Source organism: Streptomyces sp. NBC_00670, assembly GCF_036226765.1.
Taxonomy (GTDB): domain Bacteria; phylum Actinomycetota; class Actinomycetes; order Streptomycetales; family Streptomycetaceae; genus Streptomyces.
Genome location: NZ_CP109017.1, coordinates 3,381,278 through 3,477,500, shown reverse-complemented (window position 1 = coordinate 3,477,500; position 96,223 = coordinate 3,381,278). Strand labels below are relative to the sequence as shown.

Annotated in this window: 95 protein-coding genes, 2 rRNA genes and 1 pseudogene (2 of these 98 cut by a window edge); 65 read left to right on the top strand and 33 right to left on the bottom strand. The window is 71.6% G+C overall.

Annotation, left to right across the window (positions count from 1 at the left end):
* The 3 genes from OIE12_RS15485 to OIE12_RS15475 all read left to right on the top strand — a co-directional run.
* Positions 1-1,435, top strand: a 23S ribosomal RNA gene (locus tag OIE12_RS15485) (it extends 1,689 nt beyond the left edge of the window).
* Between the two features lie 87 nt (positions 1,436-1,522).
* A 5S ribosomal RNA gene (rrf, locus tag OIE12_RS15480) occupies positions 1,523-1,639 on the top strand.
* A gap of 91 nt (positions 1,640-1,730) precedes the next feature.
* A complete protein-coding gene (locus OIE12_RS15475) occupies positions 1,731-2,300 on the top strand; it encodes a GNAT family N-acetyltransferase (RefSeq protein WP_329135729.1) in 570 nt (189 codons plus the stop codon).
* Here the strand turns inward: OIE12_RS15475 and OIE12_RS15470 are convergent.
* The 6 genes from OIE12_RS15470 to OIE12_RS15445 form a co-directional block, all read right to left on the bottom strand.
* The gene (locus tag OIE12_RS15470; RefSeq protein ID WP_329135727.1) at positions 2,285-3,940 is read right to left on the bottom strand and encodes a type IV secretory system conjugative DNA transfer family protein; all 1,656 of its coding nucleotides are present in this window, start codon (positions 3,938-3,940) and stop codon (positions 2,285-2,287) included. The two genes, OIE12_RS15475 and OIE12_RS15470, sit on opposite strands and share 16 nt — an antisense overlap.
* A 107-nt stretch (positions 3,941-4,047) precedes the next feature.
* On the bottom strand, positions 4,048-5,481 hold the full coding sequence (locus tag OIE12_RS15465) for an ATP-binding protein (protein ID WP_329135725.1): 1,434 nt from the start codon (positions 5,479-5,481) through the stop codon (positions 4,048-4,050).
* Between the two features lie 9 nt (positions 5,482-5,490).
* Positions 5,491-7,050 carry an SCO6880 family protein gene (locus OIE12_RS15460; protein WP_329135723.1) on the bottom strand — a complete coding sequence of 520 codons (1,560 nt, stop codon included), beginning with the start codon at positions 7,048-7,050 and terminating at the stop codon, positions 5,491-5,493.
* Positions 7,047-8,378, bottom strand: a complete 1,332-nt coding sequence (locus OIE12_RS15455) for a hypothetical protein (protein ID WP_329135722.1) — start codon at positions 8,376-8,378, stop codon at positions 7,047-7,049. The genes OIE12_RS15460 and OIE12_RS15455 overlap by 4 nt, the downstream gene beginning before the upstream one ends.
* A complete protein-coding gene (locus OIE12_RS15450) occupies positions 8,368-9,255 on the bottom strand; it encodes a hypothetical protein (RefSeq protein WP_329135720.1) in 888 nt (295 codons plus the stop codon). Before OIE12_RS15450 ends, OIE12_RS15455 begins: the two co-directional genes overlap by 11 nt.
* Positions 9,256-9,531: 276 nt before the next feature.
* Positions 9,532-9,840, bottom strand: a complete 309-nt coding sequence (locus OIE12_RS15445) for a hypothetical protein (RefSeq protein ID WP_030383370.1) — start codon at positions 9,838-9,840, stop codon at positions 9,532-9,534.
* A 738-nt stretch (positions 9,841-10,578) separates the two neighbouring features.
* Between OIE12_RS15445 and OIE12_RS15440 the strand changes: the two genes are divergently transcribed.
* The 9 genes from OIE12_RS15440 (at position 10,579) to OIE12_RS15400 (ending at position 18,469) form a co-directional block, all read left to right on the top strand.
* Entirely contained in the window at positions 10,579-10,911 is a 333-nt protein-coding gene (locus tag OIE12_RS15440; RefSeq protein ID WP_030383369.1) for a hypothetical protein, read from the top strand.
* Positions 10,912-10,971: 60 nt separating this feature from the next.
* Positions 10,972-11,283 (top strand): pore-forming ESAT-6 family protein, encoded by a 312-nt coding sequence (locus tag OIE12_RS15435; RefSeq protein WP_030383368.1) that lies wholly within the window; start codon positions 10,972-10,974, stop codon positions 11,281-11,283.
* A 156-nt stretch (positions 11,284-11,439) separates the two neighbouring features.
* Positions 11,440-11,832: a DUF6507 family protein gene (locus OIE12_RS15430; protein WP_329135717.1), complete on the top strand. Its 393-nt coding sequence runs from the start codon at positions 11,440-11,442 to the stop codon at positions 11,830-11,832.
* On the top strand, positions 11,829-14,435 hold the full coding sequence (locus tag OIE12_RS15425; protein ID WP_329135715.1) for a hypothetical protein: 2,607 nt from the start codon (positions 11,829-11,831) through the stop codon (positions 14,433-14,435). The genes OIE12_RS15430 and OIE12_RS15425 overlap by 4 nt, the downstream gene beginning before the upstream one ends.
* 21 nt (positions 14,436-14,456) lie before the next feature.
* Positions 14,457-15,098, top strand: coding sequence for a hypothetical protein (locus tag OIE12_RS15420; protein ID WP_329135713.1), 642 nt, complete (start codon positions 14,457-14,459; stop codon positions 15,096-15,098).
* Positions 15,099-15,135: 37 nt separating this feature from the next.
* Entirely contained in the window at positions 15,136-15,918 is a 783-nt protein-coding gene (locus tag OIE12_RS15415) for a hypothetical protein (RefSeq protein ID WP_329135711.1), read from the top strand.
* 7 nt (positions 15,919-15,925) lie between these two features.
* Positions 15,926-16,921 carry a hypothetical protein gene (locus tag OIE12_RS15410; protein WP_329135709.1) on the top strand — a complete coding sequence of 332 codons (996 nt, stop codon included), beginning with the start codon at positions 15,926-15,928 and terminating at the stop codon, positions 16,919-16,921.
* 108 nt (positions 16,922-17,029) lie between these two features.
* Positions 17,030-17,566, top strand: a complete 537-nt coding sequence (locus tag OIE12_RS15405; RefSeq protein ID WP_443054045.1) for a GNAT family N-acetyltransferase — start codon at positions 17,030-17,032, stop codon at positions 17,564-17,566.
* Between the two features lie 468 nt (positions 17,567-18,034).
* Positions 18,035-18,469, top strand: coding sequence for a peptidase inhibitor family I36 protein (locus tag OIE12_RS15400; protein WP_329135707.1), 435 nt, complete (start codon positions 18,035-18,037; stop codon positions 18,467-18,469).
* 100 nt (positions 18,470-18,569) lie between these two features.
* On the opposite strand, the gene OIE12_RS15395 is transcribed toward OIE12_RS15400, so the two are convergent.
* Genes OIE12_RS15395 through OIE12_RS15385 form a run of 3 tightly spaced genes read right to left on the bottom strand, consistent with a single transcriptional unit; the run spans position 18,570 to position 19,876 of the window.
* Entirely contained in the window at positions 18,570-18,830 is a 261-nt protein-coding gene (locus OIE12_RS15395; RefSeq protein WP_329135705.1) for a DUF397 domain-containing protein, read from the bottom strand.
* Positions 18,823-19,023 carry a DUF397 domain-containing protein gene (locus tag OIE12_RS15390; RefSeq protein WP_329135703.1) on the bottom strand — a complete coding sequence of 67 codons (201 nt, stop codon included), beginning with the start codon at positions 19,021-19,023 and terminating at the stop codon, positions 18,823-18,825. Before OIE12_RS15390 ends, OIE12_RS15395 begins: the two co-directional genes overlap by 8 nt.
* 7 nt (positions 19,024-19,030) lie before the next feature.
* Positions 19,031-19,876: a helix-turn-helix domain-containing protein gene (locus tag OIE12_RS15385; RefSeq protein ID WP_329135701.1), complete on the bottom strand. Its 846-nt coding sequence runs from the start codon at positions 19,874-19,876 to the stop codon at positions 19,031-19,033.
* Between the two features lie 306 nt (positions 19,877-20,182).
* Here OIE12_RS15385 and OIE12_RS15380 point away from each other — a divergent pair, with 306 nt between their 5' ends.
* The 6 genes from OIE12_RS15380 to OIE12_RS15355 all read left to right on the top strand — a co-directional run bounded on the left by OIE12_RS15380 (position 20,183) and on the right by OIE12_RS15355 (position 24,912).
* Entirely contained in the window at positions 20,183-20,524 is a 342-nt protein-coding gene (locus OIE12_RS15380; protein ID WP_329135698.1) for an ATP-binding protein, read from the top strand.
* Positions 20,525-20,554: 30 nt separating this feature from the next.
* The gene (locus tag OIE12_RS15375) at positions 20,555-21,361 is read left to right on the top strand and encodes a trypsin-like serine peptidase (RefSeq protein WP_329135696.1); all 807 of its coding nucleotides are present in this window, start codon (positions 20,555-20,557) and stop codon (positions 21,359-21,361) included.
* A gap of 75 nt (positions 21,362-21,436) precedes the next feature.
* Positions 21,437-22,438 (top strand): bifunctional lytic transglycosylase/C40 family peptidase, encoded by a 1,002-nt coding sequence (locus OIE12_RS15370; protein WP_329135694.1) that lies wholly within the window; start codon positions 21,437-21,439, stop codon positions 22,436-22,438.
* A gap of 367 nt (positions 22,439-22,805) precedes the next feature.
* The gene (locus OIE12_RS15365) at positions 22,806-23,492 is read left to right on the top strand and encodes a phosphatase PAP2 family protein (protein ID WP_329135692.1); all 687 of its coding nucleotides are present in this window, start codon (positions 22,806-22,808) and stop codon (positions 23,490-23,492) included.
* 312 nt (positions 23,493-23,804) lie between these two features.
* A complete protein-coding gene (locus tag OIE12_RS15360) occupies positions 23,805-24,638 on the top strand; it encodes a hypothetical protein (RefSeq protein WP_329135691.1) in 834 nt (277 codons plus the stop codon).
* Between the two features lie 124 nt (positions 24,639-24,762).
* Complete coding sequence (locus OIE12_RS15355; protein ID WP_329142387.1) at positions 24,763-24,912, top strand: hypothetical protein; 150 nt, start codon at positions 24,763-24,765, stop codon at positions 24,910-24,912.
* A 22-nt stretch (positions 24,913-24,934) separates the two neighbouring features.
* On the opposite strand, the gene OIE12_RS15350 is transcribed toward OIE12_RS15355, so the two are convergent.
* Positions 24,935-25,327, bottom strand: coding sequence for a metal-sensitive transcriptional regulator (locus OIE12_RS15350; RefSeq protein WP_329135689.1), 393 nt, complete (start codon positions 25,325-25,327; stop codon positions 24,935-24,937).
* A gap of 275 nt (positions 25,328-25,602) precedes the next feature.
* On the opposite strand from OIE12_RS15350, the gene OIE12_RS15345 reads away from it, so the two are divergent.
* Positions 25,603-26,223, top strand: coding sequence for a DUF47 domain-containing protein (locus OIE12_RS15345; protein WP_329135687.1), 621 nt, complete (start codon positions 25,603-25,605; stop codon positions 26,221-26,223).
* Between the two features lie 9 nt (positions 26,224-26,232).
* On the top strand, positions 26,233-27,231 hold the full coding sequence (locus tag OIE12_RS15340) for an inorganic phosphate transporter (protein WP_329135685.1): 999 nt from the start codon (positions 26,233-26,235) through the stop codon (positions 27,229-27,231).
* Positions 27,232-27,537: 306 nt separating this feature from the next.
* Here OIE12_RS15340 and pstB read toward each other — a convergent pair whose 3' ends face one another.
* From pstB to OIE12_RS15315, 5 genes and pseudogenes are all read right to left on the bottom strand, one after another.
* On the bottom strand, positions 27,538-28,314 hold the full coding sequence (gene pstB, locus OIE12_RS15335; RefSeq protein ID WP_329135683.1) for a phosphate ABC transporter ATP-binding protein PstB: 777 nt from the start codon (positions 28,312-28,314) through the stop codon (positions 27,538-27,540).
* Between the two features lie 38 nt (positions 28,315-28,352).
* Entirely contained in the window at positions 28,353-29,411 is a 1,059-nt protein-coding gene (pstA, locus tag OIE12_RS15330) for a phosphate ABC transporter permease PstA (protein ID WP_329135681.1), read from the bottom strand.
* The gene (pstC, locus tag OIE12_RS15325) at positions 29,408-30,469 is read right to left on the bottom strand and encodes a phosphate ABC transporter permease subunit PstC (RefSeq protein WP_329135679.1); all 1,062 of its coding nucleotides are present in this window, start codon (positions 30,467-30,469) and stop codon (positions 29,408-29,410) included. Before pstC ends, pstA begins: the two co-directional genes overlap by 4 nt.
* 118 nt (positions 30,470-30,587) lie before the next feature.
* Positions 30,588-31,718 (bottom strand): phosphate ABC transporter substrate-binding protein PstS, encoded by a 1,131-nt coding sequence (gene pstS / locus OIE12_RS15320; protein WP_329135677.1) that lies wholly within the window; start codon positions 31,716-31,718, stop codon positions 30,588-30,590.
* Between the two features lie 191 nt (positions 31,719-31,909).
* Positions 31,910-33,545, bottom strand: a pseudogene (locus OIE12_RS15315) (IS200/IS605 family accessory protein TnpB-related protein).
* A gap of 376 nt (positions 33,546-33,921) precedes the next feature.
* On the opposite strand from OIE12_RS15315, the gene OIE12_RS15310 reads away from it, so the two are divergent.
* Both OIE12_RS15310 and OIE12_RS15305 read left to right on the top strand, forming a co-directional pair.
* A complete protein-coding gene (locus tag OIE12_RS15310; RefSeq protein ID WP_329135675.1) occupies positions 33,922-36,153 on the top strand; it encodes an RNA degradosome polyphosphate kinase in 2,232 nt (743 codons plus the stop codon).
* A 268-nt stretch (positions 36,154-36,421) separates the two neighbouring features.
* Positions 36,422-37,477, top strand: a complete 1,056-nt coding sequence (locus OIE12_RS15305; RefSeq protein WP_329141981.1) for a CHAD domain-containing protein — start codon at positions 36,422-36,424, stop codon at positions 37,475-37,477.
* A 59-nt stretch (positions 37,478-37,536) separates the two neighbouring features.
* On the opposite strand, the gene mshD is transcribed toward OIE12_RS15305, so the two are convergent.
* On the bottom strand, positions 37,537-38,496 hold the full coding sequence (gene mshD, locus OIE12_RS15300) for a mycothiol synthase (protein ID WP_329135673.1): 960 nt from the start codon (positions 38,494-38,496) through the stop codon (positions 37,537-37,539).
* Positions 38,497-39,044: 548 nt separating this feature from the next.
* Between mshD and OIE12_RS15295 the strand changes: the two genes are divergently transcribed.
* The 5 genes from OIE12_RS15295 to OIE12_RS15275 all read left to right on the top strand — a co-directional run bounded on the left by OIE12_RS15295 (position 39,045) and on the right by OIE12_RS15275 (position 44,669).
* A complete protein-coding gene (locus OIE12_RS15295; protein ID WP_329135671.1) occupies positions 39,045-40,826 on the top strand; it encodes an ABC transporter ATP-binding protein in 1,782 nt (593 codons plus the stop codon).
* A 189-nt stretch (positions 40,827-41,015) separates the two neighbouring features.
* Entirely contained in the window at positions 41,016-42,095 is a 1,080-nt protein-coding gene (locus tag OIE12_RS15290; RefSeq protein WP_329135669.1) for a S1C family serine protease, read from the top strand.
* 56 nt (positions 42,096-42,151) lie between these two features.
* Positions 42,152-42,367: a hypothetical protein gene (locus tag OIE12_RS15285; RefSeq protein ID WP_329135667.1), complete on the top strand. Its 216-nt coding sequence runs from the start codon at positions 42,152-42,154 to the stop codon at positions 42,365-42,367.
* 83 nt (positions 42,368-42,450) lie between these two features.
* On the top strand, positions 42,451-43,185 hold the full coding sequence (locus OIE12_RS15280) for a response regulator transcription factor (protein ID WP_329135666.1): 735 nt from the start codon (positions 42,451-42,453) through the stop codon (positions 43,183-43,185).
* Complete coding sequence (locus tag OIE12_RS15275; RefSeq protein WP_329135665.1) at positions 43,182-44,669, top strand: HAMP domain-containing sensor histidine kinase; 1,488 nt, start codon at positions 43,182-43,184, stop codon at positions 44,667-44,669. The genes OIE12_RS15280 and OIE12_RS15275 overlap by 4 nt, the downstream gene beginning before the upstream one ends.
* Positions 44,670-44,707: 38 nt before the next feature.
* Here OIE12_RS15275 and OIE12_RS15270 read toward each other — a convergent pair whose 3' ends face one another.
* Together OIE12_RS15270 and OIE12_RS15265 are read right to left on the bottom strand one after the other, a co-directional pair.
* Positions 44,708-45,109 carry a DNA-binding protein gene (locus OIE12_RS15270; RefSeq protein ID WP_329135663.1) on the bottom strand — a complete coding sequence of 134 codons (402 nt, stop codon included), beginning with the start codon at positions 45,107-45,109 and terminating at the stop codon, positions 44,708-44,710.
* A complete protein-coding gene (locus OIE12_RS15265; protein WP_329135661.1) occupies positions 45,106-45,357 on the bottom strand; it encodes a hypothetical protein in 252 nt (83 codons plus the stop codon). The genes OIE12_RS15270 and OIE12_RS15265 overlap by 4 nt, the downstream gene beginning before the upstream one ends.
* Positions 45,358-45,489: 132 nt before the next feature.
* Here OIE12_RS15265 and OIE12_RS15260 point away from each other — a divergent pair, with 132 nt between their 5' ends.
* Positions 45,490-46,188 (top strand): response regulator transcription factor, encoded by a 699-nt coding sequence (locus tag OIE12_RS15260; RefSeq protein ID WP_329135659.1) that lies wholly within the window; start codon positions 45,490-45,492, stop codon positions 46,186-46,188.
* 54 nt (positions 46,189-46,242) lie between these two features.
* Here OIE12_RS15260 and OIE12_RS15255 read toward each other — a convergent pair whose 3' ends face one another.
* Together OIE12_RS15255 and OIE12_RS15250 are read right to left on the bottom strand one after the other, a co-directional pair.
* The gene (locus tag OIE12_RS15255) at positions 46,243-47,268 is read right to left on the bottom strand and encodes a LacI family DNA-binding transcriptional regulator (RefSeq protein ID WP_329135658.1); all 1,026 of its coding nucleotides are present in this window, start codon (positions 47,266-47,268) and stop codon (positions 46,243-46,245) included.
* 53 nt (positions 47,269-47,321) lie between these two features.
* Positions 47,322-48,164, bottom strand: a complete 843-nt coding sequence (locus OIE12_RS15250; protein WP_329135656.1) for a response regulator transcription factor — start codon at positions 48,162-48,164, stop codon at positions 47,322-47,324.
* Between the two features lie 256 nt (positions 48,165-48,420).
* Here OIE12_RS15250 and OIE12_RS15245 point away from each other — a divergent pair, with 256 nt between their 5' ends.
* The 7 genes from OIE12_RS15245 to OIE12_RS15215 all read left to right on the top strand — a co-directional run bounded on the left by OIE12_RS15245 (position 48,421) and on the right by OIE12_RS15215 (position 54,089).
* Positions 48,421-49,293 carry an alpha/beta hydrolase gene (locus tag OIE12_RS15245; RefSeq protein ID WP_329135654.1) on the top strand — a complete coding sequence of 291 codons (873 nt, stop codon included), beginning with the start codon at positions 48,421-48,423 and terminating at the stop codon, positions 49,291-49,293.
* 62 nt (positions 49,294-49,355) lie between these two features.
* Positions 49,356-49,610, top strand: coding sequence for a MoaD/ThiS family protein (locus tag OIE12_RS15240; RefSeq protein WP_329135652.1), 255 nt, complete (start codon positions 49,356-49,358; stop codon positions 49,608-49,610).
* Between the two features lie 2 nt (positions 49,611-49,612).
* Positions 49,613-50,875, top strand: coding sequence for a hypothetical protein (locus tag OIE12_RS15235; RefSeq protein ID WP_329135650.1), 1,263 nt, complete (start codon positions 49,613-49,615; stop codon positions 50,873-50,875).
* 287 nt (positions 50,876-51,162) lie between these two features.
* Positions 51,163-51,918, top strand: coding sequence for an LmeA family phospholipid-binding protein (locus OIE12_RS15230; RefSeq protein WP_329135648.1), 756 nt, complete (start codon positions 51,163-51,165; stop codon positions 51,916-51,918).
* A gap of 621 nt (positions 51,919-52,539) precedes the next feature.
* On the top strand, positions 52,540-53,385 hold the full coding sequence (locus tag OIE12_RS15225) for a sulfurtransferase (RefSeq protein ID WP_329135646.1): 846 nt from the start codon (positions 52,540-52,542) through the stop codon (positions 53,383-53,385).
* 56 nt (positions 53,386-53,441) lie between these two features.
* The gene (locus OIE12_RS15220; protein WP_030382482.1) at positions 53,442-53,729 is read left to right on the top strand and encodes a DUF1416 domain-containing protein; all 288 of its coding nucleotides are present in this window, start codon (positions 53,442-53,444) and stop codon (positions 53,727-53,729) included.
* A 102-nt stretch (positions 53,730-53,831) separates the two neighbouring features.
* Positions 53,832-54,089 (top strand): DUF3099 domain-containing protein, encoded by a 258-nt coding sequence (locus OIE12_RS15215; RefSeq protein WP_030382483.1) that lies wholly within the window; start codon positions 53,832-53,834, stop codon positions 54,087-54,089.
* A 30-nt stretch (positions 54,090-54,119) separates the two neighbouring features.
* Here the strand turns inward: OIE12_RS15215 and OIE12_RS15210 are convergent, their stop codons facing one another.
* Positions 54,120-54,482, bottom strand: a complete 363-nt coding sequence (locus OIE12_RS15210) for a DsrE family protein (RefSeq protein ID WP_329135643.1) — start codon at positions 54,480-54,482, stop codon at positions 54,120-54,122.
* A gap of 324 nt (positions 54,483-54,806) precedes the next feature.
* On the opposite strand from OIE12_RS15210, the gene OIE12_RS15205 reads away from it, so the two are divergent.
* The 6 genes from OIE12_RS15205 to ygfZ all read left to right on the top strand — a co-directional run bounded on the left by OIE12_RS15205 (position 54,807) and on the right by ygfZ (position 59,588).
* Positions 54,807-55,466, top strand: coding sequence for a hypothetical protein (locus tag OIE12_RS15205; RefSeq protein WP_329135641.1), 660 nt, complete (start codon positions 54,807-54,809; stop codon positions 55,464-55,466).
* Positions 55,463-56,320 (top strand): hypothetical protein, encoded by an 858-nt coding sequence (locus tag OIE12_RS15200; RefSeq protein ID WP_329135639.1) that lies wholly within the window; start codon positions 55,463-55,465, stop codon positions 56,318-56,320. Before OIE12_RS15205 ends, OIE12_RS15200 begins: the two co-directional genes overlap by 4 nt.
* On the top strand, positions 56,317-57,225 hold the full coding sequence (locus OIE12_RS15195; protein WP_329135637.1) for a hypothetical protein: 909 nt from the start codon (positions 56,317-56,319) through the stop codon (positions 57,223-57,225). The genes OIE12_RS15200 and OIE12_RS15195 overlap by 4 nt, the downstream gene beginning before the upstream one ends.
* 253 nt (positions 57,226-57,478) lie before the next feature.
* Positions 57,479-58,054 (top strand): FABP family protein, encoded by a 576-nt coding sequence (locus OIE12_RS15190; RefSeq protein ID WP_329135635.1) that lies wholly within the window; start codon positions 57,479-57,481, stop codon positions 58,052-58,054.
* A 66-nt stretch (positions 58,055-58,120) separates the two neighbouring features.
* Positions 58,121-58,588, top strand: coding sequence for a Fur family transcriptional regulator (locus OIE12_RS15185; RefSeq protein ID WP_329135633.1), 468 nt, complete (start codon positions 58,121-58,123; stop codon positions 58,586-58,588).
* Between the two features lie 34 nt (positions 58,589-58,622).
* On the top strand, positions 58,623-59,588 hold the full coding sequence (gene ygfZ, locus OIE12_RS15180; protein WP_329135630.1) for a CAF17-like 4Fe-4S cluster assembly/insertion protein YgfZ: 966 nt from the start codon (positions 58,623-58,625) through the stop codon (positions 59,586-59,588).
* An 18-nt stretch (positions 59,589-59,606) separates the two neighbouring features.
* Here ygfZ and dtd read toward each other — a convergent pair whose 3' ends face one another.
* Positions 59,607-60,032 (bottom strand): D-aminoacyl-tRNA deacylase, encoded by a 426-nt coding sequence (dtd, locus tag OIE12_RS15175; RefSeq protein ID WP_329135628.1) that lies wholly within the window; start codon positions 60,030-60,032, stop codon positions 59,607-59,609.
* A gap of 193 nt (positions 60,033-60,225) precedes the next feature.
* Here dtd and OIE12_RS15170 point away from each other — a divergent pair, with 193 nt between their 5' ends.
* From OIE12_RS15170 to OIE12_RS15160, 3 genes are all read left to right on the top strand, one after another.
* Positions 60,226-60,831, top strand: coding sequence for an RsiG family protein (locus OIE12_RS15170; RefSeq protein WP_329135626.1), 606 nt, complete (start codon positions 60,226-60,228; stop codon positions 60,829-60,831).
* Between the two features lie 372 nt (positions 60,832-61,203).
* Positions 61,204-62,526: a GNAT family N-acetyltransferase gene (locus OIE12_RS15165; protein WP_329135624.1), complete on the top strand. Its 1,323-nt coding sequence runs from the start codon at positions 61,204-61,206 to the stop codon at positions 62,524-62,526.
* 331 nt (positions 62,527-62,857) lie between these two features.
* Positions 62,858-63,802 (top strand): GntR family transcriptional regulator, encoded by a 945-nt coding sequence (locus tag OIE12_RS15160; protein ID WP_443053830.1) that lies wholly within the window; start codon positions 62,858-62,860, stop codon positions 63,800-63,802.
* Here the strand turns inward: OIE12_RS15160 and OIE12_RS15155 are convergent.
* Positions 63,783-63,971 carry a hypothetical protein gene (locus tag OIE12_RS15155; protein WP_030382495.1) on the bottom strand — a complete coding sequence of 63 codons (189 nt, stop codon included), beginning with the start codon at positions 63,969-63,971 and terminating at the stop codon, positions 63,783-63,785. The two genes, OIE12_RS15160 and OIE12_RS15155, sit on opposite strands and share 20 nt — an antisense overlap.
* A gap of 177 nt (positions 63,972-64,148) precedes the next feature.
* Here OIE12_RS15155 and OIE12_RS15150 point away from each other — a divergent pair, with 177 nt between their 5' ends.
* From OIE12_RS15150 to OIE12_RS15130, 5 genes are all read left to right on the top strand, one after another.
* Entirely contained in the window at positions 64,149-65,021 is an 873-nt protein-coding gene (locus OIE12_RS15150) for a winged helix-turn-helix domain-containing protein (RefSeq protein WP_329135621.1), read from the top strand.
* Between the two features lie 29 nt (positions 65,022-65,050).
* Complete coding sequence (locus OIE12_RS15145; protein WP_329135619.1) at positions 65,051-65,755, top strand: HAD family hydrolase; 705 nt, start codon at positions 65,051-65,053, stop codon at positions 65,753-65,755.
* A gap of 166 nt (positions 65,756-65,921) precedes the next feature.
* Complete coding sequence (locus tag OIE12_RS15140) at positions 65,922-67,022, top strand: aminoglycoside phosphotransferase family protein (protein WP_329135617.1); 1,101 nt, start codon at positions 65,922-65,924, stop codon at positions 67,020-67,022.
* 28 nt (positions 67,023-67,050) lie between these two features.
* Positions 67,051-67,701: a TetR family transcriptional regulator gene (locus OIE12_RS15135; RefSeq protein ID WP_329135615.1), complete on the top strand. Its 651-nt coding sequence runs from the start codon at positions 67,051-67,053 to the stop codon at positions 67,699-67,701.
* Positions 67,702-67,741: 40 nt separating this feature from the next.
* Positions 67,742-69,781, top strand: coding sequence for a HelD family protein (locus OIE12_RS15130; RefSeq protein WP_329135613.1), 2,040 nt, complete (start codon positions 67,742-67,744; stop codon positions 69,779-69,781).
* Between the two features lie 15 nt (positions 69,782-69,796).
* On the opposite strand, the gene OIE12_RS15125 is transcribed toward OIE12_RS15130, so the two are convergent.
* Entirely contained in the window at positions 69,797-71,113 is a 1,317-nt protein-coding gene (locus tag OIE12_RS15125; RefSeq protein WP_329135611.1) for an SLC13 family permease, read from the bottom strand.
* Positions 71,114-71,128: 15 nt separating this feature from the next.
* Positions 71,129-72,310, bottom strand: a complete 1,182-nt coding sequence (locus tag OIE12_RS15120) for a CaiB/BaiF CoA transferase family protein (protein ID WP_329135609.1) — start codon at positions 72,308-72,310, stop codon at positions 71,129-71,131.
* Positions 72,311-72,574: 264 nt separating this feature from the next.
* On the opposite strand from OIE12_RS15120, the gene OIE12_RS15115 reads away from it, so the two are divergent.
* From OIE12_RS15115 to OIE12_RS15100, 4 genes are all read left to right on the top strand, one after another.
* A complete protein-coding gene (locus OIE12_RS15115; protein ID WP_329135607.1) occupies positions 72,575-73,465 on the top strand; it encodes a LysR family transcriptional regulator in 891 nt (296 codons plus the stop codon).
* A gap of 159 nt (positions 73,466-73,624) precedes the next feature.
* Entirely contained in the window at positions 73,625-74,155 is a 531-nt protein-coding gene (locus OIE12_RS15110; protein ID WP_329135605.1) for a helix-turn-helix domain-containing protein, read from the top strand.
* A 133-nt stretch (positions 74,156-74,288) separates the two neighbouring features.
* On the top strand, positions 74,289-74,957 hold the full coding sequence (locus OIE12_RS15105; RefSeq protein WP_329135603.1) for a hypothetical protein: 669 nt from the start codon (positions 74,289-74,291) through the stop codon (positions 74,955-74,957).
* 124 nt (positions 74,958-75,081) lie between these two features.
* Positions 75,082-75,426, top strand: a complete 345-nt coding sequence (locus OIE12_RS15100; protein WP_329135601.1) for a DUF2516 family protein — start codon at positions 75,082-75,084, stop codon at positions 75,424-75,426.
* A 172-nt stretch (positions 75,427-75,598) separates the two neighbouring features.
* Here OIE12_RS15100 and OIE12_RS15095 read toward each other — a convergent pair whose 3' ends face one another.
* The 3 genes from OIE12_RS15095 to OIE12_RS15085 all read right to left on the bottom strand — a co-directional run bounded on the left by OIE12_RS15095 (position 75,599) and on the right by OIE12_RS15085 (position 79,585).
* Positions 75,599-77,071: a PP2C family protein-serine/threonine phosphatase gene (locus OIE12_RS15095; protein WP_329135599.1), complete on the bottom strand. Its 1,473-nt coding sequence runs from the start codon at positions 77,069-77,071 to the stop codon at positions 75,599-75,601.
* Between the two features lie 235 nt (positions 77,072-77,306).
* Entirely contained in the window at positions 77,307-78,506 is a 1,200-nt protein-coding gene (locus OIE12_RS15090; protein WP_329135598.1) for a C40 family peptidase, read from the bottom strand.
* 233 nt (positions 78,507-78,739) lie between these two features.
* Complete coding sequence (locus OIE12_RS15085) at positions 78,740-79,585, bottom strand: class I SAM-dependent methyltransferase (protein WP_329135596.1); 846 nt, start codon at positions 79,583-79,585, stop codon at positions 78,740-78,742.
* Between the two features lie 407 nt (positions 79,586-79,992).
* On the opposite strand from OIE12_RS15085, the gene mshA reads away from it, so the two are divergent.
* Together mshA and OIE12_RS15075 are read left to right on the top strand one after the other, a co-directional pair.
* A complete protein-coding gene (gene mshA / locus OIE12_RS15080; protein ID WP_329135594.1) occupies positions 79,993-81,363 on the top strand; it encodes a D-inositol-3-phosphate glycosyltransferase in 1,371 nt (456 codons plus the stop codon).
* Complete coding sequence (locus OIE12_RS15075; RefSeq protein ID WP_329135592.1) at positions 81,356-81,871, top strand: YbjN domain-containing protein; 516 nt, start codon at positions 81,356-81,358, stop codon at positions 81,869-81,871. The genes mshA and OIE12_RS15075 overlap by 8 nt, the downstream gene beginning before the upstream one ends.
* Positions 81,872-81,880: 9 nt before the next feature.
* On the opposite strand, the gene OIE12_RS15070 is transcribed toward OIE12_RS15075, so the two are convergent.
* On the bottom strand, positions 81,881-82,768 hold the full coding sequence (locus OIE12_RS15070; RefSeq protein ID WP_329135590.1) for a helix-turn-helix transcriptional regulator: 888 nt from the start codon (positions 82,766-82,768) through the stop codon (positions 81,881-81,883).
* A gap of 49 nt (positions 82,769-82,817) precedes the next feature.
* Between OIE12_RS15070 and OIE12_RS15065 the strand changes: the two genes are divergently transcribed.
* Together OIE12_RS15065 and OIE12_RS15060 are read left to right on the top strand one after the other, a co-directional pair.
* The gene (locus tag OIE12_RS15065; RefSeq protein WP_329135588.1) at positions 82,818-83,315 is read left to right on the top strand and encodes a DUF2000 domain-containing protein; all 498 of its coding nucleotides are present in this window, start codon (positions 82,818-82,820) and stop codon (positions 83,313-83,315) included.
* Positions 83,316-83,673: 358 nt separating this feature from the next.
* Complete coding sequence (locus OIE12_RS15060) at positions 83,674-84,180, top strand: lamin tail domain-containing protein (RefSeq protein ID WP_329135586.1); 507 nt, start codon at positions 83,674-83,676, stop codon at positions 84,178-84,180.
* A gap of 121 nt (positions 84,181-84,301) precedes the next feature.
* On the opposite strand, the gene OIE12_RS15055 is transcribed toward OIE12_RS15060, so the two are convergent.
* Entirely contained in the window at positions 84,302-84,517 is a 216-nt protein-coding gene (locus OIE12_RS15055; RefSeq protein ID WP_443053829.1) for a hypothetical protein, read from the bottom strand.
* 129 nt (positions 84,518-84,646) lie between these two features.
* The gene (locus tag OIE12_RS15050) at positions 84,647-85,408 is read right to left on the bottom strand and encodes a phosphoglyceromutase (protein WP_329135585.1); all 762 of its coding nucleotides are present in this window, start codon (positions 85,406-85,408) and stop codon (positions 84,647-84,649) included.
* Positions 85,409-85,604: 196 nt separating this feature from the next.
* Here OIE12_RS15050 and OIE12_RS15045 point away from each other — a divergent pair, with 196 nt between their 5' ends.
* Positions 85,605-86,990, top strand: a complete 1,386-nt coding sequence (locus OIE12_RS15045) for an MDR family MFS transporter (protein WP_329141975.1) — start codon at positions 85,605-85,607, stop codon at positions 86,988-86,990.
* Positions 86,991-87,404: 414 nt separating this feature from the next.
* Here the strand turns inward: OIE12_RS15045 and phoU are convergent, their stop codons facing one another.
* On the bottom strand, positions 87,405-88,094 hold the full coding sequence (phoU, locus tag OIE12_RS15040) for a phosphate signaling complex protein PhoU (protein WP_329135583.1): 690 nt from the start codon (positions 88,092-88,094) through the stop codon (positions 87,405-87,407).
* 198 nt (positions 88,095-88,292) lie between these two features.
* Between phoU and OIE12_RS15035 the strand changes: the two genes are divergently transcribed.
* Both OIE12_RS15035 and OIE12_RS15030 read left to right on the top strand, forming a co-directional pair.
* Positions 88,293-89,660: a sensor histidine kinase gene (locus OIE12_RS15035; RefSeq protein WP_329135581.1), complete on the top strand. Its 1,368-nt coding sequence runs from the start codon at positions 88,293-88,295 to the stop codon at positions 89,658-89,660.
* Entirely contained in the window at positions 89,657-90,337 is a 681-nt protein-coding gene (locus OIE12_RS15030) for a response regulator transcription factor (RefSeq protein WP_007382946.1), read from the top strand. The genes OIE12_RS15035 and OIE12_RS15030 overlap by 4 nt, the downstream gene beginning before the upstream one ends.
* 173 nt (positions 90,338-90,510) lie before the next feature.
* On the opposite strand, the gene OIE12_RS15025 is transcribed toward OIE12_RS15030, so the two are convergent.
* Complete coding sequence (locus OIE12_RS15025; RefSeq protein ID WP_329135579.1) at positions 90,511-91,179, bottom strand: copper chaperone PCu(A)C; 669 nt, start codon at positions 91,177-91,179, stop codon at positions 90,511-90,513.
* Positions 91,180-91,939: 760 nt separating this feature from the next.
* Between OIE12_RS15025 and OIE12_RS15020 the strand changes: the two genes are divergently transcribed.
* From OIE12_RS15020 to rlmB, 5 genes are all read left to right on the top strand, one after another.
* Positions 91,940-92,422, top strand: coding sequence for a CarD family transcriptional regulator (locus tag OIE12_RS15020; RefSeq protein ID WP_003953493.1), 483 nt, complete (start codon positions 91,940-91,942; stop codon positions 92,420-92,422).
* Positions 92,423-93,072: 650 nt separating this feature from the next.
* Positions 93,073-93,777 carry a 2-C-methyl-D-erythritol 4-phosphate cytidylyltransferase gene (gene ispD / locus OIE12_RS15015; RefSeq protein WP_329141973.1) on the top strand — a complete coding sequence of 235 codons (705 nt, stop codon included), beginning with the start codon at positions 93,073-93,075 and terminating at the stop codon, positions 93,775-93,777.
* A complete protein-coding gene (gene ispF / locus OIE12_RS15010) occupies positions 93,767-94,291 on the top strand; it encodes a 2-C-methyl-D-erythritol 2,4-cyclodiphosphate synthase (protein ID WP_329135577.1) in 525 nt (174 codons plus the stop codon). Before ispD ends, ispF begins: the two co-directional genes overlap by 11 nt.
* A gap of 320 nt (positions 94,292-94,611) precedes the next feature.
* Positions 94,612-96,012, top strand: a complete 1,401-nt coding sequence (gene cysS, locus OIE12_RS15005; RefSeq protein WP_329135574.1) for a cysteine--tRNA ligase — start codon at positions 94,612-94,614, stop codon at positions 96,010-96,012.
* A gap of 173 nt (positions 96,013-96,185) precedes the next feature.
* Positions 96,186-96,223: the beginning of a 23S rRNA (guanosine(2251)-2'-O)-methyltransferase RlmB gene (gene rlmB / locus OIE12_RS15000; RefSeq protein WP_329135572.1), read on the top strand. It continues 904 nt past the right edge of the window; the window shows 38 of its 942 coding nt (coding positions 1-38); it begins with the start codon at positions 96,186-96,188; the stop codon falls past the right edge of the window.

Genomic DNA, 96,223 nt, shown 5'->3' with positions numbered 1-96,223 from the left:
AAGGGTGTAGGCCGGACGGTAGGTAAATCCGCCGTTCATGGGGCTGAGACCTGATGCCGAGCCGATTGTGGTGAAGTGGATGATCCTATGCTGTCGAGAAAAGCCTCTAGCGAGTTTCATGGCGGCCCGTACCCTAAACCGACTCAGGTGGTCTGGTAGAGAATACCGAGGCGTTCGGGTGAACTATGGTTAAGGAACTCGGCAAAATGCCCCCGTAACTTCGGGAGAAGGGGGGCCACACCTGGTGAGAGGACGTGCTCCTTGAGCTGGGGGTGGCCGCAGAGACCAGCGAGAAGCGACTGTTTACTAAAAACACAGGTCCGTGCGAAGCCGTAAGGCGATGTATACGGACTGACGCCTGCCCGGTGCTGGAACGTTAAGGGGACCGGTTAGCTCACTTTCGGGTGGGCGAAGCTGAGAACTTAAGCGCCAGTAAACGGCGGTGGTAACTATAACCATCCTAAGGTAGCGAAATTCCTTGTCGGGTAAGTTCCGACCTGCACGAATGGCGTAACGACTTCTCGACTGTCTCAACCATAGGCCCGGTGAAATTGCACTACGAGTAAAGATGCTCGTTTCGCGCAGCAGGACGGAAAGACCCCGGGACCTTTACTACAGTTTGATATTGGTGTTCGGTTCGGCTTGTGTAGGATAGCTGGGAGACTGTGAACATCGGACGCCAGTTCGGTGGGAGTCGTCGTTGAAATACCAGTCTGGTCGTGCTGGATGTCTAACCTGGGTCCGTGATCCGGATCAGGGACAGTGTCTGATGGGTAGTTTAACTGGGGCGGTTGCCTCCTAAAGGGTAACGGAGGCGCCCAAAGGTTCCCTCAGCCTGGTTGGTAATCAGGTGGTGAGTGTAAGTGCACAAGGGAGCTTGACTGTGAGACCGACGGGTCGAGCAGGGACGAAAGTCGGGACTAGTGATCCGGCGGTGGCTTGTGGAAGCGCCGTCGCTCAACGGATAAAAGGTACCCCGGGGATAACAGGCTGATCTTCCCCAAGAGTCCATATCGACGGGATGGTTTGGCACCTCGATGTCGGCTCGTCGCATCCTGGGGCTGGAGTCGGTCCCAAGGGTTGGGCTGTTCGCCCATTAAAGCGGTACGCGAGCTGGGTTTAGAACGTCGTGAGACAGTTCGGTCCCTATCCGCTGCGCGCGTAGGAGTCTTGAGAAGGGCTGTCCCTAGTACGAGAGGACCGGGACGGACGAACCTCTGGTGTGCCAGTTGTTCTGCCAAGGGCATGGCTGGTTGGCTACGTTCGGGAGGGATAACCGCTGAAAGCATCTAAGCGGGAAGCCTGCTTCGAGATGAGGACTCCCACCCACTTGATGGGGTAAGGCTCCCAGTAGACGACTGGGTTGATAGGCCAGATATGGAAGCACTGCAAGGTGTGGAGTTGACTGGTACTAATAGGCCGAGGGCTTGTCCTCAGTTGCTCGCGTCCACTGTGTTGGTTCTGAAACCACGAACAACCGCTGCCATGTGAATGGTGTGCCGGGTTGTGTGTTTCATAGTGTTTCGGTGGTCATAGCGTAGGGGAAACGCCCGGTTACATTCCGAACCCGGAAGCTAAGCCTTACAGCGCCGATGGTACTGCAGGGGGGACCCTGTGGGAGAGTAGGACACCGCCGAACAATACGTGTAGAAAAGCCCCTGTACCGGGTTGTCCGGTGCAGGGGCTTTTTTGCGTTTCTTGGGGCGTTGCTTCCAGGTAGCGTGGCCGTCATGAAGCACGTGATCCGACCCATACGTACCGATGAGTGGCCGGCCGTGAAGCGGTTGCGGCTCGAGGCGTTGCAGGACCCGCTGGCCCATCTCGCCTTTCTGGAGACGTACGAGAACGCCGTCGCGAGGCCGGATGCCTATTGGCAGGAGCGGACGTCGACCGCGGCGGAAGGGACGCTCGAGCGGCAGCAGTTCATCGCCGAGGGGCCGGACGGTGAGTGGGACGGTTCGGTGACCGTGATGGTGGAGGCGGCCGGGACGGAGGACTTCCTCGGGCAGGTCGTGGAGCGCGACCAGGGGCATCTGGTGGGCGTCTTCGTGCGGCCGGAGCAGCGTGGCAGCGGTTTGGCGGGGGCGTTGTTCGATGCCGCGCTGGACTGGTCGTGGGGGCTTGGGCTGCACCGCGTGCGGTTGTTCGTGCACGAGGACAACGGGCGGGCGGAGGCGTTCTACCGGAAGGCCGGGTTCGTGCCCACCGGTGTGACCGGTCCTGTGCCCGGTGACACCGGCCACCGCGAGCGCGAGTTCGTCATGCGGCGGTCGGCAAGTGGCGCCTACACCGGGAGCTGATAGCGCGGCCAGCGGGAGCGGAGCTGTTCGCGGGAGCGGAGCAGGGCGAGGGTGGGGAGGCCGCGGTCGGCCCCCGCGTCCAGGAGGTCCGGCAGCTGGGGGAGGGGGGCCACCGCCGCCACGTCCTCGAGGACGAGGGCAAGTGGTGGGTCGAGGCGACCGGCGGATGACCGTTCGGCCATGCGGCGGCCGCGCTCGACCACGTGTGCGACGAGGGCCGTCAGCAGGGGCATCGCGCCGGGATGCTGCCTGGGGTCCTCGATGGGTTCACCGACCACATAAAGCGTTCCCCCTTCGTTGGCGAAGGAATCCAAGGCGAGGGCGTCACTTCGGTTGGGAGTGCAGGCCTCGCGGATATTGACCGTGAACAGTGAGGACAGTGCGCGGGCCGTCAACTCCTGTGCCATGTCACGGCGGTCGGGGTGCGAGGTGAGGGCGGCCTCGAGTTCGCCGGCCGTGCCGGGGGAGGCCTTGGGGTTCGTCCGCAGTGCTCGTACGGCCTCCTGGACGCCGGTGCCCTGGGCCCAGCGGTGGAGGTGGCGGACGGTGCGGCCGTCCACCGCGGCGGCGTGCAGATAGCAGCGCAGCAGGGTCTCGGCGGTGTCCGCGAGGGCCTGGTCCATCTTGGCGGTGGGGCGGACGGGGGCGAGGAGCGCCTCCGCGCGGGCCTTCGCCGTCGTCTTCTCCTCGCAGCCGGCCGAGGGGGACCAGTGGAGCCGGGCCGGGGTGTCACACAGGTGTGAGGGGTCGTAGAGGAGTACGGGGCCGAGCTTGGCGCGGGCGTCCTTGGTCTCCGCCCACAGCGTGGGGTCAGAGGTGACGACGAGGGCGGGGCCCGCGGCGTCCCGTACGGCCTGGACGGCCGCGGGGCGCCGGGAATCGGCGTGGCCGAGGAGGACCGAGGGGTGCTCCCAGCCGCCGGGCGCGGCCACCGCCGCGGGGACCGGGCCGGCCGCCCCGGGGCCCGAAGCCCCGGGCCCCGGCGTCGCCGGGCTGTCGTCCCCTGTCGTCGCTGTGTCGTCCACCGCTGGACGTGGGGCCGGCACCCCGGGCGCCGGCGGTGCGGTCGGTGGCGTAGGCGAGGCCGGTACCGCCTGTTCCACCGGAGCAGGCGCCTGCGCCAAGGGCCCAGCAGGCCCGACAACGGGCCCCGCCTGTCCCGAAGGAGCCGCTGGCCCCACGGGCCCCGAGGAAGCCGCCCGCTGCACCGGCGCCTCCGGCGCCACCCCCCGCATCTCCCGCCGCCCGGCCCGTACCGCTCGCCATCTCGTCCACGTGCCCATGACGAACACCGTCAGGACGAACAGGATCATCAGCTGGGCGATGAACAGGCCCCAGAACAGCCCGTACCCGGAGAGCTGGTCCGCCGGGGTGTCCGGCCAGGCGCCCCGGACGTCGTGCGGGTGGCTCATGAGGTGCCGCATCGCCAGCGGGGTGCGCGAGAACGTCACGGCGTGCGGCCAGCCGCCGGCGCTGAACAGGCCGGAAAGGCCCGTGGCCGTCCACACCAGCACCGTCGTGCCGAGCAGGAACAGCAGAATTCCTATGAGCAGCCCGTCGGGGACGCCGCCCCGGCCGCCGTTCGCGTTGCCGTCGTCGTACTGTCCGCCCTGCTGGTGACCGCGGTCTCCCGGTCTCATGTCGGGTCCACGCCTCCCCGCTGTTCCCGCGCCCTTGCCCACGCCCGGCTGCCGGACGGCGCCGACGGGCCGAGGCCCGCGCCGTCCCGTTCACCGCTCACCCTCTTTTACGCCACTGTCGACTCCGAGGAGCCGTCGAGGCCGCTCAGTTCGCCCAGATGGTGTTCCATGAAGGCTGCAGCCCGCTCCTCCGCCTCCAGTTCGGCGGCGCGCAGGGCGTCGTCCTCGGGGTGGTCGAAGGACGACTCGGTCATCGCGCGGTCGGTGAAGACGAGTGGGCGTTCGGTCTCGGTGATCAGGTGTTTGACGACCTGGACGTTGCCGTTGACGTCCCAGACCGCGATGCCGGGCGTGAGCGTGGGGATGATCTCCACCGCCCAGCGGGGCAGGCCCAGGACGCGGCCGGTGGCCCGTGCCTCGTCGGCCTTCTGGGCGTAGATGGTGCGGGTCGAGGCCATCTTCAGGATGGCCGCGGCCTCCTTGGCCGCCGCGCCGTCGACGACGTCGGACAGGTGGTGGACGACCGCCACGAAGGACAGGCCGAGCCGGCGGCCGAACTTCAGCAGGCGCTGGAACAGCTGTGCGACGAACGGGCTGTTGATGATGTGCCAGGCCTCCTCGACCAGGAAGATGCGCTTCTTCCGGTCGGGGCGGATCCAGGTGTGCTCCAGCCAGACGCCGACGATCGCCATGAGGATGGGCATGGCGATGGAGTTGCGGTCGATGTGGGAGAGGTCGAAGACGATCAGTGGGGCGTCGAGGTCGATGCCGACCGTGGTGGGGCCGTCGAACATGCCGCGCAGGTCGCCGTCGACCAGGCGGTCCAGGACCAGGGCGACGTCCAGGCCCCAGGCCCGTACGTCGTCCAGGTCCACGTTCATCGCCTCGGCGGATTCGGGCTCCGGGTGGCGGAGCTGCTCCACGATGTCCGTGAGGACCGGCTGACGCTCGACGATCGTCTCGTTGACGTACGCGTGTGCGACCTTGAGGGCGAAGCCGGAGCGCTCGTCCAGGCCGTGCCCCATCGCGACCTCGATGATGGTGCGCAGCAGGGCGAGCTGGCCGGTGGTGGTGATGGACGGGTCCAGCGGGTTGAGCCGGATGCCGTGGTTCAGGGCCGCCGTCGGGTCCAGGCGGATCGGCGTTATGCCGAGCTCCTCGGCGATGAGGTTCCATTCGCCGACGCCGTCCTCGCCCTGGGCGTCCAGGACGACGACCTGGCGGTCGCGGAAGCGCAGCTGGCGCAGGACGTACGTCTTCTCCAGGGCCGACTTGCCGTTGCCGGACTCCCCCAGGACCAGCCAGTGGGGGGCGGGGAGCTGCTGGCCGTAGAGCTGGAAGGGGTCGTAGATGTAGCCCTTCCCGGAGTACACCTCACGGCCGATGATCACACCGGAGTCGCCGAGGCCGGGGGCGGCGGTGGGCAGATAGACGGCCTGGGCCTGGCCCGTGGAGGTGCGGACCGGGAGCCGGGTGGTCTCGACCTTCCCGAAGAGGAAGGACGTGAAGGCTTCGGTGAGGATGGACAGCGGGTCCCGCATGGGGCAGCCCTACCTTCGGATGCCGGTGGCGAACGGAAGAGTGTTCACGAAGGCGCGATGGTGCTCGCGGTCGCACCACTCCAGCTTCAGGTACGACTTTCCGGCCGAGGCGCGGATGGTGCGCTTGTCGCGGGCCAGGGCCTCGGGGGTGCGTGAGGAGACGGTGATCCAGCCGACCAGGTTGACGCCGGCCGCACCGCTGGCGAGGTCCTCGCCGCGCTGGTCGAGCCGGTTGTTGGCGGCCATGTCGCGCGGGTCGACGGTGCGGTTCATCTTGGCGGCGCGGCTGGCCTCGGCGACGTCGTTCGTCTTCTCGGTCAGCATGCGTTCGATGGCGATCTCGGTGGGTTCGAGGTCCATCGTGACGGCGACGGTGCGGATCACGTCCGGGGTGTGGACGAGCAGCGGCGCCAGGAAGTTCACGCCGACCGGGGTCATCGGCCACTCCTTGACCCAGGCGGTGGCGTGGCACCAGGGCTCGCGGGTGGTCGACTCGCGGGTCTTGGCCTGGAGGAACGTGGGCTCCATGGCGTCCAGTTCGGCCGGCCAGGCGTTGCGCTTGGTCATCGCCTGGATGTGGTCGATGGGGTGGTCCGGGTCGTACATGGAGTGGATCAGGGAGGCGAGCCGGCCCTGGCCGAGCGGCTGACGGACCCGGATGTCGGCCTCCTGGAGGCGCGAGCAGATGTCGGTGAGCTCGCGGGCCATGACGACGGCGAGCCCGGCGTCGCGGTCCAGCTTCTGGCCGTGCTGGGAGCGGGCGGCGCGCGCCATCGCGTTGGCCTCGGCGGCCAGCTCGCGGGTGAAGTGCATGCAGGCGACGAGGTAGGCGCGGTGCTGCTCGCTGCTGGTGGAGACCATGGACTGCAGTTCGTCGTACGAGCGCTGCAGCCAGCCCGGGGAGCGCTCGTCGCCGCGTACGGCGACGTCCTTGGCGTGGGCGTCGGGGTCGGCGGGCAGGGTGCGGGCGAGCATCTGGAGCCGGGTGACGAAGCCGTCGCCGTTGGCCACGTGCTTGAGGAGGGTGCCGAAGCGGTCGACGAGGGCCTCCTGGTCCTCGCTGTCGCGCAGGCCGACGCCGGGGCCCTCGATCTCGATGGCGGCGGTGACCGTACGCCGGTCGGCGTGCAGCAGGACGGCGATCTCGTCGGGGCCGAAGGGGGCGGCGAGCCAGGAGATGCGGCCGATGCCGGGCGGCGGGCCGATCTCGACCTCGCGGCCGTCCAGCCGGGTGCCGGCCTCCATGGCGACGCTGCGGTACGTGGCGTTCCGCTTGACCGTGCGCTTGTAGCTGCGGTTGATCTCGAACCACTTGTAGACCGTGCGGCGCCGGTAGGGCACGTAGACGGCGGCGAGCGCGAGCAGCGGGAAGCCCATCAGGAGCACGATGCGCAGGGGGAGCACCGGGACGAGGAGCCCGCACATCATGCCGAGGAACGCGCCCGCGATGATCAGGGCGATCTCGCCCGTCTCGCGGTTGCGTCCGATGATCGCGTTCGGCCGGGCGCGGCCGATCAGATAGGTCCGGCGGGGCGCGATCGGATGCGACAGGTGGGACTCGGTCGTCAACGCCCTTCACCTCCCGTGCTCTTGGTACCGCTGTTGCGGGCGTTGCTGGCGTGTGGCGTGTTGACGGGGCTCGGACGCGGTGCGGCCGCGGGGGAGGGGACTGCTCCCCCGCCGCCGTTCCCCGTACGAGAGCTGTGGGCGGCGACGCCGCCGGAGGCGGGGTTGGACGGGCGGGCGCCGCCGGACGCGGAGCCGCCGCCCCCGCTGTTGTCGGCGCGGGTGCTGTGGGCCTTGATGCCCTGGGCGACGAAGGTGGCCGGGGAGCTGATGACGGCCGCGGCCTTGTTCTCGGCGCCCTGCATCATGCGGTTGTTGCGGCCGGCCGCGATCTCGTCGCCGAAGCCGGGCACGAAGCGGTAGATCATGGCGCTGGCGAAGATGGCCAGCAGGATGATGGCGAGCCCGGAGACGACCGCGGAGAAGGCGTCCGGGCCGTCGTCGGAGGAGAGCGCGCCCGCGAGCCCCAGGACGATGACGATGACCGGCTTCACCATGATCACGGCGATCATGATGCCCGCCCAGCGGCGCACATGGCTCCACAGGTTCTTGTCGACCAGGCCGGCGTAGACGACCGTGCCGAGCAGGGCGCCGACGTAGAGCAGGGCGGCGCGGATGACGAGCTCCAGCCAGAGGACGCCGGCGGCGAGGATCGACACCAGGGAGACCACGATCAGCATGATCGGGCCGCCGCCGATGTCCTGCTGCTTGCTGAGCGCGCCGGAGAACGTGCCGAAGAAGGTGTCCGTCTGGTCGCCGGTCGTCTTGGCGAGGACGTCGGTGACGCCGTCGGTGGCGGAGACGACGGTGTAGAGGATCAGCGGGGTGAAGGCGGAGGCCAGCACCGTCAGCCACAGGAAGCCGATGGCCTCGCCGATCGCCGTGCCGAGCGGCACGCCGCGGACGGCGCGTTTGGCGACGGCGAGCAGCCACAGCACGAGGGTGAGGATCGTGGAGGCGGCGAAGACGACGGCGTACTGCTGGAGGAACTTGGTGTTGGTGAAGTCGACGGTGGCCGTGTCCTTGACGGCCTCGGACAGCTTGTCGACGGTCCAGGAGGCGGCGTCGGCGCAGCCGCGGGCGAGGGAGGAGAGGGGGTCGAGGGTGTCGCTGACGCCGGGGGAGGTGGAGGAACCCGATCCGTCGGTGGAGGTGTTGCCCCGCTCGCAGTACTTGCGGGCGTCGCTGATGATGTTCTTGCAGTCCTCGTCGCCGCTCGGGGTCGCCGAGGGCGAGGGATCGGCGAAGGCGCGCGTGGCCAGCAGGACGGCGCCGGTCTGTACGGCGGTGACGACCGCCGCGAGCCTGAGTACGCGGTGCTTACCGGGCATACGTGAAGCCTCCGTACTCCTCGACGGCCTTGCTGATCTCGTCGGAGGCGGCGGCCTTGTCGTCACCCGGGACCGGGGTGGGGCCGTCCTTCTGCGAGTCCGAGACGATCTTCCAGTCCCCGTCGGTCCACCGCAGAGCGAAGGTCCACGTCGACCAGGACGTGGTCACGGGGTCGGTGGAGCCGGTGCCGGCCATGCCGATGAGGCCCATGTACCAGACGGAGATGCTCGCGGTGTCGCCGCCGTAGTCCTTGACCTTGCTGCCCACGGGGACGGCGCGGGAGACGAAGGTGCTGCCCGAGGGCGGGCTGCCGTCGGCGTCCAGCCCCATCCGCTCGAGGAAGCTCGGGGAGTAGGCGTCGTCCATGGGGCCCTCGAGCTTGCTCGCGGCGGACTTCGTGTAGACGGTGTCGACGATGACGTGCCGGGTGTCCTTGTTGAACATGCCGGTGCCGCCCATGGCCACGGCGTAGTTCGTCGCCGCGCTCTGCGCCCCCTGCTGGTCGTGGGCGTAGCCCGTGGGGATGCCGGAGGTTCTTGTGTTGACCGGGTCCTTGCCCGTGGGTGTCGTCGGGGCGGACTTCGCCTTGTCGCCCGACCGGGCGCCGTCCGACGACGAGCCGTCGCCGCCGCCCCCGCCCCCGCCGCGGTTCGCGAAGGCGATCGCGGCGATGAGGAGGACGACGACGGCGACGACCGTCACCATGCTCCGCGAGGACGTGCCGCGGCCGCGCCGCGCGCCCCCGTAGACGTCGCCGGGGCGATCCGGAAGCCGCGTACGGGTCTGGCCCGTGCCTCCGTAGCCGCCGTCGCCGTATCCTCCGTCGTCGCCTCGTGAGGCGGCGTCACCGTATCCGCGCTCGCCACCGGGACTCATGCCGCCCACGCCCCCTTCGACCTCGACCTCGTCCTCGTACCGGGACAACTCGCGCCCGCCCGCTCCGGTTCCGTTCCCCGCGCACCGGCGGAGCGCGCCGGAGTACGACGGTAACCGCGCTGCCCGTACGGGGAGTGCGGTGCGACGGCTCGATGGTGACTGGACATCAGCTAAACGGAACCTCAGCCGGTGGGGCGCGAAGGGCGGACGGGTCGACGGGACCGGGAGCACGCCCGGCCGGGACCGACGGGGCGCCGGACGGCCGCCGCCGGCGTGCTAGACGGCCATGCCGTACACGATTGTGAACACAGTGCCGAGCGAACCGATGATGAAGACCCCGGTCAGGCCGGCGATGATCAAACCCTTGCCCTGTTCCGCGCTGAACGTGTCGCGCAGGGCCGTGGCGCCGATGCGCTGCTTGGCCGCGCCCCAGATGGCGATGGCCAGGCAGAGCAGGATGGCGACGGCCATGACGACCTCGACCATCACGCGGGCCTCGTTGCCGAGGCTGCCGAACGGACCCCAGTCTGGGGCGATTCCGCCGATGATGGTGTTGATGTCGCCCTTTTCGGCCGCGAAAAGCATCTAAGTCACCGCCCCTGTCGGGTAGTTCTCCGAACCTGTGCGCCTCCGCAGTGCTGCGCGGAGACCAGGCTCATTCTCGCCGACAATGCCGCTGTCGTATGTCGACTTGGCGTCATTGATTGGCGGGTTTCGTATGTTCTCTTGTCTTCCGGACCGCCCGGTGCCTCCTGGGGGACTCGGGACGGTGTGCGGGGAATCGTATGGTCACTCTGTGTATCACGGTGGATTACGCCGGGCAATGACATGATGGCGGAACCTGTGCCGTGGTCCGGTCGTTAGCCCCTTTACGCCCCTGAGGCCCCGTCACGTCGACGATGTGCGCCGCCGCGACCCTGGCCCTTCCTCGACGGCCCGGATGAGGCCGCCGCGCGACGGTGCGACCCCCGCGCGCCGTCCGACGGAGATTGACGTGCCGTCGGCTGACGGCACGGCAGTTCCGCGGGCGACGCATCACCCGTCCGGATGAAGGTTAACGCCGCCGACGGACAGTCGGGTGGGGAGCGGGGGACGCGGGGGGTCGACGGGGCGCCGGCCCGGGCGCCGGGGGAACCGTGAGCAGGCCTCCTTCGTTGCTCGTGTCGCGGACTGCTGTGTTTGCTGTGGCAAGCCTGTTACGTAGCTCGGTTGCGCGAGTTGAGCAGCCTGGGGAACAGTGGTACGGGAGTCAGGCGTAAGGCACGCGTAAGAACGTACGAACGCAGGACGCAGAGAGTCGGAACAGTCAGGGGGAGCGATCGCATGAAGTTCGACATGGGTAACCAGACCCTGCAGACGCTGATGCGGGACTCGCGCGGGTCGGGCGACGACCTGGGCACGCTGATCCGCCAGCTGGTGCAGGCCGCGCAGCCGCTGGAGGGCAAGTTCAACGGCGCGGGCCGGGTGGCCTTCGACCAGTTCAAGGCGCGGGCGGACTCGATCACCTCGGACCTGAACTCGTCGCTGTCGGCGATCCTCGGCGGTCAGTCGGGCATGGAGTCGGCCTTCGGCTCCGGCGACCAGGAGCAGGGCGACAACGCGAAGCAGCAGATGTCCGCGGCCAACTTCGACGGGGCGCGGTTCGGCGCCCGCTAGGCGTCGTTCGGGTCGCTCGGTGGTCAGGGCTGAATTTCTTCTCACGGGGAGTGGTGTGTGATGGCGCAGGGAGCGGACCGTCGCTCGTACGACACGGGTGCGTCGGGTGACGCGCAGAGCAACATCCAGGCGGTCGTGGGCCGGCTGGAAGAGGTCATCGCGGCGCGCGACCGGCAGGTCAAGGCGGCGATGTCGGACTTCACCGCGGACGGCGTGGCGGACGAGTACCACGGCAAGGAGCAGCGGTGGAACCGGGCCTCGCAGGAGGTCAAGAACATCATCACGCTGGTGAAGTCGACGCTGGAGAAGAACGACGGGACCGCGCAGTCGACGATCGCGCGGGCCAAGGCGGCGGTCGACAACATCGGCTGACGCGGCCGGTGGGCGGCGGCGGTGCGTGCGCCGCCCGCCACCGCCGGTGCGTGAGGGACGAGCAGAGGCAGGAGCGGCGTCGGGGCCGGTACTACGGCAAGAGGCCCCGGCGCCGGAGTGGGACATGGACGGACTGACGAGCACGGGGGTGCGCACGTGTCGGGCTGGGATCTGAAGCCGCAGGGCATTCAGGGCGTGTTGAAGACGACGGGCGAGACGGCTTCGAACATCGAGAAGCACGCGAAGTCGTACGGGGAGCATCTGACGTCCGCGGCGACCAGCGCCGGCACCATCTCCGCCGAGGGCGGCGGGCAGGGCGGCGAGAAGGCCCAGGGCGGCCTGGTCGCGCTGGCGCTGTCGCAGTACGCGGAGCACGCGACGACAGACCTGAAGTTCATCGCGGCCCGGGCGGGCAAGTCCCTGCAGGGCGCGGTCGACGCGACGACGGCGTACCTCAACGGCGACGAGGAGATGGCGGCCGAGGCGCAGCGCAAGGCGCTGTCGGCGCCGGACCTCGACCCCAAGATGCCCGGGGTGCAGACGGGATGATCGACCCCGCGAAGATCCCGCAGTTCACCGGGGATCTCTTCCAGTTGCAGCTGGCGCATCAGGGGTTGAAGACGGACGCGGGGAATGTCCGGTCGACCGGCAGTGATGTGCATTCGCAGTTCCAGGGGTTGTCGGCGTACTACACGGCTCCGGAGGCGGAGCAGCTCTTCGCGTCGACGAAGCCGGTGAAGGACCGTGCGGAGGACTTCGCGACGGACCTGGAGACGGTGTCCTCGGCGCTGTCCTCGTATGCCACCGAGATCCGTCCGCTGGTGTCGAAGCTGGTGGAGCTGAAGACGAAGGCGACGACGTTCGTCAACTCGGTCAAGGACGACGACGACTGGGAGTACGACGAGGACAAGGTCGACGAGCACAACGGGATCCGCGACGAGATCACGACGACGGTCGCGGCGTTCTGGGCGGCGGAGCGGACCTGCCACAACAAGATCACGGCGATCTTCGGCGGCACGCAGATGGTCGCGGGGGACGGCTCGGACCGCAAGGACCAGTACGGGTTCAACGCGGAGGACCTGAAGAACGCGAAGCTGCCGTGGGGCGACCCGGTGGAGGAGAAGCACCACGCGTGGGAGGTCGGCCACTGGATCAAGTCGTTCGTCTGGGACGGGCTGATCGTCGACGGCGTCTGGGGCACGATCAAGGGCCTGGGCACGCTGGTCGGCTTCGGCGGCTGGGAGGCGATGGGCCAGGCGTGGAAGGGCCTGGCGCAGCTGGCCACGGGTCTGGTCATCACCGCGGTCCCGGGCGCGGGGGCGTTGTTCTGGACGCTGCCCGACGACAAGCTTCCCTCCTGGCTCCGCGACTCCCGTACAGCGATGAAGGAGACGGGCAAGGCGCTGGTGGCGTGGGACGAGTGGGGCAAGAACCCCGCGCGGGCGGCCGGTGCGGTCACCTTCAACGTCTTGACCACGGTGTTCACCGGCGGCTCGGGTGCCGCGGCGTCCGGCGCGGGCAAGGCGGGCGCGATCGCCAAGGCGCTCTCCGTGGCCGGCAAGGCGGGCAAGGTCATCGACCCGATGACGTACGTCATGAAGGGCGCGGGCGCCGGCCTGTCGAAGATCGGGGACATCAGCAAGGCGCTCAAGGGCATCGGCAACATCGAGATCCCCAAGCTGCCCGACAACGCGTTCACGCTTCCCGAGGGCGCGCTGAAGCTGCCCGACGGCACGTTCCACTTCCCCGAGGGGGCGGCGGTCCCGGAGGGCGCGGTCAAACTTTCCGACGGCACCTTCAAACTCCCCGAGGACACGGTGGCGCTGCCCGAGGGCACGACGAAGCTGCCGACGGAGGCGGGCGCGCCGGCGCAGTACCTGGACCCGCACGGCAACGTCCTGGACGAGCAGGGCAACGTCGTCCACGCGGCGGACGACGCCCCCACGGACGTCGTCGACAAGCCCAACCTGGACGACCTGGGCGAGCACGGCCCCTCGACGTCCGGCGCGGACAATCCGCACACCCCGACCCCGGTCAAGGAACCGGCCCTGGTCGGCGCGGGCACCCACACGGCGGAACAGGCAGGGCACCAGCACATCACGCTGGGCAGCGGCCTGGACGACGTCGGCCATGTCGGCGACGACGTCACGAACACGCCGGTGGTCCACGCCGGGGGCGAGCATCCGGTCGTCCACGCGGGCGACAACCTCCCCGGCGGCACGGCCCACGAGCACGGCCCCGGCCCCTCGGCGAGCCACGAGACGCCCGGTGGGCCGAAGGACGGCCCCGGTGGGCCCAAGGACGGTCCTGGTGGCAACGCGGACAGTCCCGGCGGTACCGGCCACGACGGTCCGGGCGGCGGCGGTCACGAGCCGTCCTCAACGGGCGGCCATGAAGGCGGACCGGGCGGGACGGTGGACGACGGCACCACCGGCGGGCACGGCGGTGGCTCCCATGCCGGGGGCCACTCGGGAGGAGGAGCCGGCAACCACGAGCCACCCGTGCCCGGCGACCGCTTCAGCGAGGGGGACCGCGTAGCTGCTCCGGAGACCGGTGTCATGCGCCCCGACCAGGAGGCGGCGGTCACTGCCGGGCTCGATCGGGTCAAGATGCAGCCGCAGGACCAGCAACGGCTTCTCACACAGCTGCGCAAGAATGAGTACGGCGCCGGCGTGGCCGAGTACATCGCGCGAGGCGACTTCGACGGTATGCCCGGCTATCGGGACCTGCTCAGCCAGTGCAAACAGAAAGGCATGATTCCGGCCGTTCACCAGGCCATGGAACACGCGGCGGACTTGCAGGCCCGTGGCGTCGAGGGTCTCGCTTTCGAGTTCAAGGACCCGGGCAAGGGTCTGGACCTCGACGTGCTGGTCAGATCCGGAGACGAAATCACGCACGGCGTGCAGCTCAAGGACGTGGAGCAAGCGAAAGGAATCAGGTCCGCGGCACGTAAGATCGCGGAAAAACAACTGGCCGGTGAGATCTCGGGTACGAAGGTCGCCATTCTCGACGTTCATGACGTCAAGGGCGCCCTCACCGAGTCGATGGTTCGAGACCTGGAGTACTACGCTGAGCGGACCGGTGCCACGTTCGAGGTCCGATTCCAGGACGGCTCGATCACCGTTCCGGCCAACGGCCAGGTTTATCCGTGACATTCATCCGTGAGGAAGCACATGCCCGTCCTGATGCGTTCACCCGAGGAATCCGCGTCCTGGGAGTGGGAGCTCGATGAATTCGCGCCTCCCGGTCTCGACTCCGCGCTGATGACGGCGGCGCGCATGTCGGACGTGTTGCGGGAGCACGACCTGCTGCGGCCCAGCAGTCTGCGGTGGAAGTGGTTCGTCAAGGGGCGCGGCAGCGTGGGAATCACCACGGAGCTCTCCGTGGGGGAGGCCCTGAACAAGGAGGAACTGTCCCGGAGAATCGCCGAGAGCCGTCCTGTTGTATTTCCCCACGCCGATGTCGGTGCCCTCCGGATTTCGGGAAAGGGAACATGGCTGGATGCCGAGGGGACGGCGCGCGGCGAATCGGATCTCGTTGTCCTGACCGTCTATCCCGAGGCGCGGCACCTGGCCGCCGAAGTGGCGGTGTTCCATGACATCTGGGGCTACTGCGACTTCCGTGGTGTTCCGCATCCGGATGTGCAAACACGAAACGCTCCGCGCCTCGCTTCAGCCCTCAAAGCACTGGAATCGCTCCTCGGAGTGGCGCCGGAGCCGGGCGATGCCACGTATTTCGGCCGGGCCGAGGGGTACGGGATCGAGATGCCCGACCTGATCGACGGAAAGGGGCCCGATCTCACCGATCGGCTCTGAGGCGGGGGAGTGGCGTTCCGAGACGGGGAGGAGTGACGTGCGGTCACCGGATTCCGGACGAATGTCGTGCCGGGCCGTTCTGGAGCGGCTGAGGTGCATCGACTGGGGCGACGACGCTGCCGCGTACGAGCACGCCAGTTCTCGGGCGCTGCTGATGCGGGAGTATTTGCGGCGCACCGCCGAGTGGGCGGAGGCCCTCGGGGACCGGGAGGGGTGGCCCTTCTTCGACCTGGCGGAGCGCGCCGCCCCCGGTGTCGGCCTCGCGCCCGAGCTTGCCGCGGAAGTGGACGAGGTGCTGGTCGAGGTCGCCCCGGCCTCGCTGCGGCAGGCGTGCCGGGCCGCCGTCCGGTGGGCCGCGGTGCGGGAGGCCGGTACGGGGTTGCCGTCTGGACCCTCCGTCGAGCCGTACGAGCCGCTGCTGCTGATGTGCGAGCGCGGCGGCGGCTACTTCGTCGAACAATTCATCGATCTGAACGGCGTGATGGTCCCGCTCGGCACGGTGGAGACCAACCTGTCCACGCCGTCCTTCCCCACCCTCACCCCCGCCACGCTGGACGCGCTGGACGGCGAGGGCACCCTCACCTACTACGCGAAGATCGACGAGGGGCACCCCCGCGAGCGTCCGCGCGGCCTCGTCCGGCGGCGCACCGACGACGATGAGACCTTCGACGAGGCGTTCACGCGCAACCTCCGCTGGGAGCCCACGGAATACCTGCGGCTGTACGACCTCGGCCACAACGAGATCGACCACGTCGAGATCACAGCGGCCGAGGCAGCCCGCTTCATCGAGGACGCGGTGCGTCGGCTGAGCGCGGCCTGAGGCGCTCGTGCGCGCGAGTACGGCGGTCGCCGGGTGGCTGTGGGGGCGGGACGAGCCCGCCGCAGGCCCGGATCCCGTGGAGGGGGGTGTACGGGACGCGGTGACCGCGTACGAGGTGCTGGCGGCGCACGGATTCGCCGCACCGGAGGCCGGGCTGCGGGTGTCCATCGTGGCGGCCGGGGCGTCCCGCGGCCTCCTGTGGGACGGCCGGCTCGCGCTGCCCGCCCCGGCGCATTCCGCGGCGACCCGCCTCGTCGAGCGCGTCCGGCGGGAGCTGCGGGACGGAGAGATCGGGTCCGTGGAGGCGGCCGTCCCTGCCGGATCCGCACCCGGCGGGACACCGTTCCACCTGGCCGTGAGCGTGCATCCGTTGGCCGAGTGCGTCACGGCCCAGTTGACGACGCACTGGGACGTCTGGCTTCCTTACGACCTCAAAGGCCGGCCTCAGCCCGAGGTGTACGCGGCGAACGGACCGCGTCTCGCTGCCGTGCTGGGTGAGCTGGCCGAGGTTCTCGACTCGGAGACCGACCCCGACGACCCGACGTATTTCGCGAAACCGACCGAGACCGGTGCCGAGAACTTCTTCACCGCCGACGGCGAGGCGGCGGATGTGTGGCGGAGTTTTGAGGTCCCTCGCCGGTACGACGTCTTCACCCATGCGCCGGGCTTCGGGCGTATCGGTTACCGGCGTACGGCGGAGGGAGAAGTCCGGTATCTGCCCGTGGAAAGTGAGCATGGGCTCCTCGGTCATCTGTGGGCGTCGGACGGGGAGAAGGCGGCGAGCTTCGAACCGGTGAACGTGGACGACGACATCGTCTACCGCGCCGGCCTGGTGTGGCTGGAGCGTCTGGAATCGGCGCACGAGCGGGGACTGTCCCCGGCGGCGGCGTTCGAGGAGCTCTCGGGACTGCCGGACGAGGGAGGAGCCGGCCGTGTCGTGACGTCGGAACCGCCGCGGACAACGCGTCTGGACGTCTTGCGGGAGTCGGCGGACAGCGACTGAGTGGTGTGTGGGACAGCCACTGAGCGGCGTGTGCCGCCCGGGTCCGTCCGCTGAGCCCGTCCGTGAGTGCTCAGTAAGGGAACCGGAGGATCGGTTGTGAGTGAGGAGTTGATCGTTCTGGACGCGGCGGAGGTGGCGTCCGGAGTTGGGGAGAGGGAGCGGTTCATAGGGTCCGCGCACCGGATTCTGGCCGACCTGGTGCGTGGTGGTGCGGCGCTGGGGTGGGTCGAGCCGCCCGGGCGGGAGGAGGTCGCCGGACTCGTCGACGATCTGCTCGGCGCCGCGCGCGTCGGCGACGCGGCCCTGCGTGCCGCCTTCCTCGGCGGGCGGCTCGTCGGCCTGGGGTACTGGCGCCGGTACGCTCGCCCGACGCATCGGCCGCACGCGGACCTGGAGAAGCTCGCGGTGGACGCGTCCGCCCACGGGCGTGGCGTCGGCCGCGCCCTGACCGCCGCGCTCGTCGCCGACGCGCGGGGCGCCGGCATCGAGGTGCTCACGCTCGACGCCCGCGGCGACAACGCCGGCGCGCTGCGGCTCTACGGCTCACTGGGCTTCACCGAGTACGGCCGCCTCCCCGACTTCGTCGCGGTCGGCGAGCGCCGCTACGACAAGGTCTTCTGCATGCTCGACCTGCGCCGGGCCTGACCCGGGGTGGCCGTCACCGGGCGCCGAGCCCCTCGGGTCCGGGCCCGGGGCCGTCCGGCGGCGCGGCCCGCTCCCGGACGAGGTGCTGGTCGAGGTCGCCCCGGCCTCGCTGCGGCGGGTGTGCCGGGCCGCCGTCCGGTGGGCCGCGATGCGGGAGCCCGGTAGGGCGTGGCCGTCCGGCCCGAACTCGGCGCCCGCGAGCGCGGTCTGCCGCACCAGTGCGCACAACGGCGCACCGGGTAGTGGGCATACCACGCCGCACACGCCGTGGCGCTCCGCCAATCGGATGATTCGGCAGGGATACACGCCAAACGGGTGTATGCGTGCAACTCATACTGGCGGCGTCCGGCAGGCCGACCGCCCGTGCCCTCGGCACGCGGTGCCTCTGCCTGCTCTCGAACGGTTCTGCTCAGCCGGTCCGGAGCGGCGTGGCCGCTCCCGCCGGCGACGAGGCAAAGGAGCTGTGTCATGCGCCGCAACCGCAACCGCAACCGCAACCGCAACCGCAACCGCAACCGCACCCGCACCCGTATCCGCTCGCTCGCCGTGGCCGCGGTGGCCCTGGTCGCCGCCCTCGGTGTCGTACCCACCGCGTCCGCGGCCCCCGAAGCGTCCGGCAGTCGGGCGGCCTACCGCTGCACGCCCGGATACTTCTGCATCTACAGCGACTGGAACGGCGGGGGCACCCGCTGTCAGTGGTCGCAGGCCAGGAAGGCCAACACCGCCGACGACTGTTCCTTCATCCAGCGCGGGCACAACGTGCGTTCGGTGAGGAACGACACCGGGCACCGTGTGCAGTACTACACGCGCACGAACTATCACGGCCGCGTCGGCTCCACTCCCTCCCACGCGGGCGGCAACCTCCAGGGCAACTACCAGATCCGCTCCTTCAAGCCCCAGTAGAGCCGGACTAGTGCCGGAATCGGGGCTGTGTTCGTGACGTCAGGGCCGTCGAGCGTTTCGCCGACGGCCCTGACGTCACAGTCGTCCGGACGTGCGGCCCCTACGAGCCCCCGAGGCCCTCGACGCCCTCCACGAAGTGGTCGAACTCGCCCGCCTGGACGCCGAGTACGAACGCCTCCCACTTGCGGCGGTTCGTCGTGACGACGGTGTCCGGGTCGCTGGTCTCACGGAGGTGGACGGGGGCCTCGGGATCGCCCTCCGCGTACCCCTCGCCGTACGCGATCTCGATCCAGGGCCCGGGCCCGGGGTCGTCCGGCGGCGCGGCCCGCTCCCAGACGAGTTCGGAGGGTACGTCAGCCATGGTTCGCCGCCTCCGATTTCAGGGCGCGGAGGAGGGTGTGGAAGGCGGGGCGGGGGGTGGTCAGGACGGTTCCGGCGGGATCGCCGCTTTCGGTTACCAGGATGGCCCCGGCGGGGTCGGCCGCCACGTGCACACAGGAGTTTCCCTGCGCGCAGTACGACGACTTCTGCCAAGCGGAGGTGGCTATGAGCATCGATTCCTCACAGGTCTCGGACGATCTTGTGGATGAAGTCCCGTGACTGCTCGGGAGACAGCGCACTGGCCTCCATACGGTCGAGCAGGACGCGGTACTTGTCGAGCTGTGCCTCGGAGTCGAGGAAGGCCGGTCCGTGCGACTGGTCCAGGTTGACCGTGTCCAACTGCGGGACGGGGCCCCGGGAGTAGTAGATGGACTGGCCGGACCCCGGAAACGTACCCGCCTCGAACGGAATGACATGCAGGCTGACGTGGTCCCGCTCGCTCATTCCCAGGAGGTGTTCGAGTTGGGCGCGGGTCACGGCCGCACCGCCGAACCGCATACGCAGCGCGGCCTCGTGGACGATCGCCTGGTGCGGGGTCGGGAAGTCGCCGTAGAGGACAGCCTGCCGTTTGACGCGGAAGGAAACCCGGTGCTCGATGTCCGGCGGTGACATCTCGGGTACGTCCTGGCGGAAGATCTCGCGGGCGTAGTCCGTGGTCTGGAACAGGCCCGGGATGTGCACGGTGACGGCGGTACGCAGGGCGGTGGCATGGTGCTCGACCTCGGCGAGGTCCAGCAGTACGGCGGGCAGGATCTCCCGGTACTGCTCCCACCAGCCGCGGGTCCGGTCGGCGGCCATCCGGCCGAGCGCTTCGACCAGGGCCTTGTCGCCGCACGCGTAGTGGCAGGCGAGAGTACGGACGCGCTCGGGGCTGACGCCGACCCGACCGGCTTCCATGTTGCTGACTTGGGTCTGCTTGATGCCGATGAGTTGACCGGCCTGGGTTGCGCTGAGCCCTGTTCGTTCCCGGAGTTTTCGCAGCTCCGTGCCCAGACGGAGCTGGCGTCCGGTCGGATTGCTTCTCACGCGGTGGCCTGCCTTCTGGCGTACTCCGTCACCCACATGGGTGGCAGTGATTGGAATTCCCGAGGAACGGTTCATGTATTTTCGCTGCACCGCTACCTTATAAGTCGGCGCCCCCGCCCAGAAGTGCCCCGCTCGACGGAGCGGCGAAGGTCACTGGGCATCGCGGACACGCACCGTACGCACTTCACCAACTCCCCTCAGTGATCGGAGACTTTCATGGCAACCGTAGCGCCGTCCTGGGCCTACACCCTCCATCTTCCGCATGATCCACGGGCACCCGGGATCGGGCGCTGCACCTTGCGGCGGGTGCTCGGGAGTTATGGGCTCGAGCCGCACGTCCCCACCGCCGAGCTGCTTGCCGCCGAGCTGCTCGCCAACGCGCAGACGCACACCGACGGGGAGTACGCCCTGCGCATCCGGTACGACGCCGGGCGCGGGCGGTTGCGCGTCGGGGTGTGGGACCGGAGCCCCGCGCTCCCGCCCGGCTTCGGCACCGAGCGGGCGGCACCGCCGCCCGGCCCGGGCGCCGAGTCCGGGCGCGGGCTCCACCTCGTACGGGCCTGCGCCGACGACTACGGCGGCTACGCCCTCCGCGAGCTCGGCTCCGCGCACGGCGGGAAGCTGCTGTGGGCCGAGTGCCGGGTGTGACCGGCCGGTCCCCGGGTACCCCTGGCTGAAATGAAGCGCCAGCGATGCGTGCCGGGCGGCTCCGCCCGATCCGGCCGCTTCCGGTCGCAGCACCTCCTGCTCGGCTGTGCGGTGCTGCTCGCCGCCACGTCCGTCAGCGTCGCCGCCGCCGACGAGGGGCCCGGGAGGCAGCGCCTCGGCGTGACCCGCACCGCCCCGCCCTCGCCGCGCGCCGACCGCGTCGGCGTCCTCCTCGACGCCGGCCGCCGGCACTTCTGCACCGCCTCCGTCGTGCACAGCCCCCGCCACGACCTCGTCGTCACCGCCGCGCACTGTGTGGACGGGGGCGGAGCGGTGTGGTTCGCGCCGGGGTACCGGGACGGCAGGGCGCCCCACGGGGTGTGGAAGGTGCGGGACGTCTTCTACGACGACGCCTGGGCGGACGGCGCCGACGAGGACCACGACCTCGCCTTCGCCGTGCTGGAGAGCGACGGCGAGGGGAGGGGCGTGGAGGACGTCGTCGGGGCGAATGCCTTCGGGGCCGGGGCCGATGCCCTCGGTACGGGGCGGCCGGTCGGTGACGGCGCCGGCGTCGTCACCGTCGTCGGGTATCCCGACGCCCGCCAAACCCCCCTCGCCTGTACCAACCGCCCCACCCTCCACAGCCCCACCCAACAGCGCATCGACTGTCCCGGTTTCACCGGTGGCACCAGCGGCAGCCCCTGGCTGGACCGCTCCGGCGCCGTCGTCGGCGTGATCGGCGGGTACGAGGAGGGCGGCGCCACCGCGGACGTGTCGTACAGCGTGGTCCTCGGCCGGGACGCGGGGCGGCTGTATCGGACCGTCATGGCGCAATAGTGATCATTCCCTCGGCGCGGTCCCGCCTCTAAACTGACGGGCGGTGGACTTCCGACCGGCGAGGGGCGGTTGACGGTGCGTAAGGCGTGGATCTGGGTCACCGTTGCCGCCGGCGGCGGTCTCAGCTTCGTCATGCTGCTCGTCGTCGGCGTCTACATGGTCGCCGGGAACATGGCCAACGGCGTCGGCGCCGGTGTCGTGGCCCTGGCCAAGGGGGCCGTTCCGGCCGCGTACCAGGACCTGGTCCAGAAGTACGGCAACAAGTGCGAGGCGCTCAACCCGGCGCTGCTCGCCGCGCAGCTCTACCAGGAGAGCGGGTTCAACCCGAAGGCGCGGAGCGCGGCGGCGGCCGAGGGGATAGCGCAGTTCATCCCCAGCACCTGGGCCACCCACGGCGTCGACGGCAACGGCGACGGCCGGCGCGACGTCTGGGACCCCGCCGACGCGATCCCGTCGGCCGCCTCGTACGACTGCAAGCTCGCCCAGTACGTCAAGACCGCCTCCGGCGACCCCACCAAGAACATGCTCGCCGCGTACAACGCGGGCCCCGACGCCGTCCTCCGCTACAACGGCGTGCCGCCGTACGGCGAGACGCAGAACTACGTCAAGACGATCACCACGCTCGCCGAGAGCTTCGCCGCCCCGGTGACGACGGTGGAGCCGAGCGAGCAGGCCGCCGGTGCCATCAACTACGCCCAGACGAAGCTGGGGACGCCGTATCTGTGGGGCGGGAACGGAACGGCCGCGGACGGCGGGCGGTTCGACTGCTCGGGGCTGACCAAGGCCGCGTACGAGAAGGTCGGGATCACGCTGCCGCGCGTCGCCAACGACCAGTACAACGCCGGGCCGCACCCCAAGCGGAGCGAACTGAGGCCCGGTGATCTCGTGTTCTTCTCCGACGATCTGACCAACTCCCGGGCCATCCGGCACGTCGGCATCTACGTCGGCGGCGGGTACATGATCGACGCGCCCAGAACCGGGGCGGTCATCCGGTTTGATCCGATCGACACCCCTGACTACTTCGGCGCCACCCGGGTCACCGAAGATGGCGCGAAAGCGCTCCCCAGCGCGGTGTGAAACACCACCTCGGAGGGGTTTCGGGCCTTACCCGAACGGAGGGCGAGCGGGAGCCGGCTGGCTTGATACCGTCCCCCGTACGCACCTCCTGAGCTGCGGCGACGCATTTCTCTTCGATAACGTCTGCGTGATCATTCGGTGGAACGTGGAACGTTCCGGAGAGCGGTGTGCGTTCCTTGTTCACGTAGACAGCGGCAACCATCCGTGCGGATCCCGCCGCGGCACGAGCGGGGCCACGGAGACGGCCCGGTCCGTTCTACGGCCACGGGGGTGGAACCCGCGGTGACGCGTGTACGTGCGTGGAGGCGCGCGGACGGCGCCGCCGCACCGATGCGACTGGTAATGACGACGAAGGGGCCGCTGCACGATGGCTGGACTCGCCGAATCCTCCGGGTCGAACCCCGACGTCGAGCTGCTGTACGACATCAACGGCCTGGCCAAGGACGCGCCGCACTGGTTCGACCGGGTGATGGAGTTCATCGGGGAGTACGGGCTGCTGCTCGCCATGGTGGTGCTGGTGCTGTGGTGCTGGTGGGGGGTGCGGCGGCGGGGTGGTGACGGCGCGGCGTCCTCTGTGGCCGCGCTGGTGTGGGCGCCGCTCGCGGCCGGGGTCGCGGTGCTGGTGAACGTGCCGATCCGGGGGTTCGTGGAGCGGCCGCGGCCGTTCGTCGACCATGACGGGCTCGACGTGCTCGTCGACGGGAAGAACGACTTCTCGTTCGTGAGCGATCACGCGACGCTGACCATGGCGATCGCGGTGGGGCTGTTCGTCGCCAACCGGCGGTTCGGGATGGCGGGGATCGGGCTGGCGCTGCTCGAGGGGTTCTGCCGCGTGTACATGGGGGTGCACTACCCGACCGACGTGGTGGGCGGGTTCGCGCTCGGGACGGCGGTGGCGTTGTTGTTGTCGCCGGTGGCGATGGCTTTGCTGACACCGGTGGTGCGGGTGGTGGAGCGGTCGCCTCGGCTGGGGTGGATCGTGCGGGCGCGGGGGCGGGCGGTTGTGGCCGAGGCGTCGGCGGAGGTCGCGGGGGAGCGGGACCTGGCGGCGTAGGGGGGCGCCCCTTCAGTGCACGGTGGCTTGTCGCGCTCCGCGTCACGGGGCGCGATGGTTTTCCGCGTCTGTTCTGGCCAGGCTTCTGGCTCTTCTTGCCGGGCCGCGCCAGCCGCAGGTGCAGGTGGCGGCGCAGAAGCGGCCCTGTTCGACGGTCGTGGTGCGGTGGGGTTCGCTGTCGCGGTGTTCTTCCGGCACGTCAACACGTTACCCAGGGGGTGCCCCGTGCTATCCGGCGCGTGACGGGGATCCCCGGTCCTCGTTAACCCGGCGACTGGAGGGACGGGACCGACCCGGCTGGGGGTAACGGCGATGGTGGCGCGGCGGCACTGGCGGACGAGCGCGGCGGTCGTCGTGGCCGCGGCACTGGGGGTCTGCGCGGGCGGGTGTTCCGGCGAGCGCGCCGGGGCGCAGGAGGCGGCGTCCGGCGGTGACGCCGTCGCCGTACTGCACGGAGCCGCCGCCCGGCTCGTCCGGGCCGGCACCTCCCAGGCGCGGACCTCCATGGAGATGGCCACCGGCGGCACCCGCGTCACCATCCGCGGCGCCGGCGTCTACGACTACCGCGAGCGGCTCGGCCGGCTGAAGGTGCTCCTCCCCGAGGACCCCGCCGGTGCGCGCGAGCACCGGCCCATCACCGAACTCCTGGCCCCCGGTGCGCTGTTCATGAAGAACCGTGGGGCCGGCGTCCCCGCCGACAAGTGGGTACGGGTCGACACCGGCACCCTCTCCGACGGCAACCTCGTCACCGGCGGCGTCACCGATCCGTACGCCGCGGCCGAGGTGCTGCGCGGGGCCCGTACGGCGACGTACGTCGGGCGCACCGAGGTCGCCGGAACCCCCGTACGGCACTACCGCGGCACCGCCGACCTCGCGCTCGCCGCACGCGACGCCTCCGCGGTGAACCGGGGGCCCCTCGCCGCGGCGGCCAAGGGGTTCGCCACCGCCGAGGTGCCGTTCGACGTGTACCTCGACGACCAGGGGCGGATCCGGAAGATCCGGCACCGGTTCAGCTTCGTGGGCGGGCAGTCCAAGGACCCGGTCGCGGTCGCGTCGACGGCGCTGCTGTACGACTTCGGGGTGGACGTCGACGTACGGCTGCCCCAGGGGGCCGACATCTACGACGGGAAAATTGCCGAAAAGTGACTGGCGCCACGGCATGGGCGCGAGAACTAGCCCTTCCGTGCCATGCGCGGGGCGTGTGCCGCTCCCTACTCTTGGAGGTCGGTGACGGCAGGAAGAGGTGATGCGCGTGGCTCCGGTCGGTGGGATGGCGGTTCAGGACCACGTGGCTCTTGCCGAGATCGAGCTGTGCGGGGAGCTGATCATCGCGGCGTCCGCGGCGCGGGGCGAGCGGTTGTCGCTCGAGAGTATCGACCAGGTGCTGCGGGTGGGGGAGGACTCCGGGGACTGGGACTGACGGGGGCTTCGCCCCCCGGTCCCTACGTGCGGAGCAGGCGTGCGATCGCCTTTGTCGCCTCTTCCACCTTCGTGTCGATCTCGTCGCCGCCCTTGCGGGCCGCGTCGGCGACGCAGTGGCGCAGGTGTTCCTCCAGGAGCTGGAGGGCGAAGGACTGCAGGGCCTTCGTCGAGGCGGAGACCTGGGTGAGTATGTCGATGCAGTAGACGTCCTCGTCGACCATCCGCTGCAGCCCTCTGACCTGGCCCTCGATGCGGCGCAGCCGTTTGAGGTGCTCGTCCTTCTGTTTGTGGTAGCCGTGGATGCCGCGGTCGTGGTCCGTGAGCACGGGCGTGGCAGCGTTCTGCGCCGTCGCGTCCGCCACCGTCGTCGCGGAGGGCGCCGGCGGGGCGGCCTCGGGGGGCGGGGTCGTCATCGCGTCCTCCTGGGAGGGGAAGGGAAAAGAGAGGGGGAGGGAGGGGAAGGGGGTGGGAACTGCAACGATTGCGGCATATACCCCCCACCCGTATATGGTACGGGACTCCGGCGGGTAGAGAACCCTCGGCCGGTACGCCCGGCCGTACTCAAGGACCTGCCCCCGTGCCGAGCACGGTGTTCGAATGGGCGACACTGGGGACGGCCCGTTAGCCGTGGCCGGATGATGCGCCTAGCATCAGCCTGACCGAAACCGAAGCATCCCGAGGACCCCACGTGCGCTTTCGTCTGACCCCCAGGGAGACGAGCTTCTACGACATGTTCGCCGCGTCCGCGGACAACATCGTCACGGGCTCGAAGCTCCTGATGGAACTGCTCGGGGCGGACACCTCCGCCCGGGCCGAGATCGCAGAGCGTATGCGGGCCGCGGAACACGCCGGTGACGACGCCACGCACGCGATCTTCCACCAGCTGAACTCCTCGTTCATCACGCCCTTCGACCGCGAGGACATCTACAACCTCGCGTCGTCCCTGGACGACATCATGGACTTCATGGAGGAGGCCGTCGACCTGGTCGTCCTCTACAACGTCGAGGAACTGCCCAAGGGCGTCGAACGGCAGATCGAGGTGCTGGCGCGGGCGGCCGAGCTGACCGCCGAGGCCATGCCGAACCTGCGGACGATGGACAACCTCACCGAGTACTGGATCGAGGTCAACCGGCTGGAGAACCAGGCCGACCAGGTCCACCGCAAGCTGCTGGCCACGCTCTTCAACGGCAAGTACGACGCCATCGAGGTGCTCAAGCTCAAGCAGATCGTGGACGTCCTGGAGGAGGCGGCCGACGCCTTCGAGCACGTGGCGAACACCGTGGAGACCATTGCGGTCAAGGAGTCCTGAGGCGCGTCCATGGACACCTTCGCTCTGATCGTGACCGTCGCGGTCGCGCTCTTCTTCACATACACCAACGGTTTCCACGACTCGGCCAACGCGATCGCCACCTCGGTGTCGACGCGGGCGCTGACCCCGCGTGCCGCGCTCGCGATGGCCGCCGTGATGAACCTCGCCGGTGCGTTCCTCGGGTCCGGGGTCGCCAAGACGGTCAGTGAGGGGCTGATCGACACGCCCGAGGGGTCGAAGGGGATGGGGATCCTCTTCGCCGCGCTCGTCGGCGCGATCGTGTGGAACCTCGTGACCTGGTACTTCGGGTTGCCCTCGTCCTCCTCGCACGCGTTGTTCGGCGGGATGGTCGGGGCGGCGCTGGCCGGGGGGATCAAGGTCTACTGGAACGGGGTGCTCGACAAGGTCGTCATCCCGATGTTCCTCTCGCCGATCGTCGGTCTGATCGTCGGTTATCTCGTGATGACCGCGATCATGTGGATCTTCCGGCGGGCCAATCCGCACAAGGCGAAGCGGGGGTTCCGGATCGCGCAGACGGTGTCCGCGGCGGGGATGGCGCTGGGGCATGGTCTGCAGGACGCGCAGAAGACCATGGGCATCGTGGTGATGGCGCTGGTCATCGCGGATGTCGAGGACTACGGGGATCCGATTCCGGTGTGGGTCAAGCTCGTGTGTGCGGTGATGTTGTCGCTGGGGACGTACGCGGGTGGCTGGCGGATCATGCGGACGCTGGGGCGGAAGATCATCGAGCTCGATCCGCCGCAGGGGTTCGCGGGGGAGACGACGGGGGCGTCGATCATGTTCACGACGGCGTTTCTGTTCAAGGCGCCCATTTCCACGACGCATGTGATCACGTCGGCGATCATGGGTGTGGGGGCGACGCGGAGGGTGAACGCGGTGCGGTGGGGGGTGGCCAAGAACATCGTGCTGGGGTGGTTCATCACGATGCCGGCGGCTGCGGCTGTCGCCGCGGTGAGTTATTGGGTGGTCGACCTGGCGGTCCTGTAGTGCCGTTGGGGTGCGGCCGGTTTTTTCGCCCCCGCCGCCCCTACCCGTCCCATTCCCAACCTGGGGGCTCCGCCCCCAGGCCCCCCGGAGGGGGAGGGGTGTGGGGGTGGGTGGGGGAGTGCGGGTTGGTTCTTGGTTGCTCGCGCAGTTCCCCGCGCCCCTTTCAGGGGCGCGGGGAACTGCGCGAGAAGCTCCACCGGCCGGCAGCCGACAACACACCCCAAGTTTGAAAGGGCCCGTCCCCAAGAGGGGGCGGGCCCTTGGCTCGCGGTGGCACCGCCATGCAGCACCGCGAGCGGTCGTGGGTCAGCCGAAGCGGCCGGAGATGTAGTCCTCCGTCGCCTGGACCGACGGGTTGGAGAAGATCCGCTCGGTCTCGTCGATCTCGATGAGCTTGCCGGGCCGGCCCACCGCCGCGAGGTTGAAGAACGCCGTGCGGTCCGAGACGCGGGCCGCCTGCTGCATGTTGTGCGTCACGATGACGATCGTGAAGCGTTCCTTCAGCTCGCTGATCAGGTCCTCGATCGCGAGGGTCGAGATGGGGTCGAGGGCCGAGCAGGGCTCGTCCATCAGGAGCACGTCCGGCTCCACGGCTATCGCGCGCGCGATGCACAGTCGCTGCTGCTGGCCGCCGGAGAGGCCGGAGCCCGGCTTGTTCAGGCGGTCCTTGACCTCGTTCCAGAGGTTGGCGCCCTGCAACGACTTCTCGACGATGTCGCCGAGTTCCGACTTCTTGTACTTGCCGTTCAGCCGCAGGCCCGCCGCCACGTTGTCGAAGATCGACATCGTGGGGAAGGGGTTCGGGCGCTGGAACACCATGCCCACGTCCCGCCGCACCGACACCGGGTCGATCCCCGTGCCGTACAGGTCCTCGCCGTCCAGCAGCACCTTGCCCTCGACCCGGCCGCCGGGCGTGACCTCGTGCATGCGGTTCAGCGTGCGCAGGAACGTGGACTTCCCGCAGCCCGAGGGGCCGATGAACGCCGTCACCGAGCGCGGTTCGACGGTCATCGAGATGTCGTCGATCGCCTTGTGGGAGCCGTAGAAGGCGGTGAGCCCGCTCACATCGATTCGCTTGGCCATGATTCGTACTTCGCTTCCGGTCTCGTGTGGGCGGTCAGTCAGCGGGGGGACTTCCAGCGGGCAACGCCGCGGGCCACCAGGTTGAGGATCATCACGATCGCGATGAGGGTGAGGGCCGCCGCCCAGGCACGGTCGTAGGCCGCGCCGTAACCCGCGCTGTTGGCGTACTGCTGGTAGATGTACAGCGGCAGCGACGCCTGCGGGTCCTTGAACGGGTTGGAGTTGATGAAGTTCGTACCCCACACCAGCAGCAGCATCGGGGCGGTCTCCCCGGTGATGCGGGCGATCGCGAGCATGATGCCCGTGGTGATGCCGCCGATCGACGTCGGCAGGACCACCTTGAGGATGGTGCGCCACTTCGGCACGCCCAGCGCGAGGGAGGCCTCGCGCAGCTCGTTCGGTACGAGCTTGAGCATCTCCTCCGTGGAGCGGACCACGACCGGCATCATCAGGATGGCCAGGGCGAGCGAGCCGGCGAAGCCGGAGTAGCCCATGTCGAGGATGAGGATCCAGAAGCTGAGGACGAAGAGGCCGGCGACGATCGACGGGATGCCGGTCATGACGTCGACGAAGAACGTGACGGCCTTGGCGAGCTTGCCGCGCCCGTACTCCACCAGGTAGACGGCGGTGAGCACGCCCACCGGCACGGCGACGACGGTGGCGAGGCCGACCTGCTCCAGGGTGCCGAGGATGGCGTGGTAGATGCCGCCGCCGGTCTCCGTGTCGGCGACCACGCCCATGGAGTGGGACAGGAAGTAGAAGTCGAGGACCTTCACGCCCTGCCGGACCGTCTCCCACAGCAGCGAGGCCAGCGGGATCACGGCGAGCAGGAAGCAGACCCAGACCAGGCTGGTGGCGACGCGGTCCTTGGCCTGCCGGCGGCCCTCGACGCGGGCGGCGATGCCGTACGTGCCGAGGACGAACAGGACGGCCGCGATCAGGCCGAGCTGTGCGGAGTTGTCCATGCCCGCGACGAGGCCGAGGACGACGGCGACGACGACCGAGCCGGCGGCGATGGCCCACGGGGACCACTTCGGCAGCCGGGCGCCGCGCAGCGTGCTGGGCGCGGTCGCGGTGGTGACAGGTGCGGTGCTCATGCGTTGGCCCCCGAGTACTCCTTGCGGCGGGCGATGATCATGCGGGCCGCGCCGTTGACCAGCAGGGTGATGACGAAGAGGACCAGGCCGGAGGCGATCAGGGCGTCCCGGCCGGTCTCGGTGGCCTCGCCGAACTTGCTCGCGATGTTCTGCGCGAAGGTGCCGCCGCCCGGGTCGAGCAGACTGGCGTGGATCTTGAAGGTCGGGGAGAGGACCGTGGCGACGGCCATCGTCTCGCCGAGCGCACGGCCGAGGCCGAGCATCGAGGCGGAGATCACGCCGGAGCGGCCGAAGGGCAGCACCGACATGCGGATGACCTCCCAGCGGGTGGCGCCGAGCGCCAGGGCCGCCTCCTCGTGCATCCGCGGGACCTGCCGGAAGACCTCACGGCTGACGTTGGTGATGATCGGCAGGATCATGATGGCCAGCAGGATGCCGACGGTGAGCAGCGAGCGCGGGGCGCCCTGCTGCCACTCGAAGATCCCGGTCCAGCCGAAGTACGTGTCCAGCCAGCCGAACAGGCCCTCCAGGTGCGGCACCAGGACGAGGGCGCCCCACAGGCCGTAGACGATGGACGGCACCGCGGCCAGCAGGTCGATGACGTAGGCGAGGGCGCCGCCGACCTTGCGCGGGGAGTAGTGCGTGATGAACAGCGCGATGCCGACCGCGACCGGGACCGCGAGGGCCATCGCGATGATCGACGAGACCACCGTGCCGAAGGCCAGGACCGCGATGCCGAAGACCGGCGGGTCGACGTTGGTGTTCCACTCGAGGGTGGTGAGGAAGTTGCCCTCGTCCTTGCTGATGGCTATGGACGCGCGGTAGGCGAGGAAGGCCGCTATCGCGGCCATGATCACCAGCAGGAAGATGCCGGAGCCGCGGGACAGGCCGAGGAAGACGCGGTCGCCGGGGCGGGTGGCCCCGCGGCTCGCGCGCTTCTCCTCGGCGGTCGCGGGGGCCGGGGCGGGTGAGGTCGGTGGGGGCTTCTCGGCGTTCCCGGGCTGCGCGGTGTTGTCCGGCTGCTCGGGCTGCTCGGTGTTCTGGGTGGTGGTGTCCATGAGGATCTCCGGTCTGCGGAACCGTCGCGGGTGGCGGTTCCGGGCGGCGGTGCACCGGACGGTGCGGTCCGCCCCCTGGTGACCCGGGGGGTGGACCGCACGCTCAGGTCGGCTCGGGTCAGCTCAGGTTCGAGATGGTCTCGCGGACCTTGGTGATGATCTCGTCGGGGATCGGCGCGTACTTGGCGTCGGCCAGCAGCTTCTGGCCGTCCTCGGACGCGATGTAGTTGAGGAAGGACTTGGTGGCGGGGAGGGTGTCCGACTTGTTGCCCTTGTCGCAGACGATCTCGTACGTCACCAGGGTCAGCGGGTAGGCGCCGGCCTCGGTCGGCTTGTAGTTCATCTCCAGCGCCAGGTCGCTGCCGGTGCCGGTGATCTTGGCGGCGCCGATGGCCTTGGTGGCGTTCTCGACGGAGGCCGCGACCGGGTCGGCGGCACCCGTCTTCAGGCTGACGGTGTTGATTCCGTCACCGGCGTAGGAGAGCTCGAAGTAGGAGATGGCGCCCTCGGTCTGCTTGACCTGCTGGGCCAGGCCGGAGGAACCCTGCGCCGACTGGCCGCCCTTGGCCTGCCAGGCCTTGCCGCCCTCGTACTTCCAGTCGTCCGGCGCGGCGGCGATCAGGTACTTGGTGAAGTTGTCCGTCGTGCCGGACTCGTCCGAGCGGTGGAACGCCTGGATCTTCGTGGAGGGGAGCTTGGCGTCGGGGTTCAGCTTCTTGATCGCCGCGTCGTCCCACTTGGTGATCTTGCTGTCGAAGATCTTGGCGAGCGTGGAGGCGTCCAGGACGAGGTTGTCGACGCCGGGCACGTTGTAACCGACCGCGATCGGGCCGCCGACCATCGGGAGGTCCACGGCCTGGCCGCCGGAGCACACCTTCTTGGACTGGGTGACCTCCTCCGGCTTCAGCGCGGAGTCCGAGCCGGCGAACGCGGTCTGGCCGCCGAGGAAGGCGGTGATGCCGGCGCCCGAGCCGCTCGGGTTGTAGTTGATCTGCACGCCCTTGCAGGCCTGGATGTACTGCTTGACCCAGGCGTCGATCGCGTTCTTCTGCGCGGAGGAGCCGGACGCCTGCAGCTGGCCCTTGGCGTCGTCGCACTTGATGCTGCTCGCGTTGGCCGCGGTGGAGGCGTCGCCGCTGCCGTTCGAGCCCGTGTCGTCGGAGCCGCACGCCGTCAGGGCCAGGGCGCCGGAGACGGCGACAGCACCGAGGGAGAGGGCGCGCAGCCGGTTCTTGCGCTGAAGCTTCACTTTCGGGAGTTCCTTCCAGGAGCCGCCGGTGGGGGCGGCGTGCGACGTCATGGTCCGGGCCAGGTGGGGCCGGCTTGTGATCGTCGGTGCGGGGGCGGCCTTTGCGTGGCGCTTCGCACCGGGTAAGGCCGAAATTAGGCAGAACAGGTGAAGGGGGCGATGGGTGAGGGTGAACGCCGGGTGAACCGTTCCTAATCAGTGAGCAGGAGTGAGTCCTGGACCCATTCCTGTGCACTGCGGACGCCCCGAACGGTTTTGGGTGTCCTGGTTGCCCGCGTTCTCTCCGCGTCCGGCGGCACGCATCCGGTGCGTGGTCCGGGAATGCGGGGGCGGGTTCCCTCACGCACAAGGGCACGCCGGTCGGCCTGGGCGGTCCGATGCCCGTGCATATCGCTCTGGTGTGCACGGGGCGGTGCCGTCCGACGCCGGACCGGGTAGCCCTGGGCGCGTCGTCCGATCGCGATGCTCGCGGCATCGTGCCGGCTGGTCTTGCGGGTCGTGCTGGTCAGGGGCTTCTGCCAGTGCTGGGCGCCCCACTTCGAGGTGTAGGCCGGATCGACGGCGATGACGGTGATACCGGTGGCATCGGCCATGGAGGTCAGGCGGGCGCGGAGTCGGCCGGTGGGCATCCCGGAGATCAACTGCCACGAAACCGCTTCCTGCGGCCGTGTTTCTCGCGGGTCTTCTCCGCCGCGAAGTCCAGGTCCTCCACGGCGATCGCCTTCACCCCGCAGGCCCGTGCCCAGTGCAGGAGCCGGGTCAGTGCGTGGCGGACCTGGGCATCGCGGTGGTCGGCGGTGCCGCTCAGGTCGTAGAAGAAGCGCCGGGGGTCGCCGGTCGGGTTGCCGTGGGTGTCCAGGCGCCAGGCGGCCAGATGGTCGGCGTTCATATCGACACCGACCACCCCATGGGCCAGAGCCGCAGCCAGGGGCACCAACGGGGTAGCCGGGGTCTGCCAGGAGGCGGTCACATACCAGCGGTCACGCCCCACGTCGTAGTGGATGCGGTAGGCGACCGCACGGTGGGCCTCCACCCGGTCCGCCCACTCCTGCCCCCGGTGCGCGAACCGCACGCGTCCGGTGAGGACGTACCGGCCGTGCGGTGCGTTGGCCAGATGCGCCAGCGGGGCGGGGAGTTTGATACTGACCTCGCCGTCGGGGGCGATGCGGAGGGTTTCGTTGCCGTAGCGCTTCCCGCTCTCCCCGTCCGCCCGCAGAAACCACCGCTCCGCCTCCCACCGCGCACGCCACTGAGTCTCAGTGAGCTGGGCGGCGGGCAGGTGGTGCCGGGTGCGGGCCAGGCGTTTGCCGCCCCGCACGACGTGGACCTTCCCGGCTTCCCAGTCGGCGCGTTCCCGCGCGAGCCGGTCCTGAAGGGCGTGCAGGCGGCGGGACTTGGCATGCCACTCGCGCCGGGAACGGTAACCCCCGGCTCCCTCTTCGTGCCCTTCTGCCCGAGTGGCAGGGACAGGCGCTGCTGCAGAGTCCGCACACCTGTCTCAAGATTGCGTAGGTGGGCGTGGGCGCAGCGGCGGGCCAGCGCCCACTGCTCATGCGTGGCCTTGGTGAGCGCACCGGCCCACCGTGAGGAAGACTCAGGTGTCAGCTCCCGCTTGCGCACCGCCCACGCCTCGGCGTCATGCCCCAGACCATCACGGCAACGCGCCCTCAGATCACGACCGGCCAGCGCGCCCAGATGCGCGCCCACCCGCCGCAGCACCTCCTCATCGGCGGCCGTGAGCTGCTTGAGCCGGGTACGCACCGCCACCCCCGACGGACCGGGCGCCACGAACGGCGCCGCAAGCTCCCGCAACACCCCGCCCACCACACCACCCCCCCACCAGCCCGCCGGACTCGCCCCCGAAAACCGGATCACCCCGTCAACGAACACCAGCCGCAAAGGTCACCTATTCGAGAGGCGAACCGACATTCCCATTCCCGCACGGGACTGCACGCGCGCCCGCGCCCTCTGCGGACCCGCACCCCCGGTCCGCCCCCCGGTATCCCGCACGTCATGTCGCCGTAACCAGTGATTCAGCCGGCCTTGCGACGCTCGGCCAATGCGACCCGCCGTGCCCGAACCCACGCCGCCCCCCGCGCGGGGGGCACGTACGGGGAGAGGGCGTCCCGCCGACGCCCTCCCACCTGTCGCTTCTCCTGTTTCCGACGCGCCTGTTCCGCTCCGTACGCGGAAGAATGGCTCCATGAGCCAGCAGAACGCCCAGGCGCCGGTGGCGCACGCACAGCAGCCCTCCGTCGGGTCCCTCGCCGCGCACCGCCCCCACACGGTCGCCGCCACGCGCTCGGATCTGGAACCCGACCTCGACGCCGACCTCGACGTCTACGACGACTCGGCGGACGGCGACCAACTGCCCCAGGGCCGCTTCCTGGACCGGGAGCGCAGCTGGCTCGCGTTCAACGAACGGGTGCTCGAACTCGCCGAGGACCCGGCCACGCCCCTGCTGGAGCGGGCCAACTTCCTCGCGATCTTCGCCAGCAACCTGGACGAGTTCTTCATGGTCCGGGTCGCGGGCCTCAAGCGCCGCATCGCCACCGGCGTCGCCACCCGCTCCGCCTCCGGGCTGCAGCCCCGCGAGGTGCTGGAGATGATCTGGGCCCGCTCGCGCGAGCTCATGGCCCGGCACGCCGCCTGCTACCACGAGGACGTCGCCCCGGCCCTGGCCGACGAGGGCATCCACCTGGTGCGCTGGAGCGAGCTGACGGAGAAGGAGCAGGCGGGCCTGTTCACCCTCTTCCGGCACCGCATCTTCCCCGTACTGACCCCGCTGGCGGTCGACCCCGCGCACCCGTTCCCGTACATCTCCGGGCTCTCGCTCAATCTGGCCGTCGTCGTCCGCAACCCGGTCTCCGGGCACCGGCACTTCGCCCGCGTCAAGGTGCCGCCACTGCTCTCCCGCTTCCTGGAGGCCTCCCCGCAGCGGTACGTGCCCGTCGAGGACGTCATAGCCGCGCATCTGGAGGAGCTGTTCCCGGGGATGGAGGTGCTGGAGCACCACGCCTTCCGCCTCACCCGCAACGAGGACCTGGAGGTCGAGGAGGACGACGCGGAGAACCTTCTCCAGGCGCTGGAGAAGGAGTTGATGCGGCGCCGGTTCGGGCCGCCGGTGCGGCTCGAGGTCGAGGAGTCCATCGACCGGTACGTACTGGACCTTCTGGTACGGGAGTTGAAGGTCAGCGAGGCCGAGGTCTACCCGCTGCCCGGACCGCTGGACCTCACCGGGCTGTTCGGCATCGCGGCCCTGGACCGGCCCGAGCTGAAGTACCCCAAGTACATCGCCGGCACCCACCGGGACCTGGCCGAGGTCGAGTCGGCGTCCGCGCCCGACATCTTCGCCGCGGTACGCGAACGGGACGTGCTGCTGCACCACCCGTACGACTCCTTCTCCACCTCCGTGCAGGCGTTCCTGGAGCAGGCGGCGGCCGACCCGGACGTCCTCGCCATCAAGCAGACGCTGTACCGCACCTCCGGCGACTCCCCCATAGTCGACGCGCTCATCGACGCGGCCGAGTCCGGCAAGCAGGTCCTCGTCCTGGTCGAGATCAAGGCGCGCTTCGACGAGCAGGCCAACATCAAGTGGGCCCGCAAGCTGGAGGAGGCCGGCTGCCACGTGGTGTACGGGCTGGTGGGCCTGAAGACCCACTGCAAGCTCTCCCTCGTCGTACGGCAGGAGGGCGAGACGCTGCGCCGCTACTCGCACGTCGGCACCGGCAACTACCACCCCAAGACCGCACGGCTGTACGAGGACCTGGGGCTGCTCACCGCCGACCCGCAGGTCGGCGCGGACCTCTCCGACCTGTTCAACCGGCTCTCCGGCTACTCCCGCCGCGAGACCTACCGGCGGCTCCTCGTCGCCCCCAAGTCGCTGCGCGACGGGCTGGTCTCGCGCATCGACAAGGAGGCCCAGCACCACCGGGCGGGGCGCCCCGCCTACGTCCGCATCAAGGTCAACTCGATGGTGGACGAGGCGGTCGTCGACGCGTGCTACCGGGCCTCGCAGGCCGGGGTGCCGGTCGACGTGTGGGTGCGCGGCATCTGCGCGCTGCGCCCCGGGGTGCCGGGGCTGTCGGAGAACATCCGCGTCCGCTCCGTCCTCGGCCGCTTCCTGGAGCACTCCCGGGTGTTCGCCTTCGGCAACGGGGGTGAGCCGGAGGTGTGGTTCGGCAGCGCCGACATGATGCACCGCAACCTCGACCGCCGTATCGAGGCGCTGGTCCGGGTCACCGACCCGGGCCACCGGGCGGCCCTGAACCGGCTCCTGGAGACCGGCATGTCCGACACGACGGCCTCCTGGCACCTCGGCCCCGACGGCGAATGGACCCGCCACGCGACCGACCCGGAGGGCCAGCCCCTGCGAAACGTCCAGGAGACGCTCATAGACGCCCGGAGGCGCCGGCGTGGCACAGCAACACCCTGACCCGACACCCCCGGGCGTCCCGCCGAAGCGGGGGCTGCCGGGACCGGCGACCCCGGCCACCACGGCCGTCACGTCCGCCGCCGCCCCGGCCACGTCCGCCGCGACCGGCCCGGGCCAGTCCCCCGTCACCGGCCCGGGCGCACCGGCCGGTCCTCGCGGTTCCGCCGTCGGGGCACGGCTCGGTGCGGCCGTCGGCCGGCCGGTCGACGGCCCTCCGCGGGCCACGTCCGGCCCGGGGGCGCCCGGCCGTCCCCGTCCGGCCGGGGACCTGGCGACCGAACCGGGAGCGGCCCCCGCCGACGGGAGCGGTCCCGGCGGGGACGCGCTCGCCGCCTACCTCCAGGCGCAGGCCACCGAGTTCCTCCGCTCGCTGCGGGCCCACCGGGAGAGCGGGGCCGGGGGCGGCGGCGCCCCCGAGGAGTCCGCGGAGGCGGTCCGCGCGCTCAGGCGTTCCGCGCGGCGGATCAGCGGGACGCTGCACACCTTCCGGCCACTGCTGGACGCCGACTGGTCCGAGACCATGCGCCCCGAGCTGGCCTGGCTCTCCGGCACCCTCGCCCGCGAGCACGCTTACGCCTCCCGCCTGGAGCGCCTGCTGCTCGCCCTGCACCGGCTGTCCGGCGCGGCGCCGGTCCCGGCCGCCGCCGGGGTGGGCGCACGTACGGCGGGGGCGGACGCACCGGCGGGGGCGATCGCGCCGGCCGCCCCCGACCGCGCCGGCCTCACCGTCGGCGCGGCCAAGGCGGGCGCCCTGCTCGACCGTCAGCTCACCCTCGCCCGCACCCGCGCCCACTCCACCGCGCTCCAGGCCCTCGGCTCCGGCCGCTTCCACGCCGTCGCCGACCGGATCGCCTTACTGGCCAGCGAAGTGCCGCTGTCCCCCGCCGCGGCCGACACCGGCCTGCGCCCCCTGGCCACCGCCGCCGAGGAGCGGCTCACCGACGCCGTCGCCGCGCTGCCGCTGGTCACCGCCGGCCACCCCTACAACGCGGCGGCCCTGGTGCACGGCCTCGCCCCGGAGACCACCCCGCAGCCGCAGGACGCGCCCTGGCACCAGGTCCGCCTCCTGCTGCGCCTGCACCGCTACGCCCACGAGGTGCTGACCGGCGCCCCCGCCGACGTACGCCTGCGGGCCGCGGGCCAGGCCCTGACCCGCCACCGCGACGCCTCCGAGGCCGCGGCGGCGGCCGCCTCCGCCGCCCGCACCCCCCGCATCGCCCCCGCCACGGCCTACGCCCTCGGCGTCCTCCACGCCGACCAACGCCACGAGGTCGAAGCCGCCCGCTTCACCTTCCACCAGGCCTGGCAACGGCAGCTCCGGTGAAGGGACCAGGGCCGAGTTGATGCGCGGTTCCGGCGACTGACTGGACGCAAGCATCCCCCTCAGCTCTCCGTGCGGTACATCAGGTCCGTCTCGTGGGTCGTGAAGCCCAGGCGTTCGTACACCGTCACGGCCGCCGTGTTGTCGGCGTCGACGTAGAGCATCGCGGTGGGCAGGCCGCGGTCCGCCAGGTGGCGCAGGCCGATGGTGGTGAGGGCCTTGCCGAGGCCGCCGCCCTGGGCGGAGGGGCGGACGCCGACGACGTAGACCTCGCCGAGCCCCTCCTCGGCGTGCGTCTTCGTCCAGTGGAAGCCGAGGAGTTCCCCTTCGCCGACCTCGCCGTCGCCGCCGTCCCCGCTCGTGCGCTCGGCCAGGAAGAAGCCCTCGGGGTCGAACCAGGGCTCGGCCTTGCGGTCGTCGAGGTCGCGCTGGGTGAGGGAGCCCTGCTCGGGGTGGTGGGCGAAGGCCTCGGCGTTGGCGGCGAGCCAGGCCGCGTCGTCCTGCCCGGGCCGGAACGTCCGTACGGTCACGCCCGCCGGCAGCTTCGGCTCGGGGGCGTCGAAGCCGGTCAACGGGCGGCGCATCTGGCGCAGTTCGCGGAAGAGGGTGAGGCCGAGGACCTGGGCGAGGTGCCGGGCGGCGGAGTGCCCGCCGTGCGCCCACACGCGCAGCCGCTTGCCCGTGGCGGCGAGCAGCGCCGAGCCGAGCGCGCGGCCGTGGCCCTGCCCGCGGTGGGAGGGGTGCACGACCAGTTCCGCGGCCGGTGCCTCCACCGGGTCGGTGTCCTCCAGTTGCGCGTAGCCGACGAGCGTGCCGCCGGCCGACAGCAGCAGATGCCGTACGCCGTCCCGGGCGCCGCCGCGCAGTCGCAGCCGGCCCTGCTCGGACACCGCCTGCTGCCCGTCGCACCGGGCGGCCTCCGCGAGCAGCGCGAGCACGGCCTCGGCCTGCCCGGGGGAGAGCGCGGTGAGCGTGTCGAGGGAGCGGTTCGGGCCGGGCCGTGCGGTGTCTTCGCTGGTCATGCGTCCGAGCGTACGGGGAGGGTGCGGGGCGTGTCGCGTGTACGGCGCGCGGGCATCACATGCGCCTGGCAATGAGCTGGGTGAATTCAATATAAGGGCCGTAATAAATTCTGTGTGAGGCGGCGAATGGTTCCGCAGGGCGCCTGAAAATGGTTTCAGGTGCAATTCATCGAGGTCTCAGCGGAATTGGCCGTTTCCGGTCCCGGGGTCCCGTAGTGTTTTCCATGTCGAAAGCGAACGGCGCTTACGGCGAAGGAAACAACGGCAACGAACAAGGAGACGTCATGAGCTTCCGCAAGGTCACCCCGGTCAAGAAGAACCGCAAGCCCGCCGCCCCGGTGGCGAAGAAGCACGCGCCGAAGAAGGCCGCGCCGAAGCGCCGCCCGGTCGGCCACAAGGGCTGACACCCCCATCCCACGAGGCGGGGCCGCCGGACCGAACGAGGTCCGGGGCCCCGCCTCGGGCGTGTACGCGACCAATGATCCCCCCGGGGATCTCCCCGGGAATTCCCCCTGGATCCCCCTGTACATGGAAATCGAGGACGTCCCGTGCGTGAAGTCGAAGCGGCGTTCGCGCGGTTCTGGCCGCTGACGCGCGGCGACCGCGGACCGCTGGTGCTGATCGTCGTCTGCGTGATCGTCTCCGCGCTCGCCGAGACCGCCGCCATTCTGCTCTTCGCCGAACTCACCGACCACGCTCTCCAGGCCGGTTCGCTCGCCGCGTTCTGGGGACCGGCCGGCGCGTGGCTCGGCGTCGCCGTCCTGGGCGCGCTCGTCGGTTATCTCGGCAACTCCCTCGCCGTGTGGACGGCCGAGCGGTTCGTGCTGCGGCTGCGCGCGAAGGTGTTCCGGCACGTGCAGAGCCTGCCGCCGGACTTCTTCCAGCGGCACCGGCGTGGCGATCTGGTGGAACGTCTCACCGGGGACGTCGAGGCCATCGAACAGATGGTCGTCTCCGGGGTCGTCGGCGCGGTCTCCGCCGCCTTCTCCGCGCTCTTCTACGCCACCGCCGCGTTCTGGCTGCGCTGGGACCTGGCCCTTGCCACGTTCCTCCTCGCCCCCCTCTTCCTCCTCGCCGCGCGCCGCTTCTCCGGCCGCATCAAGAAGGCGTCCCAGGACGAACGGGCCGCCGACGGCGCGCTCACCTCCGTCGTCGAGGAGTCGCTCGGCAACATCGTCCTCACCCAGGCGTACAACCGGCGCCGTGCGGAGGAGCTGCGGCTGGAGAAGGAGGCGCGCGCCTGGCTGCGGGCGTCGGTGCGGGGGGCGCGGGCGAGTGAGCGGTACGAGCAGGTCGTCGAGGTGGTCGAGACGGTGTGCGTGCTCGCGGTGATCGGGCTCGGCGCGTGGGAGATCGCCCAGGGGCGGATGACGCTGGGGCAGCTGCTGGCGTTCGCCGCGTTCCTCGGCTATCTGTACCCACCGGTGCGGGACCTCGGGCAGCTCGGTCTGACGCTCACGGCGGCCACGGCGGGGGCGCGGCGGCTGGGCGAGCTGCTCGACGCCGAGCCCGCCGTGACGGATCCGGCGGAACCGGTGCCGGCGTGGCCGGTGCGCGGGTGGGTCGGCTTCCACGGGGTGTCGTTCCGGTACCCGGGGGCGGAGGGGCGCGAGGCGCTGCGGGAGGTGTCGCTGACGGTCGGCCCGGGGGAGCTCTTGCTGGTCACGGGGCCGAGCGGGGCCGGCAAGTCGACGCTGTCGAAGCTGCTGACCCGCTTCTACGACCCGACGGAGGGGGCCGTGTGCCTGGACGGGGTGCCGCTGGACGCGGTGCCGCTCGAGTTCCTGCGGGAGAACGTGACGCTGCTGCCGCAGGAGACGCTGGTGCTGCGGGGCACGATCCGGGAGAACATCGCGGCGGGGCGGCCGGGGGCGACGGAGGCGGAGATCGTGCGGGCCGCGCGGGACGCGGCGGCGCACGACTTCGTGGCCGCGCTGCCGGACGGCTACGACACGGTGATCGCGCCCGGGACGGCCGCGTTGTCCGGGGGACAGTCGCAGCGGGTGGCCATCGCGCGGGCGATGCTGCGGGTGGCCCCGGTCCTGGTGCTGGACGAGCCGACGGTGGGGCTGGACGCGGGGGCGGTGCGGGAGGTGATGGAACCGTTGCGCCGCCTCGCGGCGGGCCGCACGACGGTGCTCATCAGCCACGACCTGGCGCTGGCACCGCTGGCGGACCGGGTGGTGGTGGTCGACGGCGGGCGCGTGGTGGAGACGGGAACGCATGCGGAGCTGGCGGGGCGCCGGGGTGGGGTGTACGCGGGGCTCTGGGGGGCGGGTGAGTCCACTTCGCCCCCGCCGCCCCTCCCCCTTCCCGTCCCCGAGGGCTAGCCCTCGGAGCCTCGGGAAGATCACGCGGTTCCCCGCGCCTCTCTCCAGGGGCGCGGGGCTGTGTCGGTGTGCGGCTGCGCCGGCTGCATCCGCCGTCCCGCCCCCCTTTATATCGGGCATACGTACTTCTGTCGGGCTTCTCAGTGGTCCCTCAGGCGGCTCTCATGATCGCGGGACACTCTCTTTCACATGACAGAGAGCAGCTTCCGCAGCGGCGACCACGAGCAGCAGCACCCCCAGGCGGGCCACGCCCACCAGGCTCACCAGGCACCGGGCCCGGAGGGCCAGGCCGACCCCGCCACCGAACACCTGTTCGCTCCCGTGAACCCCGAGTGGCCGCCTCCCCCGTCCTACGACCCCGCCACCCAGCCGGCCGCGTCCCACAAGAAGCGCGCGAAGGGCCCCTTCGCCCTCCTCGCCGCCGTGGCGATAGCCGCCGCGGCCGTCGGCGGCGGCACGGCCTACGGCATCCAGGAGCTCACCCACTCCTCGAACACCGTCGCCGCGAGCACCACCGGCACCAGCGCGGTCCCGGTCGGCAAGAAGGGCTCCGTCTCCGCCATCGCCGCCGCCGTCAGCCCCAGCGTCGTGGAGATCACCGCCACCTCCAACGCCGGCGAGTCCACCGGCTCCGGCGTGATCATCACCAGCGACGGCGAGATCGTCACCAACAACCACGTCGTCACCGGCGCCTCCACCGTCAAGGTCCAGACGCACGACGGCAAGACGTACACCGCCCAGGTCGTCGGCACCGACAGCAAGAAGGACCTGGCCCTGATCAAGCTGGAGAACGCCTCCGGCCTCACGGCCGCCTCGCTCGGCGACTCCGACGACGTCCAGGTCGGCGACGAGGTCGTCGCCATCGGCTCCCCCGAGGGTCTGACCGGCACCGTCACCAGCGGTATCGTCTCCGCCCTCGACCGCGACGTGACCGTCTCCACCGACGAGAGCCAGCAGCAACAGCAGCAGGGCGGCGGCAACGGCAACTGGCCCTTCCAGTTCGGCGGCCAGCAGTTCAACGGCGACACCGGCTCGTCGACGACGACGTACAAGGCGATCCAGACCGACGCCTCCCTCAACCCGGGCAACTCCGGCGGCGCGCTGATCAACGCGGCCGGTCAGATCATCGGCATCAACTCCGCGATGTACTCCTCCTCCGCCGACTCCTCCTCGTCCAGCGCGGGCAGCGTTGGCCTCGGCTTCGCCATCCCGATCAACACCGTCAAGTCCGACCTCGCGACGCTGCGGGCCGGCGGCTCCGACAGCTGAACCGACCCTCCGCACCATGCGGCGGGCCCACTCCAGGCTCACTTCAGGAGGTCACGATGATCCAGCAGGTGACGCACACGGTGACCGGCACCGACCCGGCGGGCACGGCGCTCGCCCTGGCGGTCGCGTCCGCCCTCCACGCCCCTTCGACCCGGGCCCCCGAGGTCGCCCCCGTCCCCCCGCAGCCGCAGCTCATGGGGCTGCGGACCACCGCCGCCCATCCGCACCGCCGCCGGGTCGCCCTGCGCAGGCTGGACACGCTGCGGGCCTGACGTGCGACGCTTTAGGCGTTCAGCGCACGGCACGCAGACCCCGTGCCCCGTCCATCCCACCGCATCCGAGGAACCCCACGCCCATGAGCCCCGCCGAAGGCGACCGTGACACCCAGCGCATCCTGATCGTCGACGACGAGCCGGCGGTGCGCGAAGCACTCCAGCGCAGCCTCGCCTTCGAGGGCTACGACACCGAGGTCGCCGTGGACGGCGCGGACGCGCTGGAGAAGGCCACCGCGTACCAGCCGGACCTGCTGGTCCTGGACATCCAGATGCCGCGCATGGACGGCCTCACCGCCGCCCGCCGCATCCGCGGCACCGGCGACACCACCCCGATCCTGATGCTCACCGCCCGGGACACGGTCGGCGACCGGGTCACCGGCCTGGACGCCGGGGCGGACGACTACCTGGTCAAGCCGTTCGAACTGGACGAGCTGTTCGCCCGGGTCCGCGCCCTGCTGCGCCGCAGCGCCTACGCGGCCGCCGTGACCGGCGCGGACGAGGAGAACGAGACCCTCGCCTTCGGCGACCTGCGCATGGACCTGGCCACCCGCGAGGTGACCCGGGGCGGGCGCGCGGTGGAGCTGACCCGTACCGAGTTCACGCTTCTGGAGATGTTCATGGCGCACCCGCGCCAGGTGCTCACCCGTGAGCAGATCCTCAAGGCGGTCTGGGGCTTCGACTTCGAGCCGAGCTCCAACTCCCTGGACGTCTACGTGATGTACCTGCGCCGCAAGACGGAGGCCGGCGGCGAGGCCCGCCTCGTCCACACGGTGCGGGGCGTCGGGTACGTCCTGCGCGCGGGCGGCGCGGAGTGATCCGACGCTTCCGCGCGCTGCCGCTCCGTTCCCGCCTGGCGCTGCTGGTCGCCGCGGCGGTGGCCTTCGCGGTGGCGGCGGTCTCGGTGACGTGCTGGTTCATCGTCCAGGGCCGGCTGTACGCCCAGGTGGACGACGATCTGAAGCAGGCCACCCAGCGGCCGCAGCAGTACTCCCAGGTCGTCGGCACGCTCAACAACTGCACGCAGACCCCGCAGGGCGCCCCGAGTCAGCTGCGGACCCGGGAGAACTACTACCTCGAACTGGTCCAGGCGGACGGCACGGCCTGCGTCTCCTCGAACTCCGCGGGCCTGGTGAAGGTCACCGGCGCCGACAAGCGCGTGGCCCAGGAAGCGGGCTCCGCCGGCTCCGCCGACCGGGTCGTGCGCCGCAACGGCACCGACGACGACGGCAACGCCGTCCGCGTCCGGACGATCCCGCTGACCGCCACCCAGGGCCTCGGCACCGAGCCGCAGATCGTGCCCGGCACCGCCCTCCTCGTCGCGACCCCGCTCAGGAGCACCCAGTCGACCCTGAACGACCTGGCGCTGATCCTGCTGCTGGTCTCCGGCATAGGGGTGCTCGGCGCCGGGGCCGCCGGACTGGCCGTGGCCCGCGCGGGGCTGCGCCCCGTCGACAAGCTCACCGCGGCCGTCGAACACGTGGCCCGCACGGAGGACCTCACCGTCCGCATCCCCGTCGACGAACCCGCCGACGACGAGATCGCCCGCCTCTCCCGCTCCTTCAACTCCATGACGGCGTCCCTGGCTTCCTCCCGGGACCTCCAGCAGCAACTGATCGCGGACGCGGGCCACGAACTCCGCACCCCCCTGACCTCCCTCCGCACGAACATCGAACTCCTCACCCGCAGCGAGGAGACCGGCCGCCCCCTCCCCGCCGCCGACCGCAAGGCGCTGCTCGCCTCGGTGAAGGCGCAGATGACGGAACTGGCCGCGCTCATCGGCGACTTGCAGGAGCTGTCCCGCCCGGACACCGGCCAACACTCGGACCGTACGCAGATCGTGGCCTGGCAGGACATCGTCGAGTCGGCGCTGCGCCGGGCCCGGCTGCGCGGCCCGGAGCTGACGATCACAGCGGACGTGGAGCCCTGGTACGTCCGCGCGGAGCCGTCCTCGCTGGAGCGGGCGGTGGTCAACATCCTGGACAACGCGGTGAAGTTCAGCCCCGAGGCCGGCACGATCGAGGTACGGCTGGCCGACGGCGTCCTGACGGTACGGGACCACGGCCCCGGCATCGACGCCGACGAACTCCCCCACGTCTTCGACCGCTTCTGGCGCTCCCCCGGCGCGAGGGCCCTGCCGGGCTCCGGCCTCGGCCTCTCCATCGTGGCCCGCACGGTCCAACAGGCGGGCGGCGAGGTCTCCCTCGCCCCCGCGACGGACCCACCCGGCGGCACGATCGCCACGATCCGCCTCCCGGGGGCACCGACACCGCCGCCGAGGCAGGAAGAGCTCCTTGGCTAGGGCCTGTCTTTGGCAGTGTGCGCCCGCGTCAAGCGTAGTCAGATGCCGACAAGCCGGACACGTTCGCCGCACAACCCGGCCATGTCGTCCACGTCGGACGTCAGTATGACCACGGGGCCCGGCTGGCGCAGCGCCATCTCGGCGACCGTCGCGTCGATCGCGTACTTGTGGCCGTGCAGACCGGCGGCCTTGAGCAGATCGGCCGAGGCTCTCGCCGCGTTCTCGGTCACGGGCTCGACCTTGACGCGGGAGAGGGCCCACTTCAGTCGGGGCAGGTTCACCCGTGCATGGCTGACCTCGACGATGGTGTTGGCTCCGATGACGACATCGGCGCCCATGGTGTGCAAGACCTGGAACATGGCGAGGATCTCGCGGTCCTGAGCGATCCAGGCGGAGAGCCCCTGGGAATCCAGGACGACGGTTTCGACGTGTTCGTTCACGCCGCGCTCGCCGGCCCGTCGGCATCCGCCGCCGTGCCGAAGAGCCTGGAGCGCGCCTGAGACAGCTCCTCCTCGGTGAACGCTCCGTGCTCCTCCTGGTGACGCAACAGATCGGCACCGAGCAGTTGGTGCCGAATCTGACGGCCCACGGCCTCGGCGACGTATCCGGAGACGTTGTCGGTGAGCTTCTTCAGTTCGGCGACCTGCTCGGCCGGTAGCGTCACAGTGATGCGCGTGGTGTCCGCCATGGGGCGAGCATACTGCGGTATGCGCCGCAGCCGCTCACGGCCGCGAGGGACGGTGACGGCCGGCCGGTGGCCCCAGCCTGCTCACACCCCGTTCCAAGGTCCGCCACAGTCGGCCGGTGGAGCGTCGGGGCCATGGCGCGGAAGATTCTGCTGGCGGACGACGACGCGGCCGTACGCGAAGGGCTCGGCCGGGTTCTGAGGTTCGAGGGGTACGAGACCGTGCTCGCCGGGGACGGCCGCGAAGCCGTCGTACGCGTGAACGGGGACGGTGACGGCGGACGGCCCGACCTCGTGCTGATGGACGTCACCATGCCGGTACTGGACGGGCTGGCCGCGACCCGGCGGATACGGGCCTCCGGCTGCACCGTGCCGATCCTCATGCTCACCGGGCGCGACGCCGTCGGCGACCGCATCGTCGCCCTCGACAACGGGGCCGACGGCTATCTGATGAAGCCCTTCGCGACGGAGGAACTCCTCGCGCGGGTACGGGCGCTGCTGCGCCGTTGCCCACGGCTCCCGGCACCGCCGGCGGAGGACCGTCTCACCTTCGACGAACTGGCCATGGACCGCATCACCCGCACGGTGACCTGGTCCGGCCGCCCGCTGGAGCTGACGAAGACGGAGTACGCCCTCCTGGAGTACCTCCTCCGCCACCCCGGCAAGGTCCTCACCCGCAGCCGCCTGCTGCGCGAGGTGTGGGGCTTCTCCTTCGAGCCCACGTCCAACACGCTCGACGTCTACGTCATGTACCTGCGCCGCAAGCTCCACCACGAAGGTGCCCCCCTCCTGATCCACACCGTCAGGGGCCTGGGCTTCGCCCTGCGGAGATGAAGCGCCCGGGCAAGGGGCGCGGAGCCCCTCAGCGGAGCCCCTCAGCGGAGCCCCTCAGGCCACGCAGCCGCAGGACGCGCGGTTCACCAGGCGGGACGGGAACTGCTTCAGGCGTTCGCGGTGGGAGCCGGGGACGCGGAGGCCGTCGTCCAGGACGAGGTCCACCGCCGCCCGCGCCATCGCCGACCGGTCCGACGCGACCGTCGTCAGCGGCGGATCCGTCAGCGCCGCCTCCTTCACGTCGTCGAACCCCGCCACCGCCAGCTGCCCCGGCACCTCGATCCGCAGCTCCCGCGCCGCCCGCAGCACCCCGATCGCCTGGTCGTCCGTCGAGCAGAAGATCGCCGGTGGCCGGTGCGGGCCGGCCAGCAGCTCCAGCCCCACCTGGTACGCGTCGTAGCGGTTGTACGGCGCCTCGAACAGCCGCCCCTCCGTGGAGACGCCCGCCTCGGCCATCGCCTGCCGCCAGCCCTCCACGTGGTCGGAGACCGGGTCGCCCACCGCCGGCGTCTCCGCCGTACCGCCCATGCAGGCGACGTACGGATGCCCGTGCTCCAGCAGGTGCTGGACGGCGAGCCGGGCGCCGCCGAGGTCGTCCGTCACCACCGCCACGTCGTCTATCAGCTCGGGCCGCTCGTGCAGCAGCACCACCCGCGCGTCCCACGCCTCGATCTCCGCGGCGGCGTGGTCGTTGAGCGCGTGGCTGACGAGGATCAGCCCGGAGACCCGCATGCCGAGGAAGGCGCGCAGATAGTGGACCTCGCGCTCGGCGACGTAGTCCGTGTTGCCGACCAGCACCATCTTTCCGCGCTCGGCGGCGGCCTGTTCGACCGCGTGCGTCATCTCGCCGAAGAACGGCTGGCGCGCGTCCGGCACGATCATGCCTATGAGGTCGGTCCGCCGCGAGGCCATGGCCTGGGCGACCCGGTCCGGCCGGTACCCCAGCTCCTTGATCGCGGCGAGGACACGCTCGCGCGTGGCCGGGGCGACCGGCCGGGGTCCGTTGTTGATGACGTAGCTGACGACGGCGGTGGAGGTCCCCGCCAGCCGCGCCACATCGTCCCGAGTCACCTTGGCCACGCGCGGAGTCTACGCGGATGGATCGGCCCTGGGCAGGGAGTTTCCCCCGCTTCTCACGCCTCGGAAGCGGCCTTGGCGGTGGCGTCGGCCGACTCGCCCTTCTCGTCCTGTTTCGCCCTCTCCGTCCGCCGGGACCCTTCCGGCCCGTCCTGCTTCTCGGCGCGCTCGGCGCGCTCGGCGCGCTCGGTCCGGTCGGTCCGGTCGGTCCGGTCGGTCCGGTCCGGCTTCTCCGGGGTCACGAACCGGTAGCCGACGTTCCGCACGGTGCCGATCAGCGACTCGTGCTCGGGGCCGAGCTTGGCCCGCAGCCGCCGGACGTGCACGTCGACCGTGCGGGTGCCGCCGAAGTAGTCGTACCCCCAGACCTCCTGAAGGAGCTGGGCGCGGGTGAAGACGCGGCCCGGGTGCTGCGCGAGGTACTTCAGCAGCTCGAACTCCTTGAAGGTGAGGTCCAGGACGCGGCCCTTGAGCTTGGCCGAGTACGTCGCCTCGTCCACCGACAGGTCGCCGTTGCGGATCTCCATGGGGGAGTCGTCGCCCGCGATCTGCTGTCGGCCCATGGCCAGCCGCAGCCGGGCCTCGACCTCGGCCGGGCCCGCGGTGTCCAGCAGGACGTCGTCGATGCCCCAGTCCGCGGTGACGGCGGCGAGACCGCCCTCGGTCACCACCAGGACCAGCGGGCAGCCGGGCCCCGTCGAGCGCAGCAGCTGGCACAGGCTGCGCACCTGCGGCAGGTCGCGGCGGCCGTCGATGAGGATGACGTCGGCCCCGGGGGTGTCGACGAGGGCCGGGCCCTCCGCCGGGGCCACCCGCACGCTGTGCAGCAGCAGCCCGAGCGCGGGCAGCACCTCAGCGGAGGGCTGGAGGGCGTTGGTGAGGAGCAGCAGGGAGCTCATCGCGTCCTCCCCTCGGGGGTCGTCCCCTCCGGGGGCTTCGTATGGTCGTGCTCGGTTCGCTGGCCCATGACGTCCGGTCCTTCCTCGGTTCTGTCGAGGATGTGTGCGGCACTGCACTGCTTCACTGCTTGGCTGCTTCGCTGTGGCTTTCCGCGCTTCGCTGCCGGCTTTCCCGCTTCGTATACAACGCTCCCGAAAGCACAAAAGGACCCGGGGGCTTCTCTGCCCGAGTCCTCTTCGCAGCAGAATAGCCCACATGAGCGGTGGTCGGGCAGGTCATGTGGCGCGTCCCACGGGGCGTCCGAAGGGTGAGACACCCGCGGACGCGGTGTCCGGGGCGGGTACGGAGGGGGAGCGGCGGGCGCCGCGGCGGCGGTTCCTGCGCACGGAGGACGGGGTCCTGATCGACGCCGCGTACGACCCCGGCGAGCGTGCCGCGGAGGCGGAGGGCGCCGGGCTCGTCCTCGTCGTCGCGCACGGTTTCACCGGGGACCTGGAGCGCCCGCACGTACGGCGGGTCGCGGCCGCGCTGCGCCGTCGCGGGGCGGTGGTCACGTTCTCCTTCCGGGGCCACGGCGCCTCCGGCGGGCACTCCACCGTCGGCGACCGCGAGGTGCTGGACCTGGCGGCGGCGGTGCGGTGGGCGCGTGAGCTCGGCCACACCCGGGTGGCCACGGTCGGCTTCTCGATGGGCGGCTCGGTGGTACTGCGGCACGCGGCGCTGCGGCCCGAGGGTGCGGAGACGGACACGGTGGTCGCGGTCAGCTCGCCGGCCCGCTGGTACTACCGGGGTACGGCACCGATGCGGCGGCTGCACTGGCTGGTCACCCGGCCGGTGGGGCGCGCGGTGGGCCGCTACGGCCTGCGCACCCGCATCCACCACCGGGACTGGGACCCGGTCCCCGCCTCCCCGGTCGAGTCGGTGCCGCTGATCGCGCCGACGCCGCTGCTGATCGTGCACGGCGACCGGGACGGCTACTTCCCCGTCGACCACCCCCGCATGCTGGCCGACGCCGCCCCCGACCACGCCGAACTCTGGCTGGAGGAGGGCATGGGCCACGCCGAGAACGCGGCGGCGGACGAGCTGTTGGAGCGCATCGGGGCGTGGGTGGCGGCGCGGGCGGGCTAGCCTGACGGTGTTCACACAGCCGGCGCCGAGGTACTCGCCGGCATCACCGATCGAGGGACGAGATGGCAAGAGGCACGGTGCGCTACTGGGCCGCCGCCAAGGCCGCGGCCGGGACCGCCGAGGAGCCGTACGACGCGGTCACGCTCGCACAGGCGCTCGACGCCGCCCGGGAACGACACCCCGGCGAGCTGGACCGGGTCCTGCTGCGGTGCTCCTTCCTCGTCGACGGAGACCCGGTCGGGAAGCGTGAACACGAGACGGTACGGCTGGCCGAGGGCGGCACGGTAGAGGTGCTCCCGCCGTTCGCAGGAGGGTGAGCATGTCGGAGCCGTATGGGCCCTACGGGGAGCATGGGCAGCAGGGGGAGTACGAGCAGTACGGGGAGTACGGGCAGCAAGGGCCGTACCGGTCCCCGCGGTACGACGGCTACCAGCAGGGGTACGGGGAGCCGCGGCCGTACGCCCAGCAGCCGCCGCAGCAGCAGCACCAGCCGCCGCAGCAGCAGCACCAGCACCCTCAGCAGCAGGGCTGGTACGGCGGTGAGGCCGCCGATCCGCAGCAGTACACCGCCGATCCGCAGCAGTACACCCAGCAGTGGCAGGGGCAGACCTGGGAGACGCAGGTCCAGCCCTCGCTCGCCGCGCCGGCGGCGGCGGAGACGGCGTACATGCCGACGACGGGGGCGGTGCCGTACGAGCCGCAGGCCGCGCCGGCTCCGGCCCCGGTTCCGGCGCCCGAGCCGGTGCCGGCGCCTCCCGTCGCGGGCGCGGCGGGCGGCGGTGACGGGACGCCCTACGGGCCCGCCACGGTCGCCGGGAACACCCGGATCACCGACGCGCAGCGGGCGCGGTTGGAGGGCCGGTCGCCGATCATCGAGCCGGGCATGCAGCCCGCGCTGCTCACCGCCGTGCTCGGCGTGCTGCTCGCCGGGGCGGCGGTCGTCGGGTCGTACGCGCTCGTCGTGCCGCTCGTGGTGCTCCAGGCCGTGACCGCGGCCGGCTGGTTCCGGCTCAACGGCATGTGGCCGGCCCGGCAGGGCATCGCCCTGGCCTTCCTCGGCGGGCTCGTCGCGGACGTGGCCGTCCTCGCGGCCGGGCGGGAGCACGGGCCGGCGGCGATCCTCGGCACGCTGGGGGTGTGGGTGCTGCTCACCCTCGTCCTGCAACTGCGTTCGCACGCCGATCCGGACGAGCGGATGTACGGGCTGATGGCGACGGTCGTCTCGGCGGCGCTGACGGTCGTGGCGACGGGGCATCTCGCGGCCGACGCGGACGCGGTGACGGTGGGCGGGGTGGCGGTCACGGTGGCGGTCGTCGCGCGGGCGTTGCCGTTGCCGACGGTGGTGTCGGTGGTGGTCGCCCTGCTGGCGGCCGCGGGGGCCGGGGTCGCGGTGGGCGGGATGACGGATCTGGGGGCGTCGGGAGCGGGGCTGGGGGTCGGGGCGGGGGTGTGCGCGCTGATCGGCCACCGGGCGGCGAGCTACGACTATCCGTCGCGGTTCGTGCACTTCACGGCGGGCGTGGCGTTGCCGCTTGCCGCGGCTGCGCCGGCGGTGTGGGTGCTGGGGCAGGCGCTGGGGTAGCCGACGGGGGTTTCCCCGCCCCCGCCGCCCCTACCCTTCCCATCCCCGACAAGGGGCTCCGCCCCTTGGACCCCGGGGGGCTCGGGTGGCGTGGTTCGACGGGAGTGCGGGTGGGTTGTGGCTGGTCGCGCAGTTCCCCGCGCCCCTTGAAAGCAGGGGGCGCTCCCTGCTCCGACAACGCAGCGCCCCGTCACAACCGATCAACAACCCGGCCCTCGGCCGCCCCCTCCCCACCCGTCCGGGTTACGCTCGCCGTTCGACCGATCGACGCGGGGGACACACCGGGCATGCGCGCACTGCGAATACTCCTCATCATCATCGTGATCGTCGGCGGACTCTTCGTCATCGCCGACCGCGTCGCCGTCCACTTCGCCCAGAACGAGGCCGCCGACCGCATCAAGACCAACGAGAACCTCGCCGAGACCCCCAGCGTCTCCATCGACGGCTTCCCGTTCCTCACCCAGGTCGCGAGCGGCGAGCTCGACGAGATCCACGTCGGCATCAAGGACTACGAGGTCGCCACCGGCACCGCCGGGAAGAACGGCGGCGCCGGCGCCGACACCCTCCGCATCGACGACCTCAACGCCGACATGCACGGCGTCGACTTCTCCAGCGACTACTCCTCCGCCACCGCCCGCACCGCCACCGGCACGGCCACGATCTCCTACGACGAGCTCCTGAAGGCGGCCAAGTCGGAGCCGACGGAGATCATCCCGGGCGTCACCGCGCGGATCCTCGGCCTCTCGGACGGCGGCAACGGCAAGATCAAGGTGAAGGTCAAGATCCAGGGCCCCACCAAGGCGCTGTCGCAGACGACGTCCCTGCTCAGCTCCATCACCGTCGAGAACGGCGTCGTCAAGGTGCATGCCGACTCGCTGCCCAAGACCGGCCTGGCCCTCGCCGAGCAGAAGGTCCGCTCCATCACCGACTTCCAGCAGGCGATCGACCAGCTCCCCGGCGGCATCAAGATCGACAAGGTCGAGGCCGCCGAGGAGGGCGTGCACATCACCGCCAAGGGCACCAACGTCAGCGTGACGGGCTGAGGTTCACTCCGGCGGACCGAGACACACTCCGCCGGGCCGAGTCCCACCCCCGCCGGCCGGTATGAGACGGCTCCGCGTGGGGTAGGACCGCCCCTGGGCCGCCGCGCCCCCGTCCCGTGACACGTCCCGTACGACCGTCCCGTACGACCGTCCCGCACGACTGTCCGTCAGCCGAGACGCCCCCGTCCGCCCAGCAGATGCCCGCCCCGTGTGACGCGAGTGACAATGGCCGCGAAACCGGGCAGTGGCGGACCTCCCGCGGGCCCGACGGAACCCCGGCCACCCTCGTCATCCCACATCACGGACGATCGCGTCTCAGTATGCGACACGTCGGTGACATGCCCGCCCGTCCGTCCTTACGATCGCAGCATGCGGTGCTACTCGAGCGTCCCCCGACTGCGGGGACAGGCGGATCTGACGAAGCGGCGGGCAGTCGACCTGTGCCGCGTCGCCGCCATGCTCTGTCGCACTTTCTGACCGGAGGCCACCCGCCTCCGCGTTCCCCACGGCGCCCTCGCCCCCGAGGCCCCGCCCCGCGCCGTACGCGCCCCTCGCGGGGCACGGCCGCGCGCCCCGCACCCACCCGCATCATCCCGCCGCAACTGCCCCGGAGGAGAAAGCATGAGCCGCAGCGACGTACTGGTCGACGCCGACTGGGTCCAGGCGCACCTGGACGACCCGAACGTGGCCGTCGTCGAGGTCGACGAGGACACCGCCGCGTACGACAAGAACCACATCAAGAACGCGATCCGCATCGACTGGACCAAGGACCTCCAGGACCCGGTCCGCCGCGACTTCGTCGACCAGGAGGGCTTCGAGAAGCTCCTGTCGGCCAAGGGCATCGCCAACGACACCACCGTCGTCCTCTACGGCGGCAACAACAACTGGTTCGCCTCGTACGCGTACTGGTACTTCAAGCTCTACGGCCACCAGGACGTCAAGCTCCTCGACGGCGGCCGCAAGAAGTGGGAGCTGGACTCCCGCGACCTGGTCGACGGCTCCGAGGTCCCCAGCCGCCCGGCCACCCAGTACAAGGCCAAGCCGCAGGACGCCTCGATCCGCGCCTTCCGCGACGACGTCGTGAACGCGATCGGCTCGCAGAACCTCGTCGACGTGCGCTCGCCCGACGAGTTCTCCGGCAAGCTGCTCGCCCCGGCCCACCTGCCGCAGGAGCAGTCGCAGCGCCCGGGCCACGTCCCGACGGCCGCGAACATCCCGTGGTCGAAGAACGCCAACGACGACGGCACCTTCAAGTCGGACGACGAGCTCAAGGAGCTCTACACCGCCGAGAACGTGGACCTCGCCAAGGACACCATCGCCTACTGCCGCATCGGTGAGCGCTCCGCGCTGACCTGGTTCGTCCTGCACGAGCTGCTCGGCCAGGAGAACGTCAAGAACTACGACGGCTCCTGGACGGAGTACGGCTCCCTCGTGGGCGTGCCGATCGAGCTCGGCACCGGCAAGTAACCCGCACGACCGACGACACCGACACCGACCTTTCAAGACCTCTTCAGGAGTACGACATGTGTGGAGCGAAGGCCGGCGGCCCGGACGCCTCGACGATCAAGGCCGGTGAGACCACCATCCAGGGACAGGTGACCCGTGACGGCGAGCCGGTGACCGGCTACGTCCGCCTGCTGGACTCGACCGGCGAGTTCACCGCGGAGGTCCCCACCTCCGCGACGGGGCAGTTCCGCTTCTACGCGGCCGAGGGCACCTGGACCGTACGGGCCCTGGTTCCCGGCGGCACCGCGGACCGCACGGTCGTCGCCCAGCAGGGCGGCCTCGCGGAGGTCGCGATCGCGGTCTGAGTGAGCGGGGGCGCGCACGCGCCCCGAACGGCGGCAGGGCCGCACCCACCGGGAACCTCCGGAGGGTGCGGCCCTTCGCCGGTCCGGCCTACGCTGAGAAGCATGTACGCACGCCGGCGCCGGACGTACTTCGTGATGATGGGGACCTGCATCGCGCTCTTCGTGCTGGCCTGGGGAGTCGTACGGCTCTGGTCGGTCCCGGCGGCCATCGGGATGTGCGTGGTGGCCATGGTCATCCCGCCGGCCGCCGCGATCCTCGCCAACCGGCGCGGCCCCGACGACCGCTGGTGGGACGACCCCTCCGGCGACCCCAAGTCCGACGAGTGGTGGGACGAGCTGGACGGCAGGAAGCGCCGGTAGCGCCCGCCCTTCTGTCCTGCCCGACCCGTCTCAGTAGACGAGCGCCTGTGTCTCGTCCGCCATCGCCTCCTGCACGAACACCTGCGCGCCCGCGATCCGGACGCCCTCGATGACGTCCTTCTCGGTGAGGTCCCGGCGGGCGGCGCACTGCGTGCAGAGCGTGATGCGGCCCGCCGCCATGATCGACTCGATCAGGCCGGGCAGCGGCGCGGAGTGCGGCAGTTCGAACTCCGCCGCCCGCCCCGGCACCGCGAACCACGCGGACTCGCCGGTCAGCCACAGGGACACGTCCACACCACTGGCGACGGCCACGGCCGCCACGGTGAACGCCTGCGAGCAGCGTTCGGGCGCGTCCGCCCCCGCCGTCACCTTGATCACGAGCTTCTTCGCCATGCCCGAATCGTAATCAACGTGTCTACAACCGGGGACGGGACCTGTGGGTCTTCTGTGCCGCACGGGACGGAATCCGTGCTTCACCTTTTTGTGGGGGACGTCTTGGAACGACCCGAAGAAAGACCCGACGCGCCAAAAGCGCCTGATGAACCACTTGTCGCACCAGTTGTCGCACCACCTGTCGGGCCACCTGTCCAGTCACCTGTCGAACCGTCCGTAGAACCCCCTGTCGAGTTCGCTGTAGAACCCCCGGTCGCGCCCTCCGCGGAACCGTCCGCGCCGGTCCGGCGGCGGCGTGGTCCGCTGCTGCTCGCCGGGGCCGCCGTGCTCGGGCTGGTCGCCGGTGCCTGCGCCGGGTACCTGATCCAGGCCGACCGCGCGCCGACGAAGCTGCCCTCCCTCTCCCAGCCGGTCATCAAGCAGGCCAAGGGCGAGCCGGAGCCGCTCTCCGCCGCGCGGGACGCCCGGCTGAGGACCGACGGCGATCTGCGCAAGCTGCTGCTGAAGAAGCCGGCCGGCGCCGAGGACGCGGAGTGGCTCACGGGAACGGACGGCTGGCTGGACCAGGCCTCGTACGCCGAGAGTTACGAGAAGCCCGCCGGCGCCTTCGAACATGCCTCGGACGAGGAGTTCCGCCGGGCCGCCGTCGTCGGCTGGGAAACGGGCGGCGACAGCAGCGTGGAGATCCGGCTGGTGCAGTACCGGCAGGAGGAGTCCCTGGCGGCCGAGGAGTCCAACTCCAACAACCAGTACTGGGCCGGCCGTAAGAGCGGCACCCGGAGCTGGGCGCTGCCCGGCACGCGGGACGGCCGCGCGTACGTGCACAGCCGGCCCGAGACGAAGGCCGGCTATCTGCCGGTGTACGACGCGGAGGCGTACGCCTGGCGCGGGGACGTCTGCCTGGAGATCTACGTCACCGGCACCAAGCCGGTCACCAAGGCCACGATCATGCGCCTGGCCGAACGTCAGCTGGAGCGCCTGTGAGCCATGAAGAACCCACCCCGCCGATCCCGGACGCGGCTCCGGCCGCACTCCCGGACCCGATCCCGGCACCGGAAGCGATCCCGGCACCGGAGACGAGTCCGACCCCGGTCGCCCGCCCCGCCAGGCGTGCCCGCGTGCCGCGGATCGTCGGGGCCGCCGTGCTCGCGCTCGCCGTCGTCGGCGGGGTCGGGTACACCGCCGTCGCCGTCGACGGGGCCGACCGTGACGCGGGCGCCCCCCGCTGGAAGTTCCCCGAGGGGAAGGGCGACGACCACAAGGCGCCCGCCGCCTCCGGGCTCGCCGCGCTGCTCGTGCCGTACGGCGGCGACAGTACCGGCGGCTTCGGGCGCGGTCCCGACCTCGGCGAGTACGGCGCGGACGCCGAGCTCAGCGGGGCCCGGGCCACCGCCCTCCGCAAGGAGGTGCTGCGCGACCTGCCCCGCTCCCAGCGCAGGCTGCTGGAACGGCAGATCGACAAGCAGCACATCAAGGGCATGGCGATGCGCAGCTACCTCGACCGCACCTGGGACTCTGCCGCCACCGTGAGCATCACGCTGGTCCGCATGGACCGCTCCTCCGTACGGGCCGCCGCCGCCGGCCAGGACGAGCTCTTCGACGCCCTGGGCGACGTCCTGCGCGAGGGGCCCAGGATCAAGGGGCACAAGGACGCGCGGTGCTACCGGCCGCCGAAGGACACCGGCGACGACCTGGACGCGATGTACTGCTACGCCGCTCAGGGAGACGTCCTGGTCACGGCCACGGTGGACGGGGTGGCCCCGTTGAAGACCGAGGGAGCCACACAGCTCCTCAAGGACCAGCTCGACCGCATCGCGGAGCCGGGGGAGGCGGTATGACCGACCAGCAGCAGGAAGCGCCGGTGCGGGAGGTGACTCCCGTCCCGGAGCAGGCCCTCGTCCCGGAGCAGGCTCCCGTCCCGGAGCAGGCTCCGACCCAGGAACAGGAACAGCCCCCCGCCCCCGCGGCCCCGCCCAAAAAGAACCGCCGCACCCTGTGGACGGCCCTGCGGTGGACCGCCGCCGTCGCCGTGTTCGCGGCGGTCGGGGTGTCCACGGCGTACGGCATCACGCGTGCCGACCGCACGGACCTGCCCGGCCTCGCCACCGCCTCGGACGGCCGCTGGGACTACCCGGAGCTGACCCGGCCGCCGCTGCCCTCCGGCAGCCTGGGCCCCTTCGACGAGGGCAACGGGGCCGGCGCGCACTACGCCGACCTGCGCGGCCTCGTCCTGCCCGCCCCGAAGGGCGCGACCGCCGACAAGGCGCTGCGCGGCACCGACGGCTGGCTGGCGACGAAGGACTTCCTGGCGGCGTACGCCGGCAAGGACGACCGGGAGACCCTCGGCGGTCTGCTCGCCGACCGCGCGCTGCGGCACGTGGCCGCCCGGGGCTGGACCACGCCCGACGGCACGCACACCCGGGTCTACCTGCTCCAGTTCAACACGGCGGCCGTCGCGGAAGACCTGTTCCTGGACGAGCTGTCGGGCGCCGTCAGCCCGCCGTACGCCCTGCGCGGGGCCGGGGACTCCGTCTTCGACGACGACTGGCCCGACAAGGCGGTCATCCGGGACGTGCACCGTTCCACCTACGTCGAGGCCAAGCCGTACGGCGCCGAGCAGGTGCGGCAGGCGTACCTCTCCGCCGGGGACGTGATCGCGCTGATCACGCAGTCCCGCGAGGGCAGCGCGAAGGCCGTCCCGTTCCAGCAGACGGTGGTGCTCCAGGGCCAGCTCCTGAGCTGACCCGAGCCGACCGGCGGCCGAGCGGCCCGGAGAGGAGGGCCGGACCCCGGCCGCGTAAGCTGGGGTCCGGCCCTGTAGGGCCTCCGCCGTGTCCGCTCGTACCAGTCGTACCGCTCGCCCGAGGAGCACCCTGTGGAGATCTTCTTCGAAACCCTGCTGGTCCTGGTCTGCGTCGGCGTGCTCGCCTTCGCGTACCTGACCGTGAAGAAGCTGTACCAGGGCCAGCGCTGACCGTCGTCCAGGAGCTCCGCTCATGATCGAGATCCCGTCCGACCTCCACAAGAGCCTCGTCCCGCTCGCCTTCCTGCTCGGCGACTGGGCCGGCGCGGGCGTGCACGACTTCCCCGGCTCCGAGAAGTGCAACTTCGGCCAGGAGGTCTCCTTCAGCCACGACGGCCGGGACTTCCTGGAGTACCACTCGCGCAGCTGGGTGCTGGACGGCGAGGGCAGGAAGGTCCGGCCGCTGGAGACCGAGTCCGGCTACTGGCGGATCGACACCGACCGCAAGGTCGAGGTCACCATGGTCCGCGACGACGGTGTCGTCGAGGTCTGGTACGGCGAGCTGGCCGACAAGAAGCCGCAGGTCGACCTGGCCACCGACGCCGTCGCCCGCACCGCGGCCTCCGGCCCGTACACCGGCGGCAAGCGGCTGTACGGGTACGTCAACAGCGACCTGATGTGGGTCGGCGAGAAGCAGACGCCCGACGTCGAGCTGCGCCCCTACATGTCGGCCCACCTGAAGAAGGTCGTCACCCCCGAGGACGTCGAGCGCTGGGCCAAGGCCCTGCCCGAGGACATGCCGGACGACGGGATCGCGTTCTTCAAGTGACGGCAGCGCGGCACCGTTGTTCACAGGGCCCCGTGGGTGTCCGCGCGGGGTCCTAGACTGGTCCCCGTGGTAGCCACCGACTGGAAAACCGATCTGCGGCAGCGCGGTTACCGGCTGACGCCGCAGCGGCAGCTCGTGCTCGAAGCGGTCGACACCCTGGAGCACGCGACTCCCGACGACATCCTGGCCGAGGTGCGCAGAACCGCCTCCGGGGTGAACATCTCCACGGTCTACCGGACCCTGGAGCTGCTGGAGGAGCTGGAGCTCGTCTCGCACGCGCACCTCGGGCACGGGGCGCCGACCTACCACCTCGCCGACCGCCACCACCATCTGCACCTGGTGTGCCGGGACTGCACCAACGTCATCGAGGCCGACGTCGGCGTGGCCGCCGAGTTCACCGCCAAGCTGCGCGCCGAGTTCGGGTTCGACACCGACATGAAGCACTTCGCGATCTTCGGCCGCTGCGAGGCCTGCACGCGCCGGGTCCAGGACGCAGCCGCGGAAGGCCGGGGCGGGACCGCGGGGGAGAAATAAACGGGGCGGTCATCCGGTCGTAGGCTGTATGACCATGAAGAGCCCTCTGCTGTCCCTGCCCGGCGCCGTCCCCGCCGAGGGCGTGGACGAAGGCGTCGCCGCCCATTACGGCGACCTGTTCCGCGAGCAGCGCGCACTCGCCGACGGCGCCGGATTCGTCGACCTCTCCCACCGCGGCGTCGTCACGGTCACCGGTGAGGACCGGCTGAGCTGGCTGCATCTGCTGCTCACCCAGCACGTCAGCGACCTCCCCGCGCACCAGGCCACCGAGGCGCTCATCCTCTCCCCGCACGGCCACATCGAACACGCGCTCTACCTGGTCGACGACGGCGAGACCACCTGGGCGCACATCGAACCCGGCACCCAGGAGGCGCTGCTCGCCTATCTGGAGTCGATGAAGTTCTTCTACCGGGTCGAGGTCGCCGACCGCACCGCGGACTACGCCGTCGTCCACCAGCCCGCCGGTTCCATCGCCGAGGTGCCGGACGGCGTCGTCGTCCGCGAGACGCCGTACGGACGCGAGCTGTTCCTGCCCCGGGGCGACCTGGAGGCGTACGCCGCCGGGCACGGGCCCGCGGCCGGGCTGCTGGCGTACGAGGCGCTGCGCGTGGAGCACCACCGCCCGCGCCTCGGCTTCGAGACCGACCACCGCACCATCCCGCACGAGCTGGGCTGGATCGCCACCGCCGTCCATCTGCAGAAGGGCTGCTACCGGGGTCAGGAGACGGTCGCCCGGGTGCACAACCTGGGCAAGCCGCCGCGCCGGCTGGTCTTCCTGCACCTCGACGGCAGCGAGGTGCACCTGCCGCCGCACGGCACGGAGCTGCGGCTGGCGTCGGAGGGGGCCGACGGCCGCAAGATCGGCTTCGTCACCACGTCCGTACGCCACCACGAGCTGGGCCCGGTCGCGCTCGCCCTGGTCAAGCGGAACGTCCCCGTCGACGCCCCGCTGCTCGCCGACACGACGGCGGCGGCGCAGGAGACGGTCGTCGAGCCCTGAGTGCCCCGCCGGGCGCTCTCACATCTCCAGCAGGACGGTGAACGGGCCGTCGTTCGTCAGCGACACCCGCATGCGGGCTCCGAACCGGCCCGTCGCCACCGTCGCCCCCAACGCCCGCAGTCGGGCGACGACTTCGTCGACCAGCGGCTCGGCGACGGCCCCGGGCGCCGCCGCGTTCCACGTCGGGCGGCGCCCCTTGCGGGCGTCCCCGTAGAGGGTGAACTGGCTGACGACCAGCAGCGGCGCGTCGATGTCGCTGCACGACTTCTCGTCCCCCAGCATCCGCAACGTCCACAGCTTGCGGGCCAGTTGGGCCGCCTGCTCCTTGGTGTCCTCGTGGGTGACGCCCACCAGGACGCACAGCCCCTCGCCCTCGATCGCGCCGACCGTCTCGCCGTCGACGACGACCTCGGCGCCGTCCACCCTCTGTACCACCGCTCGCATGGGCACCATGATGCCGTGCGCACGGTGTACGACCTCGGGGGGTACCCGAAGGGGATTCTTATCGCTCCTTAACCGTCCATCCGGGGCTGTTCGGGGGCACTCGGTCATATAGCGGCCATCGGGGATGGCACGATGCGTGGTGCGGTCGCACCCGTCGGGTGCGCCGCGCCGGTCGAGGGGACGGTGGAGCAGCATGACCACACCGAGCATCGGGCAGCAGCCCGACATGGCGTCGTTGGCCCGTACGGTGCGGGCGGGGGAGCACCGGCCGCCGGTGCAGCGCACGGACAGCCCGCTGCCCGCGGAGCCGCCGGAGCCCGACCTCGGTGCCCTGAGCCTGCCCGAGCTGCGCACCCTGCGCCGGGACGCGCAGCAGGACGAGGCCGACCTGAGTTACGTACGACGGCTGTTGCAGGGGCGCATCGACATCCTGCGGGCGGAGCTCGCCCGGCGCGGGGGGACGGCCGCGCCGGAGGACGGCTTCGTGAAGCGGCTGACGGCGATCCTCACGGACGCGCCGGCCGCGCAGCGCTCGTCGGCGCGGCACGTGACGGTGGGGACGCCGCAGAGCGAGGAGTACCGGCGGCTGGCGGCGGAGATGCTCGGCGAGGTCGAACTCTCCGACCCCCGCGCCCGCACGGACGAGGAACTCACCACGGTCCTCACCCGCCTCGCCCGCTACGAACGCCACATCTCCCACCGCCGCCGCACCCTCCAACGCACCACGGACCACTGCACCAAGGAAATCGCCCGCCGCTACAGAGAGGGCGAGGCCCAGGTGGAGGACTTGCTGGGGTAGGGGCGCGGGACCGTGCTGTCTGCGCGGCTCCGCCACGGCGGGCGCGAGCCCAGCCACCGTGCCCCGTAAGGGGCGCGGGGCTGTTCTGTCTGCGCGGCTCCGCCACGGCGGGCGCGAGCCCAGCCACCGTGCCCCGTAAGGGGCGCGGGGCTGTTCTGTCTGCGCGGCTCCGCCACGGCGGGCGCGAGCCCAGCCATCGTGCCCCGTAAGGGGCGCGGGGAACTGCGCGACCAGCCCCCACCCACCCGCACCCGAAATCGAACCCCCGGGGTCCAAGGGGCGGAGCCCCTTGAAGGGATGGGACGGGTAGGGGCGGCGGGGGCGAGAAAAACCCACGCGACACCCCCACCCACCCCCACCTAGCGTGACCACATGACCACACCCCACCCCTCCGACACCCACCCCTCCGACACCCACCCCTCCGACACCCGCCCCCTCGACATCCGCCCCCTCACCACCCCCGAAATCCCCACCTGGCTCCACACCCAGAACACCGTCTTCCTCCGCACCACGGACCCCACCTCCCCCGAAGCCAACCCCCCGGCCCTGGCCGACCGAGCCGCACACATAGACCCCACCCGCACCCTCGCCGCCTTCGACCCCACCGCCCCCCACCCCTGCGTCGCCACCTTCCGCTCCTTCCCCCAGCAGCTCACGGCCGTCGGCGGCACCCCCGTCCCCGCCGACGCCATCACCAACGTCGGCGTCAGCCCCACCCACCGCCGCCGCGGCATCCTGAGCCGCATGATGGCCCGCGACCTCACCGCCGCGAAGGACCGCGGCGACGTCGTCGCCACGCTCATCGCCGCCGAGTACCCGATCTACGGCCGCTTCGGCTTCGGCCCCGCCGCCCACACCGCCGAGTGGACCATCGACGTCCCCCGCTCCGGCCTCGATCCCCGCCGCCCCGTCCCCGACGACGGCGGCCGGATCGACCTCGTCCGCGGCGCGGACGTCCGCACGCTCGGCCCCGCCCTGCACGACCGCCTCCGCGCCGCCCAGCCCGGCGCGATCGACCGCTCCGACCTCTGGTGGCGCCTGGCCACCGGCGCCGAACGGTTCGGCCGGCCCTGGACGGAACCGTTCCACGCCGTCTACCGCTCGGCCTCCGGCGCACTGGAGGGCCTGGTGACGTACACCTGCGACGACGACTGGGGCGGCGGCAAGCAGCCGCAGGTCACCGCCCAGGTCAGAAGCCTGATCGCGACCACCCCGGCCGCCGAGCGCGCCCTGTGGCACCACCTCTGCGCGATCGACTGGGTGACCCGCGTCAGGAGCGGCCACCGCGCCCCCGACGACCTGCTGCCGCACCTCCTCCCCGACCCGCGCGCCGCCCGCCTCACCACCCTCGCCGACTGGCTGTGGGTGCGGATCCTGGACGTCGTACGGGCCCTTGAGGCGCGCACGTACGAGGGGGAGGGGACGCTCGTCCTGGAGGTGCTCGACGCGGACGGACCGACCGGTGGCCGCTACCGGCTGGAGGCGGCCGCGGACGGCGCCCACTGCGCGCCGACGGCCGAGGACCCCGACCTGACCCTGGCCGTCGGGGACCTCGCGCCGCTGTGGCTCGGCGACGACACCGCCGCCCGGCTCGCCGCGCTCGGCAGGGTCCGGGAACAGCGAGAGGGCGCCGTCCGACTGGCCGACGCCCTGCTGCGCACGTCCCGGCGACCCTGGTGCCCGGACGTCTTCTGACGCCTCGCGGCGGCAGCGTCTGTTCGGTTGTGGCTGTGCGTGGTGTGCCGTATGCGGTTGTGACTGTGCGGTGGTGACGCTGTTCGGTTGTGGCTGTGCGGGTGGTGCGGACGGGCCGAGCTCCCGGCTCCCCTCCGGAAGGGAGTGCGACCGGCCGGACCGGGTGAGCCGGGGCCGGCGGTCCCGTCGTCCAGGACCGCCCTGCCGTGCCAAGTCGGCCGAACGACCAAGTTGGCGACCAACTCATCCTAAGTTATCTCCACTTGGAGACGTCTTATAACCACCCTCCCATGAACTGCCCCGAGATGGCGAGAAGTTGTAGGGTTTGGCCGTGAAGCCGGGACACGCTCCGGAACGACCCGAACACGCACCGGGCCCCGCCCCCGTCAACGGGCGGCGGACGCCCCCGGAACCGCGCCGCCCCGCGCGCGAGGTGGCCGACGTGCTGCGCGCCCGGATCGTCTCCGGGCAGCTGCGGCCGGGCGCGCGCATGCCGACACAGGCGGTCCTGGCCCAGGAGTTCGGGGTGGAGCGCGGCACGGTGCGGCAGGCGCTGCGCGTCCTGCAGTCCGAGGGCCTGCTCGCGGGCGTCTCCAAGGGCAGCCCGGCGACCGTCGCGCCGGACGCCGGGAAGCGCGCGCCGGGCGGCCCGGGCGCCGAGCCCCGGCCCACCACCGTCGCCCTGGCCCCGCGCATTTCGGCCGCGTTCGCCGCGCCCCACGTGGAGATCGACGCCCTGTGTCTGACGTCGATCTCGCTGACCCTGGCCATGGGGGAGCCGTTGCGGCAGATTCACGCGGGGCGCATCAAACCGGCCAAGGTCGACGTGCGGGTGCTGCTGCCGCGCCGGGACATCGCGCTCGCCTTCCCGACGCCGGTGGCCGGCGCCGACGACGAGGTGCACCGCCGCTGGCTCGCGCAGCGCAACGCGCAGAGCCAGGTGCTCCGGCACAACCTGCTGGCCCTGCGCGGCACCCACGGCATCGACGTGCACGTCACCTTCCGGGCGCTGCCGTTCACCCCGCCGGTGAAGCTGTACCTGCTCAACGGCACGGAGGCGCTGTTCGCCTACTACACGGTGACGCGCCGCGAGGCCGAGATCGACGACGAGGCGCGGGAGATGTACGACGCGGAGGGCACGCAGGTCGTGCTGTTCCCGTTCGCCCAGGGCGACGGGCCGCGCGACACGACGTTCGTCGAGCAGTCCCACCTGTGGTTCGACGCGCTGTGGGAGACGATCAGCTCGGACCTGGACCTCACAGCGTCGGCCCGGTGATCAGCAGCGCGAGGACGACCACGCCGAGCGAACTGCACGTGGCGTTCCTGGCCTTGATCCCGATGGTGAGCAGCACCAGCCCGACGAGGCCCATCGGGCCGTACCGCCACTGCAGGAACTGTTCGAGGCCGGCTGTGAACACGGTGCTCAGGAGGATCTGGACGGGCATGGTGGCACCCCCTTCAGGGCGGACGGGGCGGTGCGGGTGCCGGGGAGGCCGGAGGAACCAGGCCTTCCGCCAACTCAACCAAGTTGGTTGCCAACTTGGTTGTAGATATTCCCAGTTGGTCGCTACTTCAAAACAAGTCGCAAACAACTCGTCCGAGATGGAGGAAAGTTGTAACGTTTGGTCGTGTCCCAGCAAAGAGCCGAGCGAGCCGAGAAGCGCTCGCCCCAGGAAATCGCCGACGCGTTGCGGGAGCGCATCCGCGCCGGTGAGCTCAAGGCGGGCGACCGGCTGCCCACCCAGGCCGAGCTGGCCGGCGAGTTCGGGGTGGAGCGCGGCACCGTCCGCCAGGCCCTGCGCGTGCTCCAGGACGACGGCCTGCTCAGCAACGTCAGCAAGGGCAGCCCGCCGCGCATAGCCGAGGCCGCGCCGGTCCGGGACGAACCCCGGCCGACCATGGTGGCCCTGGCCCCGCGCCTGGTGGAGGCGTTCTCCTCGCCGCACGTCCGGGTGGACGCGGCCTGTCTGACCGCCGAGACGCTGATGGTGGCGCTCGGCGAACCGGTCCGCATGATCCATGAGGGCCGGCTGCGCCCCCGCTCCATCGACGTGCGCATCCTGCTGCCGTCCCGGAAGATCGACCTGGCGTTCCCGGTCCCGGTCGACGGCCGCGGCGAGGACGACGCCGTCCACCGGCGCTGGCTGGTCCAGCGCAACTCCCAGGGCCACGTCCTCCAGCACAACCTGCTGTCCCTGCGCGCCACGCACCACATCGACGTCCAGGTCACCTTCCGCGCCCTGCCGTTCACCCCGCCCATGAAGCTGTACCTGCTCAACGGCGCGGAGGCCCTGATCGCGTACTACATGCTGACCCGCCGCGAGGAGGAGATGGAGTCCGGCACCCTGGAGATGTACGACGCCCTGGGCTCCCAGTCCCTCCTCTTCTCCTTCGAGAAACGCAACGGCCACCGGGACTCGGCCTTCGTCGACCAGTCGCAGAAGTGGTTCGACGCCCTCTGGGAAACCATCACGTCGGACCTGACACTCTCCTAGTGACTCCTGAAACGACGCAGACTGATCCGGTGACAGCAGAGACCGAGAACGTCCGAGAACTGGTCACCCGTGCCCGTTTCGTGCTGTGGGACTTCGACGGGCCGATCTGCAGGCTCTTCGCGGGGCACCCGGCGGAGCAGGTGGCCCGGGAGATGCGCGGCTGGCTGGAGGGGCAGGGCCTGCTCCACCTGCTGACCGAGGAGGAACGGCGGGACGACGACCCGCACGTGATCCTCCGGGCCGCCGACGAACGCCACCCCGGCAGCGACCTCGTCACGGCGCTGGAGGAGCTGCTGACCCACCACGAGCTCCTCGCCGTCCCCCGGGCGCGGCCGACGCCGTACGCGGACCCGGTGATACGCACCTGGACCGCGGTCGGCGCACGGCTCGCGGTCACCACGAACAACTCCGCCCGCACGGCGACGGCCTACCTCCGCGGCCGGGGCCTCCTCGGCTGCTTCGCCCCCCACATCTACGGCCGCACGGACGAACTCCACCAGCTCAAGCCGGACCCGCACCACCTCAACCGCGCCCTCGGCGCCCTCGGCGCGGCCCCCGAGGACGCCCTGATGATCGGCGACAGCCCCTCCGACGCCCAGGCCGCCACCCATGCGGGCGTCCCCTTCCTGGGCTACGCCCGCAACGACGAGAAGGAGAAGGCCCTGCGCGCCGCGGACGCCACCACGGTCGTCGCCTCCCTGGAACAGGTACTGGCCGTCCTGCGGTCGCTGTGAGGGGCGACCGTTCTCGGGCCGTCCGCACGTGTGCTCGCCCCGTCACCCTCTTGGCACGTCAGGTGTCACCTGGGCAACGACATCTGGCAGCATGCTCGTTCACGGGGAGTACCGTGCTTCACTTCCACACCACTGGTGTGCACTCAGCCCGAGGAAATGACGAACCATGTCATCCGAACGTGACTCCTCTCCCGCGCGGGTCCGCGCCGCTGAGATGAGCGGCGACCCGAACGCGGTCGAGGGGCCGCTGGAGGGCTACCACCACGAGACGTATGTGATCCCGCTGCCCGAGGCGGTGTCCGGCGGGGACGCGGGGCGCGGCAAGTGCCGGTCGCCGCGGGAGAACCTGCTCTGGTTCGACCGCCGTTGTTTCGTGTCCGAGGAGCGGCTGCTGCTCGCGCTGCGCGAGCGGGTGGACGGGGCCGCGATCCCCCGCGTCTACACGGTCTCGGACGAGACGTTTCTCCAGGAGTTCATCGAGGGCCGGACGCTCGGGGACCTGCACCCGTCCGGGGAGCAGGTTCCCGACGCGCTCGTCGACCAGGTCTTCGCACTGTTCGAGCAGTTGGCGGACATCGCCCCCGACGACCTGCCCGTGGAGCGGAGGTGCACCCCGGAGGACCGCTCCGACGACCACGACTGCGCGGACTTCCTGGAGCGGCTCGTCCTCTTCGCCGAGGAGCGCGTCTACCGGTACAACCGCCGGCGCCTCGGCACCCTCTTCGCGGACCTCGGTGTGGGCGACGGCTGCTTCACCGTGCTGCGGGAACGCGTCGCCGGGCTGCGGCCGCGCCGCTTCTGTCTGCTCCACGCGGACCTGCACCGCGAGAACTTCGTCGTGGACGCGGGCGGCCACCTGTGGACCATCGACTGGGAGCTGGCGATGTTCGGCGACCCCCTCTACGACCTCGCCACCCACCTCTACCTGATGCGCTACCCGCGCTGGCAGCACCGGCTCGTCGCCAAGCGGTGGGCCCAGGTCATGGAGGAGCGCTGGGCCGGGACCGCCTGGGAGGGCGGCACCAAGGGCTGGGAGGAGGACCTGGAGAAGCTGCTCGACTTCAAGCGGGCCCAGTCCGTGTTCACGGACGTCGTCCGGGCCACCGAGTTCCTCACCGGCGCCTCCGGCCACGACGACGGCATCCTCGTCCGCGAGGCCCACCGTGTGCACGCCGTCCTCACCGCCGCCGAACGGCCCCTCGGCCTCCCCGGCGTGCCCTCCCCGGAACGCATCGCCACGGCACTGGACCGGGCGACCCGCGGGTGAGGTCCGCTCGCTGCGTAGGCTCGGCGGCATGAAGGAGAAGGTCGCGGAGGGCGAGGACGGCGGTGCCGCGGGCGTCGTCGGACTGCGGGAGCGGAAGCGGTTGCGGATGTACCGGGAGGTGTCCGAGACCGCGATCGGGTTGTTCCTGGAGCGGGGGTTCGACGCCGTGTCCGTCGCGGAGGTGGCCGCCGCGGCGGAGATCTCCAAGCCGACGCTGTTCCGGTACTTCCCCACCAAGGAGGACCTGGTCCTGCACCGGTTCGCCGACCACGAGACGGAGCCGGCCCGGGTCGTCGCCGCCCGCGCCGGGGGCACCACGCCCGTCGCCGCGCTGCGCGCCCGGTTCCTCGACGGCCTCGACCGGCACGACCCCGTCACCGGGCTCAACGACGCCCCCGCCGTCCTCGACTTCCACCGCCTCCTGTACGGCACCCCCGCCCTCGCCGCCCGCCTCCACGGCTACCTGGAACGCTCCGAGGCCGCGCTCGCCGAAGCGCTCGGCGGCGGACTCGACGCCCGGCTCGCCGCCGCCCAGATCATCGCCGTGCAGCGGGTCCTCGCGCTGGAGAACTGGCGGCGGATGGCGGCGGGGGAGCGGGCGGACGACGTCCACGAGGAGGCTGTCGCCGCGGCCGAGCGGGCGTTCGCACGGCTCGACGACGGCGTGCTTCTCGGTTAAAAACGTTACTCGGTAACGGAATCTCGCGTAGGCTGCGGGCATGCCTTCCGCCGCGCCCCCGCCCGCCCCCCTCCGCCACGAACGCGCCCACCACGACGCCTGTCGCGCCGCGCTCGCCGCGATGGTCGCCGGGGCCGAGGAGCAGGTCGTCGTCGGGGCGGACGTCTCCGCCTCCGGTGCCGACGCCGAAGTCCTCGGCAGGCAGCTCCGGGGGCAGGCCCGGGACCTGCGGGAACTCCCGGAGGGGCCGCTGTTCTTCGGGCGGCTCGACTTCGCCGCCGACGCCCCGGAGCACGCCGGGCAGCGCTACCACATCGGCCGCCTCCGCCTCTGCGAGCACCCCGCCGCCCCGCCCCTCGTCGTCGACTGGCGCGCCCCCGTCTCGCGCGCCTTCTACCAGGCGAGCGCCGCCGACCCGCAGGGCGTCGCGGTCCGCCGCCGCTTCGGCTGGGCCCCCGGCAGCCGGGGGGACTCCGCCGATCTGACGGGGTTCGAGGACGAACCGCTCGACGGCGGGGTCCCGGCCGGCCCCGGCCGGATCCTCACCGACGAGATCGAGCGGCCCCGGCTCGGCCCCATGCGGGACATCGCCGCCACCATCCAGCCCGAACAGGACGACCTCGTCCGCGCCGGCCTGTCCACCACCCTGTGCGTCCAGGGCGCCCCCGGCACCGGCAAGACCGCCGTCGGGCTGCACCGGGCCGCGTACCTCCTCTACACCCACCCCCAGCGCATCCGCCGCGGCGGACTGCTCGTCCTCGGCCCCAACCGCGCTTTCCTCTCCTACATCGCCGAGGTGCTCCCCGCCCTCGGCGAGAGCGGCGTACGCCAGTCCACGCTCGCCGACGAGATCGCCCGGCACCCGGTCACCGCCGAGGACGACGCCTCTGCCGCCGCCGTCAAGCACGACCCCCGGACGGCGGAGGTGCTGCGCCGGGCCCTGTACTCCCGGGTGGGCGCGGACGCCGCGACGGAGCTGACGGTGCCGGACGGCTCGTACCGCTGGCGTGTCCGCGGCGAGACCCTGCGGGGGATCGTGGCGGACGTACGCGCCGAGGAGCCGCCGTACGCGGTGGGGCGCGAGCGGGTGCGCACGCGGATCGCGCACCACGTACGGGCGCGGGCCGAACGGCGGTCCGGACCGCGCGGCGCCGCCTGGCTGCGGCGCGTCGCGCACTGCCGTCCGGTGACCGCGTACGTCGACACGGTGTGGCCCCGGATGCGCCCGGAGGAGGTGCTCGCGGAACTGTTCGGCGACGAGGCGGCGCTCGCCGCGGCGGCCGACGGGCTCCTTGACGCCGGCGAACAGAAGGCGCTCCGGTGGCCCCGGCCACCCCGCTCGTACCGCTCGGCGCGCTGGTCGGCGGCCGACCTCGTCCTCCTCGACGAGCTCGCCGGGCTGATCGAGCACCCGGAGGGGTACGCCCACGTCGTCGTCGACGAGGCGCAGGACCTCTCGCCGATGGAGTGCCGGGCGATCGCCCGGCGGGCCGCCTTCGGCTCGCTCACCGTCCTCGGCGACCTCGCCCAGGGCACCACCCCCTGGTCCGCGCGCGACTGGCCGGCCCTCCTCGCCCACCTGGACCGGCCCGACGCCGCCGTGATCCCGCTGACGACCGGCTTCCGGGTGCCCGAGGCCGTCGTCGGCCTGGCCAACCGGCTGCTGGACCGGCTCGACGTGGACGTGCCGCGGGCCCGGTCGCTGCGCCGGGACGGCGAGCTGACCGTGCGCCGGGTCGAGCGCGCCGAGGAACTGGACGGCGCGGTGGTCGGGGCGGTCCGGGCGGCGCTCGCGCACGAGGGGTCGATCGGGGTGATCGCCGCCGAGCGTGACGCCGCGCGCCTCCGGGCCGTCCTCACCGCCGCCGGCATCGGGGCGGCCGGCCCGGAACAGCCGGCCGCCCCGGTCGTCGTCGTGCCGGCGGGCGCGGTCAAAGGGCTGGAGTACGACCACGTCGTCGCCGTCGAGCCGGCCGCGATCGCCGAGGCCGAACCGCGCGGCCCGCACCGCCTCTACGTCGTCCTCACCCGCGCGGTCTCCCGCCTGGACGTGCTGCACAGCCGCCCGCTGCCGTGGTGAGCCGCGGATCCTCCGTCACCACCAGCCGAAGGCCGCGCACGCCAGCGCCGGGCCGACGATCACCGAGACGACGCCGTACGTCAGCAGGTGGCGGAACAGCGGCGGCCGGTCGTCGGGGGCGGCGGCGCCGAGGATGAGGCCGCCGGTGATGCCGAGCGGGTTGATGTCGACCAGGATCGACGCCAGCGCCACCGCGAGGACGGCGCCGACGGGTGAGGCGCCGTCGGCGACGACCGCGGGGACCAGCGGCATCGTGGTCGCGAAGACGGCGATGGAGCTGGCCGCGAACGAGGTGAGACCGGCGATGTAGCAGAGCACCAGCAGGCTCAGCATCGGCGAGCCGTCCACCCGCAGCAGATCGCTGATCCGGGTGAAGGCGCCCATGTCCTGCATCAGCCCGACGTACGTGAGCAGGCCCCCGATGAGCAGCACGATGTTCCACGGGATGCGGGAGACGATCTCGCCCGGGTCCAGCCGCAGGGCGAGCTGCTGGACGACCGCCGCGGTGAGCCCGAGATAACCGATGTTGACGTCGAAGCCGACCGAGAGCACGACGACGACCAGCAGGCAGGTGAGGGTGAGGAGCCGGGCGGCCCTCGGCGACGCGGAGCCCTGCCCGGCACCCCCGGAGGCCCGCGCCGCGTCGGCCGCCTCCGTCGACTGCGCGCCGGGACCGTCGGGCCGGGTGAGCGGGGGCGTGGCCGACGCGAGCCGCCCTCTCGGCACCGCGCCCGTGCGCAGCCCCACCAGCAGGCACCCCGTCGCGACGACGACCCCGGCCACCAGCCCGCCGGCGAAGAAGGCGACCGGCGCCGAGTCGGGCAGGCCGAGCCGCAGCTTGTCGCCGAGCTGACGCGCGGTCGTGCCGTAGACCGCCAGCGGCGACAGGAGCCCGCTGATGATGCCGGTGATGCCGAGGACCGCCGCGACCAGCGGCGAGATCCCGTACCGCGCGGCGAGCCCGAGCGCGATCGGCGCGACGATCGCGGTGGCGGCGGCCGGCAGCGTGCCGATCGCGGTCAGCACGGCGCCGATCAGGAACGGGACCAGCGCGACCAGCACCACCCGCCCGCCGACCAGCGTGAGCATCCCGTCGAGCAGCCAGTCGAGGGTGCCGTTGAGCTGCGCGACCGCGAACAGCGCGGTGATGCCGACGATCAGGACGAAGAAGTCGGACGGGAAGAACGCCGTCACCTCCTCGGCGGTGCGGTCCGCCGCGAGGCCGACGAGGAAGGCGGCGGGCAGGGCCGCGAGCCCCAGGTTGAACCGGGGTACGAGCGTCGCCGCGAAGAGCGCGACGAGCACGAGGACGGAGACGTCTGCCATGGACATGGGTACTCCTCGCTCTCAGATGACGCCGCGGTCGGCGAGCGCGTCGACGGTGGAGGGGGCGAGACCGAGGTCCCGCAGTACGGACCGGGTGTGTTCGCCCAGGCGGGGGGCGCCGCGGTCGATCGTCTGCTCGAATCCGGAGAACCTACCGGCGGACCCCTGGACGAGGCGAGTGCGGCCGTCGCGCGGATCGCGCACCTCGACCACCGAGCCGCGGGCCCGCATGTGGGGGTCGGCGCAGATGTCGGCGGCGGTGTTCACCGGTCCGTGGGCCACCCCGGCCTCGTCCAGGAGCTTGGTCAGCTCGGCCAGGTCGTGGTCGGCCACGAACGCGGCCACCCGGCCCTCGATCTCCGCGCGGTGCGCGATCCGTGCCGTCATGGAGTCGTGGGCAGCGAGGTCCGGCGCGTCCATGGCGGTGACCAGCCGGCGCCACATCTGGTCGGTCGAGGCGGGCAGCGCCAGCCAGCGGCCGTCCCGCGTGCGGTAGAGGTTGTTGGGGCTGATGTGGGGGTTCTCGTTGCCCTGGCGCTCGCGGACCTCGCCGGTCGCGTCGTAGTCGACGATGAAGTCCTCCATCATCCGCAGCAGCGGCTCGTACAGGCCGATGTCGGCGAGCTGCGGCTCGCCGGTGCGGTCGCGTTCGCGCAGCGCGAGCATCGCCGCGAAGGCGGCGTAGATGCCGGTGACGCCGTCGGCGACCGGGTAGCCCGAGAAGACCGGCGGACCGTCGGGGAAGCCGGTGCGGTGGGTCAGCCCGGCGAAGGCCTCGGCGACGCGGGCGAAGCCGGGGCGGTCCGCGTACGGGCCGGTGCGGCCGAAGGCACTGACGTGCACCATCACGAGGTCGGGCCGGTGGGCGACGAGGTCGTCGAAGTCGATCGAGAACCGCCGCAGGGTCGCGGGGCGGAAGTTGGTGACCACGACGTCGGCCGTCGCCGCGAGCCGCCCGACCAGCGCCGGGGCGTCCGGGTGGTGCAGGTCGACGGTCACGCTCTTCTTGTTGCGGCCGACGACCGCCCAGGCGGCGGACTCGCCGTCCTCCAGCGGCGGATAGCCGCGTGCGGGGTCGCCCGTGCCGGGCTGCTCGATCTTGATCACCTCCGCGCCGAACTCGCCGAGCAGGGAGGAGGCCAGGGGGCCGGCCAGGACCGTGGAGAGGTCGAGCACGCGCACACCGCTGAGGGGACCGGACAACGGATCTTCCTTTCACGAGCACCGGGGGCCACGACGAGTCGTGACGGACGCCGCGACGAGTCGTGACGGGTGTCACGAGGGGACGGAGCGGGCGTCACGAGGGGGCGTGGCGGGCGCCACGGCCGGAGGGGACTGGCGTCACGATGGCGCGGGGACTGCCGCGCGGGAAGACGCCGCTCGCTGGAGGCGGTGAAAGCCAACGGCTATCACCGGGCCCTGCGGAAGGGCTCGGAGGGCTCGCCGCGAGGGCTCTATGGTGGCCGGATGCGAGTCGAGCGGGCGCGGTACTTCCTCGCCGCCGTGAGCACGGGATCCCTGCGCGCGGCGGCGGAGGCCTGCGGCGTCAGCCAGCCCACCATCGGGCAGCAGCTCACCCTGCTCGAGGAGGAACTGGACGCCGTGCTGCTGACCCGGAGTCGTACGGGCGTACGGACGACGCCGGCGGGCGAGGCGCTCGTCGGCCCGCTCACCCGGCTCGTGGCGGCCGAGGACGCGGTGCGCGAGGCGGCGCTCGCCTCGAACGGCACGTACCAGGGCCGGGTGGACCTCGGCGGGGGGTCGGTGACCGTGGAGCTGGTGGTCGCCCCGGTCGTGGGGCGGCTGCTCACCGAGCACCCGGGGCTGCGGTTCTCGGTGCGCGAGGGCTCCTCGGCGGACATCGAACGCGCGGTGGCCGCCGGCGACCTGGACCTCGCCGTCGTCACCACCCCCAACACGCCCCCGCCCGGCGGCCTCACCCGGCGGCGGCTCCTCGCCGCGCCGCTCGGCGTCCACGTGCGGCCCGACCATCCGCTCGCCAGGCGGCACGAGGTGACCTGGGACGACGTCGGGCGGTGGCCGATCGTCACCATGCGCCCCGGCACCGTGCTGCACCAGCGGCTGCGCACCCGCCTCCCCGACGCGGAGGCGACGGTCGAGGCGATGTCCGCGCGCACGGTCCAGACGATGGTCGCCCGGGGCGCCGGCGTCGGCCTCCTCGCACGGTTCGACGCGCTGACGTCCCTGCCCGGACTGGTGTGGCTGCCGCTGGCGGACGCCGACCCGGTGGAGGTCGGCCTGGTCCAGCGCACCGACAGCCGCCCGTCGCGCTCGGCCCTGGTGGTACGGCGCCTGATCGGCGCACGGGCGGAGGAACTGGCGGGGCGGGCGGAGTGACGCCTGCGGGGCGTCGCCGAACGGGGTGTCGTCAAGCGGAGCGTCGTCGAACGGAGCGATACCGGCGAGGTGACGCCGGGCGGGCGCCCCGGGGTGGCGTGGCGCACTTTTGCAAGCGGCTGCTTGCAATAGTTAGCGAGGGTGGGGCATGGTGGAGGCATGGCATCGCTCAATGTCGGCAATCTCGGTGAGTACCTGCGGGAGCAGCGGCGGAACGCGCAGCTGTCGCTCCGCCAGCTCGCCGACGCCGCCGGCGTGTCCAATCCGTATCTGAGCCAGATCGAGCGCGGGCTGCGCAGACCGAGCGCGGAGGTGTTGCAGCAGGTCGCCAAGGCGCTGCGGATCTCCGCCGAGACGCTGTACGTGCGGGCCGGGATCCTCGACGCCGAACGGGACCGGGTCGAGGTCGAGACCCGGGCCGTGCTGCTCGCCGACCCCACGCTCACGGAGCGCCAGAAGCAGGTGCTGCTCCAGATCTACGAGTCGTTCCGCAAGGAGAACGGACACGGGGACGGAGACGGGATCGCGAGCGGCGCGGCGGGGACCGTCGGCGTGGTGGTGGACGGTACAAAGGGTGCGCCCGATGCGCCCCTTCTGTCCGACGCCACGGCCGCCCCGGACGGCGGCACCGTGAGCGGTCCGCGTGCGGTCGGCGGCGATGATGCCGGACCGCGTCGTACGGCCGGCTGACCACCGGCCACGGCACCGGTCGCGGCCGTCGGGCCCGGCAGCCGACCGGGCGCCGCGGTCACCGCAAACCCCAGCAGTACACCCCCCAGCACCACACACCCTCAGCAGAAAGCAATCCGGGAGGACCATCGTCATGGCCATCACCGACGACCTGCGCAAGACCCTCAGCGACCCCAAGCCGCTCTACTTCGCCGCCGGCACCGCCGACCTCGCCTGGAAGCAGGCGCTCCGGGTGCCCGGCCTGGTCGAGCAGCTGCGCAACGAGGCCCCGGCCCGGATCGAGGCCGTGCGCAACACCGACCCCAAGGCCGTGCAGGAGAAGGCCACCGCCCGCGCCAAGGAGGCGCAGGAGACCTTCCAGGCCCGGGTCAACGGCTTCATCGGCTCCCTCGACACCGACCTGAAGAAGCTCGGCGAGTCCGCCCAGGATCTCGCCCTGCGCGGGGTCGGCGTCGCCGCCGAGTACGCCGTCCGGGCCCGTGAGGCCTACGAGAAGGTGGCCGAGCAGGGCGAGCAGGCCGTGCGCACCTGGCGCGGCGACGCCGCCGAGGAGATCAACGACCTCGCGATCGCCGTCGAGCCCGATACCGCTCCCGCGCCCACGCCGAAGAGCCAGGCCAAGCCCCGCCCGGTGCGGCCCGTGAAGCCCGCCGAGCCGGTCCGGATCGAGGACGACAAGCCGGCCGCGACCGCGCCGAAGCCCGCCGCCCGCAAGGCCGCCACCCCGGCGACCCCGGCGAAGAAGGCCCCGGCCGCCCGCAAGACGACGACGGCCAGGAAGACGACGCCGCCGGCCAAGTGACCGCGGCACGGGAACGGGCCGGGCGCTCCGGGCACTTCCGGAATGCCCGGCCCGTTGTACGGGTACGGTGGCCGTACCGGCGCACGGTCGGCCGACGGACGACTCGACTCGGATGGTGGGCAACATGCTGATGACGGCATTCGGTGGCCTGATGTGGCTGCTCTACACCGCCATGCTGGTGCTCGCCGTGGTGGCACTGGTCATGGCCGCGCTGTTCCGCGACGACGCCTACCGGGCCGCCGACAAGAAGACCAAGGGCTTCTGGCTGATCATCCTCGGGGTGACGGTCGCGGTGAACCTGCTGATCCCCATGCTGTTCCTGCAACTCGTCGGCCTCGTCGCCACGATCGTCTTCTTCGTGGACGTCCGCCCCGCCCTGCGCGGGGTCTCGGGTGGCGGCTTCGGCCGCCGGAGCAGCGGCGGCAGCAGCAGCGACGGCCCGTACGGGCCCTGGAACGGCGGCCGCTGAGCCCACGGGGCTCTCGGCGTCGGCTGGCTGCCGTGGTGACCGGCGGGCCGGTCGTGATCGGCCGACGTGACCGGCGGGCCGCCCGCGGTACGCCGCCGCGTTACGGGCTGCGGCTCGGCGGGGCGAGGCGACGGCGTTACGGCATGCGGTCCGGCGAGGCCGTGCGGCGGCGTTACGACGTGCGGTTCAGCAGGACGACGGCCACGTCGTCCGTCAGCTCGCCGCCGTTGAGGTCGCGGACCTCGTCGACCGTCGTGCGCAGCAGCTCCTCGCCGCTCAGCCCCTGGTCCAGCCGGTGGCGGACCAGCGCCAGCATCCCCTCCTGGCCGAGCCGTTCCCCCGTGTCGCCGACGTGGCCCTCTATGAGGCCGTCGGTGTACAGCATCAGGTTCCACTCGGCCCCCAGCTCCACCTGCGTCCGCGGCCAGCGGGCCCGCGGCAGCAGGCCGAGCGCGGGGCCGTTGTTGTCGTACGGCAGCAGCTCGGGCGTACGGCCGGGGCGGGCGATCAGCGGGGCCGGGTGACCGGCCAGGCACAGGCCCGCGCGGCGGCCGTCCGGCGCGATGTCCACCGTGCACAGCGTCGCGAAGATCTCGTCGTTGTCCCGCTCGTGCTCCAGCACCTGCTGGAGGGTGGAGAGCAGCTGGTCCCCGCAGAGCCCGGCCAGCGTCAGCGCCCGCCAGGCGATGCGCAGCTCCACGCCGAGCGCCGCCTCGTCGGGGCCGTGCCCGCAGACGTCGCCGATCATCGCGTGCACGGTGCCGTCCGGGGTGCGGACGGTGTCGTAGAAGTCCCCGCCGAGCAGCGCGCGCGAGCGGCCGGGGCGGTAGCGGGCGGCGAACCGCAGCGAGGAGCCCTCGAGCAGCGGGGTCGGCAGCAGCCCGCGCTCCAGCCGGGCGTTCTCCTGCGCGCGCAGCTTCGACTCGGTCAGCCGCCGCTCGGCGGTGTCCGACCGCTTGCGCTCCACCGCGTACCGGATCGCCCGGCTCAGCAGCCTGCCGTCCAGCTCGTCGCGGAGCAGGTAGTCCTGCGCGCCGACGCGCACCGCCTCGGCGCCGCGCTCGGCGTCGCCGGAGGCGGTGAGCGCCAGGACGGCGTGCCGGGGCGCGAGCTCCAGCACGTGGCGCAGCACGGCCAGCTCGTCCTCGCCGCCGTCACCGGCGCTCCGGCCGGGCGCGGGCAGCGCGAGGTCGAGCAGGATGCAGTGGACGTCGTCGGTGAGCAGCCGCCCCGCCTCGGTGAGGTTGCGGGCGGTGCGCAGCCGGATGGGGCGGCCCGCCGAGTCGAGCATCTCGGGCACGATCGGCGAACCCGCCGGGTCGTCCTCGATCACCAGCAGGGTGAGGTTGGCGGGCGCGGCGTCGGCCGGGGCCGGCGCCACGGGCACGGCGAGGCCGTCGGGCACGCCGGCGCCGTGGGGCGAGGCGGACCTGCCGGGCCCGGCGGAGCGGTCGTCGGGCGTGCCGCTGCCGTGGGGCATGGCGGTGCCGTCGGCCGGCGCGTCAGCGGAGACCGGGCCGCGGCCGCCTCCGGTGGACGGTTCGCGGTCCGCCTCCGCGGCCGGGCCGCCGGCCTGGGGCGCGGCCTGCGCCTGACCACTCTCCGCGGCCGGGATCGCTCTCTGCCGCGGTACGGGTACGGACATCGTCTTGGGTTCCTTCCCTCCCCCCGAGGGCACGGTGGAGCGAGGGATCTCGACCCACCGACGGGGACCATAGCGTCAGCCGCGCCCGCAGCGGAATGGTGTTCCGAACCACGCCCGGCCGGACGCCACCGTCATATGCCGCGATACACGGCGCACTTGGACGCCCGGGGGCGGGGTGCGGAATGACGAACGTCACGTGCGCCGACGGCCCACCGGACGCCGGAGGTGGCGCGCCTCACGCGTCCGGGCGCACCACCCCGAGTATCGGCATGGTGCCCGCGCCCGTGATCGTCACCGTGCGGCCGGGCCGCGGGGCGTGGACGATCTTGCCGTCGCCGAGGTACATCGCCACATGGCTCGCGTCGTCGAAGTAGATGATCAGGTCACCGGGGCGCATGTCCCCGAGCGCGACGTGCGGCAGTTGCTTCCACTGCTCCTGCGAGGTGCGCGGGATCGCGTGCCCGGCGGCGAGCCAGGCCTGGGACGTCAGCCCCGAGCAGTCGTACGAGTCCGGGCCCTCGGCGCCCCACACGTACGGCTTGCCGATCTGGTCCGTCGCGTACGTCACCGCCTTGCGGCCCGCCGCGGACGCCTTGGTGTCGAGGTCCTTCAGCACGCCGGAGTCGAGCCAGGCGGTCTGCGCCTGCTGCGCGGCCTCCTCCTCCAGCTTGGCCAGCCGCTCCTTCTCCTTCTCCTCCAGCTCGCCCTGAAGCTTCTCGGCGGAGGCGATCCGCTTCTTCACCCGCTTCTTCGCCGCCGCCTTGGTCTTGCGGTTGGCCTCCAGCTTCTTGTAGCGGGCGGAGGCGTCGCGGGAGAGCTTGCCCAGCTCCGACTTGGTCTGCTTCAGCTCGTCGATCAGCCCGACCGTCGCCTGCTGGCCCTGGCGGACGAGCTGGGCGCCCTCGAGGAACTCCTGCGGGTCCTCGCTCAGCCAGAGCTGCATCTCCGGCGGCAGGGTTCCGCCGCGGTACTGGGCGCGGGCGGCGGCGCCCGCGCGGTCCTGCAGTTCGGACAGTTTCGCCTTGGCCGCCTCGATCTGACGGTTCAGTTCGGCGATGCGGGCGGACTGGCTCTCGGCCTTCTCCTCGGCCGCGTTGTAGGCGTCCGTGGCGACAGCGGCCTCGTGGTACAGCTTGTCCAGCTTCTCGCGGACGGCTTCCAGCCGGGCGTCGGTCTCCGCGTCGTCGGCCGTGGTGGGCGGGGCGCCGGCCGAACTGCCGTCCGTGGAGCCGCCGTCGGCCGAGTCCTTTGCCGACCCGTCGCCCGTCGAGCCCCCGTCCGCCGCGCCGCCGGAGGCGGCCGTCCCGGAGGACGGTGCCGGTGTGGGCTTCGGCGCCGAAGCGCTCGCGAACGCCGTGCCCGGTGCGCTCAGCACGGTGACCGCGCAGACCAGGGCGATGGCCGCCGTGGTCAGGCTCCGCTTTCCGGATCCCATACTCCGTCCCCCAAATAACTGAGTTTCCCGTCAGTAACTTTCGGACGCCTGGGGGATCGTGCCATGTCAGGGCCCGGAACGACAGGGTGCGTGCCGTACCGGGGGCTTCCTCCCCCTTGCCGCGTCCGTGACAACGTTCTCCCGGCGACTGTGACGAACGACGCGCGGAGATCGTTCCCCGGCGGATGCGGGCCGTGTGCTCCGCACGCCCTCCGCACCCGCCGCCGGGCCGGCTAGCCGGCGGGTATCGGTGCCGCCGTCCAGTCACGGGGCGCCAACGCGGGCCAGGCGACGGTGACTTCGCCCTGGCGCCAGCGCCCGGCGCCGTCCGTCACCGGCCAGTCCGCGGTCAGCGCGCGGACCGTGCGTATCCATCGCTGGCGCACCCCGTACGAGGCGTAGGGCGCGGCGGAGGCCCAGGCGCGGTCGAAGTCGCGCAGGAACGCGTGCACCGGCTCGCCCGGGACATTGCGGTGGATGAGCGCCTTCGGCAGCCGTTCCGCGAGGTCGGACGGCCGCTCCAGGGAAGCGAGCCGGGCCGCGAAGGTGACGGTGCGGGGGCCCTCGGGGCCGAGGGCGACCCAGACGTGCCGCCGGCCGATCTCGTCGCACGTGCCCTCGACGAGCAGTCCGCCGCGGGAGCCGGTTGCCCGGTCGGCGGGGGCCAGCCGGGCGCACAGCCGCCGCCAGACCGCGGCGACCCCCTCCTCGTCGTACTGCCGCAACACGTTCGCGGCGCGGATCAGCACGGGCCGCCCGGGAACCGGCACCTCGAAGCCGCCGTGCCGGAACTCGAGTCCGTCCCGTGCGTAGGGCTGTGCGGCGGCGACGCGGGCGGGCTCGATCTCGACGCCGGTGACGCGGGTGCCGGGAGCGGCGGAACGGAGCCGCCGCAGCAGCTCGACGGCGGTCCAGGGGGCCGCGCCGTAGCCGAGGTCGACGGCGAGGGGGGCGGGGGAGCGGCGGAGCTCGGCGCCGTGGGTCGCCGCGATCCACCGGTCCATCCGGCGGAGCCGGTTGGGGTTCGTGGTCCCGCGAGTCGCCGTACCCACGGGGCGGGACGCTGCGCGGGTTGTCATGCGTACGAGAGTAGGGCGCGAGCGGCAACTGCCGTCCGAGCCTGTGGATAACTCTGCGACGTCGGCGAAAGGGGCGCGGGGCTGCGTCAACATGCGGCTCCGCCGCGTAGGCGGGATGCCGGGGACGGAGTCCCGTCCCCGGCATCCCCACCCACGTGCACCCCCGCCCCCACCGGGTACCCGCAGGCGGAAGACCCGGAGAACACCGCCCCGCACCCACTCCACCTCGAACGGTTGAGCGAACCCCGGTAATGATTCGGCAAAGATCCATCCACCGGAAATGGAGCGGAACGCTCCGGCGTTCGCCCTAGTCGGAGGGGTCCCCGCGCCCACCCACCACGGCGCCACGAACCGCCCGCACCCCGCGCACGCCCGCCACCCGCCCGCCGCAAGGAGGATTCGCCACCGTGAGCCAGTACATCAGCAGGCTCGGGCGTCGATCGGCAGCCACTCCCTCCCCGCGCCTGCGCATGTCCCGCCGCCCCCGCCGCGTGGCCATGCTCTCCGTGCACACCTCCCCCCTGCACCAGCCCGGCACGGGCGACGCCGGCGGCATGAACGTCTACATCGTGGAGCTGGCCCAGCGCCTCGCCGACCTCAACATCCAGGTCGAGATCTTCACCCGCTCCACGACCGCCTCCGTGGCCCCCAGCGTCGAACTGTGCCCCGGCGTCCTCGTCCGGCACATCGACGCCGGCCCCTACGAGGGCCTCGCCAAGGAGGACCTCCCCGCCCAGCTCTGCGCCTTCACGCACGGCGTGATGCAGGCGTGGGCCGGCCACCGCCCCGGCCACTACGACCTCGTCCACTCGCACTACTGGCTCTCCGGCCACGTCGGCTGGCTCGCCGCCCAGCGCTGGGGCGTCCCCCTCGTGCACGCCATGCACACCATGGCCAAGGTCAAGAACGCCAGCCTCGCCGCCGGCGACACCCCCGAACCCGCCGCCCGCGTCATCGGCGAGACCCAGGTCGTACGCGCCGCCGACCGCCTCATCGCCAACACCGACGAGGAGGCCGGCGAACTCGTCCGCCACTACGACGCCGACCCCGCGCGGGTCGCCGTCGTCCACCCCGGCGTCAACCTGGAGCGCTTCCGCCCCGCGGACGGCCGCGCCGCCGCCCGGGCCCGGCTCGGCCTGCCCCAGGACGCGCTCGTGCCCCTCTTCGCGGGCCGCATCCAGCCCCTCAAGGCCCCCGACATACTCCTGCGCGCGGTCGCCGTCCTTCTCGACCAGCGCCCCGAGCTGCGCTCCCGCATCGTCGTCCCCATAGTGGGCGGTCCCAGCGGCAGCGGCCTGGCGAAGCCCGAGGGGTTGCAGAAACTCGCCGCCCGGCTCGGCATCGCCGATGTCGTACGGTTCCGGCCACCCGTCGGGCAGGAGCAGCTGGCCGACTGGTTCCGGGCCGCCTCCGTCCTGGTGATGCCCTCCTACAGCGAGTCGTTCGGACTCGTCGCCATAGAGGCGCAGGCGGCCGGCACGCCGGTGCTCGCCGCCGCCGTCGGGGGACTGCCCGTGGCCGTGCGGGACCGATGTACCGGCTTCCTGGTCGACGGCCACGATCCCGCCGCCTACGCGCGCGTGCTGCGCGATTTCGCCGACACCCCGGCCCTGACCGACACCATGGGCGAGGCCGCCGCCCGGCACGCCCGCCGCTTCGGCTGGGACGCGGCCGCCGCCGCCACCGCCGAGGTCTACACGGGAGCCGTCCACGACCACCGGCGCCCGATGCGTACGGCCGCCGCCGACGCCCGTCGCGTACGCTCCCACCATGGCTGAGGCGGAGCGGGTGACACGTGCGGGCGAGGTCGTCGAGGCCGCCCTCGAGGACGCCGAACTGGAGTGGGAGAGCCCCGAGCCCGGCGCGTACGTCGTCAAGCTCCCCGGCACCCGGAAGCTGTCGACCACCCTCTCCCTGCGCATCGGCCGGCACGCGCTCTCCCTGAACGCGTTCGTCGTCCGCCACCCCGACGAGAACGAGGCCGGCGTCCACCGCTGGCTCCTGGAGCGCAACCTCAAGCTGTACGGGGTCGCGTACGCCGTCGACCGCCTGGGGGACATCTATCTGGCGGGCAAGGTGCCGCTGGCCGCCGTCACCCCCGACGAGCTCGACCGCCTTCTCGGCTCCGTCCTGGAAGCGGCCGACGGCGATTTCAACACCCTTCTGGAGCTCGGTTTCGCCTCCGCGATCCGCAAGGAGTACGCGTGGCGGGTCTCGCGCGGAGAGTCCACGCGCAACCTGGAGGCGTTCACCCGCCTCACCCGGGACGCGGACGACAACACCTGAGAGCCGTTTTCAGCCCGCAGGGCCGGCCTTGGCGCCGACGCGCGCGTACCGCCCCGGCGTGACCCCCACCAGCCGCCGGAAGTGCCGGGTCAGATGGGCCTGGTCGTAGAACCCGGCGGCGACCGCCGTGTCGGCCGGCCGCATCCCCCGCAGCAGCAGCCGCCGGGCCCGCTCGACCCGGCGCGACATCAGGTACTGGTGCGGCGCGATCCCGAAGCTGCGGCCGAACGCCCGTACGAGGTGGGCCGGGTGCGCGTGCACCAGCCGTGCCGCCTCCTCCAGCCCGACGCCCTCCACGAGCCGCGCGTCGAGCAGTTCGCGCAGCCGGTGGGCGACGCCGCGGTCGGGGGGCGGCACCTCCGGACGCCCCCGAGGCCGCAGATGCCCGTACAGCCGTTCGGTGACGAGGGTCAGCCGGCTCTCCGCCTCGAACTCGTCGCCGGGCCGGGTCAGCGCGGTGTGCAGCTGCCCGATCCGGCCGCGCAGCAGCGGATCGCGCAGGTCGGGACCGTCGACGGCCGCTCCCACCAACCCCTCGTCGAGCACCGAGAGGTCGAGGTAGAGCACCCGCTTGCGGAAGCCGCGCTCGGTCACCGGCGACCCGTTGTGCGGGACGTACGGCGGCAGCAGCGAGACCGTGTCGTGCGGGGTGCCGTGCTCGTGCCGGTCGAGGTCGTACCGTACGGCGCCGTCGTCCACGATCAGCAGCGTCCAGGCGTCGTGGACGTGCATCGGGTAGGCGTACTCGGTGTAGTGGGCGTGGAAGACCTCCACGACACCCGGTACGCGCGGGCGCCAGGCCGAGACCTCGCGGACCGTGCGGGGCTCGCGAACCCCGCGGGCGTCCCGGACTTTGCGGGCCTCGCGGGCTTCGCGAACCTCGCGTTGAGCGGCCATGCAAAAAACGTACAAGAACGGACCGCCGGCGCACCGGCAGTCTCACTCCATGAGCACCGAAAACACCGGAATCGCCCCCGTCGCCCCTGTCGCATCCGCCACTCCCACCACTCCCGCCGCCCCTGCCGCCCCCACTCCTCGCTTCGACACGAAGATCGCCGTACTGCTCCGCGACGACCTGGAGACGTGGCAGCGCCTGAACGTGACCGCGTTCCTGGTCAGCGGCCTGGGGGCCCAGGTGCCCGAGGTGATCGGGGAGCCGTACGGGGACGCGGACGGGGTGGCGTACCTGCCGATGTTCCGTCAGCCGGTGCTGATCTTCGAGGGCACGAAGGAGACCCTGAAGGCGGCCCACACCCGCGCCCTGTCCCGCGCACTCCCCCGGGCCCTGTTCACCCGCGACCTGTTCGCCACGGGAAACGACCACGACAACCGGGCGGCGGTGCGGGCCGTGCCGACCACGGACCTGGACCTCGTCGGCCTCGCGGTGTACGGCCCCCGCAACGCGGTCGACAAGACCCTCAAGGGCGCCCGTATGCACCCGTGAGCGCGGGTCCGCGGGGCCTCACTCGCGGTGATCGCCCCGTTACCCACTTTCGGGTGACGGTACGGAGGCGGGCCGGGGTGGCGCGACCTGGCGCACGACCCCGGCCGGCCCATGGTTCCGGTACCGAAACGGTCGCCGTGGCGTCAACCTGACGCCGTCACCTCATAAATGGACGTTGCAGGCGAGCGTCACGGAAATATGGACAAGGTGTAACACGGCATCCATGTCGGGTTCACCCAGCGGGCTTCGGGAGCAGTGTGGGGGACGCGCGGCCGACCGGCCGCACCAGCACAGCGCATCGTTCCCGCCCCGGCTTCGGCCGCCGGCGGGGCGTGCCCGCACCATGCAGGGGGAACCTGTGTCCGATTCCGCTCCCGCTCCCGTCCGCACCTCCGCCCGCGTTCCCGCCTCCGTCTCCTCCCGCCGTCTGGCGGCCGCCGTACTCGCGGCGGGCGCCCTGATCGGCGCGGCGGCGCTGCCGGCGTCCGCCGCCGACCACGCGCGTCCGCAGCGCCAGCAGGTGCAGATCAGCCACGTCAGGTTCGACGCTCCGGGCCGCGACGACCGCGACAACCGCACCCTCAACAAGGAGTGGGTGGAGATCACCAACAGCGGCCGCCACGGGGTGAACCTGAACGGCTGGACGCTGTCCGACGAGCGCGGCCACACCTATACCTTCCACCACTACCGCCTGGACGGCCGGTCCACGGTGCGCGTCCACACCGGAAGGGGCCACGACACCCGTCGTGACGTCTACCAGGACCGCCGCCGCGAGGTCTGGGACAAGCGCGACACGGCGACCCTGCGCAACGACCGCGGCCACCGCGTCGACAGCGTCTCCTGGGGCCGCGGCCGTCACCACTGACGTGACGACGGCCGGGCTCCGGCGCGCATGAGGAAGCTCCCCGCCCGCGATGACACCGCGGGCGGGGAGCTTCCGCGTGAGGGGCTGTTTCGCTAGTCGCACATGCAGGGACAAGCCGCGGCTAGAACCGGTGATCGCCCCGCAGCGTCGGCAGACTGTTGTGCACGGCGACCGACCCGTAGGTCGACCGATCCCTCTGCGCCTGCACCCGCCGAGCCTGCTCGACAAGCAGCCCATCGGCGTTCTCGGTAACCCTGTTCCCCCGCCGCAACAACGTCACCGCCAGAAAAGCGACGAACCCAACCATCAACCCGAACAACACCCCGAGCTCAACCACGGGACCCCCGTCCTACGCACCCCTCGTTGGGTAGTTCCCTACCCAACGATCACCCCGAGAAGCCCCCAATACAGGGGCAGCGCCCCCCACCGCGAAGCGTGAACGGGCAGGGGGCGCAGAGGGTGAGGGCTACTTCTTCTTGCCCTGGTTCTTGACCGCCTCGATGGCTGCTGCGGCGGCCTCGGGGTCGAGGTAGGTGCCGCCGGGGTTGAGGGGCTTGAACTCGGGGTCGAGGTCGTAGGTGAGGGGGATGCCCGTCGGGATGTTGAGGCCGGCGATGTCGGCGTCCGAGATGTTGTCCAGGTGCTTGACCAGGGCGCGCAGGCTGTTGCCGTGGGCGGCGATCAGGACCGTGCGGCCGGTGAGGAGGTCGGGGACGACCGAGTCGAACCAGTACGGGAGCATGCGGGCGACGACGTCCTTGAGGCACTCCGTCCGCGGGCGCAGCTCCGGCGGGAGCATGGCGTAGCGGGCGTCGGAGAACTGGGAGAACTCGGCGTCGCGGTCGAGCGGGGGCGGCGGGGTGTCGTAGGAGCGGCGCCACAGCATGAACTGCTCCTCGCCGAACTCCGCGAGCGTCTGCGCCTTGTCCTTGCCCTGAAGGGCGCCGTAGTGACGCTCGTTCAGGCGCCAGGAGCGGTGCACCGGGATCCAGTGGCGGTCGGCGGCTTCCAGAGCGAGCTGCGCCGTGCGGATCGCGCGCTTCTGGACGGACGTGTGGACCACGTCGGGCAGCAGGCCGGCGTCCTTGAGCAGCTCACCGCCGCGGACCGCCTCCTTCTCGCCCTTGTCGTTGAGGTTGACGTCCACCCAGCCGGTGAACAGGTTCTTCGCGTTCCACTCGCTCTCGCCGTGGCGGAGCAGGATCAGCTTGTACGGTGCGTCGGCCATGCCTGTGAGCGTAATGGACGCCCCTGGAGGGGTGCGTGCGGTGGTCGGCACGTGGACGCCGGGGGCGGCTCATGGGTGGTTTTTATTTCGGTGGCTCGACCCGGTCCGCATGCGTAAGGTGTGCTCGTTGGGTTCGGCGCTTACCTCGCTGTCGCTGCCCACGCCGTCGTCCATACGTACGTTCGTGGGGGAGCCGATGTCAGTCGCCGGTCTGGGTCGCGCCGCGCGCGAGACCGTCTCGGGTATGCCGCGCACCTTCTGGTGGCTGTGGACCAGCACGCTGGTCAACCGGCTCGGCGCCTTCGTCGCCACCTTCATGGCGCTCTACCTCACCGTCGACCGCGGCTACTCCGCCTCGTACGCCGGACTCGTCGCCGCGCTGTACGGGCTCGGCGGCGTCGTCTCCTCGCTCGGCGCCGGGGTGATGACCGACCGGATGGGGCGGCGCCCCACGCTGCTCATCGCGCAGTCCTCCACCGCGCTGTCCGTCGCGCTGCTCGGCTTCATGCGCGACCCCGTCGCCATCGCCGCCGTCGCCTTCCTGGTCGGCATGGCCAGCAACGCCTCCCGGCCCGCCGTGCAGGCGATGATGGCCGACATCGTGCGGCCCGAGGACCGGGTGCGGGCGTTCTCCCTCAACTACTGGGCGATCAACCTCGGGTTCGCCGTCTCCTCCGCCGGTGCCGGGTTCATCGCCGAGTTCAGCTATCTCGCCGGGTTCCTGATCGAGGCGACGATGACGATGGCCTGCGCGGTCGTCGTCTTCCTCAAGCTGCCCGAGTCACGGCCCGCGCCGACCGACGGGAGCACGGCCAAGAGCGACGCCGTCGGCCTCGGGACCGTGCTGCGCGACCGGCGGTACATGGGCGTCGTCGGGCTGTCGTTCCTCGTCGCCCTCGTCTTCCAGCAGGGGTTCGTCGGCCTGCCGGTGGCCATGGGAGCGGCCGGGTTCTCGCCCGCCGACTACGGCCTCGCCATCGCCGTCAACGGCGTGCTCATCGTCGCCCTGCAGATCCCCGTGACCCGGTTCCTCGTCCACCGGGACCCCAGCAGGCTGCTCGTCGTCTCCTCCCTCCTCGCGGGGTACGGGTTCGGGCTCACCGCCTTCGCCGGGTCGGTGGGCGTCTTCGCGCTCACCGTCTGCGTCTGGACGCTGGGCGAGATGATCAACGCGCCCACGCAGACCGGCCTCGTCGTCCGGCTGTCGCCCGCCCACGGGCGCGGGCGGTACCAGGGCGTCTACACCCTGTCCTGGTCCGTGGCCGCACTCGTCGCACCCCTGATGGCCGGGTTCGTCATCGACCACCTCGGCGCGCGGTGGCTGTGGGGGCTGTGCGCGGCGGTGGGCACGGCCGCGGCCCTCGGCTACGGCGCGCTGATGCGGCGCCTCCCGGCGGAGGAGCCGGCGGGTACGACCGACACGGTCACGGAGGCGGCGAGCGCCGGCACGGTCACGGAGGCGGCGAGCGCCGACACGGTCACGGAGGCGGTGGAGGCGTCTGGGGCGGCCGGGGCGTCGGACGGCACCACGTTCCGTCAGAAGCGCGGTGCCGTTCAGAAACGCGGTGCCGTGTCGAACTGAGGCTCCGTCGCGGGGCGCGAGGAGCCACGACGCACCTTCAACCGCACTGGCACGGCGCCCCGGACTGGCACCCGCATCCGCACCCGCTGCCACAGCCGCAGGCGGCTATCAGCGGGAGGCCGATGACCTCGGCCGGCGTCTGGGTCTCGCGCTCCTGCGTGGGGTCGGGCGTGCTGGGGGATTCGGCCATGGGTCTCGGTCCCTCCTCGTTGCCGCGGTGGCGCGGTGGCCGCGACGGGCCGGTGCCCGCGCTCCTGCCCAGTGCATGCCCCGTCCGTCGGGCGCATCAACGGCGCACGGAGGCGTTCGAACGCCTCCGCCACCGCCGCGCGCCCCCCGCGCACGCCTCCCCGACGGACCGAAGGGCCCCGACGGACACAAGGGCCCAGGGCCCCCGGAAGCCCCCGAAGCCCCTCAGGCCCCCTCCACCCCCGTCACCGGCTGGATGTCCGCCTGGATCTCGTCCGCGTGCTCGCCCGTCACCAGGTACACCACCCGCTTCGCGACCGACACCGCGTGGTCCGCGAACCGCTCGTAGTAGCGGCCGAGCAGTGTCACGTCGACGGCCGTCTCGATGCCGTGCCTCCAGCGGTCGTCCATCAGGTGCTGGAAGAGCGTGCGGTGCAGCAGGTCCATGTCGTCGTCGTCCTGCTCGAGCTGCATCGCCAGATCGACGTCCTTGGTGATGATGACCTCCGCCGCCTTCGCCATCAGGCGCTGCGCGAGCTGGCCCATCTCCAGGATCGTCGCGTGCAGGTCGTGCGGGACCGCGCGCTCGGGGAAACGCAGCCGCGCCAGCTTCGCCACGTGCTGGGCGAGGTCGCCGGAGCGCTCCAGGTCCGCCGACATCCGCAGCGAGGTCACGACGATCCGCAGGTCCGTCGCCACCGGCTGCTGCCGGGCCAGCAGCGTTATCGCCCGCGCCTCCAGCTCGTGCTGGAGGTCGTCGACCTTCTTGTCGGCCTCGATCACGCTCTCGGCCAGCTTCAGGTCGGAGTCGAGGATCGCCGTCGTGGCGCGCCCGATCGCCGACCCGACGAGCCGGGCCATGTCGACCAGGCCCTCGCCGATCGAGTCCAGTTCCTCGTGGTACGCGTCCCGCATCAGGTCTCCCTCTCGTTTCGGCCGGCGGGGTTCCGGAGCCCGGCGACCCCCACGCTCCCACGTTCCGGGCCGTACGCGTCCGTTTCCGGCATCCCGGGTGAACCATCACTGGCGCCAAGGTGAACTCTGGGCGACGAGTGTTCGAGGTCGCACCCGGACGGCTGTGGCAGGGGTGGATCCCGTGCCTAACCTGGTCGCATGGACGTGAACGCGGCGGTCGCCGCAGCGGCAGCGATCGCCGGAGTGCTCACCGGCGTCATCGCCATGCTGGCGTTCCGCTGGAGCGAACGCGACCAGGCACGCCCCACCCGCACCTCCCTGCACACCGATCCCGTGCTCCCGCCCGGCGTGGACACCGTGCTGTCCGTGCTCCGCTCCTCGGCGGTCGTCCTCGACGAGGCCGACACCGTCGTCAAGGCCAGCTCCGCCGCATACGCCCTCGGGCTGGTCCGGGGCGGCAAGCTGGCCGTGGAGCCGATGCTCCAGATGGCCCGCGACACCCGGCGGGACGGGGAGATACGGCAGGTCGAACTGGACCTCGCCCGGCGCGGCGGCGGACGCGGAGAGGCCCTCGCCGTCTCCGCGCGCGTGGCGCCGCTCGGCTCGCGGCTGGTGCTGCTCCTGGTCGAGGACCTCACCGAGGCCCGGCGCATCGAGGCGGTACGGCGCGACTTCGTCGCCAACGTCAGCCATGAGCTCAAGACCCCCGTCGGCGCGCTCTCCCTCCTCTCCGAGGCCGTCCTGGACGCCCGGGACGACCCGGAGGCGGTGGAGCGGTTCGCCGGCCGCATGCAGGTTGAGGCCACCCGGCTGACCAACCTGGTCCAGGAACTCATCGACCTCTCCCGGGTGCAGAACGACGACCCCCTGGAGGACGCCGAGCCGGTCCGCGTCGACGAACTCGTCGCCGAGGCCATGGACCGCTGTCGGCACGCCGCCGGCACCAAGCAGATCACCATGGCCGCCGGGGGCACCGCCGACCTCCGTGTCTGGGGGCACCGCGGCCAGCTCGCCGCCGCCCTCGGCAACCTCGTCGAGAACGCCGTCAACTACTCGCCCGCCCGGACGCGCGTCGGGATCGCCGCGCGCCGGGTGAACGCGCCCGGCGGCGATCTCATCGAGATCGCCGTCACCGACCAGGGCATCGGCATCTCCGAGAAGGACAAGGAGCGCGTGTTCGAGCGTTTCTACCGCGTCGACCCGGCCCGCTCCCGGGCCACCGGGGGCACCGGCCTGGGTCTCGCGATCGTCAAGCACGTGGCCGCCTCGCACGGCGGGGAGGTCACGGTGTGGAGCTCCGAGGGACAGGGCTCCACCTTCACCCTCCGGCTCCCGCAGGCGGGCACGACCCGCGACCGCGCGCAGCCACCCCCCGGCACGTCCGGTACATCCGGCACATCCAGCAACTCCGAGCTCGAGACCGACGAGATCGACGGGGCCGGCGACAGCGTCGACGCCGACGCCGACGATCGTCTCGACGACCTCCGCGGCCTCGACGGAGAGGCCCGACGGTCCATCGCACCATCCCCGTACGCACCGCTCACCGCCCCGGAGGTCCTTCCGTGACCCGAGTGCTCGTCGTCGAGGACGAGGAGTCCTTCTCCGACGCCCTGTCCTACATGCTCCGCAAGGAGGGCTTCGAGGTCGCCATCGCGGCCACCGGGCCCGACGGCCTGGACGAGTTCGAGCGCAACGGCGCCGACCTCGTCCTGCTCGACCTGATGCTGCCGGGGCTGCCCGGCACCGAGGTCTGCCGTCAGCTGCGCGGGCGTTCCAACGTCCCCGTGATCATGGTGACCGCCAAGGACAGCGAGATCGACAAGGTGGTCGGCCTGGAGATAGGCGCCGACGACTACGTCACCAAGCCGTTCTCCTCGCGCGAGCTGGTCGCGCGCATCCGCGCGGTGCTGCGGCGCCGCGGGGAGCCGGAGGAGGTCACCCCGGCCGCGCTGGAGGCGGGCCCGGTGCGCATGGACGTCGACCGCCACGTGGTCACGGTCTCCGGCTCCAAGGTCGACCTGCCGCTCAAGGAGTTCGACCTCCTGGAGATGCTCCTGCGCAACGCGGGCCGCGTGCTCACGCGCATGCAGCTCATCGACCGGGTGTGGGGCGCGGACTACGTCGGCGACACGAAGACGCTCGACGTCCACGTCAAGCGCCTCCGCGCCAAGATCGAACCGGACCCGGGCGCCCCGAGATACCTGGTGACGGTCCGAGGCCTCGGCTACAAGTTCGAGCCGTAGGCCGTCTGTCCGGCGCCTCGTGGCTTGTCGCGCAGTTCCCCGCGCCCCCAGAAGGGGCGCGGGGACTGCGCAATCTTTTGGGGGGTCCGGGGGCGGAGCCCCCGGGGACGGGATCGGGAAGGGGCGGCGGGGGCGGGAAAACCCGCCCCGGCCGCCCCATCCGCAGACGATTCTTACTGCCCCGCCGCGCTCGACGACGCGGAAGACGACGCCGAGGACGAGCTCTTCGGCGTCTTCGACGTGTTCGGCGTCGACCCCGACGCCCCCTCCGCCGAAGAGGACGCGGAGGACGACGCCGAGGCCGACGACGTCCCACTCGGCGTCGCCGGGATGTCGCTCGGCCCCCACTTGCTGAAGTAGCTCTCCGCCGGCACGACGAACGCCTTCAGGCTCACATCCCCCGTGTCGCTGAACGAGAACGTCACCTTCTGCGCGTCCCCGTCCCGCACGGCCTCCCGCCCACTGCTCAGCACCGCCGCGGCGTTCCCCTCGCCCCCGAGAACCACCGACCCGTGCGCCGGAACGGTGATCTTGCCCTTGCCCGTGGCGGGCGAGAGTTCGGCGGACGGCCCGCCGTCGAGCGAGACGGAGTCCAGCGTCTGGGGGGAGCCGCTCGTGTTGAAGACGGTCGCGGAGACCACGGCCGGACCGGTGGCCTTCGGGTCGGGCTGCGTGATGACGAGCGCGTTCTGCACCTTGATGGAACCGACGGTGGTCGCCGCGTTGTCCGGCTTGACCTCGAGCGTCTGGGCGTCGTTGCCGGCGCCGCACGCGGCGAGCGAGGCGATCGAGAACGCGATGGCGGCGGCGGCGAGAGCGCCGCGTCGAAGGCTGCTGCTCACGGCGGCGGCAACTCCTTGAACGTGGGCGGAACGGACGGCTGCCTGAATAAAGCCGCCCTAAGCATCTGTCAGCGGCCTTAGGTTACCGAGCGCCTCCCGAGGGGCCGCACCCGACCCGCCCCTGCACCCCGACACCGCCCCGGAAGCCCCGCGGCACGTCACAGCCGCACGCCGCCGCCGTCGGCGCCCCGCAACCGTTCCCGGGCGCGCCCGGCGTCGTACGGGAACCGCCCCGACGCCGCGTCGAAGCCACGCCGACACCGGCCCCGTCGCGCATTCACAAAAGTCCCGAGAACCACTCCCGTCCCACTTAACCGGCGCTATGCGCCACGCCAATTCCGTAACACGGCCGGCGCAAGCCGCCGTATGCCGTGCCGTACTCCGTGTCGTACTCCACGAGTGCGACTTGGGGACGACTTGATCGCCCCGTGATCACCCGTTCGGTCTGTCTTGATCAATTCCGGATTCGTCTCGTATCCGGCTCCACATCACCGAACGGAGTAGCGAATGTCGATCACCTGGAGACGGACATTTGTGGACGTTTCTGTGCTGGTCACCGGCTTCCAGGGGGTGTGACGCGCATGTTTCGCCCCGTCCACACAGCCGCTCCGACCTGCGAATACCTCGTTCCGCTCGCCCCTCGCAGCACGTTCCTGTTGCGCTTGTCAAGCCCCGAGATATGCCCTGACCTGCGAAAACGCCATTCAGAAGACGTCGTTTCCGTGTTACCCTGGATAGCCACGGAAGGGGTACCTGTCACATGACGTTCAAGGTTGGCGACACCGTGGTCTATCCCCATCACGGGGCCGCGCTGATCGAGGCTATCGAAACTCGCCAGATCAAAGGCGTGGACAAGACCTACTTGGTGCTCAAGGTCGCCCAGGGCGACCTGACGGTGCGTGTGCCAGCGGACAATGCGGAGTTCGTCGGCGTGCGTGATGTGGTCGGTCAGGACGGACTGGACCGGGTCTTCGAGGTGCTGCGCGCGCCGTACGCCGAGGAGCCCACGAACTGGTCGCGTCGTTACAAGGCAAATCTGGAGAAGCTCGCCTCCGGCGATGTCATTAAGGTCGCCGAAGTGGTGCGCGACCTGTGGCGCCGCGAGCGTGAGCGCGGACTCTCCGCAGGTGAGAAGCGCATGCTCGCCAAGGCCCGGCAGATTCTGGTCAGTGAGCTCGCCCTCGCGGAGAACACCAACGAGGACAAGGCCGAAGCCCTGCTCGACGAGGTCCTCGCGTCCTGACGACGCCCGGTCCTCGCGTCCCGACGCCCGCCGCGTCCTGACGCAACAACGCACACCCGTGCCGCCGCCGAGGCGGGACGAACGGCTCGGCGGACCGTACATGTGAGATGCCGCGGTGCCCGATGACGCAACAGCTGTCGCCGGGCGCTGCGGCATGTGCGTATCCGGATCCATTACCGAGCCCACCACCGCGCCCGCCTGGCCCGCTGTCCGCCTCGCTGCTGTCTGCCTCGTTGCCCTGTGCGTACCCGTGCGGCGCGTACTCATGCGCAGGTGTTCGCATGTCCTGCGCGGTCGTCCGACGCCGGCGTCCTGCGCCGTCGGGGGTGGTCCCGGACCCCGGTGCTTCGGGGAAGGTGCTTCGCCCCCGATACTGAGTGTGCCGGGCGGGCAGCCCGCTCGACCGGATGTCACGGAAGGGTCCGGTCGAGGCGCGCACCCGGCACTCCCCAGGGCCATACCCACCCCGGCGGAGCACACAAACCTGACAGGAACCGATGTCCGACGATCCGCGCTCCTCGCCCTCAGACGCCGCCCCGCACGCGCCCGAACCCGCCCCGCAGACGGCCGATTCCGCCGTTTCGCGAAGGCCCGATCCCGCCGCCCCGCAGGCGCCGGGCTCCGGCCGGCCCGCGCCCCGCGTGGCCGCGGTGATCCCGGCCGCCGGGCGCGGCGTACGGCTCGGCCCGGGCGCCCCCAAGGCGCTCCGCGCGCTGAGCGGCACGCCCATGCTCATCCACGCCGTACGCGCGATGGCGGCCTCCCGTGCCGTCCAGCTCGTCGTCGTGGTCGCCCCGCCCGACGGGGCCCCCGAGGTCAGGGCGCTGCTCGATGCGCACGCCCTGCCCGAGCGCACGGACTTCGTCGTCGTCCCCGGCGGGGAGAGCCGGCAGGAGTCGGTCCGGCGGGGCCTGGACGCGCTGCCGCCCGGGCACGACGTCGTCCTGGTGCACGACGCGGCCCGGCCGCTGGTACCCGTGGACACGGTCGACGCCGTGATCGAGGCCGTACGGGACGGCGCCCCCGCCGTCGTACCGGCGCTGCCGCTCGCCGACACCGTCAAGCAGGTGGAGCCGGCGAGCGCGCCGGGGGCGCCCGAGCCCGTCGTCGCCACGCCCGAGCGGGCGCGGCTGCGTGCCGTGCAGACGCCGCAGGGGTTCGACCGGGCGACGCTGGTGCGCGCGCACGAGACGGTGACCGGTGAGGTCACCGACGACGCGAGCATGGTCGAACGGCTCGGGCTCACGGTCGTGGTCGTGCCCGGGCACGAGGAGGCGTTCAAGGTGACACGGCCGCTGGACCTCGTCCTCGCGGAGGCGGTCCTCGCGCGGAGGAGGCTCAACGATGGGTTCTGAGACGGGCGCCGAGGGCACGCGGGGCCTGCCCGGCGTCGTGCTGCCGCAGGTCGGGATCGGGACCGACATCCACGCCTTCGAGGAGGGGCGCGAGCTGTGGTGTGCCGGGCTGAAGTGGGAGGGTGCCGGGCCGGGACTGGCCGGCCATTCCGACGCGGACGTCGTCGCGCATGCGGCGTGCAACGCGCTGTTCTCGGCGGCGGGGCTCGGTGACCTCGGGCAGCACTTCGGGACGGGGCGGCCCGAGTGGGCCGGGGCGTCCGGGGTGACGCTGCTGGCGGAGGCGGCGCGGATCGTGCGGGCGGCGGGGTTCGTGATCGGGAACGTGGCGGTGCAGGTCGTGGGGGAGCGGCCGAAGGTGGGGAAGCGGCGGGAGGAGGCGCAGCGGGTGCTGGGTGAGGTGGTGGGGGCGCCGGTGAGTGTGTCCGGGGCGACGACGGACGGGCTCGGGTTTCCGGGGCGGGGGGAGGGGTTGATGGCGGTGGCTACGGCGTTGGTGGTGCGGGTGGGGTGAGCGGGGGTATTTTTCGCCCCCGCCGCCCCTACCCTTCCCGTCCCTTCAAGGGGCTCCGCCCCTTGGACCCCGGGTGCGTTGTCGGCTGACCGCCCGTGGGGGCTGGTCGCGCAGTTCCCCGCGCCCCTATGGGCACGATGGTGGTCGCGCGCCCGTGGCCGAGCCGCGCAGAAGACACAGCCCCGCGCCCCTTTCAGGGGCACGGTGGAGCCGCACAGCGACACGGTTCGTGTCCCTCGCAAGGCGCCCTCGGTCACGAAAACGCACAGCTTGGGTGGAACGGTCCTGAGGCACTGGCCCCGGGCCACTACCCTGGTGGGGTGACCATTCGTCTGTACGACACCAGCGCCCGGCAGATCCGTGACTTCGTCCCGCTCACACCGGGTTGTGTCTCGATCTACCTGTGCGGTGCCACCGTGCAGGCCGCCCCGCACATCGGGCACATCCGCTCCGGGCTCAACTTCGACATCCTGCGCCGGTGGTTCGCGTACCGCGGGTACGACGTGACGTTCATCCGCAACGTCACGGACATCGACGACAAGATCATCGCCAAGTCCGCCGACCAGGGCCGCCCCTGGTGGGCCATCGGCTACGAGAACGAGCGTGCCTTCAACGACGGCTACGCCGCTCTCGGCTGCCTGCCGCCCACGTACGAGCCGCGCGCGACCGGGCACGTCACCGAGATGGTCGAGATGATGCGCACGCTCATCGAGCGCGGGCACGCCTACGAGGCCGACGGCAACGTCTACTTCGACGTCCGCTCCTTCCCGGGCTACCTCCAGCTGTCCAACCAGGAGCTGGACAACCTCCAGCAGCCCTCGGGCAGCGGCGAGACCGGCAAGCGGGACCCGCGCGACTTCGCGATGTGGAAGGCGGCCAAGCCCGGCGAGCCGACGTGGGAGACGCCGTGGGGCCACGGCCGCCCCGGCTGGCACCTGGAGTGCTCGGCGATGGCGCACAAGTACCTCGGCTCCGCGTTCGACATCCACGGCGGCGGGCTCGACCTGATCTTCCCGCACCACGAGAACGAGATCGCCCAGGCCAAGGCGTACGGCGACGAGTTCGCCCGGTACTGGCTGCACAACGCCTGGGTGACGATGCGCGGCGAGAAGATGTCCAAGTCGCTCGGCAACTCGGTGCTCGTCTCCGAGATGGTCAAGCGCTGGCGTCCGATCGTGCTCCGCTACTACCTCGGCACCCCGCACTACCGTTCGATGATCGAGTACAGCGAGGAGTCGCTGCGGGACGCCGAGTCGGCGTTCGCGCGGATCGAGGGCTTCGCGCAGCGCGTGGTGGAGCTGGCGGGGGGCGTCGTCGAGCCGTCCGCCGAGGTGCCGCCGGCGTTCGCCGAGGCGATGGACGACGACCTGGGCGTCCCGCAGGCGCTCGCCGTCGTGCACACCACGGTCCGCCAGGGCAACAGCGCGCTGGCCGCCGACGACAAGGAGGCCGCCGTCGCCCGCCTCGCCGAGGTGCGCGCCATGCTCGGCGTGCTCGGCCTCGACCCGCTGGACGAGCAGTGGGCCGGCGCGGGCGGTAAGGGCGACGACCTGCACGGCGTCGTCGACACCCTCGTCCGCATGGTCCTCGACCAGCGCGAGGCGGCCCGCGCCCGCAAGGACTGGACCACGGCGGACGCCCTCCGTGACCAGCTCGCCCAGTCCGGACTGGTCGTCGAGGACGGCCCGCAGGGACCGCGCTGGACCCTCGGTCCGCGCTAGGAGCGCGGCGCCGGCGTGAGCCCCCGGGGCGCGCGCCGGCGCACGCGGGGTCTGTCCCCCTCCCGCAAGATCGATTGTGCCGTCCGGGCCTCCGGGCGGCACACTGCACAGACGTACGAACTTCAGAAGCACCTCCCTCTTCACTCACCCGCTCACGAACAGACAGGCAGGTCATGGCAGCCAACAACCGCCGCATGTCCGGCAAGAAGGG

Bases quoted from the DNA above. Each gene is read 5' to 3' on its own strand.
- OIE12_RS15475 (WP_329135729.1), top strand. From the start codon at position 1,731: ATGAAGCACGTGATCCGACCCATACGTACCGATGAGTGGCCGGCCGTG.
- OIE12_RS15470 (WP_329135727.1), bottom strand. From the start codon at position 3,940: ATGAGACCGGGAGACCGCGGTCACCAGCAGGGCGGACAGTACGACGAC.
- OIE12_RS15465 (WP_329135725.1), bottom strand. From the start codon at position 5,481: ATGCGGGACCCGCTGTCCATCCTCACCGAAGCCTTCACGTCCTTCCTC.
- OIE12_RS15455 (WP_329135722.1), bottom strand. From the start codon at position 8,378: ATGCCCGGTAAGCACCGCGTACTCAGGCTCGCGGCGGTCGTCACCGCC.
- OIE12_RS15450 (WP_329135720.1), bottom strand. From the start codon at position 9,255: ATGAGTCCCGGTGGCGAGCGCGGATACGGTGACGCCGCCTCACGAGGC.
- OIE12_RS15445 (WP_030383370.1), bottom strand. From the start codon at position 9,840: ATGCTTTTCGCGGCCGAAAAGGGCGACATCAACACCATCATCGGCGGA.
- OIE12_RS15440 (WP_030383369.1), top strand. From the start codon at position 10,579: ATGAAGTTCGACATGGGTAACCAGACCCTGCAGACGCTGATGCGGGAC.
- OIE12_RS15435 (WP_030383368.1), top strand. From the start codon at position 10,972: ATGGCGCAGGGAGCGGACCGTCGCTCGTACGACACGGGTGCGTCGGGT.
- OIE12_RS15425 (WP_329135715.1), top strand. From the start codon at position 11,829: ATGATCGACCCCGCGAAGATCCCGCAGTTCACCGGGGATCTCTTCCAG.
- OIE12_RS15420 (WP_329135713.1), top strand. From the start codon at position 14,457: ATGCCCGTCCTGATGCGTTCACCCGAGGAATCCGCGTCCTGGGAGTGG.
- OIE12_RS15400 (WP_329135707.1), top strand. From the start codon at position 18,035: ATGCGCCGCAACCGCAACCGCAACCGCAACCGCAACCGCAACCGCAAC.
- OIE12_RS15395 (WP_329135705.1), bottom strand. From the start codon at position 18,830: ATGGCTGACGTACCCTCCGAACTCGTCTGGGAGCGGGCCGCGCCGCCG.
- OIE12_RS15390 (WP_329135703.1), bottom strand. From the start codon at position 19,023: ATGCTCATAGCCACCTCCGCTTGGCAGAAGTCGTCGTACTGCGCGCAG.
- OIE12_RS15375 (WP_329135696.1), top strand. From the start codon at position 20,555: ATGAAGCGCCAGCGATGCGTGCCGGGCGGCTCCGCCCGATCCGGCCGC.
- OIE12_RS15365 (WP_329135692.1), top strand. From the start codon at position 22,806: ATGGCTGGACTCGCCGAATCCTCCGGGTCGAACCCCGACGTCGAGCTG.
- OIE12_RS15360 (WP_329135691.1), top strand. From the start codon at position 23,805: ATGGTGGCGCGGCGGCACTGGCGGACGAGCGCGGCGGTCGTCGTGGCC.
- OIE12_RS15355 (WP_329142387.1), top strand. From the start codon at position 24,763: ATGGCGGTTCAGGACCACGTGGCTCTTGCCGAGATCGAGCTGTGCGGG.
- OIE12_RS15350 (WP_329135689.1), bottom strand. From the start codon at position 25,327: ATGACGACCCCGCCCCCCGAGGCCGCCCCGCCGGCGCCCTCCGCGACG.
- OIE12_RS15340 (WP_329135685.1), top strand. From the start codon at position 26,233: ATGGACACCTTCGCTCTGATCGTGACCGTCGCGGTCGCGCTCTTCTTC.
- pstB (WP_329135683.1), bottom strand. From the start codon at position 28,314: ATGGCCAAGCGAATCGATGTGAGCGGGCTCACCGCCTTCTACGGCTCC.
- pstA (WP_329135681.1), bottom strand. From the start codon at position 29,411: ATGAGCACCGCACCTGTCACCACCGCGACCGCGCCCAGCACGCTGCGC.
- pstC (WP_329135679.1), bottom strand. From the start codon at position 30,469: ATGGACACCACCACCCAGAACACCGAGCAGCCCGAGCAGCCGGACAAC.
- OIE12_RS15310 (WP_329135675.1), top strand. From the start codon at position 33,922: ATGAGCCAGCAGAACGCCCAGGCGCCGGTGGCGCACGCACAGCAGCCC.
- mshD (WP_329135673.1), bottom strand. From the start codon at position 38,496: ATGACCAGCGAAGACACCGCACGGCCCGGCCCGAACCGCTCCCTCGAC.
- OIE12_RS15290 (WP_329135669.1), top strand. From the start codon at position 41,016: ATGACAGAGAGCAGCTTCCGCAGCGGCGACCACGAGCAGCAGCACCCC.
- OIE12_RS15285 (WP_329135667.1), top strand. From the start codon at position 42,152: ATGATCCAGCAGGTGACGCACACGGTGACCGGCACCGACCCGGCGGGC.
- OIE12_RS15280 (WP_329135666.1), top strand. From the start codon at position 42,451: ATGAGCCCCGCCGAAGGCGACCGTGACACCCAGCGCATCCTGATCGTC.
- OIE12_RS15265 (WP_329135661.1), bottom strand. From the start codon at position 45,357: ATGGCGGACACCACGCGCATCACTGTGACGCTACCGGCCGAGCAGGTC.
- OIE12_RS15260 (WP_329135659.1), top strand. From the start codon at position 45,490: ATGGCGCGGAAGATTCTGCTGGCGGACGACGACGCGGCCGTACGCGAA.
- OIE12_RS15250 (WP_329135656.1), bottom strand. From the start codon at position 48,164: ATGAGCTCCCTGCTGCTCCTCACCAACGCCCTCCAGCCCTCCGCTGAG.
- OIE12_RS15245 (WP_329135654.1), top strand. From the start codon at position 48,421: ATGAGCGGTGGTCGGGCAGGTCATGTGGCGCGTCCCACGGGGCGTCCG.
- OIE12_RS15240 (WP_329135652.1), top strand. From the start codon at position 49,356: ATGGCAAGAGGCACGGTGCGCTACTGGGCCGCCGCCAAGGCCGCGGCC.
- OIE12_RS15235 (WP_329135650.1), top strand. From the start codon at position 49,613: ATGTCGGAGCCGTATGGGCCCTACGGGGAGCATGGGCAGCAGGGGGAG.
- OIE12_RS15230 (WP_329135648.1), top strand. From the start codon at position 51,163: ATGCGCGCACTGCGAATACTCCTCATCATCATCGTGATCGTCGGCGGA.
- OIE12_RS15225 (WP_329135646.1), top strand. From the start codon at position 52,540: ATGAGCCGCAGCGACGTACTGGTCGACGCCGACTGGGTCCAGGCGCAC.
- OIE12_RS15220 (WP_030382482.1), top strand. From the start codon at position 53,442: ATGTGTGGAGCGAAGGCCGGCGGCCCGGACGCCTCGACGATCAAGGCC.
- OIE12_RS15215 (WP_030382483.1), top strand. From the start codon at position 53,832: ATGTACGCACGCCGGCGCCGGACGTACTTCGTGATGATGGGGACCTGC.
- OIE12_RS15210 (WP_329135643.1), bottom strand. From the start codon at position 54,482: ATGGCGAAGAAGCTCGTGATCAAGGTGACGGCGGGGGCGGACGCGCCC.
- OIE12_RS15195 (WP_329135637.1), top strand. From the start codon at position 56,317: ATGACCGACCAGCAGCAGGAAGCGCCGGTGCGGGAGGTGACTCCCGTC.
- OIE12_RS15190 (WP_329135635.1), top strand. From the start codon at position 57,479: ATGATCGAGATCCCGTCCGACCTCCACAAGAGCCTCGTCCCGCTCGCC.
- ygfZ (WP_329135630.1), top strand. From the start codon at position 58,623: ATGAAGAGCCCTCTGCTGTCCCTGCCCGGCGCCGTCCCCGCCGAGGGC.
- dtd (WP_329135628.1), bottom strand. From the start codon at position 60,032: ATGCGAGCGGTGGTACAGAGGGTGGACGGCGCCGAGGTCGTCGTCGAC.
- OIE12_RS15170 (WP_329135626.1), top strand. From the start codon at position 60,226: ATGACCACACCGAGCATCGGGCAGCAGCCCGACATGGCGTCGTTGGCC.
- OIE12_RS15165 (WP_329135624.1), top strand. From the start codon at position 61,204: ATGACCACACCCCACCCCTCCGACACCCACCCCTCCGACACCCACCCC.
- OIE12_RS15155 (WP_030382495.1), bottom strand. From the start codon at position 63,971: ATGCCCGTCCAGATCCTCCTGAGCACCGTGTTCACAGCCGGCCTCGAA.
- OIE12_RS15140 (WP_329135617.1), top strand. From the start codon at position 65,922: ATGTCATCCGAACGTGACTCCTCTCCCGCGCGGGTCCGCGCCGCTGAG.
- OIE12_RS15135 (WP_329135615.1), top strand. From the start codon at position 67,051: ATGAAGGAGAAGGTCGCGGAGGGCGAGGACGGCGGTGCCGCGGGCGTC.
- OIE12_RS15130 (WP_329135613.1), top strand. From the start codon at position 67,742: ATGCCTTCCGCCGCGCCCCCGCCCGCCCCCCTCCGCCACGAACGCGCC.
- OIE12_RS15125 (WP_329135611.1), bottom strand. From the start codon at position 71,113: ATGTCCATGGCAGACGTCTCCGTCCTCGTGCTCGTCGCGCTCTTCGCG.
- OIE12_RS15115 (WP_329135607.1), top strand. From the start codon at position 72,575: ATGCGAGTCGAGCGGGCGCGGTACTTCCTCGCCGCCGTGAGCACGGGA.
- OIE12_RS15110 (WP_329135605.1), top strand. From the start codon at position 73,625: ATGGCATCGCTCAATGTCGGCAATCTCGGTGAGTACCTGCGGGAGCAG.
- OIE12_RS15105 (WP_329135603.1), top strand. From the start codon at position 74,289: ATGGCCATCACCGACGACCTGCGCAAGACCCTCAGCGACCCCAAGCCG.
- OIE12_RS15100 (WP_329135601.1), top strand. From the start codon at position 75,082: ATGCTGATGACGGCATTCGGTGGCCTGATGTGGCTGCTCTACACCGCC.
- OIE12_RS15095 (WP_329135599.1), bottom strand. From the start codon at position 77,071: ATGTCCGTACCCGTACCGCGGCAGAGAGCGATCCCGGCCGCGGAGAGT.
- OIE12_RS15090 (WP_329135598.1), bottom strand. From the start codon at position 78,506: ATGGGATCCGGAAAGCGGAGCCTGACCACGGCGGCCATCGCCCTGGTC.
- OIE12_RS15085 (WP_329135596.1), bottom strand. From the start codon at position 79,585: ATGACAACCCGCGCAGCGTCCCGCCCCGTGGGTACGGCGACTCGCGGG.
- OIE12_RS15075 (WP_329135592.1), top strand. From the start codon at position 81,356: ATGGCTGAGGCGGAGCGGGTGACACGTGCGGGCGAGGTCGTCGAGGCC.
- OIE12_RS15070 (WP_329135590.1), bottom strand. From the start codon at position 82,768: ATGGCCGCTCAACGCGAGGTTCGCGAAGCCCGCGAGGCCCGCAAAGTC.
- OIE12_RS15065 (WP_329135588.1), top strand. From the start codon at position 82,818: ATGAGCACCGAAAACACCGGAATCGCCCCCGTCGCCCCTGTCGCATCC.
- OIE12_RS15050 (WP_329135585.1), bottom strand. From the start codon at position 85,408: ATGGCCGACGCACCGTACAAGCTGATCCTGCTCCGCCACGGCGAGAGC.
- OIE12_RS15045 (WP_329141975.1), top strand. From the start codon at position 85,605: ATGTCAGTCGCCGGTCTGGGTCGCGCCGCGCGCGAGACCGTCTCGGGT.
- phoU (WP_329135583.1), bottom strand. From the start codon at position 88,094: ATGCGGGACGCGTACCACGAGGAACTGGACTCGATCGGCGAGGGCCTG.
- OIE12_RS15035 (WP_329135581.1), top strand. From the start codon at position 88,293: ATGGACGTGAACGCGGCGGTCGCCGCAGCGGCAGCGATCGCCGGAGTG.
- OIE12_RS15020 (WP_003953493.1), top strand. From the start codon at position 91,940: ATGACGTTCAAGGTTGGCGACACCGTGGTCTATCCCCATCACGGGGCC.
- ispF (WP_329135577.1), top strand. From the start codon at position 93,767: ATGGGTTCTGAGACGGGCGCCGAGGGCACGCGGGGCCTGCCCGGCGTC.